Annotated in this window: 102 protein-coding genes and 1 tRNA gene (2 of these 103 only partly in view); 43 read left to right on the top strand and 60 right to left on the bottom strand. The window is 73.3% G+C overall.

Translation table 11 applies throughout. From position 1 onward, the window contains the following. Window positions 1-240 carry the start of a DEAD/DEAH box helicase gene (locus QDR37_RS11045; protein ID WP_279713817.1) on the bottom strand. It extends 3,051 nt beyond the left edge of the window, so only the first 240 of its 3,291 coding nucleotides appear in the window; its start codon is at window positions 238-240; its stop codon lies beyond the left edge, outside the window. A gap of 116 nt (window positions 241-356) precedes the next feature. On the opposite strand from QDR37_RS11045, the gene QDR37_RS11040 reads away from it, so the two are divergent. Continuing rightward, window positions 357-1,061, top strand: a complete 705-nt coding sequence (locus QDR37_RS11040; protein WP_279713816.1) for a haloacid dehalogenase type II — start codon at window positions 357-359, stop codon at window positions 1,059-1,061. On the opposite strand, the gene QDR37_RS11035 is transcribed toward QDR37_RS11040, so the two are convergent. Then, window positions 1,043-2,023 carry a hypothetical protein gene (locus QDR37_RS11035; RefSeq protein ID WP_279713815.1) on the bottom strand — a complete coding sequence of 327 codons (981 nt, stop codon included), beginning with the start codon at window positions 2,021-2,023 and terminating at the stop codon, window positions 1,043-1,045. The genes QDR37_RS11040 and QDR37_RS11035 overlap by 19 nt on opposite strands. A 187-nt stretch (window positions 2,024-2,210) precedes the next feature. Between QDR37_RS11035 and QDR37_RS11030 the strand changes: the two genes are divergently transcribed. Continuing rightward, window positions 2,211-3,875, top strand: coding sequence for a serine/threonine-protein kinase (locus tag QDR37_RS11030; RefSeq protein WP_279713814.1), 1,665 nt, complete (start codon window positions 2,211-2,213; stop codon window positions 3,873-3,875). Here QDR37_RS11030 and QDR37_RS11025 read toward each other — a convergent pair. After that, window positions 3,872-4,708: an SDR family oxidoreductase gene (locus QDR37_RS11025; RefSeq protein WP_279713813.1), complete on the bottom strand. Its 837-nt coding sequence runs from the start codon at window positions 4,706-4,708 to the stop codon at window positions 3,872-3,874. The genes QDR37_RS11030 and QDR37_RS11025 overlap by 4 nt on opposite strands. 52 nt (window positions 4,709-4,760) lie before the next feature. Between QDR37_RS11025 and QDR37_RS11020 the strand changes: the two genes are divergently transcribed. Further along, a complete protein-coding gene (locus QDR37_RS11020; RefSeq protein WP_279713811.1) occupies window positions 4,761-5,417 on the top strand; it encodes an HAD-IA family hydrolase in 657 nt (218 codons plus the stop codon). A gap of 21 nt (window positions 5,418-5,438) precedes the next feature. Further along, entirely contained in the window at window positions 5,439-5,639 is a 201-nt protein-coding gene (locus tag QDR37_RS11015) for a DUF6582 domain-containing protein (RefSeq protein WP_279713809.1), read from the top strand. A gap of 33 nt (window positions 5,640-5,672) precedes the next feature. Here QDR37_RS11015 and QDR37_RS11010 read toward each other — a convergent pair whose 3' ends face one another. Then, window positions 5,673-6,686, bottom strand: coding sequence for an aldo/keto reductase (locus QDR37_RS11010; RefSeq protein ID WP_279713808.1), 1,014 nt, complete (start codon window positions 6,684-6,686; stop codon window positions 5,673-5,675). 254 nt (window positions 6,687-6,940) lie between these two features. After that, complete coding sequence (locus QDR37_RS11005; protein ID WP_279713807.1) at window positions 6,941-9,283, bottom strand: penicillin-binding protein; 2,343 nt, start codon at window positions 9,281-9,283, stop codon at window positions 6,941-6,943. A gap of 86 nt (window positions 9,284-9,369) precedes the next feature. Between QDR37_RS11005 and QDR37_RS11000 the strand changes: the two genes are divergently transcribed. After that, window positions 9,370-10,314 carry a hypothetical protein gene (locus QDR37_RS11000; protein WP_279713806.1) on the top strand — a complete coding sequence of 315 codons (945 nt, stop codon included), beginning with the start codon at window positions 9,370-9,372 and terminating at the stop codon, window positions 10,312-10,314. A 21-nt stretch (window positions 10,315-10,335) separates the two neighbouring features. Here QDR37_RS11000 and QDR37_RS10995 read toward each other — a convergent pair whose 3' ends face one another. The 5 genes from QDR37_RS10995 to QDR37_RS10975 form a co-directional block, all read right to left on the bottom strand. Continuing rightward, window positions 10,336-10,899 carry a DNA translocase FtsK gene (locus tag QDR37_RS10995; protein ID WP_279713805.1) on the bottom strand — a complete coding sequence of 188 codons (564 nt, stop codon included), beginning with the start codon at window positions 10,897-10,899 and terminating at the stop codon, window positions 10,336-10,338. Window positions 10,900-11,099: 200 nt separating this feature from the next. Further along, complete coding sequence (locus QDR37_RS10990; RefSeq protein WP_279713804.1) at window positions 11,100-11,552, bottom strand: DNA translocase FtsK; 453 nt, start codon at window positions 11,550-11,552, stop codon at window positions 11,100-11,102. 199 nt (window positions 11,553-11,751) lie between these two features. Then, the gene (locus QDR37_RS10985) at window positions 11,752-12,699 is read right to left on the bottom strand and encodes a cation diffusion facilitator family transporter (protein WP_279713803.1); all 948 of its coding nucleotides are present in this window, start codon (window positions 12,697-12,699) and stop codon (window positions 11,752-11,754) included. Between the two features lie 16 nt (window positions 12,700-12,715). Continuing rightward, window positions 12,716-13,645 (bottom strand): aldo/keto reductase, encoded by a 930-nt coding sequence (locus QDR37_RS10980; protein WP_279713802.1) that lies wholly within the window; start codon window positions 13,643-13,645, stop codon window positions 12,716-12,718. Between the two features lie 70 nt (window positions 13,646-13,715). Then, on the bottom strand, window positions 13,716-15,083 hold the full coding sequence (locus QDR37_RS10975) for a GAF domain-containing serine/threonine-protein kinase (RefSeq protein WP_279713801.1): 1,368 nt from the start codon (window positions 15,081-15,083) through the stop codon (window positions 13,716-13,718). 65 nt (window positions 15,084-15,148) lie between these two features. On the opposite strand from QDR37_RS10975, the gene QDR37_RS10970 reads away from it, so the two are divergent. After that, window positions 15,149-16,639, top strand: a complete 1,491-nt coding sequence (locus QDR37_RS10970) for a CYTH and CHAD domain-containing protein (RefSeq protein ID WP_279713800.1) — start codon at window positions 15,149-15,151, stop codon at window positions 16,637-16,639. Between the two features lie 8 nt (window positions 16,640-16,647). Here the strand turns inward: QDR37_RS10970 and QDR37_RS10965 are convergent, their stop codons facing one another. Beyond that, complete coding sequence (locus QDR37_RS10965) at window positions 16,648-18,057, bottom strand: MFS transporter (RefSeq protein ID WP_279713799.1); 1,410 nt, start codon at window positions 18,055-18,057, stop codon at window positions 16,648-16,650. A gap of 36 nt (window positions 18,058-18,093) precedes the next feature. Between QDR37_RS10965 and QDR37_RS10960 the strand changes: the two genes are divergently transcribed. Further along, a complete protein-coding gene (locus tag QDR37_RS10960) occupies window positions 18,094-18,837 on the top strand; it encodes a dienelactone hydrolase family protein (RefSeq protein WP_279713798.1) in 744 nt (247 codons plus the stop codon). Here QDR37_RS10960 and QDR37_RS10955 read toward each other — a convergent pair. Then, window positions 18,834-19,595: an ion channel gene (locus tag QDR37_RS10955; protein WP_279713797.1), complete on the bottom strand. Its 762-nt coding sequence runs from the start codon at window positions 19,593-19,595 to the stop codon at window positions 18,834-18,836. The genes QDR37_RS10960 and QDR37_RS10955 overlap by 4 nt on opposite strands. Before the next feature lie 87 nt (window positions 19,596-19,682). On the opposite strand from QDR37_RS10955, the gene QDR37_RS10950 reads away from it, so the two are divergent. Continuing rightward, window positions 19,683-21,383 carry a RecQ family ATP-dependent DNA helicase gene (locus tag QDR37_RS10950; protein WP_279713796.1) on the top strand — a complete coding sequence of 567 codons (1,701 nt, stop codon included), beginning with the start codon at window positions 19,683-19,685 and terminating at the stop codon, window positions 21,381-21,383. 11 nt (window positions 21,384-21,394) lie between these two features. Beyond that, window positions 21,395-21,736, top strand: a complete 342-nt coding sequence (locus tag QDR37_RS10945) for a hypothetical protein (RefSeq protein WP_279713795.1) — start codon at window positions 21,395-21,397, stop codon at window positions 21,734-21,736. Here the strand turns inward: QDR37_RS10945 and QDR37_RS10940 are convergent. Further along, complete coding sequence (locus QDR37_RS10940; RefSeq protein ID WP_279713794.1) at window positions 21,733-23,352, bottom strand: sodium:proton antiporter; 1,620 nt, start codon at window positions 23,350-23,352, stop codon at window positions 21,733-21,735. The two genes, QDR37_RS10945 and QDR37_RS10940, sit on opposite strands and share 4 nt — an antisense overlap. Window positions 23,353-23,442: 90 nt before the next feature. On the opposite strand from QDR37_RS10940, the gene QDR37_RS10935 reads away from it, so the two are divergent. Together QDR37_RS10935 and QDR37_RS10930 are read left to right on the top strand one after the other, a co-directional pair. Beyond that, window positions 23,443-24,153 carry a hypothetical protein gene (locus QDR37_RS10935; protein WP_279713793.1) on the top strand — a complete coding sequence of 237 codons (711 nt, stop codon included), beginning with the start codon at window positions 23,443-23,445 and terminating at the stop codon, window positions 24,151-24,153. Further along, window positions 24,134-25,672, top strand: a complete 1,539-nt coding sequence (locus QDR37_RS10930; RefSeq protein ID WP_279713792.1) for a DNA polymerase Y family protein — start codon at window positions 24,134-24,136, stop codon at window positions 25,670-25,672. Before QDR37_RS10935 ends, QDR37_RS10930 begins: the two co-directional genes overlap by 20 nt. Before the next feature lie 10 nt (window positions 25,673-25,682). Here QDR37_RS10930 and QDR37_RS10925 read toward each other — a convergent pair whose 3' ends face one another. Next, a complete protein-coding gene (locus tag QDR37_RS10925) occupies window positions 25,683-26,438 on the bottom strand; it encodes a UdgX family uracil-DNA binding protein (protein WP_279714854.1) in 756 nt (251 codons plus the stop codon). Window positions 26,439-26,553: 115 nt separating this feature from the next. Between QDR37_RS10925 and QDR37_RS10920 the strand changes: the two genes are divergently transcribed. Further along, complete coding sequence (locus QDR37_RS10920; protein ID WP_279713791.1) at window positions 26,554-30,036, top strand: error-prone DNA polymerase; 3,483 nt, start codon at window positions 26,554-26,556, stop codon at window positions 30,034-30,036. A 136-nt stretch (window positions 30,037-30,172) separates the two neighbouring features. Here the strand turns inward: QDR37_RS10920 and QDR37_RS10915 are convergent, their stop codons facing one another. The 3 genes from QDR37_RS10915 to QDR37_RS10905 all read right to left on the bottom strand — a co-directional run bounded on the left by QDR37_RS10915 (window position 30,173) and on the right by QDR37_RS10905 (window position 34,114). Continuing rightward, window positions 30,173-31,240, bottom strand: coding sequence for a VIT1/CCC1 family protein (locus tag QDR37_RS10915; protein WP_279713790.1), 1,068 nt, complete (start codon window positions 31,238-31,240; stop codon window positions 30,173-30,175). Next, a complete protein-coding gene (locus QDR37_RS10910) occupies window positions 31,237-32,151 on the bottom strand; it encodes an MSMEG_6728 family protein (RefSeq protein ID WP_279713789.1) in 915 nt (304 codons plus the stop codon). The genes QDR37_RS10915 and QDR37_RS10910 overlap by 4 nt, the downstream gene beginning before the upstream one ends. Before the next feature lie 157 nt (window positions 32,152-32,308). Next, window positions 32,309-34,114: a DEAD/DEAH box helicase gene (locus tag QDR37_RS10905; protein WP_279713788.1), complete on the bottom strand. Its 1,806-nt coding sequence runs from the start codon at window positions 34,112-34,114 to the stop codon at window positions 32,309-32,311. A 116-nt stretch (window positions 34,115-34,230) separates the two neighbouring features. On the opposite strand from QDR37_RS10905, the gene QDR37_RS10900 reads away from it, so the two are divergent. Then, complete coding sequence (locus tag QDR37_RS10900; protein WP_279713787.1) at window positions 34,231-35,085, top strand: SGNH/GDSL hydrolase family protein; 855 nt, start codon at window positions 34,231-34,233, stop codon at window positions 35,083-35,085. Here the strand turns inward: QDR37_RS10900 and QDR37_RS10895 are convergent. Both QDR37_RS10895 and QDR37_RS10890 read right to left on the bottom strand, forming a co-directional pair. Beyond that, window positions 35,066-36,286 (bottom strand): D-alanyl-D-alanine carboxypeptidase, encoded by a 1,221-nt coding sequence (locus QDR37_RS10895; protein WP_279713786.1) that lies wholly within the window; start codon window positions 36,284-36,286, stop codon window positions 35,066-35,068. The genes QDR37_RS10900 and QDR37_RS10895 overlap by 20 nt on opposite strands. Window positions 36,287-36,324: 38 nt before the next feature. Continuing rightward, window positions 36,325-37,137, bottom strand: a complete 813-nt coding sequence (locus tag QDR37_RS10890; RefSeq protein WP_279714853.1) for an RNA methyltransferase — start codon at window positions 37,135-37,137, stop codon at window positions 36,325-36,327. Window positions 37,138-37,194: 57 nt separating this feature from the next. Between QDR37_RS10890 and QDR37_RS10885 the strand changes: the two genes are divergently transcribed. Both QDR37_RS10885 and QDR37_RS10880 read left to right on the top strand, forming a co-directional pair. After that, on the top strand, window positions 37,195-38,067 hold the full coding sequence (locus QDR37_RS10885; protein WP_279713785.1) for a Sir2 family NAD-dependent protein deacetylase: 873 nt from the start codon (window positions 37,195-37,197) through the stop codon (window positions 38,065-38,067). A 34-nt stretch (window positions 38,068-38,101) separates the two neighbouring features. Beyond that, window positions 38,102-38,710: a histidine phosphatase family protein gene (locus QDR37_RS10880; protein ID WP_279713784.1), complete on the top strand. Its 609-nt coding sequence runs from the start codon at window positions 38,102-38,104 to the stop codon at window positions 38,708-38,710. Window positions 38,711-38,713: 3 nt separating this feature from the next. Here the strand turns inward: QDR37_RS10880 and QDR37_RS10875 are convergent, their stop codons facing one another. Further along, window positions 38,714-39,817 carry a glycosyltransferase family 1 protein gene (locus QDR37_RS10875; RefSeq protein WP_279713782.1) on the bottom strand — a complete coding sequence of 368 codons (1,104 nt, stop codon included), beginning with the start codon at window positions 39,815-39,817 and terminating at the stop codon, window positions 38,714-38,716. After that, window positions 39,814-40,710, bottom strand: coding sequence for an alpha/beta hydrolase (locus tag QDR37_RS10870; protein WP_279713781.1), 897 nt, complete (start codon window positions 40,708-40,710; stop codon window positions 39,814-39,816). The genes QDR37_RS10875 and QDR37_RS10870 overlap by 4 nt, the downstream gene beginning before the upstream one ends. 128 nt (window positions 40,711-40,838) lie before the next feature. On the opposite strand from QDR37_RS10870, the gene treS reads away from it, so the two are divergent. Both treS and QDR37_RS10860 read left to right on the top strand, forming a co-directional pair. Then, on the top strand, window positions 40,839-42,596 hold the full coding sequence (treS, locus tag QDR37_RS10865; protein WP_279713780.1) for a maltose alpha-D-glucosyltransferase: 1,758 nt from the start codon (window positions 40,839-40,841) through the stop codon (window positions 42,594-42,596). Further along, window positions 42,593-43,471, top strand: a complete 879-nt coding sequence (locus QDR37_RS10860) for an exonuclease domain-containing protein (protein ID WP_347882103.1) — start codon at window positions 42,593-42,595, stop codon at window positions 43,469-43,471. The genes treS and QDR37_RS10860 overlap by 4 nt, the downstream gene beginning before the upstream one ends. A gap of 24 nt (window positions 43,472-43,495) precedes the next feature. On the opposite strand, the gene QDR37_RS10855 is transcribed toward QDR37_RS10860, so the two are convergent. The 3 genes from QDR37_RS10855 to QDR37_RS10845 all read right to left on the bottom strand — a co-directional run bounded on the left by QDR37_RS10855 (window position 43,496) and on the right by QDR37_RS10845 (window position 46,184). Further along, on the bottom strand, window positions 43,496-44,914 hold the full coding sequence (locus tag QDR37_RS10855; RefSeq protein ID WP_279713779.1) for a glycosyltransferase family 39 protein: 1,419 nt from the start codon (window positions 44,912-44,914) through the stop codon (window positions 43,496-43,498). Window positions 44,915-45,027: 113 nt separating this feature from the next. Beyond that, window positions 45,028-45,279, bottom strand: a complete 252-nt coding sequence (locus tag QDR37_RS10850; RefSeq protein ID WP_279713778.1) for a type B 50S ribosomal protein L31 — start codon at window positions 45,277-45,279, stop codon at window positions 45,028-45,030. Window positions 45,280-45,395: 116 nt separating this feature from the next. Continuing rightward, window positions 45,396-46,184, bottom strand: coding sequence for an ABC transporter ATP-binding protein (locus QDR37_RS10845; RefSeq protein WP_279713776.1), 789 nt, complete (start codon window positions 46,182-46,184; stop codon window positions 45,396-45,398). Window positions 46,185-46,289: 105 nt separating this feature from the next. Between QDR37_RS10845 and QDR37_RS10840 the strand changes: the two genes are divergently transcribed. Continuing rightward, window positions 46,290-46,712, top strand: coding sequence for a DUF6855 family protein (locus QDR37_RS10840; protein WP_279713775.1), 423 nt, complete (start codon window positions 46,290-46,292; stop codon window positions 46,710-46,712). On the opposite strand, the gene glgA is transcribed toward QDR37_RS10840, so the two are convergent. Beyond that, window positions 46,691-47,875, bottom strand: a complete 1,185-nt coding sequence (glgA, locus tag QDR37_RS10835; protein ID WP_279713774.1) for a glycogen synthase — start codon at window positions 47,873-47,875, stop codon at window positions 46,691-46,693. The genes QDR37_RS10840 and glgA overlap by 22 nt on opposite strands. 93 nt (window positions 47,876-47,968) lie before the next feature. Between glgA and glgC the strand changes: the two genes are divergently transcribed. Beyond that, on the top strand, window positions 47,969-49,210 hold the full coding sequence (gene glgC, locus QDR37_RS10830) for a glucose-1-phosphate adenylyltransferase (RefSeq protein ID WP_279713772.1): 1,242 nt from the start codon (window positions 47,969-47,971) through the stop codon (window positions 49,208-49,210). A gap of 94 nt (window positions 49,211-49,304) precedes the next feature. Beyond that, entirely contained in the window at window positions 49,305-49,937 is a 633-nt protein-coding gene (gene serB / locus QDR37_RS10825; protein ID WP_279714851.1) for a phosphoserine phosphatase SerB, read from the top strand. A gap of 96 nt (window positions 49,938-50,033) precedes the next feature. On the opposite strand, the gene fabG is transcribed toward serB, so the two are convergent. Next, window positions 50,034-50,741 (bottom strand): 3-oxoacyl-ACP reductase FabG, encoded by a 708-nt coding sequence (gene fabG / locus QDR37_RS10820; protein WP_279713770.1) that lies wholly within the window; start codon window positions 50,739-50,741, stop codon window positions 50,034-50,036. Window positions 50,742-50,824: 83 nt separating this feature from the next. Between fabG and QDR37_RS10815 the strand changes: the two genes are divergently transcribed. The 4 genes from QDR37_RS10815 (at window position 50,825) to QDR37_RS10800 (ending at window position 53,644) form a co-directional block, all read left to right on the top strand. Continuing rightward, entirely contained in the window at window positions 50,825-51,109 is a 285-nt protein-coding gene (locus tag QDR37_RS10815) for a DUF3099 domain-containing protein (RefSeq protein WP_279713768.1), read from the top strand. After that, window positions 51,106-51,306 carry a hypothetical protein gene (locus QDR37_RS10810; RefSeq protein ID WP_279713767.1) on the top strand — a complete coding sequence of 67 codons (201 nt, stop codon included), beginning with the start codon at window positions 51,106-51,108 and terminating at the stop codon, window positions 51,304-51,306. Before QDR37_RS10815 ends, QDR37_RS10810 begins: the two co-directional genes overlap by 4 nt. A gap of 4 nt (window positions 51,307-51,310) precedes the next feature. Next, window positions 51,311-52,165 (top strand): SURF1 family protein, encoded by an 855-nt coding sequence (locus QDR37_RS10805; RefSeq protein WP_279713766.1) that lies wholly within the window; start codon window positions 51,311-51,313, stop codon window positions 52,163-52,165. Between the two features lie 96 nt (window positions 52,166-52,261). Beyond that, on the top strand, window positions 52,262-53,644 hold the full coding sequence (locus QDR37_RS10800; protein ID WP_279713764.1) for an HNH endonuclease signature motif containing protein: 1,383 nt from the start codon (window positions 52,262-52,264) through the stop codon (window positions 53,642-53,644). Here QDR37_RS10800 and QDR37_RS10795 read toward each other — a convergent pair. Then, complete coding sequence (locus tag QDR37_RS10795; RefSeq protein ID WP_279713763.1) at window positions 53,641-55,239, bottom strand: ABC-F family ATP-binding cassette domain-containing protein; 1,599 nt, start codon at window positions 55,237-55,239, stop codon at window positions 53,641-53,643. The two genes, QDR37_RS10800 and QDR37_RS10795, sit on opposite strands and share 4 nt — an antisense overlap. Window positions 55,240-55,358: 119 nt before the next feature. On the opposite strand from QDR37_RS10795, the gene QDR37_RS10790 reads away from it, so the two are divergent. Beyond that, on the top strand, window positions 55,359-55,961 hold the full coding sequence (locus QDR37_RS10790; protein WP_279713762.1) for a biotin transporter BioY: 603 nt from the start codon (window positions 55,359-55,361) through the stop codon (window positions 55,959-55,961). A gap of 69 nt (window positions 55,962-56,030) precedes the next feature. Here QDR37_RS10790 and QDR37_RS10785 read toward each other — a convergent pair whose 3' ends face one another. The 7 genes from QDR37_RS10785 to QDR37_RS10755 form a co-directional block, all read right to left on the bottom strand. Continuing rightward, window positions 56,031-56,363, bottom strand: a complete 333-nt coding sequence (locus QDR37_RS10785) for a metal-sulfur cluster assembly factor (protein ID WP_279713761.1) — start codon at window positions 56,361-56,363, stop codon at window positions 56,031-56,033. Then, window positions 56,360-57,124 carry a Fe-S cluster assembly ATPase SufC gene (gene sufC, locus QDR37_RS10780; protein ID WP_279713760.1) on the bottom strand — a complete coding sequence of 255 codons (765 nt, stop codon included), beginning with the start codon at window positions 57,122-57,124 and terminating at the stop codon, window positions 56,360-56,362. The genes QDR37_RS10785 and sufC overlap by 4 nt, the downstream gene beginning before the upstream one ends. Before the next feature lie 21 nt (window positions 57,125-57,145). After that, a complete protein-coding gene (locus tag QDR37_RS10775) occupies window positions 57,146-57,484 on the bottom strand; it encodes a non-heme iron oxygenase ferredoxin subunit (RefSeq protein WP_279713758.1) in 339 nt (112 codons plus the stop codon). Continuing rightward, a complete protein-coding gene (gene sufD / locus QDR37_RS10770; RefSeq protein WP_279713756.1) occupies window positions 57,481-58,707 on the bottom strand; it encodes a Fe-S cluster assembly protein SufD in 1,227 nt (408 codons plus the stop codon). Before sufD ends, QDR37_RS10775 begins: the two co-directional genes overlap by 4 nt. A gap of 14 nt (window positions 58,708-58,721) precedes the next feature. After that, window positions 58,722-60,140: a Fe-S cluster assembly protein SufB gene (sufB, locus tag QDR37_RS10765; protein WP_279713755.1), complete on the bottom strand. Its 1,419-nt coding sequence runs from the start codon at window positions 60,138-60,140 to the stop codon at window positions 58,722-58,724. Window positions 60,141-60,309: 169 nt separating this feature from the next. Continuing rightward, entirely contained in the window at window positions 60,310-61,356 is a 1,047-nt protein-coding gene (locus QDR37_RS10760) for a COX15/CtaA family protein (RefSeq protein ID WP_279713754.1), read from the bottom strand. Next, entirely contained in the window at window positions 61,353-62,291 is a 939-nt protein-coding gene (locus QDR37_RS10755; protein ID WP_279713753.1) for a heme o synthase, read from the bottom strand. Before QDR37_RS10755 ends, QDR37_RS10760 begins: the two co-directional genes overlap by 4 nt. Before the next feature lie 141 nt (window positions 62,292-62,432). Between QDR37_RS10755 and tkt the strand changes: the two genes are divergently transcribed. The 6 genes from tkt to pgl are packed head-to-tail and all read left to right on the top strand — an operon-like array spanning window position 62,433 to window position 70,040. Continuing rightward, the gene (gene tkt, locus QDR37_RS10750) at window positions 62,433-64,550 is read left to right on the top strand and encodes a transketolase (RefSeq protein ID WP_279713752.1); all 2,118 of its coding nucleotides are present in this window, start codon (window positions 62,433-62,435) and stop codon (window positions 64,548-64,550) included. A gap of 31 nt (window positions 64,551-64,581) precedes the next feature. Continuing rightward, window positions 64,582-65,712, top strand: coding sequence for a transaldolase (tal, locus tag QDR37_RS10745; RefSeq protein ID WP_279713751.1), 1,131 nt, complete (start codon window positions 64,582-64,584; stop codon window positions 65,710-65,712). Next, window positions 65,709-66,785, top strand: a complete 1,077-nt coding sequence (locus tag QDR37_RS10740; protein WP_279713750.1) for a hypothetical protein — start codon at window positions 65,709-65,711, stop codon at window positions 66,783-66,785. Before tal ends, QDR37_RS10740 begins: the two co-directional genes overlap by 4 nt. Further along, window positions 66,782-68,314: a glucose-6-phosphate dehydrogenase gene (gene zwf, locus QDR37_RS10735; protein WP_279713749.1), complete on the top strand. Its 1,533-nt coding sequence runs from the start codon at window positions 66,782-66,784 to the stop codon at window positions 68,312-68,314. Before QDR37_RS10740 ends, zwf begins: the two co-directional genes overlap by 4 nt. Then, window positions 68,311-69,273, top strand: coding sequence for a glucose-6-phosphate dehydrogenase assembly protein OpcA (locus QDR37_RS10730; protein ID WP_279713748.1), 963 nt, complete (start codon window positions 68,311-68,313; stop codon window positions 69,271-69,273). Before zwf ends, QDR37_RS10730 begins: the two co-directional genes overlap by 4 nt. Beyond that, entirely contained in the window at window positions 69,270-70,040 is a 771-nt protein-coding gene (gene pgl, locus QDR37_RS10725) for a 6-phosphogluconolactonase (RefSeq protein WP_279713747.1), read from the top strand. The genes QDR37_RS10730 and pgl overlap by 4 nt, the downstream gene beginning before the upstream one ends. 52 nt (window positions 70,041-70,092) lie before the next feature. Here pgl and QDR37_RS10720 read toward each other — a convergent pair whose 3' ends face one another. The 11 genes from QDR37_RS10720 to QDR37_RS10670 all read right to left on the bottom strand — a co-directional run bounded on the left by QDR37_RS10720 (window position 70,093) and on the right by QDR37_RS10670 (window position 83,083). Beyond that, window positions 70,093-70,461 carry an RNA polymerase-binding protein RbpA gene (locus QDR37_RS10720; RefSeq protein WP_279713746.1) on the bottom strand — a complete coding sequence of 123 codons (369 nt, stop codon included), beginning with the start codon at window positions 70,459-70,461 and terminating at the stop codon, window positions 70,093-70,095. Window positions 70,462-70,488: 27 nt separating this feature from the next. Continuing rightward, window positions 70,489-70,740: a preprotein translocase subunit SecG gene (gene secG, locus QDR37_RS10715; RefSeq protein WP_279713744.1), complete on the bottom strand. Its 252-nt coding sequence runs from the start codon at window positions 70,738-70,740 to the stop codon at window positions 70,489-70,491. Between the two features lie 126 nt (window positions 70,741-70,866). Continuing rightward, window positions 70,867-71,649, bottom strand: a complete 783-nt coding sequence (gene tpiA / locus QDR37_RS10710) for a triose-phosphate isomerase (protein WP_279713743.1) — start codon at window positions 71,647-71,649, stop codon at window positions 70,867-70,869. Window positions 71,650-71,652: 3 nt separating this feature from the next. Then, window positions 71,653-72,852, bottom strand: a complete 1,200-nt coding sequence (locus tag QDR37_RS10705; RefSeq protein ID WP_279713742.1) for a phosphoglycerate kinase — start codon at window positions 72,850-72,852, stop codon at window positions 71,653-71,655. A gap of 8 nt (window positions 72,853-72,860) precedes the next feature. Continuing rightward, window positions 72,861-73,865, bottom strand: a complete 1,005-nt coding sequence (gap, locus tag QDR37_RS10700) for a type I glyceraldehyde-3-phosphate dehydrogenase (RefSeq protein WP_279713741.1) — start codon at window positions 73,863-73,865, stop codon at window positions 72,861-72,863. Window positions 73,866-73,965: 100 nt separating this feature from the next. Continuing rightward, on the bottom strand, window positions 73,966-74,592 hold the full coding sequence (locus QDR37_RS10695; protein WP_279713740.1) for a superoxide dismutase: 627 nt from the start codon (window positions 74,590-74,592) through the stop codon (window positions 73,966-73,968). Between the two features lie 161 nt (window positions 74,593-74,753). Beyond that, window positions 74,754-75,731: a DNA-binding protein WhiA gene (gene whiA / locus QDR37_RS10690; protein ID WP_279713739.1), complete on the bottom strand. Its 978-nt coding sequence runs from the start codon at window positions 75,729-75,731 to the stop codon at window positions 74,754-74,756. A gap of 99 nt (window positions 75,732-75,830) precedes the next feature. After that, window positions 75,831-76,724, bottom strand: coding sequence for an RNase adapter RapZ (rapZ, locus tag QDR37_RS10685; protein WP_279714850.1), 894 nt, complete (start codon window positions 76,722-76,724; stop codon window positions 75,831-75,833). A gap of 72 nt (window positions 76,725-76,796) precedes the next feature. Beyond that, window positions 76,797-78,818, bottom strand: a complete 2,022-nt coding sequence (uvrC, locus tag QDR37_RS10680) for an excinuclease ABC subunit UvrC (RefSeq protein WP_279713738.1) — start codon at window positions 78,816-78,818, stop codon at window positions 76,797-76,799. 37 nt (window positions 78,819-78,855) lie between these two features. Continuing rightward, window positions 78,856-81,741 (bottom strand): excinuclease ABC subunit UvrA, encoded by a 2,886-nt coding sequence (uvrA, locus tag QDR37_RS10675; RefSeq protein WP_279713737.1) that lies wholly within the window; start codon window positions 81,739-81,741, stop codon window positions 78,856-78,858. 88 nt (window positions 81,742-81,829) lie between these two features. Then, a complete protein-coding gene (locus QDR37_RS10670) occupies window positions 81,830-83,083 on the bottom strand; it encodes a CDP-glycerol glycerophosphotransferase family protein (protein WP_279713736.1) in 1,254 nt (417 codons plus the stop codon). Window positions 83,084-83,237: 154 nt separating this feature from the next. Between QDR37_RS10670 and QDR37_RS10665 the strand changes: the two genes are divergently transcribed. Then, window positions 83,238-85,133: a CDP-glycerol glycerophosphotransferase family protein gene (locus QDR37_RS10665; RefSeq protein ID WP_279713735.1), complete on the top strand. Its 1,896-nt coding sequence runs from the start codon at window positions 83,238-83,240 to the stop codon at window positions 85,131-85,133. 37 nt (window positions 85,134-85,170) lie between these two features. Here QDR37_RS10665 and uvrB read toward each other — a convergent pair whose 3' ends face one another. Beyond that, window positions 85,171-87,261, bottom strand: a complete 2,091-nt coding sequence (gene uvrB / locus QDR37_RS10660; RefSeq protein WP_279713734.1) for an excinuclease ABC subunit UvrB — start codon at window positions 87,259-87,261, stop codon at window positions 85,171-85,173. 174 nt (window positions 87,262-87,435) lie between these two features. On the opposite strand from uvrB, the gene QDR37_RS10655 reads away from it, so the two are divergent. From QDR37_RS10655 to QDR37_RS10645, 3 genes are all read left to right on the top strand, one after another. Then, window positions 87,436-88,872 carry a glycosyltransferase gene (locus QDR37_RS10655; RefSeq protein WP_279713733.1) on the top strand — a complete coding sequence of 479 codons (1,437 nt, stop codon included), beginning with the start codon at window positions 87,436-87,438 and terminating at the stop codon, window positions 88,870-88,872. Between the two features lie 111 nt (window positions 88,873-88,983). After that, on the top strand, window positions 88,984-91,749 hold the full coding sequence (locus tag QDR37_RS10650; RefSeq protein ID WP_279713732.1) for a CDP-glycerol glycerophosphotransferase family protein: 2,766 nt from the start codon (window positions 88,984-88,986) through the stop codon (window positions 91,747-91,749). Between the two features lie 113 nt (window positions 91,750-91,862). Continuing rightward, on the top strand, window positions 91,863-92,723 hold the full coding sequence (locus QDR37_RS10645; RefSeq protein WP_279713731.1) for an EamA family transporter: 861 nt from the start codon (window positions 91,863-91,865) through the stop codon (window positions 92,721-92,723). An 11-nt stretch (window positions 92,724-92,734) separates the two neighbouring features. Here QDR37_RS10645 and coaE read toward each other — a convergent pair whose 3' ends face one another. The 3 genes from coaE to QDR37_RS10630 form a co-directional block, all read right to left on the bottom strand. After that, window positions 92,735-93,328: a dephospho-CoA kinase gene (coaE, locus tag QDR37_RS10640; RefSeq protein WP_279713730.1), complete on the bottom strand. Its 594-nt coding sequence runs from the start codon at window positions 93,326-93,328 to the stop codon at window positions 92,735-92,737. 75 nt (window positions 93,329-93,403) lie between these two features. Then, entirely contained in the window at window positions 93,404-94,843 is a 1,440-nt protein-coding gene (rpsA, locus tag QDR37_RS10635; RefSeq protein WP_279713729.1) for a 30S ribosomal protein S1, read from the bottom strand. Between the two features lie 244 nt (window positions 94,844-95,087). Further along, window positions 95,088-96,743, bottom strand: coding sequence for a DUF885 domain-containing protein (locus QDR37_RS10630; protein WP_279713728.1), 1,656 nt, complete (start codon window positions 96,741-96,743; stop codon window positions 95,088-95,090). A gap of 143 nt (window positions 96,744-96,886) precedes the next feature. On the opposite strand from QDR37_RS10630, the gene QDR37_RS10625 reads away from it, so the two are divergent. Beyond that, window positions 96,887-97,702 carry a class II glutamine amidotransferase gene (locus QDR37_RS10625; RefSeq protein ID WP_279713727.1) on the top strand — a complete coding sequence of 272 codons (816 nt, stop codon included), beginning with the start codon at window positions 96,887-96,889 and terminating at the stop codon, window positions 97,700-97,702. Between the two features lie 18 nt (window positions 97,703-97,720). Here the strand turns inward: QDR37_RS10625 and QDR37_RS10620 are convergent, their stop codons facing one another. From QDR37_RS10620 to polA, 5 genes are all read right to left on the bottom strand, one after another. Beyond that, window positions 97,721-97,990 carry an HPr family phosphocarrier protein gene (locus tag QDR37_RS10620; RefSeq protein WP_279713726.1) on the bottom strand — a complete coding sequence of 90 codons (270 nt, stop codon included), beginning with the start codon at window positions 97,988-97,990 and terminating at the stop codon, window positions 97,721-97,723. A gap of 40 nt (window positions 97,991-98,030) precedes the next feature. After that, window positions 98,031-98,480 carry a PTS sugar transporter subunit IIA gene (locus QDR37_RS10615; protein ID WP_279713725.1) on the bottom strand — a complete coding sequence of 150 codons (450 nt, stop codon included), beginning with the start codon at window positions 98,478-98,480 and terminating at the stop codon, window positions 98,031-98,033. 4 nt (window positions 98,481-98,484) lie between these two features. Continuing rightward, entirely contained in the window at window positions 98,485-98,793 is a 309-nt protein-coding gene (locus tag QDR37_RS10610) for a PTS lactose transporter subunit IIB (protein ID WP_279713724.1), read from the bottom strand. 114 nt (window positions 98,794-98,907) lie between these two features. After that, on the bottom strand, window positions 98,908-100,137 hold the full coding sequence (locus tag QDR37_RS10605; RefSeq protein ID WP_279713723.1) for a PTS mannitol transporter subunit IICB: 1,230 nt from the start codon (window positions 100,135-100,137) through the stop codon (window positions 98,908-98,910). A gap of 168 nt (window positions 100,138-100,305) precedes the next feature. Further along, window positions 100,306-102,981 (bottom strand): DNA polymerase I, encoded by a 2,676-nt coding sequence (polA, locus tag QDR37_RS10600; protein WP_279713722.1) that lies wholly within the window; start codon window positions 102,979-102,981, stop codon window positions 100,306-100,308. 57 nt (window positions 102,982-103,038) lie between these two features. Between polA and QDR37_RS10595 the strand changes: the two genes are divergently transcribed. Together QDR37_RS10595 and QDR37_RS10590 are read left to right on the top strand one after the other, a co-directional pair. Continuing rightward, window positions 103,039-103,461: a hotdog fold thioesterase gene (locus QDR37_RS10595; RefSeq protein ID WP_279713721.1), complete on the top strand. Its 423-nt coding sequence runs from the start codon at window positions 103,039-103,041 to the stop codon at window positions 103,459-103,461. A gap of 562 nt (window positions 103,462-104,023) precedes the next feature. Next, window positions 104,024-104,572 (top strand): hypothetical protein, encoded by a 549-nt coding sequence (locus tag QDR37_RS10590; protein WP_279713720.1) that lies wholly within the window; start codon window positions 104,024-104,026, stop codon window positions 104,570-104,572. 79 nt (window positions 104,573-104,651) lie between these two features. Here the strand turns inward: QDR37_RS10590 and QDR37_RS10585 are convergent, their stop codons facing one another. Then, entirely contained in the window at window positions 104,652-105,251 is a 600-nt protein-coding gene (locus tag QDR37_RS10585) for a response regulator (protein WP_279713719.1), read from the bottom strand. A 52-nt stretch (window positions 105,252-105,303) separates the two neighbouring features. On the opposite strand from QDR37_RS10585, the gene QDR37_RS10580 reads away from it, so the two are divergent. Next, a tRNA-Leu gene (locus tag QDR37_RS10580) sits at window positions 105,304-105,384 on the top strand. 11 nt (window positions 105,385-105,395) lie between these two features. Here the strand turns inward: QDR37_RS10580 and QDR37_RS10575 are convergent. Then, window positions 105,396-105,605, bottom strand: coding sequence for a hypothetical protein (locus QDR37_RS10575; protein WP_279713718.1), 210 nt, complete (start codon window positions 105,603-105,605; stop codon window positions 105,396-105,398). 178 nt (window positions 105,606-105,783) lie between these two features. On the opposite strand from QDR37_RS10575, the gene QDR37_RS10570 reads away from it, so the two are divergent. Then, entirely contained in the window at window positions 105,784-106,290 is a 507-nt protein-coding gene (locus QDR37_RS10570; RefSeq protein ID WP_279713717.1) for a hypothetical protein, read from the top strand. 378 nt (window positions 106,291-106,668) lie between these two features. Continuing rightward, a complete protein-coding gene (locus tag QDR37_RS10565) occupies window positions 106,669-107,877 on the top strand; it encodes an alkaline phosphatase family protein (RefSeq protein ID WP_279713715.1) in 1,209 nt (402 codons plus the stop codon). Between the two features lie 15 nt (window positions 107,878-107,892). On the opposite strand, the gene QDR37_RS10560 is transcribed toward QDR37_RS10565, so the two are convergent. The 4 genes from QDR37_RS10560 to QDR37_RS10545 all read right to left on the bottom strand — a co-directional run bounded on the left by QDR37_RS10560 (window position 107,893) and on the right by QDR37_RS10545 (window position 113,453). Further along, a complete protein-coding gene (locus QDR37_RS10560) occupies window positions 107,893-109,095 on the bottom strand; it encodes an OmpA family protein (RefSeq protein WP_279713713.1) in 1,203 nt (400 codons plus the stop codon). Between the two features lie 137 nt (window positions 109,096-109,232). After that, window positions 109,233-110,519 carry an acyltransferase gene (locus QDR37_RS10555; RefSeq protein WP_279713712.1) on the bottom strand — a complete coding sequence of 429 codons (1,287 nt, stop codon included), beginning with the start codon at window positions 110,517-110,519 and terminating at the stop codon, window positions 109,233-109,235. Between the two features lie 76 nt (window positions 110,520-110,595). Further along, window positions 110,596-112,044, bottom strand: coding sequence for a hypothetical protein (locus QDR37_RS10550; protein WP_279713711.1), 1,449 nt, complete (start codon window positions 112,042-112,044; stop codon window positions 110,596-110,598). Further along, on the bottom strand, window positions 112,041-113,453 hold the full coding sequence (locus tag QDR37_RS10545) for a hypothetical protein (protein ID WP_279713710.1): 1,413 nt from the start codon (window positions 113,451-113,453) through the stop codon (window positions 112,041-112,043). Before QDR37_RS10545 ends, QDR37_RS10550 begins: the two co-directional genes overlap by 4 nt. Window positions 113,454-113,613: 160 nt before the next feature. Here QDR37_RS10545 and QDR37_RS10540 point away from each other — a divergent pair, with 160 nt between their 5' ends. Together QDR37_RS10540 and QDR37_RS10535 are read left to right on the top strand one after the other, a co-directional pair. Then, a complete protein-coding gene (locus QDR37_RS10540; protein ID WP_279713708.1) occupies window positions 113,614-114,204 on the top strand; it encodes a DUF2510 domain-containing protein in 591 nt (196 codons plus the stop codon). Between the two features lie 147 nt (window positions 114,205-114,351). Continuing rightward, on the top strand, window positions 114,352-114,690 hold the 5' portion of the coding sequence (locus QDR37_RS10535; protein ID WP_279713707.1) for a prepilin peptidase. The gene runs 285 nt beyond the window's last position; 339 of the gene's 624 nt are visible here — the first part of the coding sequence; its start codon is at window positions 114,352-114,354; its stop codon lies beyond the right edge, outside the window.

Here is a 114,690-nt window from a genome sequence, read left to right as displayed (position 1 = left end):
CTTGCAGCGGTCACCGACGTAGCAGTCGCAGGTGCCGGTGACGAGCTCGGGGGCGCCGGCCGGCCGCAGCCGCACCCGCGGCGAGTAGGGCAGCTTGTCGGAGCCACGGACGTGCCCGGAGAGCACGAGCCGGTCGTCGCTCCAGTCGAAGTCGGCCACGCGCCCCTGCCGCTGGTACGCGTCGGCGCGCGCGAAGGTGGCCTGCCCGACGAAGAGGGCGACGGCGAACTCCGAGAACACGGCGGCTCCCCTCCCCCGGCCGAAGCAACCCTCCATTCTCCCCGCATCCGCGACCCGGTCCGTGCATCGTCCAGGGAGCGGGGACGAGGGTGGGCTCCGGAAGATGGAGGTGCACCGTGGAGCAGCCCGTCATCGTCTTCGACGTGAACGAGACGCTGTCCGACCTGGCGCCGCTCGCGCAGCGGTTCGCCGACGTGGGTGCGGACCCGCGAACGGCGCGGATCTGGTTCGGCGAGGTGCTCCGCGACGGCTTCGCGCTGACCCTCGCGGGCACGCCGGTGCCGTTCGCGACGCTCGCCGCGGAGCGGGCCCGCGCGCTGCTCGCCGGCAGCGACGTCGACGGCGGCGTGGAGCACGTGCTCGAGGGGCTGCGCGGCCTGGCCGTCCACCGCGACGTCGTCCCGGGCATCGCGGCGCTCTCCGGCGCCGGGTTCCGGCTCGTGACGCTCACGAACGGTGCGACGGCGACCGCGGAGCGCCTGCTCGGGGACGCGGGGGTGCTGCCGGCCTTCGAGCGCCTGCTCTCGGTCGAGGAGACGGATGCGGCAGGGGCGTGGAAGCCGTCGCCCGCCGCGTACCGCTCCGCCGAGCACGCCCTCGGGCTGCCGCCGGAGCGGCTGCTGCTCGTCGCGGTGCACCCCTGGGACGTGCACGGTGCTGCCACCGCGGGCTGGCGGACCGCCTGGCTCGACCGGCGGAGCGAGCCCTACCCGGTGTCGATGCGGCAGCCGGACCTCCGCGCGGCGGGCCTCGTCGGGCTCGCCGAGCAGCTGACGGCGGGCCCGCCCCCCGGGTCGGGCGATCAGCCGGCCGGGGCGTAGTCGACGTCGGCGCGACCCTGCACGGTCTGCACGATGCGGATCCGCGCGCCCGGCACGAAGGGCGCGAGCGACTCGAACGCGGCCGCGGCGTCGGCGGCGGTCCCCCTGCCGATCGGGTACCACTCGTCGAGCGGAGCGAGCGGGCTGCCGCTGCGGAGCGTGCCGATGAGCACGGCCCAGTAGTAGGAGTTCGAGTAGATGCCGGTGCGTGCGCCGAGGCCGCCGGAGGCGCGAGGCGCGAGGAAGTACGCGGCGGTGCCCTCGACGAGCGCCTCGTTGTACCGCTGGTCGTCGCTGAAGTCGCGCTCCTCCTCGACGTCGAGCCAGAAGATCGTGTCCGTCGTGACCTCGACTCCGGGCAGCGCGGCGCTGCGCGCGGCGGAGGCCCAGCCGAACACGTAGGCGCAGGCAGCGCTCCGGTGCGAGCCCGAGCAGGTCCCGCCGTAGGCCTTCGGCACGGCGACGCGGTGCCCGCGCACCGTGTTCGAGCTCGGCCAGTCGGGCCGGTCGTGGCGCAGCTCGGGTGCCGCCCACGGATCGGCGACCATCACGTAGTAGGCCACGCGCGGCTGATCGGTGCCGCCGACGGCGGTCCGCGCCCAGGCGAGGGTGCGGGCGAGGCAGGCGCTGCGGGTCCCGGGCGTGCCGTTGTTCACGCCGACGATCGCGAACGCCGGCTTCTGCACGAGCGTGCTGTCGAGGGGGTGGCCGCAGTTCGGCCAGGACGCGTCGCCGCCCTGCCCGTAGGGCGAGGCGACGGGAGCGACGCGGCCGTCGGCGCTCGCGACCGGCCCGGAAGGCGGCCAGGACGTGAGCAGCACCGCGGCGGCGGCGAGGCAGGCGAGAGCGAGCACGAGGTGGGCCCAGCGACGGTCGGGCGCGCGACGCCGCCCGCCGCTCCGCCCACGGCGACGCGTGATCGAGACCCGGCGGGCGGCGCTGGGGCGGCGTCGTCCGGTCACCCGCTCCACGGTGCCAGAGGCCGGGACGCTCGCCCGGCAAGCGGGCAGCGCGTCCCCGCATCCCGCCGGGACGCCGTGCGCGGATCGGCGCGTCGTTCCTCCTCATCCGCTGACGAGTCGCCGAAGGTGTCGCGAGACCACCCTCCAGGGGGTGCGCCGAGGTGCATGCGTGCCCGAGAATGGACGCGTGCGGAGCGGGAACGGGGACGAGCCGGGAGCGGGCGACGTCCTCGGCGGCCGCTACGAGATCCTCGGCGAGCTCGGGCGCGGCGGCATGGCGACGGTCTACCGCGGCCGCGACCTGCGCCTCGAGCGGCAGGTCGCCGTCAAGGTGTTCCGCGGCGGCTACGCCGACGCCGTCGATCCGCGGCGCACGGCGCAGGAGATGCACCTGCTCGCCGGCGTCGACCACCCCTCGGTCGTCTCCGTGCTCGACGCCTCCGACGGCGACGGGAGCTTCGGCACGTTCCTCGTCATGGAGCTGGTCGAGGGCGCCGACCTCGGCGCCCTGCTGAAGCGCGCGCGCGGGCCGCTCGACGCCGATCTCGTCCGCCGCGTCGTCGCCGACATCGCGAGCGCGCTCGACATGCTGCACCGCCAGGGCGTCGTGCACCGCGACGTGAAGCCCGGCAACATCCTCGTGCCCGACGCCGCCATGGAGCGCGGCGAGACCCCGGCCGCGAAGCTCACCGACTTCGGCATCGCGCAGATGGTCGACGGGGCGCGCCTCACCGCGCCCGAGTCGATCCTCGGCACGGCCGCGTACCTGAGCCCCGAGCAGGTGCGCGGCTCGCGGCTGCGCCCCGCGAGCGACGTCTACTCCCTCGGCCTCGTGTTCCTCGAGGCGCTCACCGGTCGGCGCGCGTTCCCCGGGCCCGCGGCCGAGGCCGCGATCGCGCGGCTCACCCGTCCGCCGGCACTGCCCGCCGACGCCTCCCCCGCGCTCGCCGAGCTGCTCTCGCGGATGACCGCGCTCGACCCGTCCGTACGGCCCCGCGCCGCTGAGGTCGCCACGCTGCTGTCCTCCGACCTCGCGGGCGCGATCATGGCGCCCGACGCCGTCCACACCGCCGTGACGCCGGTCGCGGGCATCGCCGCCCTCGCGGCGGCGCCGCTCGTGCTCTCCCCCGACTCGACCGCGCCGCACGCCGCGGCGTGGGCCGCCGCCGGCACCGCCGAGCTGCCCGCCGCCGCGCTGGCCGCCGGCTCGATCCGCCCGGTCCCGCCGTCGACCGTCTCGGGCGACCTGCCGGCGATGCCGGGCGGCCCGCACGTGCCCTCCGGCCGGCTGCGCCGCCGGTTCCCGGCGCTGCTCGCGGTCGGCGCCTCGGCGATCATGGCGGCGGTCGCCGGCGTCGCGGTCGCCGCGAGCACCGGCATCTACTCCCCCGGCCCGGGCGCGACCGCGGACGGCCGCAGCGTGCAGAACGGCGCGACCGCCTCCGCACCCGCCTCCTCGTCCGCCGCGGCGAAGCCGAAGGCCCCCGTCGCGCCGGCCGCCGTCACCGACGACCGCGTCGTCGCGCCCTCGGCCTCGTCGAGCCCGAAGGCGACGGCGACCGCGACGCCGACACCGACCCCCACGGTCTCGGCGACGGCCTCCGGCACGCCGAGCGCGACCCCGACCACGACGCCGTCCGCGACCCCCACGGGGTCGGCGACGCCCACGCCGTCGTCGAGCGGGCCGACCTCCTCGTCGAGCCCCGACCCGACCCAGTCGACCCCCGCGCAGGACCCGACGCCGAGCTCCTCCGCGCCTGCCGGCAGCGGCAACAGCAGCGGCTCCAGCAGCGGCGCCACCTCGGGCAGTACCCCCGACAGCGGCGCGCCGCTGCTCGCGGCCGGCGGCTAGGCCGACGCCTCGAGGGCCTGCTCGAGCGTGCGCGCCGGACGCCCCGTGAGGCGCTCCACGTCGTCGGTGACGCGGTCGAGCGCGCCCTCCGCCGCCGCCGTGTAGGTCGACACCCAGGCGTCGAGCTGCCACTGCGCGTCGGTGAAGACGCGCCGGGACTCGTAGGCCTCGGCCAGGGTCTGGTCCTCGAAGCGGAATCGCCGCCCGAGGGCAGCGGTCATCCGCTCCGCGGCCTCCGCGAAGGAGAACGCCTCCGGGCCGGTCAGCGTGTAGACGGCGCCCTCGTGACCCTCCGGCGCCGCGAGCACGGCGGCCGCGACGTCGCCCACGTCGGCGCGGGCGACACCCGCGACACGGCCGTCCCCGGCCGGACCGCGGATCACGCCCTGCTCGTCGGCGAACAGCGGGAAGAAGTCGCTGTAGAGGTTGTCGCGGAGGAACGTCCAGGCCATGCCGCTGTCGCGGAGCGCCTGCTCGGCGTCCCAGTGGTCCCGGCCGAGCGTGAAGACCGCGTCCGGGGCAGCACCGTCGAAGCTCGTGTAGACGACGTGCCGCACGCCCGCGTCGGCCGCGGCCGTGATGAAGCGACGGTGCGCCGTGCGGCGGTGCTCCGACTCCCCCGCCGACACCATGAGCAGCACGTCGACGCCGTCGAGCGCGGCGCGGGCGGCGTCGCGGTCGTCGTAGTCGGCGGCGACGACCTGCGGGTCGCCGTCGATGCGCGGCGCGCGGGCGGGATCCCGGACGATCAGCCGGGAGACGGCCGGTCCGAGGAGGCGGGCGACGCGGCCGCCGATGTGGCCGGTGGAGCCGGTGAGCGCGAGGACGGTCATAGACCGAGTCAAGACGACGGGGCGCCCGGCTGTTCCTGCCTAGGCTCGATCGGTGCCTCCGATCGCCTCGTTCCCCGTCGCCGCCGTCCTCTTCGACATGGACGGCACCCTCATCGACTCGACGCCCGCTGTGGCGCGCTCGTGGCGGCGCTGGGGCGAGCAGTGGGGTGTCGGCGACGTGTTCTCCTCGCACGAGCACGGCCGGCCGGCGCGCCGCATCGTCGAGGAGCACATGCCGCCCGAGCTCGTCGACGAGGCGTTCGCCTCGATCGAGGCCATCGAGGTCGCCGACACCGAGGGCATCGTGCTGCTGCCGGGCGCGGCCCGGCTGCTCGCCGCGCTCCCCCGCGACCGCTGGGCGATCGTCACGTCGTGCAGCCGCCCGCTCGCCGAAGCACGGACGCGGGCGGTCGGCCTCGAGGCGCCGGTCGTCGTCACGGCGAGCGACACCGCGCTCGGCAAGCCGCACCCGGACCCGTACCTCGCAGCGGCGACGAGGCTCGGCCGGGCTCCCGAGCAGTGCCTGGTGGTCGAGGACGCCCCCGCCGGCGTCGCCGCCGCGCGGGCAGCGGGCAGCCCCGTGCTCGGCGTGCTCGGCACGGTGCCCGAGGGCCGGCTCCTCGCCGACGCCGTCGCCTCGAGCCTCGAGCAGGTCGCCGTCGCGGTGCGGGACGACGGCGTCGTGATCACCGTCGGCGAGCGGGCCTAGGATCCGGACGAGGAGGTCCACATGGCCGAGCTCAGCGACAAGGACCGCAAGAAGCTGAAGGACAGCGACTTCGCGGAGCCCGATCAGCGCAAGTACCCGATCGAAGACGAGACGCACGCGCGCAACGCCCTCGGTCGCGTCGCGCAGCACGGCTCCGAGGAGGAGCAGCGCGAGGTGCGGAGACGCGTCGAGGAGCGCTACCCCGATCTGAAGCAGGACTGAGGCCCCGACCGGTCGGCGCCTCCGGGCGCCACCTCACCAGCGGTCGTGGACGGCCTCGCGGAAGTACCGGTCGTAGAGGCCCCGCACGCCGCGGTCGAAGCCCTCGCCGAGCGCGGGCACCTTCGCCGCTGCCGCGTTCGAGCGCGCCTGCTCGACGTTGCGGGCGCCGGGGATGACGCTCGTCACGCCCGGCAGCTGCGCGACCCATGCGATGGCCGCCTGCGCGGGCGTGACGCCCTCGGGGCCCTCGTCGCGCACGAGGCGGGTGAAGTCGCGGGCCGCCGCGACCCCCTGCGCGTAGTCGACGCCCGAGAACGTCTCCCCGACGTCGAACGCCTCGCCGTGGCGGTTGTAGTTGCGGTGGTCGCTCTCCGCGAACGCGGTGCGCTCGTCGTACCGGCCCGACAGCAGACCCGACGCGAGCGGCACCCGGGCGAGGATCCCGACGCCCTCCCGCTGCGCGGTGGGCAGCACCTCGTCGAGCGGCTTCAGCCGGAACGCGTTCAGGATGATCTGCACGCTCGCCACGTGGGGGCGCCGCATCGCGGTGAGCGCCTGCCGCGACTCCTCGACGCTCACGCCGTACGCGGCGATCGCCCCCTCCTCCACGAGGGTGTCGAGCGCGTCGTAGACGGCGTCGGACTCGTAGACCTCCCCCGGCGGGCAGTGCAGCTGCACGAGGTCGAGGGTGTCCTGACCGAGGTTGCGCCGGGAACGGTCGATCCACTCGCGGAAGTGCTCGAGCGTGTACGCCTCGGGCGTCTGCGGCACGCGGCGTCCCATCTTCGTCGCGACCGTGATGGGCAGCGACGGGTTGGCCTGGCGGAACGCCCCGATGATGCGCTCGCTGCGGCCGTCGCCGTACACGTCGGCGGTGTCGAACAGGGTCACGCCGGCGTCGGCCGACGCCTCCAGCACCTCGCGGGCCTGCTCCTCCGACACCTCGCCCCAGTCGCCGCCGAGCTGCCACGTGCCGAGGCCGACGGCCGAGACCTCCCGGCCGGTGCGGCCGAGGACGCGGGAAGGGAGCGCTGCGGTGTCCGTCATGGGAGACGAATCTAGAGGCGGCGCCTGAGCCGTTCCCACGCCGGGACCGCGGGCAGGACCGCCCGTTCTCACGAGGCTCTTCAGCAGCGCACCGCTCGCGCACGCGCTGCGCCCCTACCGTCGGAGACGCCCCGATCGGGACGGACCGGCGAGAGCAGAGCGCCGGGGTCCTCCCGAGGCTCGGGTGCAACGGGAAGGTGGAGGCCCGGTCGCGCATCGCGCGACCGGGCCTCATCCGTTCCTGCCAGCGCCGGTCAGCCGCCGGGCGTGATCGTCACCTCGGTGTGCTGGGGCGCGGCGCTGCCCGCCGCGGGCGACTGCGAGGCGACCGTGCCGTTCGACGAGCCGTTGATCGCCCAGGCGTAGCCCGCCGCGACCAGCGCGTTCTCGGCCGCGGGGACGCTCAGGCCGACCACGTTCGGTACGGTGCCGTTCGCGCTGGACGTCGGCGTCGGCGTCGGCGTCGAGGAGCTCCCGCCGCTCACGTACTGCGGGTCGGGCGTCGGCCAGCTCGTGGCGCCGCCGTAGACCTTGTTGATCGCGGTCTGGATGCCCTTCCACACGCAGTGGCGCTGCGCGGCGGCCTGCGGCAGGTATCCCGCCGGGCAGTAGCTGAAGTCGACCTTGCGCAGGTTCTGACCGCCGCTCACGTTGCCGACCCAGACCGCGGTCGTGACCTTGGAGGTCGACCCGATCATCCAGGTCTGCACCGCCTCGTCGGTGGTGCCGGTCTTGCCGAACTCGTACAGGCCGTCCGGGGTGTCGTCGCCGGAGGCGGTGCCCTGGTAGCCGGCGTCGAAGACCGCGTGCAGCGCGTAGGCCGCCGCGATGGCCACCGACTTCGAGATGACCTGCTTGCAGTCCGGCTTCGGCACCGAGAGCTCGCTGCCGTCGGTCTGCACGACCTTGTCGATCGCGATCGGCCGGCAGAGGCTGCCCTGGTTCGCGATGGTCGCGTAGGCGTTCGCCATCGACAGGGGCGACACCGCGCTCGCGCCGCCGATCACGAACGGCGCGAAGTCGGACAGCTCGCCGCCGGTGGCGGGGTGCACGCCGAACCGCTCGGCGAGGTTCCGGATGTCGCAGAGGTCGAGCTGCGACGCCATCGACGCGAAGGAGCCGTTGATCGACATCGCGGTCGAGCGCAGCACCGTCTGGTTGCCGCCCTCCTCCTTGGTGTCGTTGCCGAAGGTCCACGGGATGCCCTGGTACGGCTTGCCGCACTCGGTGAGCTGCGACGGCTGCAGCGTGCGGGCGTTGCCGTCGACGACGTCGTCGAGCGAGTGGCCGGTCTTCAGCCACTGCAGCAGCGTGAAGAGCTTGAACGTCGAGCCTGGCTGGAAGCCGCCCGAGCCGCCGTAGGCCTGGTCCGTGTTGTAGTTCACGGCGGTCTTCGTCGCGCTCTGCGTGTTCGCGTAGGTCTTGTTCTGCGTCATCGTGATGATGCGCCCGGTGCCGACCTCGAGCGAGATCGCGGAGCCGCCGACGTTGAACACCGGCGAGCTCGCCGGCACGTAGGTCGAGAGGGTCTGCTTCGCGGCGCGCTCGAGCCCGAGGTTCAGCGTCGTGTAGATCTTCCAGCCGGCGCTCTGCAGGTTCGCGTAGCGGTCGTCGTACGTCTTGCCGAAGTGCTTGTCCGCGAGGATCGTCGAGACGACGTAGTCGCAGAAGTACCCGGCGACGCCCGCGGACTGGCAGCCCGTCTGCGTCTCGGTGATCTTCGGCTTCACCACGGTGTTCAGCGCCACCTCGTACTGCGTGGCGTCGATCATGTGGTACTTCAGCTCGTTCGCGAGCACGTAGTTGCGCCGTGCCGTGTTCGCCGGGATGTTGGCCGGTACGTCGAGCTTCAGGTTGCTCGGGTTGTTCACGATCGAGAGCAGGCTCGCAGCCTGCGAGGTCGACAGGTCCTTCGCGTGGATGCCGTAGTAGTACTCGGCCGCCGACTCGATGCCGTAGATCTGACCGCCGAAGCCGGCGATGTTCAGGTAGCCGAGCAGGATCTGGTTCTTCGAGTACTTCTTCTCGAGCGCGATCGCGAGGCGCGCCTCGCGCAGCTTGCGGCCGACGGACGGGTCGGTGCAGACCGCGTAGGCGGCGTCGACCGCCTTCTGGGTGTGCTTCTGCTCGGCCTCCTGCACGCAGACGTTCTTCACGTACTGCTGCGTGATGGTGGAGGCGCCCTGCATGTCCTTGCCGAGCGCGTTCGCGACGGTCGCGCGCAGGATGCCCATCGGGTCGACGGCGCCGTGCTGGTAGAACCGCACGTCCTCGGCCGCGACCGCGGCGTCCTTCACCGTCTGCGGGATGTCGTTCCAGGGGATGACGTCGCGGTTCTGCGTGTAGAAGGACGCGAGCAGCACGTCCTTCGCCCCGTCCTTCGCGTAGATGCGGGTCTTCTGATCGAGTCGGGCGATCTTGAGATCGGCCGGCAGGTTCTCGAACAGCCCGATCCCGCTGCTGGCGGTGCTGCCGGTCAGCGCGATCGCGGGCGTGACGGCCACGGCGACCATGACGCCGGCGATCACGGCGACGGCGATCATGCCGATCAGCGCGGAGAAGGCGGTTCCGAATCGACGGGTTGCGGAGCCGGGCATCGGAAGATGGTACGAACACATCCGTCGCCACGCCGCGCAGGAGCGGCGCGTCGTGCGCGATCTGTTACGAAATCCGAAGGAAGCGTGTGAGCGCAGGGACGGAACCCGGCGGGGCGGAGGCGGTCGCGCAGCGGCTCTACGGCCTGCCGCTCGGCGACTTCATCGGCGCCCGCACCGAGCAGGTGCGGGCCGCGCGGACCGAGGGCGACCGCGCGCTCGCGACCGCGATCGGTGCGCTCGCGAAACCGACCGTCGCCGCCTGGCTCGTGAACCGCCTGACGCGGGAGCGGGCGGACCAGACGACCCAGCTGCTCGACCTCGGCGCCTCGCTGCGGCAGGCCACCGCGGAGCTCGACGCGGCGGCGCTGCGCGAGCTCGGCGTCCAGCGCCGGCGCCTCGTGAACCGGGTGGCCGCGGAGGCCGCCGACCTCGCCGCGGGCGACGGCCGGCATCCCGCGCAGGGGGTGCTCGACGAGGTCGCCGCCACCTTGAACGCCGCGATGGTGAGCGACGCGGCGGCCGTCGCGGTGGCGACGGGGCGGCTCGTGAAGGCGCTGCCGGTGGAGGGCATCGACGGCGCCGAGCTCGACGAGTACGTCGCGCTCCCCCCGCTCACGCCCGGGGGCGAGGGACGGCAGCGGCTGCGCGCGGTGCCTTCGCCTGCGGCACCGGCAGCACCGGCGGCACCGAGCGCGGAGGAGCGCCGCCGCCTGCGGGAGCGCGAGGAGGCGCAGCGCGCGGTCGAGGCGGCCGATCGGGCGCTGCAGCGCGCCGAGCGTCGCGCCGCCGACACCGGCGACGCGGTGGAGGACGGCGAGGGGCGAGTGGATGCGCTCACGCGCCGCACCGACGGGCTCCGGGAGCGGCTCGACGAGCTGCGCCGGCAGCTGCACGAGGCCGAGGACGAGCTGCAGGACGCCGAGGACGTGCTCACCGGCGCCCGGACGGCCCAGCGGGCGGCGCGGCGCGAGGTGGACGACGCGCGCGAGGCGCTCGATCGGGCGCGGGACGCGGAACGCCGGCTGGCGTGACCTCGGGCGCCGCGGGGCGCCTCAGTCGGCGGCGAGCACGGACTCGAGCTCGGGCAGCCGCTCCTTCGGCAGCAGCACGCGGCGCGGCGCGGTGCCGGCGGCGGGTCCGACGAGCCGGCGCTGCTCGAGGTCGTCGAGGATGCGGCGTGCCCGCGAGTACGGCACATGCAGCTCGCGCTGCAGGCGGGCCGCGGAGGCGTACTGCGTGGCGACGACGAGCCGAGCGGCGCGGGCGACGTCCCGATCGATCTCCGCGGATCGCGCGCCGGGCCGGGCCGGGCCGCTCCGGACCGGGTCGCTCCGGACGGGCTCCACGAGCGGAGCCGGAGCCACGGGCGCCTCGGTCGGCTGCAGCACCTCTCGGCGCTCGGCGGCGAGCGCCGCTGCCAGCTCGGCGCGGCCGGCGGCCAGCTGCTCGTCGGCCTCCCGCTGCAGCGCGGTGCCGATGGCGAGCACGGCCCAGGCGCTGAGGGCGATGCCGGCCAGCGCGCCGAGCGGCCACACGAAGACGAGCAGCACGACCACGACGGCGAGGCCGCCGACGAGGAGCAGGGTGGCGCGGAGATCGAGGATCGGTGCGGGCACGGGCGTCCTTCCGAGGTGCGGGACGACCGCCGAGGGTGCGGCGGCGGGCGCATCGCGCCCTGCACCGGGCCGCCAGCGAAGCCGCGGCACCGGTGGAACGGGTCCCGGGCCGACCCGCCCGTCCCATCCTGCCCACGCGCTCGCCCGGGTCTCCACCCCATCCGGCACCTTCGGAGCGCCCTCTCGGGCTCCGGCCCGGGTCAGGCGTGCAGCAGGCGCAGCAGATCCGCGGCGGCGTCCGGCGCGACGAGCACGTCGCGCGGGCGGTCGCCGCGGGTCGGCCCCACGAAGCCCTCGTCCTCGAGGAGCATCAGCAGCTCGTACGCCCGCGCCGACGGCACGTCGAGCTCGCGCTCGAGCATCTCGGGCGTCGCCCACTGCGAGCGGGTGACGAGCACCGCCGCGTCGGCGAAGTCGTCCCAGTCGTCGCCGAGCCGCACGCGCAGCCGGCGGAACTCCTGCCACAGGTCGTCGTCGCCCGCCTCGTCGAGCTCGAGCGGCTCCGCGAGCGCCTCGCGCTCGTTCCGGCGCTGCACGACCACCCCGACGATCACGGTGGCGGCGATCCCGAGCAGCAGGCCGAGTCCGACGCCGAGCGGCCAGTAGAACCACAGGCCGAGCCCGACGACGCCCACGCACAGGATCGCCACCACCGTCGCAACCCGTTCCGGCTGCGCCTCTTCCGACACGGTTCCCCCCAGATCCGATGTGGACGTCGCGAGGCCGATGGCGCTTCCCCCGAGGCGCCCCCCGCGACAGGTCCAAGCATCCGCCGCGCGGGCGCGGAACGCGCGGCGCGACCTGCCCCCAGAGTGCGGGACCGGACGACGGAGGGCACCCGCGCCGGGGTGCCTACAGGGCGACGACCGGCTCGCCGGGCACCGAGAGGGTGAGCACCGCGCGGAGCACATGGGGGCGTTGCTGGAGCTCCTCGGCGATGCGCCGGAGCGACTGCGCGACGTCCGACTCGCGCTCGTCGCCCTCGAGGTCGACCGCGGCGACGAGGAAGACCGACCCGGGGCCGACGTACTCGAGGTGCAGGTAGGTGACGCCCTTGATGTCCGGGCGCTCCGTGAGCATCGCGAGCGCGGCACGCAGGATCTTCGGGTCGACGGCCTCCCCGATGAGGAAGCGGCGGTTCTGCTGGATGAGGATGACCGCGACCACGCCGAGCACGAGCCCGACGGCGATCGAGCCTGCCGCGTCCCACAGCGCCACGCCGGTGAGCTCGTGGAGCGTGATGCCGATGGCGGCGATCACGATGCCGACGAGCGCCGCGAGGTCCTCGAAGAAGACGGCCCGGACCGTGGGGTCCGAGGTGTTCAGGGTGTACGACAGCAGCTCGCGGTCGGCCGCGGAGGCGGCCCCGCGCACCTGGCTCAGCGCGCGCACGAACGAGACCCCTTCGAGGACGAACGAGACGCCGAGCACGATGTAGTTGACGAGCACCTCCTCGGCCGGCCCCTTCGAGGTGAGCTCGCTGATGCCGTGCTGGATCGACACGACCGCGCCGACCGTGAACAGGCCGACGGCGGCGAACATCGACCAGACGTAGGAGTCACGGCCGTAGCCGAGCGGGTGGGCGCCGTCCGGCGGCTTCTGGGCCCGCTTGCCGGCGATGTAGAGGAACACCTCGTTCCCGGCGTCGGCCCACGAGTGCAGCGCCTCGGCGAACATCGATGCCGAAGCCGTGAGGAGCGCCGCGACGGTCTTCGCGATCGCGATGGCGAGGTTCGCGGCGAACGCGACGAGCACGGTGACGAGCGACTCGCCGCCCTGGCCGGAGCCCGCCTCGGACATCGCGATCCCTCGTCGGTCAGGCGGAGACGGGCTCGGTGACGGCGGAGAGCTGCTCGAGCTCCTGCCGCGTGAGCGTCACCCGGGCCGCCTGCAGCAGGTCGCCCACCTGCTCGGGGGTGCGCGCGCTCGCGATCGGCGCCGCGACGTGGGCCTGCGCGGCGAGCCAGGCGAGCGCGATCGCGGGAACGCTCACGCCCTGCGCCGCGGCGACGTCGTCGAGCACGTCGAGGAGGTCGACCGCGCGGGGGTCGTCGAGGTGCTTCGCGGCGCTGCCGGCGCGCTTCGAGTCGACGGTGGCGCCCGGCCGGTACTTGCCGGTGAGGAAGCCGCTCGCGAGCGAGGAGTACGGCACCTCGACCATGCCGAGGGTCCCGAGGGTCGGCAGCAGGTCGATCTCCGCGTCGCGCGCGACGAGGCTGTACTCGTCCTGCGCGACCGTGTACGGGGTGAGGCCGGCGGACGACGCGACCTCGGCCGCCTCACGGAGGCGGGCGGGGCTGTGGTTCGAGGCGCCGAGCTCGCGCACCTTGCCGTCGCGGACGAGGCGATCGAACGCCGTGAGCGTCTCCTCGAGCGGCACCTCCTGGTCGTCGCGGTGCGCGAAGTAGAGGTCGATCCGGTCGGTCTGCAGGCGCCGCAGCGAGTCCTCCACCGCCGCCGCGATGTTCCTCGCGGACAGGCCGTGGCGCTCGGGGTGGCTGTACACCTTCGTCGCGAGCACGACGTCGTCGCGGCGCCCACGCGAGGCGAACCACTCGCCGATGATCGACTCGGACTCGCCGCCGGAGTTGCCCTCGATCCAGGCCGAGTAGACGTCGGCCGTGTCGATCGACCGACCTCCCCCGTCGACGAAGGCGTCGAGCACGCGGAAGGACTGCTCCCTGTCGGTCGTCCAGCCGAACACGTTGCCGCCCAGCATCACCGGGCCGAAGTCGAGCGCCGTCATGTTCTCTCCCTGAAGGTCTCCGCCCGTCAGTCAGCCAGATCCCGCCTCCGAACGAGCCGAACGTGACGGATCAGCCGCCTTCGAGCGCGGCGCGCCGCGCCGCTCGGCGCAGCTCCATCTCGTGCATGACGACCGCGGCGAGGTCGACGAGGCTGTCGCGCGCATCCGGCTCGAGCGTGCGCGGCCACACGTCGAGCACGCAGAGCATCCCGATCCGCACCCGGTCGGGCGTCGTCAGGGGCACGGCCGCGAAGAACCGCACCCGGTCGGGCCCGGTGACGAGCGGGTCGTCGGCGGTGCGCGGGTCGGCCGCGGCGTCCTCGACCACGGTCGGGCCCGCGTCGTCGAGGGCGAGCGAGGCGAGCGCGCCGCGCGGCACGGCGGGCGAGGCGAGCCCGATGCGCGACTTGAACCAGAGGGCGTCGCCGTCGGGGAAGGCGATCGCCGCGAGCGGTGTCTCGACGATGCGCGCCGCGAGGGCGGTGATGCGGTCGAAGGCGTCGTCGGGCGGCGTGCCGAGCACGCCGTAGGCGCGGAGGGCGTCCGCGCGCTCGCCGTCGCCCTGGCGAGCGGGACGGCCGGGGCGGTGCCGCGCGGTCTCCTCGACGACGAGCTGACGGAAGGCGAGCACGAGGTCCGGCAGCGCCGGCCGGTCCTCGGGACGCCGGGCCAGCATCCCCGCGAGCACGCCCCGCCACTCGGGCGGGAGGTCGGCGGGGATCTCGGGGGCGCGGACGAGCCGTTCCCGGGCCGCCGCGGCGGGCTCGCCCGGGTACTCCATCCGCCCGGTGATGCACTCGAGCAGCACCAGGCCGAGCGAGTAGACGTCGCTCGGCGGTCCGACGGGCTCCCCCGCCACCTGCTCGGGGCTGAGGTAGGCCGCGGTGCCGGTGCGGAGGTCGTCGCCCTCCTGCCCGACGCCGAGCGCGGCGATGCCGAAGTCGGCGAGCTTCACGCGCGGGCGCCGGTCGGCGCCGTAGTCGAGCAGCAGCACGTTCGCCGGCTTCACGTCGCGGTGCACCACGCCGTGCTCGTGCACGTACTGCAGGGCGTCGGTGAGGTCGAAGCCGAAGTGCGCCACCTGCCGCAGGGTGAGCGACCCGGAGCGGAGCAGCTCCTTCAGGTCGTGGCCCTCGACGAGCTCCATGACGAGGAACACCTGCGGCGTCCCGTCGGCGGTGAGGTCGACGCCCGCGTCGAGGAGCATGACGAGGCCGTGCATGCTCAGCGAGGCGAGCAGCCGCGCCTCGGCCTCCTGCTGGCGGATCTCGGCGGCGTCGACGGCCCGTGCCGTGAAGACCTTGACCGCCACCTCGCGGCCGAGCAGCTCGTCCATCGCCCGGTAGACGACGGCTTTGCCCCCGCTGCCGAGCACGGAGCGGAGCCGGTAGCGGCCCTGCAGCACCCGCTGCGGGACCGGGGCGTCCGGTGCTGCCATCGACTCCTCTTCCGCGCTCGGATCCTATCGGCGCGCCCTCCCCGCGGTGCGGGAGGATGCTCGCCATGACCGACGGGCACCACGCCGAGATCGAGCGCAAGTACGCGGTGGGCGAGGCCGCGGTGGTCCCGGACCTCGCGCAGGTGCCGGGGGTGGCAGAGGCACGGCCGGTCGCTGCGGCGCACCTCGAGGCCGTCTACTTCGACACCGCCGACCGCGTGCTCGCCCGCGCGCGCATCGCGCTCCGCCGCCGCCGCGGCGGTCACGACTCCGGCTGGCACGTGAAGCTGCCTGCGGCCGTGGGGCGCACCGAGGTGCACGGCGAGATCGACGAGCGCTCCCCCGACACGCCGCCGCCGGCGGTGCTCGACGCCGTGCGCTCCCGCGTGCGGGACGCCGCGCTCGAGCCGATCGCCCGCATCGAGACGACCCGCACCGCCGTGCTGCTCGTCGACGCGACCGGGACCGAGCGGGTCGAGTTCGCGGACGACGTGGTGCGGGCGACCGACGTCGCCCGCGGCGTGCTGCGCGCCTGGCGGGAGTGGGAGGCGGAGCAGGTCGGCGATGCCCCCGCGGTCTCCGCGCGGCTGCTCGACGCCCTCGAGCCGGTGCTGCTCTCGGCGGGCGCCCGGCCGTCGGTGAGCCCGTCGAAGCTCGCGCAGGCGCTCGGTGAGACGGGCGACGAGGAGCCGCCTGCCGCGAGCACCGCGGGCGAAGCGGTGCGACGCCTGATCGCCGCCCAGGTCGAGCAGCTGCACCGCGACGCCTTCGCGCTGCAGCACGGCGGCGCCGAGGCGGTGCACGGGATGCGCAAGACCGTGCGGCGCCTCCGCGCCCTCCTCGCCCTCGACGACGTGGTCGGCCCCGCGGGGCGCCGGCTGCGGGACCGCCTCCGCCTCGTCGGCGCGACCCTCGGCGACGCCCGTGACGCCACCGTCGCCGCGGCGACCGCCGCCGCCCTGCTCGACGCGCTCCCGGCGACGGTGCCCGGCATCGACGCGGCGCGGCGCCGCCTCGTGGATTCGGCGGACGAGCGGGCCGCCGAGGCGCAGCGTCGCGCCGTCGCCGCCTTCCGGGCCGACGCGCACCTCGACCTGCTCGCCGACCTCGACGCCTTCGCCCGCACCCTGCCGTCGGGGCCGGACGCGCTCGAGCCCCCGGACCTGCTCCCCCGTCTCGCCACCGCGGCGGTCGGCCGGGCCGCGCGCCGCTCGCGGCATCTCGACGAGTCGCTGTCGGCGCTCCACGACGCCCGGAAGGCCGCGAAGCGCGCCCGCTACCTCATCGAGTCGCTCGACGACGCCGGGCTGCTCAGCCGCGGCTCCTCGCTGCGACGGCTCGCGCGGCGGGCCGAGCGCGTCCACGACGCGATCGGCCGGCACCGCGACCTCGCGCTCCTCGTCGACGAGCTGCCGTTCGTGTCGCAGCGGGCCGCGGCGGACGGCGAGAACGCCTACGTCTACGGCGTGGTCGCGGAGCGGGGCGGCCGCGAGCTCGACCGGCTCCGCGCCCGCATCGACCGGGCCGTCGCGAAGCTCGCCGCTGCCGCCCGGTAGCGCGCCGCCTACCCGTCCCCGGGGCGACCCGCCGCGCTCCGGGGCGGGTTGCGGATCCCGGCGAGCGAGACGAGGCCGCCCGCGGCGAGCAGCGCGGCCGTGACGAGCGAGGCCCGGATGAAGCCCGGCACGGCGACGACGCCGCCGAGCACGAAGCCGACGCAGGCCGTGGCGACGAGTCCGGCGACCCGCGCGACGGCGTTGTTCACGGCGGAGCCGATGCCGCTCTCCGACGCGGGCACGGCACCGAGCACCGCGGCCGTGAGCGGCGCGACCGTGGCCGCGACGCCGATCCCGGAGAGCACCACGCCGGCGACGAGCAGCGGCACCGCGCCCTCGGGTGAGCGCACGAACGACATGACGACCGCGCCGGTCGCGGCGACGAGCGGTCCCACGGTCATGAACAGCCGCGGCCCGAACCGGCCGGCGAGCGCCCCGAACCGGCCGGAGAGCAGGATCATCAGCACCGTCGAGGGCAGACCGACGAGCGCGGCGGCCGTCGCGGGCAGCCGCACGACCTGCTGCAGGAAGAGGGCCGGGACGAAGCCGAGCAGGTTGAGGCCCGCGTAGATGAACAGCGTCGCGGCGTTGCCGGCCGCGAAGTTGCCCGACCGGAAGAGCGCCGGCGGCACGAGGGGCGCCGTCGTGCGGCGGTCCACGACCACGAACCCGACGAGCAGCACGGCGCCCGTGACGAGCAGCGCGGTACCCGCCCACGGTGGCAGCGTGCTCCGCTCGGCGCCGAGCTGGATGAGGCCGGTGACGACGCCGGCGAGACCGAGCGCCGCGAGCGCCGCGGAGAGCACGTCGAACCGCGCCGCCTCCTCGGTGCGCGCCTCGTCGCGGGCGCGGCCGAGCAGCAGGAGCGCGCCGAGCGCGGGCAGCACCGAGAGCGCGAAGACGCTCCGCCAGCCGACCGCGTCGACGAGCAGGCCGCCGACGAGCGGCCCGACCAGGAACGAGACGCTCGTCCACGCCGTCCAGCGGCCGATCGCGCGGCCCTGCGCGTCGCCCTCGAACGTCGCGATGATGAGCGACAGCGACCCCGGCACGAGCAGCGCTCCCGCGACGCCCTGCAGCAGCCGCGCGATCACGAGCACGACGCCCGTGGGGCTGATCGCGCAGAGCAGGCTCGTGACGGTGAACGCGACGACCGCGATCCGCAGCACGCGCAGCCGGCCGAAGCGGTCCGACACGGCGCCGGCGACGAGGATCAGCGCCGAGAGGGTGAGCAGGTAGCCGTCGACGACCCACTGCTGCAGCACCACCCCGCCGTGGAGGTCGCGGTCGATCGCGGGGAGGGCGATGTTCACGATCGAGCCGTCGAGGAACGCCACGAACGAGGCGAGGATCGCCGCCCAGAGCAGGCGCTGCGCGGCCGGTCCCGTCGCGGTCGCCGGAACCGTCGCCTCGCTCATCGGGATCAGTATCGGCCCGCGGAGCAGGATGGGCGCGTGCCGAGCCTCGGAGACGTGCCGCTGCCGACGATCCGGGCCGGCAGCCCGAGGCTGACCGGGGTGCTCGGCGTGCCCGACGGCGACGGCCCCTGGGCCGGCATCGTGATCGTGCACGAGGCGTTCGGCGTGACGGACGTGATGCGCCGTCAGGTCGAGCGGTGCGCCGCAGCCGGGTTCGTCGTGCTGATGCCCGACCTCTTCGCCGACGGCGGGCCGCGTCGCTGCCTCCGCGCCACCTTCCGCGACCTCGTCCGCGGCGCGGGCCGCGCGTTCGACGACGTCGATTCGGCCCGCCGGGTGCTCGCCGGCCGCGACGACTGCACGGGGCGCGTCGGGGTGCTCGGCTTCTGCATGGGCGGCGCGTTCGCGCTGCTGCTCGCGCAGGGCACGGGGTACGGCGCGTCGGGCGTGAGCTACGGCCGGCTCCCCCGGCGGCTCGACGAGCACCTGGTCGGCGCGTGCCCGATGGTCGGCTCCTACGGCGCCCGCGACCTCAGCCTGCGCGGGTCCGCCGCGCGGCTCGAGGCGGCCCTCGTGCGGCACGGCGTGCCGCACGACGTGAAGGAGTACCCGGGCGCCGGGCACGCGTTCCTCGACGACGAGCCGCCGCGGACCGGCAACGCCGTGCTGGATCTCGTGATGCAGCAGGTGCTCCACCTCGACCCCGCCCTGGAGGCCGCCGCAGACGCGTGGCGCCGCATCGACGGCTTCTTCCGGCAGCACCTGGGCGCGACGGGCTAGCGGGTCGGCGGGCCGCCGCGCGGATCCTGGGGCAGCCGCTCCTGCAGCGCGGCGATCTGCGCGGTGAGCTCCTCGACCCGCGCGGCGAGCGCGTCGACGTGCTGGGCCGTCACGGCCTCGGAGGCGCGGTCGGCGTCCGCGACCCGCTCGACCATCCAGCTCGCGATCGTCGCGGTGATCACCCCGAGCAGGGCGAGGCCCGCCACCATGAGCCCGACCGCGACGAGACGCCCCTCGAGCGTCACCGGCACCCGCTCGCCGTAGCCGACCGTGGTCACCGTCTCGCACGCCCACCAGAGCGCATCGCCGAAGTCGCGGATCTGCGAGCCGGCCGCGTGCCGCTCGGCCTCCAGCTCGGCGAGCGAGGCGAGGTAGACGAGGAGCGCCGCCGTACCGAGCACGTACCCCGTCACCCGGCCCCGCAGCCACGTGCCGGTGGCGCGGCGCAGCAGGTCGAACAGGGTGAGCAGCCGCAGCAGCCGCAGCGGCCGAAGCATCGGCAGCACGACCACCAGGAACTGCGGCACGTGCTGCGCGAACCAGAGCAGGCGGTGCTCCGCGAGCGCGAGCATGACCACGTAGTCGATGACGAAGACGATCCAGATCCCCCACATCGTCCACTCGGCGACCTCCGCCGCGCCCCCGTGGAGGTCGGCGAGCACGCTCACCGAGTAGACGACGAGGAAGAGCAGCGCCGCGAGCGTGATCGGCCAGTCGGTGCGCCTGCGCCACTGCTCCTGCGTGAGCCGCCCTGCCATGCCCGGAGTGTAGGGACCGGGTGGCGGACACGGAACGCCCGGGACCGGAGGGGCGGGCACCCAGGCCCACATGGTCGGATCGCCGCGATGACCGACACCGAGATCGAGATCGAGACGATGCGCAGCGAGGCCTCCGGGCGCCGCGGCGCCGAGATCGAGCGCGTCGCCCGCGACGTGTTCGGCTGGGACCCGCTGCGGCCCGGCCTCGAGCGCTGCGTCGCCGCCGTGCTGAACGGCCACGACGTGCTCGGGGTGATGCCGACCGGGTACGGCAAGAGCGCCGCCTACCGCATCGCGGGGGCGATGCTGCCCGGCACGACGGTGATCGTCTCGCCGCTCATCGCCCTGCAGGCCGACCAGCTGCGGCACCTCGACGAGACACCCGGTACGCGTCCGGCCGCGATCGTGAACTCGACGGTGCCGCAGGGGAAGGTCGAGCGGGCCTGGGAGCAGCTCGACTCGGGCGAGCTCGGCTACCTCTTCCTCTCCCCCGAGCAGCTCGCGAACGACGAGGTCGTCGAGCGCCTCGCGCGCGCCGACGTGTCGCTGTTCGCCGTCGACGAGGCGCACTGCGTGTCGTCCTGGGGACACGACTTCCGGCCCGACTACCTGCGGCTCGGCGAGGTGGCCGAGCGCATCGGGCGCCCGCCGGTGCTCGCGCTCACCGCGACCGGCTCACGCCCGGTGCGCGAGGAGATCATCGACCGGCTGCGGATGCACGACGTCCGGATCCTCACCCACGGCTTCGACCGGCCGAACATCCACCTCGCGGTCGTCCGGCACGCCGAGGCGTCGGAGAAGCGGCAGGCCCTGCTCGACGAGGCGGCGGGCTCCGAGCACCCGGGGCTCGTCTACGTCGCCACCCGCCGCGACACCGAGGAGTACGCCGCGGCCCTCGCCGGGCGGGGCGTCGCCGCGGAGGGCTACCACGGGGCGCTGCCGGCGAAGCGACGCCGGGCGCTGCACGAGGCCTTCGCCGGCGGGGAGGCCGCGGTGATGGTCGCGACGAGCGCGTTCGGGATGGGCATCGACAAGGCCGACATCCGCTTCGTGCTGCACGACGCCCCACCGGAGAGCGTCGACGAGTACTACCAGGAGCTCGGCCGCGCCGGGCGCGACGGCGATCCGGCGAGGGCCGTGCTGCACTACCGCCAGGAGGACCTCGGCCTCCGCACGTTCTTCACGGCCACCGTGCCGAGGAAGGGCGATCTCAAGAAGGTCCTCGCAGCGCTCGGCACCACCGCCGACCTGAAGGAGGCGGCCGCGCAGGCGGGGATGAGCGTGCGGCGCGCGACCTCGCTCGCGAACCTCTTCGAGGAGGCGGGCGTGCTCCGCATCGTCGAGGGGCGCGCGCTGCCGCTGCAGGACGAGATCCACCTCGACGAGGCCGTCGCCGCCGCTCAGGAGCGGGCCGAGTCGCGGCAGCGCATCGACCAGTCGCGCCTCGCGATGATGCGCTCGTACGCCGAGACGACGCAGTGCCGCCGGCAGTACCTGCTCGCCTACTTCGGCGACGAGGAGACCGGGCTCTGCGGCGCCTGCGACAACTGCGAGAGCGGCCAGGCCGAGCGGTACGCCGACGAGCGGGCGCCGGAGTCCGGCGACCAGCCCTTCCCCGTCGACGCGCCCGTGCACCACGCCGAGTGGGGCGACGGGCGCGTGATGGGCGTCGAAGAGGACCGCATCACGGTCTTCTTCGAGTCCGAGGGCTACCGGGTGCTGTCGATCCCCGCCGTGCAGGAGCACGGCCTGCTCACCGTGACGGATCCTTCAGGCGCCGCCGCCTAACGTCGTCGAGCATGAGCGACCCCAACACGCAGGGCCCCGACGACGACCTCGGCTCCGCCGACCCGATCACGGGGATCCCCGGCGGCGACACGAGCAGCGACCTCGACGACGACGCGGCGCTGCCCGACGACGGCTCCGACGACGAGGTCTCGGCGTCCGCCGACCCGCTCCGGCTGCGCGCCGAGGCGATGGACACCGTCACGAACGACGCCGTCGCCGGCGAGACCGTGCTGCCGGGCGCCGGCGACGCGAACCAGGGCCCGACGGGTGGGGCGCCCGGCGAGGTCGAGCCGATCCTTCCCCACAACGATCTCGCGGACGACGAGGTGGTCGGGCTCGACGATCAGGCCTAGCGCCGCCGCAGCCGCGTGAGCTGCAGGGGCGGCGCCGTCGCCTTCGGGAAGTCGCGCCGCACCGAGCGCTTCAGCGCCGACTCGATCGAGTCGAAGTCGCCGAGCACCGCCTCGATCACGCTCTCCTCGTAGCGGCCCTCGCGCCGTGCGTCGAGCACCGCGGACCGCTCCGACTGCAGCATGAGCAGACGCAGCCGGGCGTACGCGTCGGGCTGCGCGCTCATCGCGGCCTCGTCGCTGCCGATGACCCGCCGGTACTCGGCGGTCTGCCGCAGGCTCGCGACGAGCTCCTGCGGGTCGTCCTCGGTGATCTCCGTCTCGAGCCGCTCGATGGCCGCGGACTGCGCCTCGGCGACGAGCGTGCGGATCTGCACGCGGTCCTGCTCGGGGTTCGGCAGCGGCAGCCGCAGCCGGCGCACGAGCGGGGCGAGGCCGAGCCCCTGCAGCAGCGAGACGACCACGATGCAGAACGCGGCGAGCTGCAGGAAGCCCGCCGCCGGGATCTCGTCGGCCGGCAGCAGGAACACCGCGGCGAGCGTCACGACGCCGCGCACGCCGGTGAACGAGATCGCGAACGCGGTGCGCCAGTCCCAGCGGCGCTCACGGAAGCGCTCGGGCCCGAAGCGGTAGAGCAGCGTCGCGCCGTAGACCCAGAGGTAGCGGGCGAGCACCATCGCGAGGTAGAGGGCCGCGATGAGCAGCGCGCCCTGCAGCAGGCCGATCCGGGTGCGCGCGGCGGCCCGGACGATCGCCGGCAGCTGCAGTCCGATGAGCAGGAAGACGCCGTTCTCGAGCAGGAACGACACCGTGCGCCAGTTGATCCGCTCCGCGATGCGCGACTCGGCCGACTGGAACGACGGCGCCCGGTTGCCGAGCCAGATGCCGGCGAGCGCGACGGCGAGGAAGCCCGAGCCATGGATCGCGGACGCGGGCAGGTAGGCGACGTACGGCGCGGCGAGCGACAGCGAGGTGTCGAGCACCGGCGCCTTGAGGCGACGGCGGAGGCGCACGAGCAGCGCCGCGGCCACCGCGCCGATGACGAGACCGCCGGCGACCGCGAGCGCGAAGTTCGCGAGCACCTGCAGCGGGCCGATCGGGTCCGTGATCGCGACGAGGGCGCTGTTCAGCGTGACGAGCGCGGTGGCGTCGTTCAGCAGGCCCTCGCCCTCGAGCAGGGTCGCGAGCCGGCGAGGCAGCCGTCCGGAGCCGGCGATCGCGTTCACGCTCACGGCGTCGGTCGGGGCGAGGATCGCGCCGAAGGCGACCCCCGCGGCGAGCGAGAGGCCCGGCACGAGCGCCCAGGCGACGACGCCGACGGCGAAGGCCGAGAAGACGACGAGGCCGACCGAGAGGGTGAGGATCGAGTCGCCGCGGGAGCGGACCTCGGTGAACGGCGTCTGCAGCGCCGCGGCGAAGAGCAGGGCGGGCAGCACGCCGGTGAGCACGACCTCGGGCTCGAGGCGCACCTCCGGCACCCAGGGCAGGAACGCCGCCCCGACGCCGACGGCGACGAGCACGAGCGGCGCCGACCAGCCCACCCTGCGGGCGAGCCCGGTGACCCCGACGACGAGCAGGACGGCGGCGAGGGTCCAGGCGATCCCGGCGGTGAACGTCATGGGATCGTGGTCGGAGCGGCGGCCGGCACGACCCCGAGCCTACCGGCGTGCCCCCTTGCGCCCTCTCGAACACGTGTTCGAAGATGAGGCGTGCCCTTCTCCGCCCTGCCCAGCGAGGACCGGGCCGAGACGGTGCAGCAGCTGCAGGCCCGCATCCGGGCGATGCAGGCGACCGGGCTCGGCGCCCGGACCCTGCCGACGCATCCCGCCGTGGCGCCGCTGCTGCCCGGGGGCGCGCTGAAGGCGGGGGCGGCCTACTCGGTGCCGGGCTCCCCCGCCCTCGCGATGCTGCTGCTCGCGGGTCCGGGGGCCGCGGGCGGCTGGTGCGGGGTCGTCGGGATGCCCGAGCTCGGCATCGAGGCCGCCGCGGGGCTCGGCGTCGACCTCGACCGGCTCGTGCTCGTGCCGCGCCCCGGCGAGCAGTGGCTCTCCGTCACCGCGCAGGTCGCCGAGGTGCTGCCGCTCGTGGTCGTGAAGCCGCCACGCGCCGCCTCCGCCGGCGAGACCGCCCGGCTCGCGTCGCGCCTGCGGCAGCGCGGCGCGACTCTCGTGGTGCTCGGCACCTGGCCGCAGGCCGAGGCGGTGCTCGAGGTGGAGTCGAGCGACTGGACCGGCATCGGCACTGGCACCGGCTACCTCGCGGGCCGCGACGCGGTCGTCGCGGTCACCTCGCGGCAGATCCGCACCCGGCACCGGCTGCGCATGCGCGACGACGGCTGGGGCCTCGACTCGGTCGTCCCGACCGATCTCGAGCCGTCCCTGCTCGAGGAGGAGGCGACCCGTGCCGTCCTCCGCGCCTGAGCGCACCCTCGTCCTCTGGTGCCCCGACTGGCCCGTCCGAGCGGCGGCGGCCGAGGCCGGCGCCCCGCGGGACGCCGAGATCGCCGTGATCGAGAAGGGCTTCGTCGCCGCCTGCTCGGCCGCGGCGCGCGCCGCCGGGGTGCGGCGGGGGCTGCGCATCCGCGAGGCGCAGTCACGCTGCGCGACCCTCGTGGTGCTGCCCGCGAACCCGGCCGCCGACGCCCGCCGGTTCGAGCCGGTGCTCGTCGCGCTCGAGGCCGGCATCCCGACCGTGCAGGTCGTCCGGCCGGGCGTCGTCGTGATCCGGGCGCAGGGACCCACCCGCTACTTCGGCGGCGAGCAGGCGGCGGCCGAGGCGGCGCTCGGCCTGCTCGCCGACGCGGGCGTGCCCGAGGCGCGCGCCGGCATCGCCGACGGCCCCTTCGCGGCCGAGCAGGCGGCGCGCACCGCCGACCCCGCCACCCGGGTCCGGCTCGTCCCCCCGGGCGGCAGCGCCGCGTTCCTCGCCCCGCTGCCGGTGTCGCTGATCGGCCTGCCGCAGGTCACGGCAGTGCTCGCGAAGCTCGGCATCCGCTCCCTCGGCGCCTTCGCGGCGCTCGACGCCGACCAGGTGCGCGACCGGTTCGGACCGGAGGGTGAGGCGGCGCACCGGGTCGCTCAGGGCCTCGACCCGCGGCGGCTCGTGCCGCGGGTCAAGCCGAAGGAGTACGCGCGGCAGGTCAACTTCGAGCCGCCGCTCGACCGCGTCGACCAGATCGCGTTCGCGCTGCGGCAGCCCGCCGAGGCGCTGCTCGACGGGCTCGCGGCCGACCGGCTCGTGCTCACCGGCCTCCTCGTCGAGCTCACCGCCGACGACGGCGGCGGCCACGCCCGCACCTGGCTGCACCCGCGCTCGTTCACGCCGCTCGACGTGATCGACCGGGTGCGCTGGCAGCTGCAGGGCGCCGGGCTCGCCGCGCCGGTGACGTCGGTGCGGCTCGTGCCCGACAGCGTCGACCTCGCCGCGAGCCACGAGGAGGGGCTCTGGGGCGGCGGTCCCGACGAGCGCATCCACCACGCCCTGTCGCGGGTGCAGAGCCTGCTCGGGCACGAGGCGGTGCTCACGGCGCAGGTCGGCGGCGGCCGGCTCGTCGCCGACCGGCGGGTGCTCGCGCCGTGGGGCGAGCGGCGTGCGCCCGCGCGGCCCGCCGACCGGCCGTGGCCCGGCCGGCTGCCGGGGTTCAGCCCCGCGACGGTGTTCGAGGACCGGCCCGAGGTGCGCCTCGTCGACCCGGCGGGCGTCTCCGTCTCCGTCGACGAGCGGGGGCTGCCGTCCGGGCCGCCCGCGGGCTTCACGGCGCCGGACGGCGGCCACGCGGCGATCACGGCGTGGGCGGGCCCCTGGCCGGTCGAGGAGCGCTGGTGGGATCCGCAGGGCGCGCGCAGCCTGTCGCGCATGCAGATCGCGGCCGACGACGGCTCGGCCTGGCTCGTCTGCTTCGAGGACGGGGGCTGGTGGGCCGAGGCCCGCTACGACTAGGGCTGCCGCACTACCCGACCACCGCCGCCGCGGTGCGCAGGTCGGTGACGAGCGACTCGTACGCGGCGTCGTAGCCGGGGTCGCGCTGCATCCGCAGCACCGACGACGGATGCGCCGTCAGCAGCGACCTGGCGGTCGAGTCGGGGATCGCGCCCTCGAGCACCCGGCCGCGCTCGGCGCCGATGCGCACGGGGCGGCCGAAGAGGCTCCGTCCCGCGGTCGCGCCGAGGGCGACGACGATCTGCGGCGCGAGGTCCTGCAGCTCGGCGTGCAGCCACGGCCGGCAGGCGGTGATGTGCACCGTCTCGGGCGTCTTGTGCAGCCGCCGGGCGCCGCGCAGCTCGAAGCGGAAGTGCTTCACCGCGTTCGTCCGGTAGACGCTCGCGGGGTCGATGCCGGCGTCCCGGATGGCCTGCACGAGCAGGGTGCCGGCCGGCCCGACGAACGGCTGGCCACGCCGGTCCTCCTGGTCGCCGGGCTGCTCCCCCACCATCACGATCGACGCCGACGGCGGCCCCGCCGAGAACACGACCTGGCTCGCCGGCTCCCAGAGCTCGCAGCCGCGGCAGGCGGTCGCCGCCTCGCGCAGCGCGGGGATGTCCGCGCCCTCCGGCACCCACTGCTGCGCCCCGGGGCGCTCGATCTCGGTCATCGTCGGCCTCCGCGGCCACCGTACGGCGCGGCCCTCCACGGCGCCTGCCGACCGTGCTCCGGCCTCTCGGGCGGCAGCGGGCGCTCCGTGCCGATCCCGGCCCGCGCGCCGGATCGCGGTCGGCCTTCCGGGCGCATAGGCTGGTCGGCCCCGAATGCCACCGATGTAATTCGGCCCCTGATCAGCGTTTCCCTTTGCGCTTCTCGAACACGTGTTCGATACTGCTGCCGTGGCCTACAGCAACCCCCCGATCCCCTGGTCGGAGTTCGAGCGGCGCCTGTCCGACTCCCGGCGGCCGGGCGGCCCACCCGTCGCCGCGGACGGCGGCGACAGCCCCGCCTGGTCGCTGAAGCGCCACCCCTACCGGGCGCAGGACGTGCCGCCGCCCGAGCCGGCGGTCGACGCGGTGCCGTACGCCGAGCTGCACGCGCACTCGAACTTCAGCTTCCTCGACGGCGCCTCCTCCCCTGAGGAGCTGCTCGAGCAGGCGAGCCGGCTCGGCCTCGCAGCGCTCGCGCTCACCGACCACGACGGCTTCTACGGGTCCGTCCGGCTCGCCGAGGCCGCCGAGCAGCACCCCGTCGACACGGTGTTCGGCGCCGAGCTCTCCCTCGGGCTCGGCGCGCCGCAGAACGGCGTGCCCGACCCGGACGGCTCGCACCTGCTGCTGCTCGCGCGCGGCGCGGCCGGGTACCACGCGATGGCCGCCGCGATGACCGAGGCGCACCTCGCGCCGGGCGCCGAGAAGGGCAGGCCGGTGTACGACGAGGCGTCGCTCGTCGAGCGGCTCGCGGGGCACGTGATCGCGCTCACCGGCTGCCGCAAGGGGCGGGTGCGGCAGGCGCTCGTCGCGGAGTCCGGGCTCGATCCCGCTGCCGCTGCCCGCGAGCTCGACCGGCTCGTCGACGCGTTCGGGCGCGACGCGGTGGTCGTCGAGCTGTTCGACGGGGGCGCCCCGCTCGACGCGGCGGCGAACGACGCGCTGTTCGCGCTCGCGGGAGAGCGGCGGCTGCCGGTGGTCGCCACCGCGAACGCGCACGCCGCGTCGCCCGAGCGGCGGCGGCTCGCCTCGGCGCTCGCGGCGGTGCGCGCCCGGCGCAGCCTCGACGAGATGGACGGCTGGCTGCCCGCCGCCCCGTCACCCCTGCGCAGCGGCGCGGAGCAGCGCCTCCGCTTCGCCCGCTACCCCGGCGCGGTCGAGCGCACCCTCGAGATCGCGGCCGAGACCCGGTTCGCGCTGAAGAGCCTGAAGCCGGGCCTGCCGAAGGTGCCGGTGCCGGAGGGGCACACGCCGATGAGCTGGCTGCGGCGGCTCGTGCTCGACGCGGTGCCCGTGAAGTACCCGCGCGCCTCACCAGCCGACCTCGCCCGCATCGACCGCGAGCTCGCCGTCATCGAGGAGAAGGACTTCCCCGGCTACTTCCTCATCGTCCACGAGATCGTCCAGTTCGCGAAGAGCCGCGGCATCCTCTGCCAGGGCCGCGGCTCCGCGGCGAACTCGGCGGTCTGCTACCTGCTCGGCATCACCGCGGTCGACTCGATCTTCTTCGACCTGCCGTTCGAGCGGTTCCTGTCGAGCCTCCGCGACGAGGAGCCCGACATCGACGTCGACTTCGACTCCGACCGCCGCGAGGAGGTCATCCAGCACGTCTACGAGCGGTACGGCCGGCGCAACGCGGCGCAGGTGGCCAACGTCATCACGTACCGGCCGAAGAACGCGGTGCGCGACATGGCGAAGGCGCTCGGCGCCTCGACCGGGCAGCAGGACGCGTGGAGCCGCCAGATCGAGCGCTGGGGCGGGTTCACGCAGAGCGACGACCACGACATCCCCGCCCCCGTCGTCGACCTCGCCTCGCAGGTGCTCACCTTCCCGCGGCACCTCGGCATCCACTCCGGCGGCATGGTGCTCACCGACCGGCCCGTCGGCGAGGTGGTGCCCGTCGAGCACGCGCGCATGGAGGGCCGCACCGTGCTGCAGTGGGACAAGGACGACTGCGCGTGGATGGGCCTCGTGAAGTTCGACCTGCTCGGCCTCGGCATGCTCGCGGCGCTGCAGTACGCGTTCGACCTCGCGGCCGAGCACACCGGCGAGCGGTGGACGCTCGAGACGATCCCGAAGGAGGAGGCGGGCGTCTACGACCAGCTGTGCCGCGCCGACACGGTCGGGGTGTTCCAGGTCGAGAGCCGCGCGCAGATGGGCACGCTGCCGCGGCTGCAGCCGCGGCGCTTCTACGACCTCGTGATCGAGGTGGCGCTGATCCGCCCGGGCCCCATCCAGGGCGGCGCGGTGCACCCGTACGTGCGGCGGCGGCTCGGCGACGAGCCCGTCACGTACCTGCACCCGCTGCTCGAGCCGGTGCTCTCCCGCACGCTCGGGGTGCCGATCTTCCAGGAGCAGCTCATGCAGACCGCGATGGCGGTGGGCGGCTGCACGGGCGAGGACGCCGACCTGCTCCGCCGGGCGATGGGCTCGAAGCGGGGCATCGAGCGCATCGAGTCGCTCCGCGACAAGCTCTACGCGGGCATGGCCATGAACGGCATCGACCCGGAGACGGCCGACGAGATCTACCTGAAGATCCAGGCGTTCGCGAACTTCGGCTTCGCCGAGAGCCACAGCCTCAGCTTCGCGCTCCTCGTCTACGCGAGCGCGTGGATGCGGCTGCACTACCCGGGGGTGTTCCTCGCCGCGTTGCTGCGGGCGCAGCCGATGGGCTTCTACTCCCCCGCCTCGCTCACCGCCGACGCGCGGCGGCACGGCGTGCAGGTGCGGCGCCCCGACATCAACGCCTCGCTCGCCGACGCGGGCCTCGAGCCGCTCGACGCCGACCGGACGACGGAGTCGCCCCGCACGACCGGCCTGGATCGGCATCCGGCTGCCGAGACTCAGGATCTCCGTCGTCCGGTCGGCGGCAGCGACCGGTGCCTCGACCCGGAGCAGCCGCCGGTGCCACCGCGGTTCGACCGCGAGGCGCCCGTCCGCGACGCCGAGCACCGGCGCGACGGCGCGTTCGCGGTCCGGCTGGGGCTCGCGGGCGTCACCGGCATCGGGCAGGCGCTCGCGACCCGCATCGTGCTCGAGCGCGAGGCGGCCGGGCCGTACTCGGGGCTCCGCGACCTCGCCCGAAGGGTCGGGCTCTCGGCGGCGCAGCTCGAGGCGCTCGCCACCGCCGGCGCCTTCTCGGGCTTCGGGCTGAACCAGCGCGAGGCGCTCTGGGAGGCCGGTCCCGCCGCCGAGGAGCGGCCCGAGTACCTGCCGCACACCTCGATCTCGGTGCAGCCGCCGCTGCTGCCCGAGCCGACCGCGATGGACCTGGTCGCCGCCGACCTCTGGGCCACCGGCATCTCGCCCGACGACCACCCGCTCGCGCACGTGCGGCCCGACCTGGCGCGCCGCGGGGTGCTCACCGCGCTGCAGCTGCGCAGCACCGAGACCGGCCGGCGCATCGAGGTCGGCGGGGTCGTCACCCATCGGCAGCGGCCCGCGACGGCGAGCGGCATCACGTTCCTCAACCTCGAGGACGAGACCGGCATGATCAACGTCATCGCGAGCGTCGGCGTGTGGCAGCGCTACCGGCGGGTGGCCCGCGAGGCGCCGTCGATGATCGTCCGCGGCATCCTCGAGCGCTCGCCCGAGGGCGTCGTCAACATCGTCGCCGACCGCTTCGAGCGGCTCGTCCTCGGCGTGCGGCACGCCTCCCGCGACTTCCGCTGACGCCCTCGCCCTCGCCGCTCGCCCTCGCCTTCGCCCTCACCTTCGCCCTCGTCGCGCGGTAGCTGTGGCATGACGCGGTACGCATGCGTACCGCGCGACGCCACGGCTACCGCGCGTCGGCCGGACGCGGCGTCGGCTAGTGCGTGAGGGCGTCGAAGCCGAGGCCGAGCAGGTAGGTGACCGCGGCCGCACCCCAGCCGATCGACAGCTGCCGCAGCGCCCGCGCCACCATCGGCGCGCCCGAGAGCAGCCCGACGACCGCGCCGGAGCACAGCAGCACGATGCCGACGAGGGCTGCGGCGAGCAGCACCGCGGGCAGGCCGGACATGCCGAACACGTACGGCAGGATCGGCACGATCGCGCCCGAGGCGAAGAAGGCGAAGCTCGACAGGGCGACGCCGAAGGGCGTGCCGATCGTCTCCACGTCGACCTCGTCGTCCGGCAACCCGGACGACCGGCGCTCGGTGAGCAGCGCCCGCGCCTCGGCATCCGCCTCGGCCGCCGACATGCCGCGCGCCCGGAAGACGAGCGCGACCTCGTTCTCGTCGAGGTCGATGAGGTGCAGCGCCGCCCGCGACGCCGCCGACGGGGTCGACGCCCGCAGCAGCTCGCGCTGCGACGACACCGAGACGTACTCGCCCGCGCCCATCGACAGCGCGCCCGCGAGCACCCCGGCCACACCCGTGAAGAGCACCACGCGGGTGTCGACGCCCGTGGCGCCCACACCGAGCACGAGCGCGAGGTTGCTGACGAGGCCGTCGTTCGCCCCGAACACCGCCGCGCGGAACGTGCCCGAGATGCGGTTGCGGCCCCGCATCGCCAGCGAGCGGACGACCTCCTCGTGGATCCGCTCGTCCGCGGCCATCTGCGGGGTCGCGTCGAGCTCGTCCGCGTACGGCGAGCGGCCCTCGGCGCGCTGCAGCAGCGCGAGCACGAAGACGGTGCCGAACCGGCGGGCGAGGAAGCCGAGCAGTCGGGTGCGCAGGCCGACCCGGGTCGGCCGCGTGGCCTCCCCGCCCAGCAGCTCGACCCAGTGCTGCTCGTGGCGGCCCTCGGCGTCGGCGAGCTCGAGCAGGATCTCGCGGTCGGGGCCGGTGCGGCGCGAGGCGAGGTCCCGGTAGACGGCGGCCTCGGCGCGCTCGTCGGCCAGGTACCCCCGCCAGCGACGCACCTGCTCGGAGGTCGGCCGGCGGACGTCGGTCATGGATGCAGTATCGCAGCCGCGGCGAAGGGGTCCCGGCTCCGGGGCGGCTCGACGGCGAACAGCCGCCGCGGGTTCTGCAGCGCAGCGGGCACCGGCAGCGCGCTCCGCTCCACGTTGCCCTCCCAGCGGGCGGCCCGCGCGGCGAAGTCGACCCCGTCGATCGTGACGGTGGCGAGCGGGCCGGTGATCTCGGCGAGGTGGAGCAGGCCCGGGTCCTCGCCGAGCACACCGACGACCGTGCCGGGCTCGAGGCGCTCCTCGAGCTGCTGCAGCTGCTGCCGCCACGCGGGCGACGAGCGGAGGACGGGCGGCTGCTCCTCGCCGGTCTCCGGATCCGGCGGCTGCGCGCGGAGCGTCGCCCGCGGGTTCAGCAGCGGGATGCCGACGAGGCCCGCCTCGCGCCACGTCGGCAGGTCGTCGACGCGGAGCACCCAGAGCGGCTCGTCGGGGACGGTCGGCGCGGCGTGGTCCGGGTGCGGCCAGAGGTAGTCGAGATCGTCAGGAGTGCCGGGGAACGCGGGGCCGTAGAAGGCCGGGTCCTTGGCGATCAGCTTCGAGCGGTGGCTGCGGTGCAGCTCCTCGTTCCCGAGCCACGGCGGCATCAGCCCGTCGGCGGCGAGCTCGTCCTGGGGGCGGCCGTCGACCTCCGGCGCGAACTCGACGAGCTGGTCGCGCACCGTGTCGCCGTAGCCGCGCTCCCGCCAGGTGTCGGTCATCACGAGCCCGTAGGCCGTGAGGGCCGGGACGTAGCCGCGCCACATCTGCACGGCGGGGTGCCGCTGCCAGCCGTACGTGGGCACGATCAGGGCGCGGAGGATCTGCAGGGTCTCGACGCGCTGCTTGCCGAGGCGCGGGCTGTCGAGCACGGCCGCGCTCTCGGCGAACGACGGGTACGGCAGGAAGGTCTGCATCGCCCGGGACGATACGGCCGCCACCTTCGCGGATCCGGAAATCTCTCGCGGGTCCGGAGTTCCTGCGCGACACGCCGTCTCCGTGGCCCCCGGCTCGGCGTGTCGCCGAGTTCTTCCGGATCCGCGTCAGAACTCCGGATCCGCGAACGTGGAGGGGTCAGCCGTTGATGCGGCGGCGCAGCAGGTCGATGCGCGCCTGCAGCTGCTCCGGCGAGGCCTGGGCGACCGCGGGACCGCCGCAGAGCCGGCGCAGCTCGGAGTGGATCGAGCCGTGCGGCGCGTTCGTGCGGTGCGACCAGAGCCCGACGAGGTCGTTCAGCAGGGCCCGCTGCTCCTTGAGCCGCCGGTGCAGGGGGATGTCCTGCAGCGGCCCCGGCGCGGGCGCCGACGGCGGCGCGGCGCGCGTCGAGCGCTTCTGCTGCCGCGCCTGCCGATGCTTCAGCAGGTCGCGCACCTGGTCGGGCTCGAGCAGCCCGGGAAGCCCGAGGAACTCGAGCTCCTCCTCGCTGCCGACCTCGGCCTCGAAGCCGAACTCGCCGCCGTCGTAGAGCACCCGGTCGAACTTCGCGTCGCTGCCGAGCGCCTGGAACGAGCCGTCGAGCGTGAGCGACTCGGACGCCTTCTCGAGCCGGTTCGCGGCGGTGAGGGCGTCCTCGTCGAGCCCGCGGTTCTCGTCGGGGTCGCCGTCCTCGCGGCGATCGAGGGCGTGGTCGCGCTCGAGCTCGAGCTGCTCGGCGAGCTTCAGCAGCACGGGCACGTTCGGCAGGAAGACGCTCGCGCTCTCGCCCCGCTTGCGGGCCCGCACGAAGCGGCCGATCGCCTGGGCGAAGAAGAGCGGCGTCGACGCGTTCGTCGCGTACACCCCCACGGAGAGCCGCGGCACGTCGACGCCCTCGGAGACCATCCGCACCGCGACGAGCCAGCGCGAGGTGCCGGCGGAGAACGCGGCGATCCGGTCGCTCGCCTCCTTCTCGTCGGAGAGCACGACCGTGGCCGGCTCGCCCGTCATCGTCTGCAGCAGCGCGGCATAGGCACGGGCGGCGGTCTTGTCGGAGGCGATGACGAGGCCGCCCGCGTCGGGCACGTGCCGCCGCACCTCGGTGAGGCGCTGGTCGGCGGCCTGCAGCACGGCGGGGATCCACTCCCCCTCCGCCGAGAGCGCGGTGCGCCACGCCTGCGCCGTGATGTCCTTCGTCGTCGCCTCGCCGAGGCTCGCGCTCATCTCCTCGCCGGCGGAGGTGCGCCAGCGCATCGAGCCCGAGTAGACGAGGAACAGCACCGGGCGCACGACACCGTCCTCGAGCGCCCGGCGGTAGCCGTACGTGTAGTCGGCCATCGACGTGCGGATGCCGTCGGAATCCGGCGCGTAGCTGACGAACGGGATCGGGGCGGTGTCGCTGCGGAACGGCGTACCGGTGAGCAGCAGGCGCCGCGTCGCGTTCCCGAACGCCTGCCGCATCGCGTCGCCCCAGCTGAGCGCGTCGCCGCCGTGGTGCACCTCGTCGAGGATCACGAGGGTCCGGGCCTGCTCGGTGATCCGCTGGTGCACGGCCGCGTCGACGCCGACCTGCGCGTAGGTGAGCGCGGCGCCGTGCCAGTGCCGGCCGAGCCAGCCGTCCGCGTTGCGGAAGACCGGGTTCAGGTGGATCGCGACGCGCTCGGCCGCCTCGGCCCACTGGCGCTTCAGGTGGTCGGTCGGCGCGACCACGATGACCCGGTCGACGGTGCCGCGGGCGAGCAGCTCCTTCGCGAGCCGCAGGGCGAAGGTCGTCTTGCCGGCGCCGGGCGTCGCGGCGGCGAGGAAGTCGCGGGGCTCGCGCTCGAAGTACTGGCGCAGCGCCTCCTCCTGCCACTGCCGCAGCTTCGGCGCGGACCCGCGGGGAGCGCGGTCGGGGAACGCGGGAGGCAGGTTCGCGGCCTGGTGGGCGCCGGGCGCGGCATCGAAGAGTGCGCTGGACGTCATGGGCGGAAGGAAGGCTAACCCGGCCCCGGTGGACACGCCGAGGCACCCGGTGCTCGGGCGTTTCTCCTGGACCGGGGTACGCGCGCGAGCCGCCCATAATCGATGCCGGAGGACGCATGGACGAGGTGATCGAGGAGGTGCCCGTCTCGGGCATCGACCTGGGCGAGGCCCGGCAGGTCGAGAGCGGCGGCCCCGGCGTGCCGTGGCGCCGATTCGTCGCGATCGGCGACTCGTTCACCGAAGGCGTCGGCGACCCCGATCCGGCGAGCCCGGGCGGCCTGCGCGGCTGGGCCGACCGGGTGGCGGAGGTCCTCGGCGCCCAGGTGCCCGACTTCGCGTACGCGAACCTCGCCGTGCGCGGCAAGCTGCTCGCGCAGATCGTCGACGCGCAGGTCGAGCCGGCGGTCGCGCTGCAGCCCGACCTCATCACGGTCTCGGGCGGCGGCAACGACGTGATCCGCTTCGGCGATCCCGACGCCCTCGCCGCCCGCCTCGATCCCGCGCTCGGCCGCCTCGTCGCCACCGGCGCGACCCTGGTGCTCTTCACGGGGGTCGACGTCGGCTTCTCGCCGGTGTTCCGCCGGATCCGCGGCCGCATCGCGACCTACAACGAGAACCTCCGCGGCCTCGCGGCGAAGCACGGCGCGCTCGTCGCCGACCAGTGGTCGCTGCGCGCGATCCAGACCGCCGACCACTGGTGCGACGACCGGCTGCACCTGAACCCGCTCGGCCACCACGAGGTGGCGCGGATGGTGCTCGACCTGCTCGGCGTCGAGCACGCCCTCGAGCCGAGCAGGCCCGAGCCGCGGGCCGTGCGCACGTGGCGCGAGGCGCGGGTCGACGACCTCGCCTGGACGCGGCAGCACCTCGTGCCCTGGGTCGTCCGGCGCATCCGCCGGGTCTCCTCCGGCGACGCCGTGCAGCCGAAGCGTCCCGGCTTCGAGCGCGACCTCAGCGGAGCGGGTGGGTGAGCCGCCACCAGAACGGCGCGGCGAGCACCGAGCGGTCGAGGACCAGCGTCACCGGCACGGACTGCGAACCGATCCGGTAGACGGCGGTGCCCACGGCCTGCCCCTTCCTCCCGCCGCGGATCGGCGCGACGCTCGCCGTGCGCAGCACCGTCTGCCGCCCCCACACGAGCACGTCGGCGTCGGTCTTCGCGACCGCCTTCGCGACCCCGCCCCACTTGGTGTGGTAGATCGCGAGCGACTGACCTCTCGCGGCGAGCGTCACGTCGTGCAGGCCCTTGCGCACGCTCGTGAGCAGGTCCGGCACGGTCGCGTCGAGCTGCGCATGCGTCGGGGCGCCGAGGATCACGCCCACGATCTCGACGGTGCGCGAGCCGACCGATGCCTGCGCGGAGAACAGCAGGCAGGCACCCGCCTGATCCGTCGTGCCGGTCTTGATGCCGTTCACCCCGAGGGTGCCGAGCAGCGCGTTCGTGTTCTGGATCTGCCCGACGTTCGGCTCGGTGGCGACCGACTGCTTGACCGCCGCGGCGATGACCGGGGAGGCGAGCGCGAGCTTGCCGAGCGCGACGAGGTCGCCGGGCGTGCTGCGGTCGCCCCCGTTCAGGCCGTTCGTGTCGACGAGGGTCGTGTGCGTGAGGCCGTGGGCCTTGAGGAACGCGCGCGCCGCGGCGAGGTACGTCGGCACGGAGCCGTACGCCCAGACCGCGAGGGACTCGGCGTAGTTGTTCGCCGACGGGATGAGCATCGTCTCGATGGCGCGGCGCTCCGGCATCTTCCAACCGGCCTGCACGGGCTCGGACGAGCCGTCCTGCGCCATCACGTCGGACAGGTAGGCCACGTCGCGCTCGGTGAAGGTGAGCGTCGGACCGTCGCCCTTGCCCTCGATCGGCTTCTTCTCGAGCACGACCAGCGCGGTGACGACCTTCGTGATGCTCGCGATCGGCCGCGGCGCCTGGCTGCCGGAGGTCGCGAGCACGCCGGGCATCCCGACGACGCCGACCGCGGCGTGCCCGAACGACGGGAAGACGACCTTCGCCGCCGGGGTCGTCGTCGGCTGGGCGGCGGGAACGGTGGCCGCGGCCTGCGGCACGGGCCCGAGCACGGCGACGGGCACCCCGATCGCGACGATCAGGATGAAGACGGTGAGGATCGTGACGAAGAGCCGGCGCACGGCGAAGTTCGGCGTCTCGGCGGTCGGCACCGCAGAAGGGTACGGGATCCGCCGCCCCCGATCGGGGGTCACCTGACGCGTGTCGCCCAGAGCGCGACGGCGGCCGCGGCGGCCACGTTGAGCGAGTCGACGCCGTGCGCCATCGGGATCCGGACCACCAGATCCGCGTTCCGCAGCGCGGCGCGGCTCAGTCCGTCGCCCTCGGTGCCGAGCACGAGCGCGAGCCGCTCGGGCGGGTCCGCGGCGAGGTCGTCGAGGTCGGTCGCGTCGTCCGAGAGCGCGAGCGCGGCGATCCGGAAACCGGCGGCGGCGAGCAGCGGACCGGCCTCGCGCCACTCCGGCAGCCGCGTCCACGGCACCTGGAGCACCGCGCCCATGCTCACCCGCACGCTGCGGCGGTAGAGCGGGTCGGCGCAGCGCGGGGTGACGAGCACGGCGTCCGCGTCGAGCGCGGCGACGCTGCGGAAGATCGCGCCGACGTTCGTGTGGTCGACGACGTCCTCGAGCACGACCACGCGGCGGGCGTCCGCCAGCACCGTCTCGACGGACGGCAGCGGCGGCCGGTGCATCGAGGCGAGCGCTCCTCGGTGCAGGTGGAAGCCGGTGAGCCGGGTGAGCACGTCGTCCTCGCCGACGTGCACGGGCACGTCGGGGTACTGCTCGAGCAACGGCTCGAGCTGCGGCAGCCACTCGGCGCGGGTGAGCACGGCGCGCGGCACGTGCCCTGCGGCGAGCGCGCGCGCGATCACCTTGGTCGACTCGGCGAGGTAGAGGCCGCCGGCGGGTTCGAGCCGTCGCCGGAGCGCGACGTCGGTGAGCCGCACGAAGTCGTCGAGCGCGGGGTCGTCGAGCCCGGACTCGGGTAGGGGCAGCACGCGCAGCGCGGATCTCCTTCGTCTTTTCCGGGGCGGTCGGGTGCCCGGTTTATGCTCGGCCCCATGCTCGCAGGCGCCGACGCGGGGGCCGCGACGGAGTCCGCTCCCGGAGGGATCCTCTTCGAGGAGGCCCTTCCCCTGCTCTCCGGCCGGGTGGCCGTGCTCACGGGCGCCGGCATCAGCACCGACTCGGGCATCCCGGACTACCGCGGCAAGGGTTCCGCGCCGCGCGACCCGATGACGATCCAGCAGTTCCTGTCGGGCGAGTCGTTCCGGCAGCGCTACTGGGCGGGCAGCTACCTGGGCTGGCAGCGGTTCACCGCTGCCGAGCCGAACGCCGGCCACGAGGCGCTGGCGGCCCTCGAGACCTCGGGTCGCGTCACCGGCGTCGTCACGCAGAACGTCGACGGCCTGCACGGCAAGGCCGGGTCGCGGCACGTCGTCGAGGTGCACGGCTCGGTGCACCGGGTCAACTGCCTCGACTGCGGGCAGACCTTCGCCAGGTCGAGCATCGCCGCGCGCATCGAGGCGGCGAACGGCTGGTTCGTGAGCGGGACGCCGTTCCGGCTCAACCCGGACGGCGACGCCGACGTCGGCGACGTGAGCGGCTTCGTCGTGCCCGACTGCACGGTCTGCGGCGGCGTGCTGAAGCCCGACGTCGTGTTCTTCGGCGAGTTCGTGCCCTCCGAGCGGTTCACCGAGGCGGCGGCGATCGTCCGCCGGGCCGACGCGCTGCTCGTCGCCGGCTCGTCGCTCGCGGTGAACAGCGGCATCCGGCTGCTCGAGCAGGCGCGCCGCCGGCGGCTGCCGATCGTCGTCGTCAATCGCGGCGGGACGAAGGGCGACCGGGTCGCCACGGTCAAGCTCGACACCGGCACCACCGAGTTCCTCGTCGCGCTGCGGCATGCGCTCCAGCCCGCCGGGACGAACGCCTGAACTAGGGTCGAAGGTCCCGCCAGGAAGGACCCGCATGACCGACCTCGTCCTCGTCCGCCACGGCGAGACCGAGTGGAACCGCACGAACCGGGTCCAGGGGCTCACCGACATCCCGCTGAACGAGACCGGCCGGCGGCAGGCTCGCGAGGCCGGGCGCCGGCTCGCCGCCGAGCGCTGGGACGCGATCGTCGCGAGCCCGCTCTCGCGGGCGGCGGAGACGGCGCGGATCATCGCGGACGAGGTCGGCCTCCCCGGCGTCGAGCTCGTCGACGCGCTCGTCGAGCGGAACTACGGCGAGGCCGAGGGGATGACGGGTCCGGAGATCGACGCCCGCTGGGGCGGCCGGCTCGAGGCGCAGGAGAGCCGCGAGCAGGTGCTCGAGCGGGTGAAGCCCGCGCTGCTCGCGCTCGCCGAGCGGCACCCCGACCAGCGGGTGCTCGTGGTGAGCCACGGCGGCGTCATCGGCAGCGTCGTCCGCGACGCGACCCGCTGGGTCTGGCCGGAGCACGGCGTGCGCATCGAGAACGGCTCGGACCACGTCTTCCGCGTGACCGACGGCGAGCTCGAGCTCGTGTCGTTCGCGGGCCGGCCGTGGTCCGCCGACCTGCTGCCGCCGGCCGAGCCGGTCCGCACCCGCGACTGAGCGCTACCGGCGTCGCCGGTACGTCGCGGCGGCCCGCTCGAGCACGGGCAGCAGGCGCCTCGCCGACGCCTCCCAGCTGAACCGGCCGGCCTGCAGCAGCGCCGCGGCGGAGCGCTCCCGCCACTCCTCCGCGTCCTCGAGCCGCCGGGCGGCCGCCGCGAAGGCGGCCGCGTCGCCGACGGGCGCGTAGAGCGCCGCGTCGCCGCCCACCTCGCGGAAGATCGGGATGTCGGAGAGCACGGTCGGCACCCCGCGGCTCATCGCCTCGACGACCGGGATGCCGAAGCCCTCGTCGCGGGACGCGGAGACGAGCGCCGTCGCCCGGTCGAGGAGCGCCGAGTAGGTGTCGTCGTCGACTCCGCCGTGGAAGACGAGGGCGGCGCCCCCTGCCGTCGCGGCGACCTGCTCGAGCGCCGCGCGCTCCTTGGGTCCGATCCGGCTCGCGAGGTGCAGCGTCCAGCCGGGCAGCAGCGCGGCGGCCCGCACGAGGGTCGCGACGTCCTTGTAGCCGATGAAGGCGCCCATGTAGACGAGCGAGCGCTCGCGCTCCCCCGGCGCGGCGGCGGGCAGCGGCGCGGCGTCCGCGGCGTTCGGCACCACGCTCACCGGACGCCTGGTGAGCCGGTGCGCCCGGATCTCGCGGGCCACCGCCTCGCTCACCGTGACGACCTCGTCGGCCCGGTCGAGCAGCAGCCGCTGCGGCAGGTAGCTGAGGTAGAGCAGACGCCAGCCGAGCCGCACCCACCAGGCGAACTCCGTCGGCGGGGTGCGGTGCCGGTAGTAGATGAGGTCGTGCAGCGTGAGCACGAGCCCGTAACGGCGACCGACCGAGCCCGAGGTCTGCAGTGGGCTGAACACGACGTCGGGGCGCAGCCGGTTGATCACCCGCGGGATGAGCGGCTCGAGCGGCGACGCCGGCGGCCTGGTCCGCACCCAGGGCAGGTCCGGCAGCAGCGCGAGCTGCCGCTCGTCGTCGATGAGCATCGTGATCGGGACGAGTCCGCCGAGCCCGGTGGCGATGCCGGCGGCGAAGCGGCTGATGCCGTCGTGGCGGCCGTCGCGCCGCACGTAGCGGCAGTCGACGACGATCCGGAGCGGCTCGCTCATCCGACGGGCACGGCGGCGACGCGGGCGATCTCGCGCGCGGCCGCCTCCGGCGTCTCGTAGTGCACGAGGTGCCCGACGTCGGGGATCACGGTGAGCGTCGCGTCGGGCAGCAGCCGCTGCAGCTGCTCGACGTCCTTCACGAACGTGATGTCGTCGTGCTCCGCGGCCACGAGGTGCACCGGGAGGCGGAGCTCGGCGGCCCACTCGGTGACGTCGTGGCCGACGCTCGCCCGGAACGCCTCGAGCACGACGCGCCGGTTCGCGTAGCCGGAGAAGTAGCGGTCGTGCTGGTTGTGGATCCAGCGGCGCAGCGCCTTGTCCTTCGTCTTCGCGAGCACGATCGAGGAGCCGCGCACGACGAGCCGGTTCTTCAGGAGCGCGCCGCCGACCGACTCCGGCAGCATGCCGCCGACGAAGTAGTAGAGGTTCGCGAGGCGCGTCCCGAGCGCGTTGGGCCCGGAGAGCGCCGGGGCCGCGATCGGGTTCACGAGGATGGCGCGGGCCGCGGGCAGCCCCGCGGCGAGCGCCCGGGCGACGACGATCGTGCCGAACGAGTGCCCGAGCACGATCGCGGAGCCGTCGAGGCCGAGCGCGGCGCCGAAGGCCCGCACCCAGGCGGCGTAGCCGTCGATCGAGTGCTCGCCCGGCAGGGGCTCGGAGAGCCCGAAGCCCGGCAGGTCGGGCGCGATGATGTGCACGCCCGGCAGGAACGCGATGACCGGCTCGAGGCCGTGGTGGTCGCCGCGGAAGCCGTGCACGAAGAGCAGCGTCGGCCCCGCCCCCGGCGTGCCGTACTCCCAGTACGAGGCGGAGGCCCCGTCGATGTCGATCTCGTGCTGGCGCACGGGGGTGCGAGCGAGGCGGGACGCGTACGGGGAGGGGACGACCTTCACGGACGATCAGCCTAAGGAAAGCGCCAGGGGGCGCCCTCCTAGGATGAGCGCGTGGCGGCGGAACGGCTCGTCCTTCACGCTCGCTCGACGACCTGCTGCACGTCCGCACGACCGAGAGGACGCCGTCCGTGAGCTTCACCGCGCCCATCCAGCTGCCGGGTCTCACCCGCGACCCCGTCTGGTACAAGCGGGCGGTGTTCTACGAGGTGATGGTCCGCTGCTTCGTCGACAGCAACGGTGACGGCACGGGCGATCTCGGCGGTCTCGCGTCGCGCCTCGACTACCTGCAGTGGCTCGGCGTCGACTGCCTCTGGCTGCCGCCGTTCTACATGTCGCCGCTCCGCGACGGCGGCTACGACATCTCCGACTTCAAGGCGGTGCTGCCCGAGTTCGGCACCATCGACGAGTTCCGCGACCTCGTGCGCCGCGCCCACGAGCGCAACATGCGCATCGTCATGGACTTCCCGCTGAACCACACGTCGGTCGACCACGACTGGTTCCAGCAGAGCCGCGCCGACCCGGACGGGCCGTACGGCGACTTCTACGTCTGGAGCGACACCGACGAGAAGTACAAGAACATCCGCATCATCTTCGTCGACACCGAGGACTCGAACTGGGCCTTCGACCCGGTGCGGCGGCAGTACTACTTCCACCGCTTCTTCTCCCACCAGCCGGACCTCAACTACGAGAACCCCGCCGTGCAGGAGGCGGTGATCGACATCGTGAAGTTCTGGCTCGACCTCGGCGTCGACGGCCTCCGGCTCGACGCGATCCCGTACCTCTTCGAGAGCGACGAGGGCAACGGCGAGGGCGAGCCGCCGACCCACGAGTTCATCAAGCGGCTGCGCGAGTACGTCGACCGCGAGTACCCCGGCCGCATCCTGCTGGCGGAGGCGAACCAGTGGCCGCGCGAGGTCGCCGCGTTCTTCGGCACGGCCGAGGAGCCGGAGTGCCACATGGCGTTCGACTTCCCCGTCATGCCGCGCATCTTCTACTCGCTGCGCTCGAAGACGGCGACCGAGCTGGTCCGCATCCTCTCCGAGCAGACCGACATCCCGGCCTCCTCGGCCTGGGGCGTCTTCCTCCGCAACCACGACGAGCTGACGCTCGAGATGGTCGACGAGGAGTACCGCCAGGCGATGTACGGCTGGTACGCGTACGACCCGCGGATGCGGTCGAACATCGGCATCCGCCGCCGGCTCGCGCCGCTGCTCGACAACGCCCGCGCCGAGCTCGAGCTCGCGCACGCGCTGCTCTTCTCGCTGCCCGGCAGCCCGTTCCTCTACTACGGCGACGAGATCGGCATGGGTGACAACATCTGGCTGCCCGACCGCGACAGCTCCCGCACGCCGATGCAGTGGACGCCCGACCGCAACGCCGGGTTCTCGACCGCCGATCCCGGCAAGCTCTACCTGCCGGTCGTGCAGTCGCTCGTCTACAACTACTCGCTCGTGAACGTCGAGACGCAGCTCGCGCAGTCCCGCTCGCTGCTGCACTGGGTCCGGAACGTCATCCACACCCGCAAGGCGCACCCCGTCTTCGGCCTCGGGGACCTCACGGTGCTCGAGGCGGACCACGAGTCGGCGCTCGCCTTCACGCGCACCTTCCCGGGCACGCAGCAGCCGTTCAACGACCCGGCCGAGGAGGTGCTCTGCGTGTTCAGCTTCGCGCAGAACCCGATCTCGTTCACGGTCACGGCGCCCGAGTACGCGAACGCCGGCCTCACCGACCTGTTCGGCGGCGCCCGGTTCCCGAGCTTCGACGAGCAGGGCCGGGTCACGCTCACGCTCGGCACGCAGTCGTTCTACTGGCTGAAGATCACGCGCCCGATGCAGGAGCCGACGACGGCCACGACCTCGATCCCGGTGATCAAGCCGAACCCGTGACCCGCGAGCCGCTCCGCTCGGCGGGGCTGCCGCTCGCCGTCGGCGCCCTGCTCGCCCTCCTCACCGGCGGGCGGCGCTCCCCCGCGGCGCGGTCGGTGGCCGTCCCTACGATCGCCGGCATGGGGGAAGCAGCGGGTGCCGGCGCGGCGCTCTTCGATCTGGCGGAGCTCGAGCCGGAGCCGCCCGCGCCGCCGCGGTGGGCCGAGGTGCTCGGGGTGTTCGACCTCGAGACGACGGGCGTCGATCCCGCCACGGCGCGCATCGTCACCGCGTCGGTCGCGCTGCTCGATGAGCAGGGGACCGTCGTCGAGCGGCACGACTGGATCACCGACCCGGGCGTCGAGATCCCCGCCGGCGCCGCCGCCGTCCACGGCATCGACACGGCGCGGGCGCGGCGCTTCGGCCGTGCTCCGGCCCAGGTGGTGCCCGAGATCCTCGCCGCGATCGCGACCCTGTTCGACCGGGGCATCCCGCTCGTCGTCTACAACGCGCCCTACGACCTCACCCTGCTCGCCGCCGAGGCCGAGCGGCTCGGCCTGCCGCCCCTGCCGCAGCCCGCGCCGGTGATCGACCCGCTCGTGCTCGACAAGGCCGTCGACCGGTACCGCAAGGGCAAGCGCACCCTCACCGCTGCCGCCGCCGAGTACGGCGTCGACCTCAGCGACGCCCATGACGCCGCCGCCGACGCGATCGCGGCCGGCCGCCTCGCGCAGGCCATCGCCCGCCGCCATGCCGCCGAGCTCGACGTGACCGCCGCCGAGCTGCACGAGCGTCAGGTGGCGTGGTGCGGCGAGCAGGCGGCGCGGTTCCAGGAGTACATGCGAGCGACCCGCGACCCCGCCTTCACGACGTCGGGCGCCTGGCCCCGCCGCTGACACCCCTCCGCTCTCGGACGTGCGTCAGCCCAGGTGCGCGGCCTGCGACCAGATGGTCGACATCGGCGCGATGCGGCCGGTGCAGACGCGCACCGGGGCGTTCTGCTCCTCGCTGTGCACGTCGAGGCCGCTGTCGAGCCGGGCGGCGACGAAGCAGGTGCGGAACGACTTTTCGATCCACTCGAGGCCGTAGCCCACGGTGACGACCGTGGTGGTGGACGCCGGCGGGTCCGGCAGGCGCTGCAGCTCGTTGTGGCCGCTGTACACGCGGTCGCGCAGCGTGGGGTCGAACCGGGCGATCGCGCCGGCCTCGCCGTAGTTCGTGGTGAGCAGGATCGTGTCGGGTCTCGAGACCGCGGGCACGGCCGCGATCTCCTTCGCATACGCGGGCCAGCCCACCTGGTCCCGGAGCGTCTGGTCGATGGCGGGCACCGGGGTGAGGCCGAGCAGCTGCAGCGGCACGATCGGCAGGCCGACGACGGCGCTGGCGAGCGCGTTGACCGCGATCGCCGCCTGCACGAGACGCAGCCGGCCGGTGGCGATCGTCCACTCCGCGAGCGGCACGCAGCCGGCCGCGTAGACCGCGCTGAGCACGCCGTAGCAGTAGTAGAACTGCGCCCCGATGACGACCACGAGCGCGACGCAGGCGATCAGCGCGACGCCGAGGAACCGCACGGGCCGCCACTCGGGGCGGCGGAGCAACCCGACGAGCCCGGCGATCCACACCGGGACGAGGCTCGGTCCGAGCAGCACGAGAAGGAACGGGATCACGAACGGCCGCACCGCGAATCCGTTGTGGGCCGACAGCGCGGCGCCCATCTGCAGCTGCGGGAAGCCGTTCTGCACCTGGTAGATCAGGTTCGGCAGGCCGACCACGACGGCGACGAGGCAGCCTGCGGCCGCCCACGTCCAGGTGCGGACGGTGCGGGGAGCGGCGACGAGCAGGCCGACCGCGATCGCGGCCAGCAGCACCGCGACGAGCAGCTTGTTGTAGAGGCTCAGGCCGGTGACGAGGCCCGCGACGAGCCACCACGCGGGCCTGTCCCGTCCGACGGCGCGCACCGCGCAGAGCAGGACGAGCGGCCATACGAGCAGGTCGAAGGTGGAGGTGAGCAGCACGTGCCCGACCTGCAGGGTGAAGTTCGCGAAGGCGTAGCCCCAGACGGCGAACAGCTGCGCGCGGCGCGTGCCGCCGACCTCGGCGGTGATCGCGCCGACGACGACGACGCTCGCGGCGGCGACGATCGCGGCCGGCACCCGCAGGGCCCAGACCTGGTCGATCACGGCCGAGATGCCCCGGGCGATCAGCGGCGCGAGGGGCGGCTGGTCGATGTAGCCCCACGCCGGGGGCAGCATCCGGAAGTACAGCTCGTCGCGGTGGTAGCCGTACGCCGGGCTCGCGACGAGCAGCACGACGAGCAGCAGCCCGGCAGCGAGCAGCACCGGCCGCCAGGCGACCGGTGCTGGTTCGAGGGTGCCGAGACCCTCGGTCGCGGCGACCCTCGGTGGTGCCTCCTCGGAGGCGTGGAGCTCGAGGGCGCCGCTGTCGCTGAGGCTCAGCGACCGAAGTTCTTGAAGCGCTGGTTGAACTTCTCGACGCGGCCGGCCGAGTCGAGGATGCGCTGCTTGCCGGTGTAGAAGGGGTGCGAGGCCGAGGAGATCTCGACGTCGATCACCGGGTAGGTGTTGCCGTCCTCCCACTCGATCGTCTTCGAGGAGCCGACGGTCGAGCGCGTGAGGAAGGTCTCACCCGACGCGAGGTCGCGGAACACGACGGGGCGGTAGTCGGGGTGGATGCCGGTCTTCATGGGGACGCTCTTCTCGTTCGTGCGGATGACGTTCGTGGGGGCAGGCGGGAACCGCCGAGCCGACCGGCGAGTCTACCAGGCGGTCCAGGGCGAGCCGGGGTGTTGACAGGCGCTGGTCAGCCCAGCCGAGCACGGGCGTTGTAGCGCCCGTCGGTCTCCGAGATCTCGACCGGCAGGCCGAAGGTCTCGCCGATGCGCTCGGAGGTGATCGTCTCGGCGAGCGGCCCTGCCGCGACGACCTGCCCCTGACGGAGCAGCAGCGCGTGCGTGAAGCCGACCGGGATCTCCTCGACGTGGTGCGTGACCATGATCATGCCGGGCGCCGAGGGGGCGCTCGCGTAGCCGCCGAGCAGCTGCAGCAGCTCCTCGCGGGCGCCCAGGTCGAGGCTCGCGGCCGGCTCGTCGAGCAGCAGCAGCTCGGGGTCGGTCATGACCGCGCGGGCGATCTGCACCCGCTTCTGCTCACCGTCGGAGAGGTCGCCGAAGCGCCGGTCGGCGAGCTGGTCGAGGTGCCACTCGGCGAGCACGCGCTGCGCCCGGCGCACGTCGATGTCCTCGTAGCGCTCGCTCCACCGACCCGTCACCGAGTACGCCGCGGTGAGCACGACGTCGAGCACCGGCTCGGACGCGGGGATGCGCTTCGCCATCGCGGTCGAGGCGAAGCCGATGCGCGGCCGCACCTCGAACACGTCCGAGCGGCCGAGCTTCGAGTCGAGCACCTCGACCGAGCCGCGGGTCGGGTGCATCTGCGCGGCGGCGAGCTGCAGCAGGGTCGTCTTGCCGGCACCGTTCGGCCCGAGCACGACCCAGCGCTCGGCGCTGTCGACCGTCCACGAGACGCCGTCGAGGATGGTGGTGCCGCTGCGGGTCAGGACGACATCGGACAGCTGCAGCACCACAGGCATGCCGTCAAGCCTATCGAGCCGCGACCGGGCGGTCCTCGCCGCCCGCCCCTTCCCCGCGCGCGTCCGAGGTGGTCGACTGGGCGTCGGGACGAGGAGGTTCGGTCGATGGCTGCGGGCACGAAGGACGATCCGTGGGTGCTCACCACGGCGCCCGGCACGTCGGAGTACCGGATGTGGTCCGAGCCGCAGGCCGAGCCGCCCGCGCTCGTCTGCCAGGTGGGATCGACGGCTCTGCGCTACCGCGCGCAGGCGGTCGAGGACCTGCACGCCTGGCTCGTGGAGCAGGACGACTGGGTCCCGCTCGGCGCCGCCGACGAGCAGAAGGCGGCGCAGCCGGGCACCGTCGAAGCGTTCGGCCGCGATCCCGGGAACCCGGTGGGCGGCTGGTACGGCCTGCGGAAGGGCTACCGCGGACGGTTCGGGATGTACCTGCCGCCGCTGCTCGAGGCGCTCGGTCTCGCCGAGCTCACGCACGACGCGCGGAACAACCGCATCCGGGCGAGGCGTCAGCCGACGAGCGACCGGTAGATGCCCACCGTCTGCTCGCCGATGGCGTCCCAGTCGAAGACCTGCTCGGCCCGCTTCCGGCCCGCCTCGCCGTAGCGCTGCGCGGTCGCGGGGTCCGAGACGACCTCGGTGAGCACGTCCGCGAGGTCCTGCACGAACCGGTCCGGATGGAGCGGCGTGCCGGTGCCGTCCTGCATCTGCTCGATGGGAACCAGGCGTCCCGTCTCGCCGTCGACGATCACCTCGGGGATCCCGCCCGTCGCCGTGCCGACCACCGCGGTCGCGCAGGCCATCGCCTCGAGGTTCACGATGCCGAGCGGCTCGTACACCGAGGGGCAGATGAACACGGTGGCCGCGGTGAGCAGCGCCGAGAGCTCCTCCTGCGGCAGGATCCGCTCGATCCAGACGACGCCGCTGCGCTCCGCCGCGAGGTCGCGGACGAGGCCCGAGACCTCCTCCATGATCTCCTTCGTGTCGGGCGCCCCGGCGCAGAGCACGAGCTGCACGTCGGCCGGCAGCCGCTTCGCGGCACGCAGCAGGTACGGCAGACCCTTCTGACGCGTGATGCGGCCGACGAAGATCACGGTCGGCCGGTCGGGGTCGACCCCGAGCGACCGGACGAGGTCGGGATCGTGCTTCGGGCGCCAGCGCTCGAGGTCGATGCCGTTGTAGACCACGTGCAGGCGCGACGGGTCGACCCCCGGGTAGGACCGCAGGATGTCGTCGCCCATGCCGCGCGAGACGGCGACGACCGCGTCGGCGGCCTCGTAGGCCGTGCGCTCGATCTCGCTCGAGATCCGGTACCCGCCGCCCAGCTGCTCGGCCTTCCAGGGGCGCAGCGGCTCGAGGCTGTGCGCGGTGACGACGTGCGGGATGCCGTGCAGCAGCTTCGCCAGGTGCCCCCCGGCGTTCGCGTACCAGGTGTGCGAGTGCACGAGATCGGCGCCGCCGACGGCCTGGGCCATCTGCAGGTCGACGCCGAGGGTCGTGAGGCTGCCGTTCGCGCCCTCGAGCTCGGCGGGCGGCCGGTAGGCGAACACGCCCTCCTCGTCGCGCGGCGCGCCGAAGCAGCGCACCTGCACGTCGATGCGGCGCCGCAGGGACTTCACGAGCTCGGCCGCATGGACCCCGGCGCCGCCGTAGATCTCCGGCGGATACTCCCTGGTCAGCAGATCGACTCGCATGGGCGTCACGATAGCCCCGGGCCTCGGTCGGGCACACGGGCAGCCGAGGACGGGGGCCAGCCGAGCGGATGGCCCGAGCGCTACGGTTCACCCATGCCATCGAAGAAGATTTTCGGCATCGTCCTCGCCGGCGGCGAGGGCAAGCGGCTCATGCCGCTCACCGAGGACCGGGCGAAGCCGGCCGTGCCGTTCGGCGGTGCCTACCGGCTCATCGACTTCGCGCTGTCGAACCTCATCAACTCGGGCATCACGCAGATCGTCGTGCTGACGCAGTACAAGTCGCACAGCCTCGACCGGCACGTCGCCGAGACGTGGCGCCTGTCGAGCCTGCTCAACTCGTACATCGCGTCGGTGCCGGCGCAGCAGCGCCTCGGCAAGCGCTGGTACCTCGGCAGCGCCGACGCGATCCACCAGAGCCTCAACCTCATCGGCGACGAGGAGCCCGACATCGTCGTCGTGGTCGGCGCCGACCACGTGTACCGGATGGACTTCCGGCAGATGGTCGACGCCCACATCGCGTCCGGGCGCAGCGCGACCGTCGCCGCGATCCGGCAGCCCATCGAGCTGGCGAACCAGTTCGGCGTCATCGACGTCGACAAGAAGGACCCCTCGCGCATCGCGCGCTTCCTCGAGAAGCCGACGCAGATCGACGGCCTGCCGGACTCGCCGAACGAGATCCTCGCCTCGATGGGCAACTACGTCTTCAACGCCGACGCGCTCGTCGCAGCCGTGAAGTCGGACGCCGACCGCGAGGGCTCGAAGCACGACATGGGCGGCGACATCGTTCCCGCGTTCGTCGAGGCCGACGACGCGGGGGTCTACGACCTGAACCGCAACGAGGTGCCGGGCGCCACCGACCGCGACCGCTACTACTGGCGCGACGTGGGCACCATCGACTCGTTCTGGGAGGCGCACATGGACCTCGTCTCCGCCCTGCCCGTGTTCAACCTGTACAACCGGGCCTGGCCGATCTACACGCAGACCCTGAACTCGCCGCCGGCGAAGTTCAACCGAGACGGGTGGGGCAACAACACCGTCGTGCACGACTCGATCGTCTCCCCCGGCTCGCTGTTCTCCGGATCCCGCGTCGTGAACAGCGTCATCGGACCCTGGGCGATCGTGGAGTCGGGCGGCGCGGTGAGCGACTCGGTGCTGTTCGACCGGGTGCGCATCGGCCGCGGCGCCGTCGTGCACCGCGCGATCCTCGACAAGAACGTCGTCGTCGAGGAGGGCGCCCGCATCGGCATCGAGCGCGAGCGCGACCTCGAGCGCGGCTTCACCGTCACCGACAGCGACATCACGGTGGTCGGCAAGGGCGTCCGCGTCCGGCCGTGAGCGCGCGGTGGAGCTTCGAGCGACGGCCGTCTTCAGCCGCCGCCGCGATCACGGCGCCCCGCGCCGGCCGGGTGCGCGGCACCCGACGGCCGCTGTGACGGGCGGCGGTCTCCTCGTCGTCCTCGACGTCGACTCGACGCTCATCGGCGAGGAGGTCGTCGACCTGCTCGCCGATCAGGCGGGGGTCGGCGCCGAGGTCGCCGCGATCACCCAGGCCGCGATGCGCGGCGAGCTCGACTTCGCCGCGAGCCTGACCCGCCGCGTCGCGCTGCTCGAGGGCCTGCCGACGTCGGCGCTCGACGAGGTGCGGCGCCGGCTGACCGTGACCCGCGGCGTGCCGGAGCTGATCGCGGCCGTGCACGACGCAGGGGGTCGCGTCGCCGCGGTGTCCGGCGGGTTCACCCAGGTGCTCGACCCGCTCGCCGGCGCGCTCGGGCTGGACGCGGCGCGGGCGAACCGCCTCGAGGTCGCCGGCGGCCGTCTCACCGGCCGGGTCGACGGCGCGATCGTCGACGCCGGGGCGAAGCGGGCCGCGCTGCTCGAGTGGGCCGGGGGCGCCACGACCGTCGCCATCGGCGACGGCGCGAACGACCTGCTGATGATGGAGGCCGCGGCCCTGTCGATCGCCTTCGACGCCAAGCCCGCGGTGCGCGCCCGCGCCGACGTCGTGCTGCCGGGCAGGGACCTCTCCCCCGTGCTCGCCGTGCTGGGGCTCCGCGCTCGCTGACCGGACGACGAAGATCCGAGGCCTCGCGGGCGCTGCCAGGCGGGGCGGGACGGACCGGCGGACGGTCCTCCGTCGTTGGTCGGGTGCCTCGTTCGGTCAGTGCCCCATGCCGAGGCCGCCGTCGACCGGGATGACCGCGCCGTTGATGTAGGCCGCCTCGTCGCTCGCGAGCCAGAGCGCCGCCTGCGCCACCTCCTCGGTGGTGCCGAAGCGCCCGGCGGGGATGCGTCCCTTGTACTCGGCCTGGGTCTCCTCGGGCAGCGCCGCGGTCATGTCGGTCTCGATGAACCCCGGCGCGACGACGTTCGCGGTGATGCCGCGGGCCCCGAGCTCGCGGGCCAGCGACCGGGCGAAGCCGACGAGTGCGGCCTTCGACGACGCGTAGTTGATCTGTCCCGCGGAGCCGAGCAGGCCGACCACGCTCCCGATGAGGATCACGCGTCCGAAGCGTGCGCGGAGCATGCCCTTCGACGCCCGCTTGACGAGCCGGAACGTGCCGCCGAGGTTCGTGGCGACGACCGAGTCGAAGTCGTCGTCGCTCATGCGCAGCAGCAGGGTGTCCTTCGTGATGCCCGCGTTCGCGACCACCACCTCGACCGGGCCGAGCTCGGCCTCGATGGCCCGGAACGCCGCGTCGAGACTCGCCGCGTCGGTGACGTCGGCCTGGACCGCGAGCACGCCCTCGGGTCCGTCGCCCGAGCGGACGGTGACGGCCACACGGTGTCCGGCGGCGGCGAAGGCGACCGCGATGGCGCGGCCGATGCCGCGGTTGCCACCGGTCACGAGAACGGTCCGAGGGGTCATGCCGTGATCCTTCCGTGAACCTTCCGCGAGCCTAGCGGCGACCGCGCAGGCGCCCCCGTTCGGGGGCGTACGCTCGACTCACAATGGCTCGTTCCGCCGTACAGTCCGCCACCGCTCTTCCCGCGTCTCCGCAGGACGACCGGCGCAGACGGATGCGGCAGTACTCGATCGCGATGACCATCCGCACGATCTGCTTCCTGCTCGTCGTGATCGTGCCCGACTGGTGGCGGTTCGTCTTCGCCGTCGGCGCGATCGTGCTGCCGTACTTCGCGGTCGTGCTCGCCAACGTCGGCGCCGGCGGCGCGGTCGACCCGATCACGCCCGCGCCGGCACCGGTGCAGCGCGAGCTGGAGCAGCGCCAGCAGTGACCGACGCGCCCCGCTGCTCCCGCGCGGGCTGCCGGGCTCCGGCGACCTCTCGGATCCTGTGGCGGAACCCCGCCCTGCACGCGCCGGACCGTCGCAAGACCTGGCTCGCCTGCGACAAGCACCTCGGGTTCCTCACCGATTTCCTCGCCGCCCGCTCGTTCCCGCTCGAGGTGGAGCCCTTGACGGTGCAGGCTTGAGGGCATGGGCCAGCTCATCGCGATCGTGCGTACCGCGGTCGGCGACGGGCGCTGGCGGAGGTCCCTCGCCCTCGCGGTCGCGTTCGCGATCGGCTGCGGGCTGCTCTCGTGGTGGCAGTTCGCCCGCCGCGAGGAGTCGGCGCACCAGAACGCGCTCGTGCAGGCGAACTACGACCGCGCGTCCGCCGTTCCGCTGAGCGACGCACTCCGCACGCTGGGCGCCTACGACGACGGCCGGCAGAAGTGGCTGCCCGTCGAGCTGCGCGGCACCTACCTGGTCGACCACCAGCTGCTCGTGCGCGACCGGCAGTCGAACGGCAACCCGGGCTTCGAGGTGCTCACCCCGCTGCGGCTGCAGGACGGCGACGTCTTCGTGGTCGACCGCGGCTTCCTGAACGTCGGATCGAAGCAGGACCGCCCCGACACGGTGCCCGCTCCCCCGCCGGGCACGGTGACCGTCGTCGCCAGGCTGCAGAAGGACGAGGGCCCGATCGCCGGGCGCACGGCCCCCGTCGGCGAGATCCCGTCGATCGACCTGCACGCGGTGGCGAAGCAGGTGGGCGCCCCGACCTACACCGCCGCCTACGGGCAGCTGAAGTCGGAGGACCCCGCGCCCGCGATCGCGCCGCAGCCGCTGCAAGCGCCGTCGTTCGGCGACGAGGAGGGCACCCATCTCTCGTACGCGATCCAGTGGATCCTGTTCGCCGTGATCGGCTTCGGCGCCCTCGGCTGGTCGGTGCGCCGCGATCTGCTCGACGCCGGCGACCCCGAGGTCACCGAGGCGGACACCCGGGCGGCGGAGCGCAGACGGCGCCGCCCCCGCGACGAGGACGTGGAGGACGCGCTCCTCGAGCGCTGACCGACGAGCGACGCGCCGCCGCTCGATCCGCGGAAGCGCTGATCAGGGGGCTACGTACTCCGTAGGAGTGTCGGACCCCGCTGGCACGATTCGAGCATGGAATCGACGGCGAGGGTGCGACAGGCGACGGATGTCCTCCGCATCACGAGCGCCGCCGACCGCCGGTCCACCGACCGCGATCTGCTCGCCGACGCGCAGGCGTGGGAAGAGCTCGGACGTCTCGTCGACGCTCGTCGTCTCGCCGTGGCCGCCGAGGTCGAGTGGCGATCGCGGCCCGGTCTCGGTTCAGACGGCCTGGCCGCCCGCGAGGAGCAGAAGGGCGGCAAGGAGCTCCTGGCGGAGCGGCTGCTGATCAGCACGAGCGAGGCGAAGCGGCGCATCTCGCTGGGCAGCGCCCTCGCCCCGCGGTGGTCGTTCACCGACGAGCCGCTGCCGGGGCGGGCGCCGATGCTGGCGGATGCCGTGCAGCACGGCACCGTGCCGCTGGAGTCCGCGCGGCTGATCCTCGTCACCCTCGACAGTGCTCGGCGCCGGGCGGCGGACGAGGACCTCGAGGCCGCGGAGGCGTTGCTCACGAACACCGCGCGCACCGCCCCGGTGGATGTGCTCGCGGTGGTGGCACAGATGTGGACGCAGGCGCTGGATCCGGATGGGGCGGAGCCCGATGAGAAGGAGCAGCGGCGCAAGGAGTCCCTGAAGCTCGGCCGGCTCCGCCTCGATGGATCGTCGACCCTGTCCGCCGTGATCTCGGCCGAGACCCGCGCCGAGATCGAGGCGTTCCTCAACGCCCACCGCCGCGGCACCACCTTCGTCCGCAACCCGGACGACGGGGAGGACCTGGAATGGCACGAGGCCGCCCAGGACGGCCGCACCCGCGCCCAGCACCACTCCGACGCCCTCTGGTCGGCCTTCCGCGCCGGCGTGCGCGCCGAGCAGGAAGGCACCGGTGGATCTCCGGCGAGCCCGCACGAGGTGATCACCGTGATCACGATCGACGAGCTCGAGCGGCGGCAGGGCGCCGGGCACCCCGATGGAGTCCTGGCCCGCTTCTCGGTGCCGACGGTCGAGCGGCTGCAGTGCTCCGGTACTTCGCGCTTGCTCGTCACCGACCTCTCCGGCGAGCCCCTCGCCCTCGGGCGCAGGACCCGGCTCTTCTCAGCGGCGCAGAAGAAGGCCCTCGCCGGCCGCGACGGCGGCTGCGCCTGGCCCGGCTGCACCGCACCGTCCGCGTGGTGCGAGGCGCACCACATCGCCTGGTGGAACCGCGACGGCGGCGCGACGGATCTTGAGAACGGTGTGCTGCTGTGCAGCCACCACCATCACCTCATCGACGAACCGATGAGCCGATGGCAGATCGTCATCCACCACCACGAGCGGTACCTGGTGCCGCAGCTGCGGCAGGGCGACCCGCTCCCGAAGCACCGGATGCAACGCCACCGGCGGCACGTGCGCGGACGGCCGGCGACCGAAGCCGCCTAGCTGACGGAGATCAGCTCCGCGTAGTCGGGGTTCCAATGGTCCTCGGTGCCGTCCGGCATGATCAGCACCCGCTCCGGGTTCAGTGCCTCGACGGCGCCCTCGTCGTGGCTGACGAGCACGACGGCCCCGCGATAGCCGGCGAGCGCGCCGAGGATCTCCTCGCGGCTGGCCGGGTCGAGGTTGTTCGTCGGCTCGTCGAGCAGCAGCACGTTCGCGCTCGAGACCACGAGCATGGCGAGCGCGAGCCGCGTCTTCTCGCCGCCGGAGAGCACGCCCGCGGGCTTCGCGGTGTCGTCGCCGGTGAAGAGGAACGAGCCGAGCACCCGGCGCGCCTCCGTCGCCGAGAGCGCCGGGGCCGCGGAGAGCATGTTCTCGAGCACGCTCCGGTCGACGTCGATCGTCTCGTGCTCCTGCGCGTAGTAGCCGATGCGCAGGCCGTGCCCCGGCTCGATGACTCCGGTGTCGGGGCGGTCGACCCCCGCGAGGATGCGCAGCAGCGTCGTCTTGCCGGCGCCGTTCAGGCCGAGCACGACGACCTTCGAGCCGCGGTCGATCGCGAGGTCGACGGCGGAGAAGATCTCGAGCGAGCCGTAGGACTTCGACAGGTCGCGCGCCATGAGCGGCGTGCGACCGGACGGAGCCGGATCCGGGAAGCGGAGCTTCGCGACGCGGTCCGACTGCCGCACGTCCTCGAGGCCGGACAGCATCCGCTCGGCGCGGCGCACCATGTTCTGCGCCGCGACCGCCTTCGTGGCCTTGGCGCCCATCTTCGCGGCCTGCAGCTGCAGCGCCGAGGCCTTCTTCTCGACGTTCGCGCGCTCGCGCTTGCGGCGCTGCTCGTCGGTCTCGCGCTGCTTCAGGTACGCCTTCCAGCCCATGTTGTAGACGTCGAGCACCTGCCGGTTCGCGTCGAGGTAGAAGACGCGGTTGACGACCTCGCCGACGAGGTCGACGTCGTGGCTGATCACGATGACGCCGCCCTTGTAGGCCTTGAGGAAGTCGCGCAACCAGACGACGGAGTCGGCGTCGAGGTGGTTGGTGGGCTCGTCGAGGATCAGCGTCTCGGCGTCGGAGAAGAGGATGCGGGCGAGCTCGATGCGGCGCCGCTGGCCGCCCGAGAGCGTCGACAGCGGCTGCGCGAGCACCCGGTCGGGCAGGGCGAGGTTGTTCGCGATCGACGCCGCCTCGGCCTCGGCCGCGTACCCGCCGCGGGCGAGGAACTCCTCCTCGAGCCGCGCATACCGGCCGATCGCCTTCTCGGCGACCTTCGGGTCCGTGGACCCCATCCGCTCGGTGGTCTCGGCGAGCTGCAGCGAGATGGTGCCGAGGCCGCGGGCGTCGAGGATGCGGGTGCGGGCGAGCTGCTCCGGATCCCCGGCGCGCGGGTCCTGCGGCAGGTAGCCGATCTCACCGGACTTCTCGACGCGGCCGCTCGTGGGCGCCATCTGGCCGGCGAGCACCTTCGTGAGCGTGGTCTTTCCGGCGCCGTTGCGCCCGACGAGGCCGACCTTGTCGCCGGCGGCGACGCGGAAGCCCACCTCGCTCATCAGGGTGCGGGCACCGAGCGTGATCTCGAGGTCGTGCACGGCGAGCACAGCGATACCTCGATCCGGTGAGAGGGAAGCGCCAGGAGGGCGCGGAAACCAGCCCTCTAGTGTAGTTCGAGAGCGGGTGGTGCCCTCGCCCGCCCTGCCGATCGCCGACCGGAGGACCCTTGTCGACCATCTCCCTCGCCCCGCGCCGTCCCGTGCTCGCCGACCGGGTGCTGCCTCGCTCCCTGGCCGTCGACGCCGGCCTCGTCGTCGCCGGTGCCGCGCTCACCGCCGGCCTCGCCCAGCTCGAGATCCCGCTGTGGCCCGTGCCCGTGACCGGGCAGACGCTCGCGGTGCTGCTCGTCGGGGCCTCGCTCGGCGCCACGCGTTCGGCGCTGTCGATGGCGCTGTACGCCGTCGCCGGGCTCGTCGGCCTGCCGGTCTACTCCGACCACACCTCGGGCGCGGCGGTCCTGCTCGGTCCCACGGGCGGCTACATCGTCGGTTTCGTCCTCGCCGCCGCGTTCACCGGATGGCTCGCCGAGCGTCGCTGGGAGCGCCGTCTCGTCGGCGGGATGCTCGCCTTCGTCGCCGGCTCGGTCGTCGTGTTCCTCGTCGGTCTCCCGTGGCTGAAGGTCGCGCTCGGCCTCACGTGGGCGCAGACGCTCGCCGCCGGTCTCTACCCGTTCGTGATCGGCGGGATCATCAAGGCCGGGATCGCCGCGGCGGTGCTCCGCGGCGCGTGGGCCCTCGTCGCGAAGGCGGACGCGTCGAAGGCCGAGTAGCTCACCTCATCGAGCGGAGACGCCCGCTTCCAGAACTCGGCAGCGGGCGTCTCTGCTCGGTGGAGCTGCTCAGATCTGGAAGCCGATCGCGCGCATCATCTCGCGGCCGTCGTCGGACATGCGCTCGGGACCCCACGGCGGCATCCACACCCAGTTGATGCGGAAGCGCTCGACGTGGCCGTCGAGGGCCTGCGCGGTCTCGTCCTCGATCACGTCGGTGAGCGGGCAGCCGGCCGAGGTCAGCGTCATGTTGATGACGAGCGCGTCGTTCTCGTCGTCCCAGCCGAGGTCGTAGATGAGGCCGAGGTCGACCACGTTGACGCCGAGCTCGGGGTCGACGACGTCCTTCAGCGCCTCGGTGATCTCATCGAAGCGGTCAGGAGCCAGGGAGACGGTGCTCATGACGCCGGCACCTCGTCGACGAAGCGGTCGTAGCCCTCCTCCTCGAGCCGCTCGGCGAGCTCGGGGCCGCCCTCCTCGGCGACGCGGCCCGCGACGAACACGTGCACGAAGTCGGGGTGGATGTAGCGGAGGATGCGCGTGTAGTGCGTGATGAGCAGCACGCCGAGACCCGTGTTCCCCTTCGCACGGTTCACGCCCTCGGAGACGATCTTCAGCGCGTCGACGTCGAGGCCGGAGTCGGTCTCGTCGAGCACGGCGAAGCGCGGCTTCAGCAGCTCGAGCTGGAGGATCTCGTGGCGCTTCTTCTCGCCGCCGGAGAAGCCCTCGTTCACGTTCCGCTCGGCGAAGCCCTGGTCCATGCGCAGCGCGCCCATCGACTCGCGCACCTCCTTCACCCACGTGCGGATCGCGGGCGCCTCGCCGGCGATCGCGGTCTTCGCGGTGCGGAGGAAGTTCGAGACGGTGACGCCCGGGATCTCGACCGGGTACTGCATCGCGAGGAAGAGGCCCGCTCGGGCGCGCTCGTCGACGCTCATCGCGAGCACGTCCTCGCCGTCGAGCTCGATGCCGCCGGACTCGACGTGGTACTTCGGGTGCCCTGCGATCGTGTACGCGAGGGTGGACTTGCCGGAGCCGTTCGGGCCCATGACGGCGTGGGTCTCGCCCTCGCGGATCGTCAGGTCGACGCCGCGCAGGATCTGCTTCGTGCCCTGGTCGGTCTCGACGCTGACGTGGAGGTCGCGGATGGAGAGCGTGGACATGGTTCCTTCCGTGGCCCGCGCCTAGGCGGGCAGTTCCGATGCGGGGACGGGCGTCGGGTCGACGAGCACGTCGCCACCCTCCACCGTCACCCGGAAGACGGGGACCGGCTGGTACGCCGGCAGGGTCAGGGGACGGCCGGAGCGCAGCGAGAACTTCGAGCCGTGCGCCCAGCACTCCAACGTGTCGTCCTCGACGAAGCCCTCGGACAGCGAGATGTCGCCGTGCGTGCAGGTGTCGCCGATCGCGAAGACGTCACCGTTCGCGTCGCGCACGACGGCGACGGGCGTGCCGTCGACGACGACGCGGAGGGCGGTGTCGGTCTCGAGGTCGTCGATGCCGCAGACCCGCTGCGCGCTCATCGGACTCCCCCGGCGAGCTCGGCCTCGATGGCCGCGGAGACGCGGGACTGCAGCTCGGGCACACCGATCTTCTGCACGATCGACTCGAGGAACCCGCGCACGACGAGGCGCCGCGCCTGCTCCTCGGTGATGCCCCGCGCCTGCAGGTAGAACAGCTGCTCGTCGTCGAAGCGGCCGGTGGCCGAGGCGTGGCCGGCGCCTTCGATGTCGCCCGTCTCGATCTCGAGGTTCGGGACGCTGTCGGCGCGGGTGCCGTCGGTGAGCACGAGGTTGCGGTTCTGCTCGTACGAGTCGGTGGCGACCGCGTCGCGCCCGATGAGCACGTCGCCGATCCAGACGGTGTGCGCGCCCTCGCCCTGCAGCGCGCCACGGTACTCGACGCGGCCCTTCGTGTGGTCGGCCTGGTGGAACAGGAAGACCTGGCTCTCGAGGTGCTGGCCGGCGTCGGCGAAGTAGACGCCGAGCAGCTCGCCGTCGGCGCCGGATCCGGCCAGCGTGACCGCGGGGTTCACGCGCACGACCGAGCCGCCGAGCGAGACCACGACGTGCTTGAGCCGGGCGTCGCGCCCGACGCGGGCGAAGTGCGTCGCCACGTGCACCGCGTCGTCGTCCCAGTCCTGCAGCGTGACGAGCGTGAGGTCGGCGCCGTCGCCGACGAGCACCTCGACGTTCTCGGCGAGCCGTGCGGCGCCGGCGTTGTCGAGCACGACCACGCCGCGGGCGAACGGGGCCGCCTCGACGATCGTGTGCGCGGCCCGCGGGGTGTCGCCGAACCGGTCGCGTCGCACGGTGACGCGCGTGTACTCCTCACCCGTCACCCGGATGTCGAGCGCCTCGGTGAAGTGCGACCACGCGTTCGCGGAGGCTCGGTCCTCGGGGATGCCGGCGGTGCCGACGCGCGCGTCGGCACGGGCCGTCCAGCCGGCGGTGGAGGCGCCGTCACCCTGCACGGTGAACTCGTAGCGGCCGCCGTCGAGCTCGCCGTCGAGCAGCTCGCCGAGCCGGTCGACCGGGGTGAGCTTCCAGCCGGCCTCGCGGCCGGTGACGGCCGGGAAGTCGGCGACGTCGGTCGAGGTGAAGCGCTCGTTGCGGGTCTGGACCGGGATCGTGCCGCCGTGCTGCGCCGTCGCGTCCGCGATGATCGCGGGTCGGGTGCCCGTGCCGGTCACCACGGGGCTCGTCTCGCCGGAGGGGGTCGACAGGGTCTGCGTCTCGTTCGTCATACGGGTACCGGCGCTCAGCCGACGCTGCCTTCCATGCCCATCTCGATCAGCTTGTTCAGCTCGAGCGCGTACTCCATCGGCAGCTCGCGCGCGATCGGCTCGATGAAGCCGCGCACGATCATCGCCATGGCCTCGTCCTCGGGCATGCCGCGGCTCATCAGGTAGAACAGCTGCTCCTCGCTGACCTTCGAGACCGTGGCCTCGTGGCCGAGCTGCACGTCGTCGACGCGGATGTCGATCGCCGGGTACGTGTCGGAGCGCGAGATCGTGTCGACGAGCAGCGCGTCGCAGCGGACGGTGTTCGCCGAGTGGTGCGCGTTCGGGTCGACCCGGACCTCGCCGCGGTAGCCGGCGCGGCCGCCGCCCCGCGCGATCGACTTCGAGACGATCGACGACTGGGTGTACGGCGCCATGTGGATCATCTTCGCGCCGGCGTCCTGGTGCTGACCGGGCCCCGCGAAGGCCACCGACAGCGTCTCGCCCTTGGCGTGCTCGCCGACGAGGTAGATCGAGGGGTACTTCATCGTCACCTTCGAACCGAGGTTGCCGTCGATCCACTCCATGGTGGCGCCCTCGTGGGCTATGGCCCGCTTCGTGACGAGGTTGTACACGTTGTTCGACCAGTTCTGGATGGTCGTGTACCGGACGCGGGCGTCCTTCTTCACGATGATCTCGACGACCGCGGAGTGCAGCGAGTCGCTCTTGTAGATCGGCGCCGTGCAGCCCTCGATGTAGTGCACGTACGAGCCCTCGTCGGCGATGATCAGGGTGCGCTCGAACTGGCCCATGTTCTCGGTGTTGATGCGGAAGTAGGCCTGCAGCGGGATGTCGACGTGCACGCCCTTCGGCACGTAGACGAACGAGCCGCCGCTCCACACCGCCGTGTTCAGCGCCGCGAACTTGTTGTCACCCGCCGGGATGACCGTGCCGAAGTACTCGGTGAAGAACTCCGGGTGCTCCTTGAGCGCCGTGTCGGTGTCCATGAAGATGACGCCCTTGGCCTCCAGCTCCTCCTGGATCTGGTGGTAGACGACCTCCGACTCGTACTGCGCCGCGACGCCCGCGACGAGGCGCTGGCGCTCGGCCTCCGGGATGCCGAGGCGCTCGTACGTGGTGCGGATGTCCTCGGGGAGGTCCTCCCACGACTGCGCCTGGCGCTCGGTCGACTTCACGAAGTACTTGATGTTGTCGAAGTCGATGCCGGTGAGGTCGGCGCCCCACATCGGCATGGGCTTGCGCTCGAACATCGAGAGGCCCTTGAGCCGGTTCCGGAGCATCCACTCGGGTTCGTTCTTGCGCCCCGAGATGTCCTTCACGACATCGGCGGAGAGACCGCGGCGCGCCGAGGCGCCGGCGGCGTCGGAATCGGCCCAGCCGAACTCGTAGACGCCCAGGCCCTCGAGCTCGGGACGGTCGATCAGCACATCCGACACGGTGCTCCTTCTTCGTTCTGTCGCACGAGGGCCAACCGGCGCTGCGCGCGGCTTGTTCCCGAGCCGCGGCCGCCTGCGCGGGCCGTGGCGGGCCCTCCGGCCGGGCCGGCGGGGAGGTCGGCTCGCGCATCCCCGCGAGGCGCGCGCAGTCCGCGGCGCCGCCGTTCGATCACCTCGATGGTACTCGTGACGTCGTCGGCCGCTGCGGCCTCCCGGCGATCGCCGAGGCGGGCTCGCGCACGGGCGTCGCCTCGACCGCGAGCGGCCGCACCCGGCCGAACAGGTCGGGACGCACGTCGAGCAGCACCCGCAGGACGCCGACCCAGACGAACGCGGCGCCCGCGAGGTGCACCACGACGAAGACGGCGGGCAGCCCGGTGAACGCCTGCACGATCCCGACGGCCGCCTGCGCCGCGAGCACGCCGAGCAGCACGACGACGCGCCGACGGGCGAGCGCGGCGCCGGCGCCGGCCCGGCGCAGGACGACGAGCAGCACGAGCGCGAGCACGATCGTCGCGATCGCGACCGAGCCGTGCACCGCGGTGATCGCCGTCCAGCTCACGTCCATGCGCGGCACGGCGGCCGAGTCGCCGGAGTGGGGACCGGCGCCCGTGACGACGGTGCCGAGCACCACGAGCGCCGCGGCGACGGCGGTGAGCACCCAGGTGATCGGGCCGGCCGGCCCCGCGACCGTCGCCGCCTCGTCCGACTGCCGCGCCCGGTGCCAGGTGAGCGTCGTCGTGGTGAGCAGCGCGAAGGCGAGCAGGAAGTGCAGCGCGACGACGTAGGGGTTGAGCCCGGTCCACACCGTGATGCCGCCCGCCACCGCGTTCCCGACCACGAGCCAGAACTGGCTCCAGGCCAGCCGGGTGAGCGGCCGCTGCCGCACCGGCTGCAGCCGCGCGGCGACGATCGCCCAGCCGACGGCGAGGCAGAGCACCGTCGTGAGCAGGCGGTTGCCGAACTCGATGACGCCGTGGATGCCGAGCGCCGGCGTGGTGGCGAGCGACCCCGCCTCGCACACCGGCCACGTCGGGCAGCCGAGGCCGGAGCCGGTGACCCGCACCACTCCCCCGGTGACGACGAGCAGGATGCTGACGAGCAGCGCCGCGGTCGTGCCCCAGCGCAGCGCCCGGCCGCCGAGCACGACGTGGTCCGCGAGCACCGCGAACGGGGTGCGGATCCTTCTCGGGCGGCGGTTCCCGACCGTGCTCATCGGAAGAGCAGCGGATCGATCGCGACGGCGAGGAACAGCACCGACAACGAGCCGATCGAGGCGTGGAACACCCGCATCGGCGCCACCCGCTCGCCGCGGATCGCGCGGTCGTAGAGGCGGTGCGTCTCCCACACGAACCAGCCGCCGGCGAGGAGCGCGACGACCGCGTAGAGCGGGCCCATGTGCGCGACGGGGATGAGCAGCAGCGAGCACGCGAGCGTGGCCCAGGCGTACAGCACCGTCTGCAGCCCGACCTGCTCGTTCGAGCGGACCGCGCCGAGCATCGGCACGTTCACCGACGAGTAGTCCTCGGCGTACCGCATCGACAGCGGCCAGTAGTGCGGGGGCGTCCAGAGGAAGATCACGGCGAACAGCACGAGCGGCGTCCAGGTGAGCCCGCCCGTGACGGCCGCCCACCCGATGAGCACCGGGAAGCAGCCCGCGATGCCGCCCCAGATGATGTTCTGCGTGGTGCGCCGCTTGAGCCACAGCGTGTAGATGAAGATGTAGAACCCGATCGCGGCGAGCGAGAGCCCCGCGGCGAGCCAGGTGGTGCCGAGGCCGAGCACGAGGGTCGAGGCGACGGTGAGCGCCGAGGCGAAGAGCACCGCCTGCCGCGCGGTGAGCGCACCCGTGACGAGCGGGCGGTGCCGCGTGCGGTGCATGACCCGGTCGATGTCGCGGTCGATGACCATGTTGAAGGCGTTCGCCGCACCCGCGCTCATCGTGCCGCCGAGCAGCGTCCAGAGGACGACGCCGAGGTCGGGCACGCCGTGCTTCGCGAGGATCATGACCGGCAGCGTCGTCACGAGCAGCAGCTCGACGACACGCAGCTTCATGAGCGCGACGTAGGCGCGCAGGCGCCCGGGGCGCGGCGCGGGGGAAGGATCGGGTCCGACGGCGGTGCCGCCGGCAGCCGGGACTGCCGTGCTCATCTGGATGCAGATTCTATGTGAATGGTCCGGACCCGGTCGTCGCTCCCCGGCGCCCGCGGGAACATTGCAGGCAGGAATCCTTAGACTTGCGGGGGGTTCTCACACGGCCCGCACACAGTTGACCGACGGACGGAGACGGACGTGACCGACCTGCAGACCCGGGGCTCGACCTCGCTCGAGTGGAGCGAACTCGACGAGAAGGCGGTCGACACGGTCCGCGCCCTCGCCGCCGATGCGGTGCAGAACGCCGGCAACGGGCATCCCGGCACCGCCATCAGCCTCGCGCCCCTGGCCTACCTGCTGTTCCAGAAGGTCATGCGCCGCGACCCGTCCGACAGCACCTGGATCGGCCGCGACCGGTTCATCCTCTCGGCCGGGCACTCGTCGCTGACGCAGTACATCCAGTTCTACCTGGGCGGCTACGGCCTCGAGCTCGACGACCTGAAGCACCTGCGCAAGTGGGGCTCGAAGACGCCCGGCCACCCCGAGTACGGGCACACCGACGGCGTCGAGATCACCACCGGCCCGCTCGGGCAGGGCTTCGCGTCCTCGGTCGGCTTCGCGTACGCGTCGCGCTTCGAGCGCGGTCTCTTCGACCCCGACGCCCCGACCGGGCAGAGCCCGTTCGACCACTTCATCTACTGCATCGCGAGCGACGGCGACATCGAGGAGGGCATCACCAACGAGGCCTCCTCGCTCGCCGGCACGCAGCAGCTCGGGAACCTGATCGTCTTCTACGACCGCAACCGCATCTCGATCGAGGACGACACGAACATCGCCCTCTCCGAGGACACCCCGGCCCGCTACCGCGCGCTCGGCTGGCACGTCCAGGAGGTGTCGTTCATCCAGCCCGACGGCTCCTACAAGGAGGACGTGGAGGCGCTGCACGCCGCGATCGTCGAGGCGCAGTCCGTCACCGACAAGCCGTCGTTCATCGTCGTCGACACGATCATCGGCTGGCCCTCGCCGAAGCTGCAGAACACCGGCAAGATCCACGGCTCCGCGATGGGCGACGAGGAGGTCGCGGGTCTGAAGCGCGCGATCGGCTTCGACCCCGACACGACCTTCGACGTCGCGGCCGACGTGCTCGAGCACACGCGCGGCGCGATCGAGCGAGGCCAGGCCCAGCACCGCGAGTGGGACGAGCGCCTCGAGCAGTGGGCCGAGGCGAACCCCGAGCGCAAGCAGCTGCTCGACCGCATCGTCGACTACCGGCTGCCCGACGACGCGTTCGCCGACCTCCCGCAGTTCCCCGCGGGCAAGGCGGTCTCCACGCGCGTCGCCTCCGGCAAGGTGATCAACGCGATCGCGGGACGGGTGCCCGAGCTGTGGGGCGGCTCCGCCGACCTCGCCGAATCGAACAACACGACGATCGAGGACGCCGGCTCGTTCCTGCCGCCGGACCGCGGCACGAAGATGTGGACGGCGAACCCGTACGGCCGCGTGCTGCACTTCGGCATCCGCGAGCACGCGATGGGCGCGATCCTGAACGGCATCGTGCTGCACGGCAACACCCGCCCGTTCGGTGCGACCTTCCTCATCTTCAGCGACTACATGCGGCCCGCGGTCCGCCTCGCCGCCCTGATGAAGGCGCCGACCATCTACGTCTGGACGCACGACTCCATCGCGCTCGGTGAGGACGGCCCGACCCACCAGCCGGTCGAGACCCTGTGGGCGCTCCGCGCGATCCCGCAGCTCGACGTCGTCCGGCCCGGCGACGCGAACGAGACGGCGGTCGCCTGGCGCACCGTCCTCGAGCGGCGCAAGGGCCCCGCCGGTCTCGCCCTCACCCGCCAGAACATCCCGGTGTTCGAGCGCGGCACGGGCGACGCCGAGGGCGACACCCTCGCCTCCGCCGAGGGCACGGCGAAGGGCGCCTACGTCCTCGCCGAGGCCCCGGGCGGCACCCCCGACGTGATCCTCATCGCCACCGGCTCCGAGGTGCAGATCGCGGTCGACGCGCGCCAGCAGCTGCAGCAGCAGGGCATCAACGCCCGCGTCGTGTCCGCGCCGTGCCTCGAGTGGTTCGAGGAGCAGAGCGACGAGTACAAGGAGTCGGTGCTGCCGTCGGCCGTGAAGGCCCGCGTCTCGATCGAGGCCGGGCTCTCGCTGGGCTGGCGTCGGTACGTCGGCGACCAGGGTCGCAGCGTGTCGGTCGAGACCTTCGGGGCGAGCGCCGACTACCAGACCCTGTTCGAGAAGTACGGCCTCACGACGGAGCACGCCGTCGCGGCCGCCAAGGAGTCCCTGGGCCGCTGAAGCGCGACCAGGACGGATGCGAGGAGGAACCATGAGCATCACCGAGACGAGCACCGAGCGTCCCACCGCGGCCCTGTCGGCCGCGGGGGTCAGCATCTGGCTCGACGACCTCTCGCGCGAGCGCATCAAGGGCCACGGGCTCGAGAAGCTGATCGCCGAGCGCGACGTCGTGGGCGTCACGACGAACCCGACGATCTTCGCCTCGGCGCTGTCGAAGGGCGAGGCGTACGACGAGCAGGTCCGTGAGATCGCGGCCGCCGGCAAGGACGTCGCCGAGGCCATCTTCGAGATCACCACCGCCGACGTCGGCAACGCCGCGGACATCTTCCGCGACGTGTTCGAGAAGTCGAACGGGTACGACGGCCGCGTGTCGATCGAGGTCTCCCCCGAGCTCGCGCACGACACCGACGCGACGATCGCCGAGGCGAAGCGCCTCTGGAGCACGATCGAGAAGCCGAACGTCATGATCAAGATCCCGGCGACCGTCCAGGGCCTGCCCGCGATCACCGCCGCGATCGCCGCCGGCATCAGCGTCAACGTGACCCTGATCTTCAGCCTCGAGCGCTACGGCCAGGTCATCGACGCGTACTTCGAAGGCCTCGAGCAGGCCGCGAAGGCGGGCATCGACCTCTCCACCATCCACTCGGTCGCGTCGTTCTTCGTCTCCCGCGTGGACACCGAGGTCGACAAGCGTCTCGACGCGATCGGCTCCGACGAGGCGACCGCGCTGAAGAGCAAGGCCGCCGTCGCGAACGCCCGGCTCGCCTACAAGCTGTTCGTCGAGCGCTTCGCCACCGAGCGCGCCATCGCGCTGCAGGAGCAGGGCGCGAACCGGCAGCGGCCGCTGTGGGCCTCGACCGGCACCAAGGACCCGAGCCTGCCCGACACGCTCTACGTGACCGAGCTCGTCACCCACGGCGTCGTGAACACGATGCCGGAGAAGACGCTCGAGGCCGTCGCCGACCACGGGCGGATCGAGGGCGACACGGTCGTCGACCGCTACGACGACGCGCAGCAGGTGTTCGACCGGCTCGCCGCCGTCGGCATCGACATCGCCGAGGTCTCGAACCAGCTCGAGCGCGAGGGTGTCGAGAAGTTCATCCAGTCGTGGCACGAGCTGACCGACACGGTGACGAAGGCTCTCGAGACGGCCAAGGCTTGAGCGTTCGCTTCTCGCTCGGCGCCGTGGCCCGCGAGGCCGTGGACCGGGTGCTGCCGCGGCTCGTCGACGAGCGCATCGCGTCGGCCATCACGGCGCAGGACGACTCCCTCTGGGGACGCGACACCGAGCCGGGGGCGCTCCCCCGGCTCGGCTGGACCGAGGCGGTCGCGCGGTCGCGCCCGCTCGTGCCGCGCATCGTCGCGCTTCGCGATCGCGCCCGGCGCTCCGGGGCCGAGCGCGTGCTGCTCGTCGCGCCGCCGGCCACCGCGCTCGGCGCCGCCACCGTGGTGCGCACGCAGGGCCTCGAGCTCGACGTGCTGACGGAGCCCTCCCGGCTCGGCGAGGTGCTGCCCGCCGGCGGTGCCACCACCGCCGTCGTGCTCGCCCAGCCGGCCGATGCCACCCTGCCGGCCGGACTGGTCGGCGCCGCGCGGCGGCTGCTCGCGGAGGCGGGCGCCGACCCGGCCCAGCGTCTGGTCGTGGTCGCGCCGTCCGGCTCCGCGCTCGAGCGCGAGGCGCAGGAGGCGGGCGCGGCCGTGCTCGCCGCCGAGCCCGACGTCGGCGACGCGTTCTCCGTGCTCACGCCAGCCGGCCTCGTGGCCGCCGGGCTCGCGGGCGCCGACCTCGGCGAGCTGCTCGACGAGGCGGAGTCCGAGCTGCTCGACCTCGCGATCGACGCTCCCGCGAACAACGGGCTCGTGCTCGCCGCGGCGCTCGCCGGCACCGATCCGCGCCGCACCCGCATCGCGATCGTGGCCGCCGGCACGCACCTCGTGGGCTTCGCCGAGTGGGCGGCGCACCTGCTCGTCGCCGCCACCAGCGCCCTCGGGCACGCCGGTCTCGGGGCCTTCGTGCTCCCGCCGGAGCACGACCTGCCGCCCGGCGACGACCTGCTCGTCGTGCGCCTCGTCGCCGACGCGGGAGACGGCCGGGGGCAGCGCCCCACCGACGACGAGCTCGCGGTGAGCGGCACGCTCGGCGAGCTGCTGCTCGTCTGGCAGACCGCGACGGCCGCGGCGGGCTGGCTGCTCGGCACCGACCCCTTCGCGACCGATCGCGCGGTGGCGCCGTGAGCGGCTTCGAGGGCGGCAACCCGCTCCGCGACCCGGCCGATCGCCGGCTCAACCGCATCGCTGGCCCGTCGAGCCTCGTCATCTTCGGTGTGACGGGCGACCTCGCCCGCAAGAAGCTGCTGCCCGCCGTCTACGACCTCGCGAACCGGGGGCTGCTGCCGCCGGGGTTCGCCCTCGTCGGGTTCGCGCGGCGCGACTGGGCGGACGAGGACTTCGCGCAGGTCGTCCACGACGCGGTGCGGGACCACGCCCGCACGCCCTTCTCCGAGGACGTGTGGCGGCAGCTCGCGCAGGGCATCCGGTTCGTGCAGGGCACCTTCGACGACCCGGAGGCGTTCCGGCGCCTCCGCGAGACCGTCGAGGCCCTCGATCGCGAGCGCGGCACGATGGGCAACCACGCGTTCTACCTGTCGATCCCGCCGAAGGCGTTCCCGCAGGTCACCGAGCAGCTGCGCGCCTCGGGGCTCGCCGACCCGCGGCCGGGTCAGTGGCGGCGCGTCGTCATCGAGAAGCCGTTCGGCTCCGACCTGCAGACGGCCCGTGAGCTCAACCAGGTCGTCGAGAGCGTCTTCCCGGCCGACTCGGTGTTCCGCATCGACCACTACCTCGGCAAGGAGACGGTCCAGAACCTGCTCGCCCTGCGGTTCGCGAACATGCTGTTCGAGCCGATCTGGAACGCGAACTTCGTCGACCACGTGCAGATCACGATGGCCGAGGACATCGGCGTCGGCGGCCGCGCCGGCTACTACGACGGCATCGGCGCCGCGCGCGACGTGATCCAGAACCACCTCCTGCAGCTGCTCGCCCTCACGGCGATGGAGGAGCCCGTCTCGTTCGAGGCGGCGTCGTTGCGCACCGAGAAGGAGAAGGTGCTCTCGGCGGTTCGGCTGCCCGCCGACCTCGCGACCGCGACGGCCCGCGGCCAGTACACGTCGGGCTGGCAGGGCGGCGAGCGGGTCGTCGGGTTCCTCGAGGAGGACGGCATGGACCCCGCCTCCACGACCGAGACCTACGCGGCGCTGAAGCTCGAGATCGGCACCCGCCGCTGGGCGGGCGCGCCGTTCTACCTGCGCGCCGGCAAGCGCCTGGGGCGCCGCGTCACCGAGATCGCCGTCGTCTTCAAGCGGGCGCCGCACCAGCTGTTCGCGCAGGAGCAGACCGCGCAGCTCGGGCAGAACGCGCTCGTCATCCGCGTGCAGCCCGACGAGGGCGTCACGATCCGCTTCGGCTCGAAGGTGCCGGGCGCCGGCATGCAGGTGCGCGACGTCACCATGGACTTCGGCTACGGCCACGCGTTCACGGAGGCCAGTCCCGAGGCGTACGAGCGCCTCATCCTCGACATGCTGCTCGGCGACCCGCCGCTCTTCCCGCGGCACGAGGAGGTCGAGCTGTCCTGGCGGATCCTCGATCCCGTCGAGCGCTTCTGGGCCGAGAGCGGGCGGCCCGAGCCGTACCGCCCCGGCACGTGGGGTCCCGCGTCGGCCGACGCGCTGCTCGCCCGCGACGGCCGCGTCTGGAGGCGCCCGTGATCGTCGACCTGCCCGCGACCACCGTGGCCAAGGTGCAGCGCGCGCTCGTGAAGATCCGCGAGGAGGGCGGCGCGGTCGCCCTCGGCCGCGTGCTCACCCTCGTCATCAGCACCGGCGTCGGCGCGGAGGAGGAGGCGATCGAGGCCGCGAACGCCGCCTCCCGCGAGCATCCCATGCGGGTGCTCGTGCTCGCCCGCGACCTCACCGCTGCTGAACCGCGCCTCGACGCGCAGATCCGCGTCGGCGGCGACGCCGGCGCGAGCGAGGTCGTGCTGATCCGCGCGTTCGGCGACGCCGGCAGCGACGAGGAGGGGCTCGTCACCGGGCTGCTGCTCCCCGACGCACCCGTCGTCGCCTGGTGGCCGCACGAGGCGCCCGAGGTCGTCGCTGAGTCGCCGCTCGGCCGGCTCGCCCAGCGGCGCATCACCGACGCGTCCACCCAGCCCGACCCGACGGCCGCGCTGCACCACCTCGCGGCGACCTACCGCCCCGGCGACACGGACCTCTCCTGGACCCGGCTCACCCTGTGGCGCGCGTTCCTCGCTGCGGCCCTCGACCAGCCGCCGTTCGAGCCGGTGACGCGCGCCGAGGTGACGGGCGCGGCCGACTCCCCCTCCACGCGGCTGCTCGCCGCCTGGCTGGGGCTGCAGCTCGGGGTGCCCGTGAGCGTCCCCCTCGCCGGTCGCTCGACGGGTTCGGGCGGCATCCACGCGGTACGGCTGCTCCGCGCCCCGGGCCCGATCGCGCTGGAACGCGAGGTGCCGAACATCGCTACGCTGTCCCAGCCGGGGCAGCCGACGCACACCGTCTCCCTGCCGCGGCGGAGCCTGCGAGACTGCCTCGCCGAGGAGCTGCGGCGCCTCGACCCCGACGACCTGTACGGGGAGGTGCTGATCGACGGCCTCGCGCTGCCCGAGCAGGCCACGGGAGCGCCGGGCCGACCGGACGGAGGATCGTGACGAACGAACGACGCGTGCTGGTGCACCCGGACGGCGACGCCCTGGCAGCCGCGGTCGCAGCACGGTTCCTCACGAAGCTCGTCGACCTGCTCGACGAGTCGGACACGGTCAACGTCGTGCTCACCGGCGGCACCGCCGGCCACGACGTGCAGCAGGCCGTCCTCGCCTCCGGCATGCGCGACACCATCGACTGGACGCGCGTGCACTTCTGGTGGAGCGACGAGGTGTTCGCGCCGAAGGCCGACCCGGAGCGCAACGAGCGGCAGGCCCGCGAGGCGCTGCTCGACCACCTGCCGACGCCCGAGGCGAACATCCATCCGTTCCCCGCGTCCGACGAGATCGACGACATCGACCGGGCAGCCGACGCCTACGCCGACGTGCTGCGCCAGCACGCGCAGAGCGGCCACGACGTGCCCCGCTTCGACATCACGTTCCTCGGGGTCGGACCGGACGGCCACATCGCGGCGCTCTTCCCCGAGCGCGACCGCGCCGGCGAGCAGCAGCGCACCGTCGTCGCGGTCCACAACGCGCCGAAGCCGCCGCCCGACCGGCTCACGCTCACGATGTCGGCGCTGAACACGTCGCGCCGCATCTGGCTCGTGCTCGCCGGAGCGGAGAAGGCCAGCGCCCTCGGTCTCGCCCTCGCCGGTGCGAGCGAGGACGAGGTGCCCGTGGCCGGCTCGACGGGCCGCAAGCGCACCGTCTTCTTCGTCGACGCCGGCGCGGCCGCGAAGGTGCCGCAGAACCTCATCGCCTCGCAGTACTGATGCTGCACGACGAAGGGCCCGGCCGATCGGCCGGGCCCTTCGTCGTCGTGGATCAGCTGTCCGCCGGGATCTTCCCGCGACGGATGCGGAGCTGCTTCAGCGCCTCGTCGAGGAGCTGCGCGGCCTCCTCATCGGTGCGGCGCTCCTTCACGTAGGCGAGGTGCGTCTTGTACGGCTCGGTCTTCTGGACGGCCGGGGGGTTGTTGCGGTCGCGGCCCGCGGGCAGCCCCGTGCTCGGCGAGTCGATGACGTCGGGGATCTCCTCGGCCGGGAGGTTCGCCGCGAAGTACCGCACCGTCTCGTTGCCGCGGGCGTCCCAGTAGGAGACCGCGACGCGGTCCGCGTGGTGCCCGTGGTCCTGCTCGCCCATCGGGCCGGCGCCCACTCGGGAGCCGCGGATCGCACTGCCGCCAGATGCCATGGAGTCTCGCTTCGGGTCGGGGGCGCGTCAGGCGCCGGAGGAGAACCGGGTGATGAGGCCGAGCACGACGATCGAGGCGAACCACACGAGCCCGAGGACGACGGTGATCCGGTTGAGGTTGCGCTCGGCGACGCCGGAGGCGCCGAGGCTCGAGGTGACGCCGCCGCCGAACATGTCGGAGAGGCCGCCGCCGCGCCCGCGGTGCAGCAGGATCAGCAGGGTGAGCAGCAGGCTCGTGATCGCGAGCACGATCTCGAGGACCACTTCGAGTACGGCCATGCCTGCTCCTCCCATCGCTGTCGCAGCCGGATTCCAGCGCGGCCCAGTATACGGGGGCGCCTCCGGCGGACGGTCCTTCCCTTCGACTGCGGCGAGCCGGAACCGGCGCCGCTGCCGCGGCCGGGCTCAGTCGATCGAGACGTGCTTCGGGAAGCGGGCGATCGCGGCGAACTCACCAGGGTCGAGGCTGGCGCCGCCCACGAGGGCGCCGTCGACGTCGGGGCGATGCATGAACGACGCGATGTTGCCGCTCTTCACCGAGCCGCCGTACAGCAGCCGGGTGCGGTCGGCGAACGCCTGCCCGTGGTCCTCGGCGATCGCCGCGCGGAGCGCGGCGCACACCTCCTGGGCCGTGTCGGGCGTCGCCGCCCGCCCGGAGCCGATGGCCCAGACCGGCTCGTAGGCGACCACCACGTCGGCGTCGTCGGGGACGCCGAGCAGCGCCGTGCGCACCTGCGCGACGGGCACCGCGCTCGAGCCGTGCCGCTCGAGGTCCTCGGCGGTCTCGCCCACGCAGACGACGGGCACGAGGTCGTGCTTCAGCGCAGCGAGCGCCTTGGCGTTCACGATCTCGTCGGTCTCGCCGTGCATCGCGCGCCGCTCCGAGTGCCCGACGATGACGTAGGCGGCGGCGAGCGCCTTGAGGAAGGCGCCAGACACGTCGCCCGTGTAGGCCCCGGACTCGTAGGGCGACAGGTCCTGCGCGCCGAGGGCGAGCTCGAACCGCTCGGCTGCGATGAGCGTCTGCACGCTGCGGAGGTCGGTGAACGGCGGGAACACGGCCACCTCGACCGCCTTCGGGTCGTGCCCCGAGTCCTGCAGCGTCCACGCGAGCTTCTGCACGAGCGCGATCGCCTGCAGGTGGTCGAGGTTCATCTTCCAGTTGCCGGCGATGAGCGGCGTGCGCACGGGTCAGCCCTCCCGGCCGAGCACGGTGAGCCCCGGCAGCTGCTTGCCCTCGAGGAACTCGAGGCTCGCGCCGCCACCGGTGGAGATGTGCCCGAACCGGTCGTCGGAGAACCCGAGCGCGCGGACCGCGGCAGCGGAGTCGCCGCCGCCGACGACCGATAGGCCGTCGACCTCGGTGAGCGCCTCGGCGACGCGCTTGGTGCCCGTCGCGAAGGCGGGGAACTCGAACACGCCCATCGGTCCGTTCCAGAACACGGTGCGCGAGCCGGCGATCGCCGCGGCGAAGGTCTCGGCGGTCCGCGGTCCGATGTCGAGGCCGATGCCGTCGGCGCCGAACGACGACGACTCGATCGCGTCGGCGGCGACCGTCTCGTGCTCGGCGTCGGCCGCGAACCTCGACGCGACGACGACGTCGGTCGGCACGACGAGGCGCACACCGAGCTCGTCGGCGCGGCGCAGGTACTCCTGCACCGCGGGGATCCGGTCTGCCTCGAGCAGGCTCTTCCCGACGGCGGAGCCCTGGGCGGCGAGGAACGTGAACAGCATCCCGCCACCGATCAGCAGCGTGTCGACCCGCGGCAGCAGCGCGTCGATGACCGCGAGCTTGTCGCTCACCTTCGAGCCGCCGAGCACGACCGTGTAGGGGTGCTCAGGTCGCGCCGTGAGCCGCTCCAGCACGTCCAGCTCCGCGGCGATGAGCAGGCCGGCTGCGCTCGGCAGCACCTCCGCGAGCTCGTAGACGCTCGCCTGCTTTCGGTGCACGACGCCGAAGCCGTCGGAGACCATCACGTCGCCGAAGCGGGCCAGCTCGCCGGCGTAGGCCCGGCGCTCCCCCTCGTCCTTGCTCGTCTCCCGCGGATCGAACCGCAGGTTCTCGAGCACGGTCACGTCGGCGTTCCCCGGCGCGGCCGAGGCGGGCCGCTCGTCGACGAACGCGACCTCGCGGTCGAGCAGCTCGCCGAGCCGCACCGCCACCGGCCGGAGGCTGTACTTCGGGTCCGGAGCGCCGTCCGGCCGCCCGAGGTGCGAGATCACGGTGACCTTCGCGCCCGCGTCGAGCAGCCGGTTCAGCGTCGGCACGGACGCGCGGACGCGCCCGTCGTCGGTGATGCGGCCGTCCTGCAGCGGGACGTTGAGGTCGCACCGGACGACGACGCGCCGCCCGGCGAGGTCCCCGAGGGAGTCGAGGGTGCGCAGCGGCATCGACGGAGTCAGAGCCGTGCGGCGACGTACTCGGCGAGGTCGACGAGCCGGTTCGAGTAGCCCCACTCGTTGTCGTACCAGGACGACAGCTTGACCTGGTCGCCGATCACGCGGGTGAGCTCGGCGTCGAACAGCGACGAGTGCGGGTCGCCCACGATGTCGGACGAGACGATCGGCTCGTCGACGTACTTGAGGATGCCCTTCATCGGGCCGTCGGCCGCCTCGCGGTACGCGGCCTTCACCTCGTCGACGCTGACCTGGCGGCCGGCCGTGACGGTGAGGTCGGTGATCGAGCCGACCGGCACCGGCACGCGAAGGGCGAAGCCGTCGAGCTTGCCCTTCAGCTCGGGCAGCACGAGGCCGATGGCCTTCGCGGCGCCGGTGGAGGTGGGGATGATGCTGAGCGCGGCGGCGCGGGCGCGGCGGAGGTCGCTGTGCGGGCCGTCCTGCAGGTTCTGGTCGGCGGTGTACGCGTGCACCGTGGTCATGAGCCCGCGCTCGATGCCGAACGCGTCGTTGAAGACCTTCGCGAGAGGCGCGAGGCAGTTCGTCGTGCACGACGCGTTGGAGAGGATGTGCATCGTCTCGGGGTCGTACGAGCCCTCGTTCACACCCATCACGAACGTGCCGTCCTCGCCGCTCGCGGGCGCCGAGATGATGACCTTCTTCGCGCCGGCCTCGATGTGCTTGCGGGCGTCCTGCGCCTTCGTGAAGCGCCCGGTCGACTCGATGACGATGTCGACGCCGAGGTCGCCCCAGCCGAGCTGGGCCGGGTCGCGCTGCTCGAGGACCTGCACCCTGTGGCCGTCGACGACGATGCTGTCGCCGTCGACCGAGACGGACTCCTTCAGCGGACCCGCCGTCGAGTCGTACTTCAGCAGGTGCGCGAGCGCGTTGTTGTCGGTCAGGTCGTTGACCGCGACGATCTCGAGATCGCTGCCCTTGGCGAGAGCCGCCCGGAAGTAGTTTCGGCCGATCCGGCCGAAGCCGTTGATCCCGACGCGAACGGTCACGTTTCCTCCGCTGCTGTTCGGCGCCCGGGACGGACGCCGTTCTTCGGTGTCCCTGGGTGCGGCGCCGGAAGGACCTGTCGGTCCCCCGGCGCCGCGGCGGCTACGACAGTAGCAGCAGGCCTGCGGTCTGCTTCTGGGCGGCGGCCAGGCGCTGCTCGACGTTCGCCCAGTTGACGATGTTCCAGAACGCCTTCACGTAGTCGGCGCGGACGTTCTGGTAGTCGAGGTAGTACGCGTGCTCCCACACGTCGAGGAGGAGCAGCGGCACGACGCCGACCGGGAAGTCCTGCTGCTGGTCGTGGAACTGCACGATCAGCGGGCGCTGCCCGATCGAGTCGTAGACGAGCGCGGCCCAGCCCGAGCCCTGCACGCCGAGCGCGGCCGCGGTGAAGTGGGCCTGGAACTTATCGAAGCCGCCGAAGAACTCGTCGATGGCGCTCGCGACGTCGCCGGTCGGCTTGTCGCCGCCGTCCGGGGACATGTTCGTCCAGAACACGGAGTGGTTGACGTGGCCGCCGAGGTTGAACGCGAGGTCGCGCTCGAGCTTGTTGACGTTCGCGAGGTTGCCGCTGTCGCGGGCCTCGGCGAGCTGGTCGAGCGCGGTGTTCGCACCCGTCACGTAGGTCTGGTGGTGCTTGTCGTGGTGCAGCTGCATGATGCGGCCGCTGATGTGCGGTTCGAGCGCGCTGTAGTCGTAGGGCAGCTCGGGCAGCGAGTACACAGGCATGGGACGTCCTTCCAAGAGGGAACGCTCGAGAGCCTAGGACCGGCCCTTCAGGGGCGCCTTGGACCGGGCTGAGTGCCGGTCACGACCGACCGCCGGGACGGCGGTCGGCGCTGGCGTCGCGGCGACGACCAGAAATGGTCGTCGCTCCACGCTCCAGCGCGCTACGCGTCGACCTCTTCGGGGAGGTTCGCGTCGGTGCCCGGGATGCCGAGGTCCGCGGCCCGCTTGTCGGCGAGGGCGAGCAGTCGCCGGATGCGGCCGGCGACCGCGTCCTTCGTCATCGGCGGGTCGGCGTGGTGGCCGAGCTCGTCGAGGCTCGCGTCGCGGTGGTCGAGCCGCAGCTTGCCCGCGTACTGCAGGTGGTCGGGCACGCTGTCGCCGAGGATCTCGAGCGCCCGCTCGACCCGCGCGCACGCGGCGACGGCGGCCTGCGCGCTGCGGCGCAGGTTCGCGTCGTCGAAGTTGACGAGCCGGTTGGTGTTCGCCCGCACCTCGCGGCGCTGGCGGAGCTCCTCCCAGTTCTGCACGCTGCGGCGGGCGCCCATGTGCCCGAGCATCTCGCTGATGGCCTCGCCGTCGCGGATGACGACGCGGTGCACGCCGCGCACCTCGCGCGCCTTCGCCGGCACCTGGAGGCGCCCGGCGGCGCCGACGAGCGCCATGGCGGTCTCGTTGCCGGGGCAGGTGACCTCGAGCGCGGCCGAGCGGCCCGGGTCGGTCAGCGAGCCGTGCGCGAGGAACGCGCCGCGCCAGACCGCCTCGAGCTCCTCCTGGCCGCCCGTGGTGAGCCGGTTGGGCAGCCCGCGGATCGGGCGCCGGCGCGCGTCGAGCAGGCCGGTCTGCCGGGCGAGGGTCTCGCCGCCGTCGACCACGCGCACCAGGTAGTGGTTCGTGCGCCGGACGCCGGACGCGGACAGCACCGTCATCTCCGGTCGCACGCCGTAGAGCTCGGCGAGGTCGCGCCGGACCCGCTTCGCGAGCTGCGGGGTGTCGAGCTCCGACTCGACCGCGATGCGTCCGGAGATCAGGTGCAGTCCCCCGGAGAACCGCAGGATGGTCGCCAGCTCGGCCGCCCGCACGGAGGTCTTCCCGACCTCCATCTGCGTCAGCTCGTCCTTCACCTCGGCGGTCAGTGCCACATCCGCTCCCCGTTCTTCCCCCGCCGGAACCGCTCCCGCCGGTCGCGGCGGCCCTCAGTCTCGCATCGACTGCCTGTCCCCCGCACACGGGGGACGGTGCTACTCGCGACCGAGGTCGCGGTGCTTCACGTTCACGACCACGCCGGGCTGCTCCGCGAGCAGCGCCGCGAGCCGCTCGACGAGCGCGACGGAGCGGTGCTTGCCGCCCGTGCAGCCCACCGCGATGGTCGCGTGGCTCTTGTTCTCGCGCTGGTAGCCCTCGAGCACGGGCGCGACCGCCGCCGCGTACCGCTCGACGAACTCGCTCGCGCCCCGCTGCCCGAGCACGTAGTCGCGCACCTGCGCGTCCCGGCCCGTGAGCGGCCGCAGCTCGGGCACCCAGAACGGGTTCGGCAGGAAGCGGGCGTCGGCCACCATGTCGGCGTCGGTCGGCACGCCGTACTTGAACCCGAAGCTCGTGATCGTGACCCGGACCCCGGGCGTCTCGTCGTCGGCGAACAGCTCGTTGATGGCCGATGCGAGCTGATGGATGTTCAGCTCGGACGTGTCGATGATGATGTCGCTCTGCTCGCGCACCGCGAGGGTGAGCGCCCGCTCGGCGGTGATGCCGTCGAGGATCGTGCCGCCCTCCTGCATCGGGTGCGGCCGGCGGACCGCCTCGAAGCGGCGCACGAGCGCGGCGTCGTTCGCCTCCAGGAACAGCAGACGGATCTGCGGCCGGCCGTCCTGCTCGGACGCGACGTCGCGCAGCTCCGACAGCAGCTGGCCGCCGCGCACGTCCACCACGACGGCGACGCGGGAGAGCCGGCCGCCCGAGTGACCGGCGAGGTCGAGCAGCGGCTTCAGCATCTGCGGCGGCAGGTTGTCGACGACGTACCAGCCGAGGTCCTCGAGCGCGTTGCCGACCGTCGACCGGCCCGCCCCGGACATGCCGGTGACGACGAGCACGGACTGCTCCGGCGCGGCGCCGGCCGCCGTGCGGAGGTCCGCCACCGTCTCGGTGGTGCTGCCGTCGCTGCTCAAGCGTTCGATCTCCATCCAGCCGCCGGAAGGACGACGTCCAGCCTACCGGGCGACGGCGGGCTCACCCTGATCGAGCGGGAGTCCGCCGCCCGCATCGTCGTCCTGCGCGAGCACCGCGTCGCCGTCGACACGGGCGGCCGTCGCCGCTCCCCCGGGGTCGTCCGCCGCCTCGTCGGCCTGCTGCGGGGCACGCAGCCGGTCGAGCACGGCGGCGGCGAGCACCGCACCGAAGCCCGGCACCTCCTCGATCTGCTCGAGGGTCGCCTGGCGCAGCTTCGCGACGGAGCCGAAGTGCTTCAGCAGCACCTTGACACGGGCGTCGCCGAGGCCGGGGATCTCTCCGAGCTGCGAGCCGATGTCGCGCTTGCGGCGGCTGCGCTGGTGCGTGATCGCGAAGCGGTGCGCCTCGTCGCGGAGGCGCTGCAGCAGGAACAGCGCGTCGCTGTTGCGGGGAAGGATGACGGGGAAGTCGCTGCCGGGCAGCCAGATCTCCTCGAGACGCTTCGCGAGCCCGCAGATGGCGATGCCGGTCACGCCGGCGTCGGCGAACGCCCGCGCGGCGGCCGCGACCTGCGGCTGGCCGCCGTCGACCACGAGCAGGTTGGGTCGGTACGCGAACCGGTCGCCCTGCTGCGCCGGTGCCGCGTCCTCGTCCTCGAGGTGCGCGAGCCGCCGCCGCAGCACCTGGTACATCGAGTCGGTGTCGTCGGTCGACGAGGCCACGTTGAAGCGCCGGTACTGGTCCTTGCGCGGCAGGCCGTCCTCGAACACGACCATCGACGCGACGATGTTCGTGCCGCCGAGGTGCGACACGTCGAAGCACTCGATGCGCAGCGGGGCGTCGTCGAGCCCGAGCGCGTCCTGCAGGTCGGCGAGCGCCTGCGACCGGGCCGTGAAGTCGGCGCTGCGCCGCGTCTTGTAGAGCATCAGCGCCTGCGCGGCGTTGCGCGCCGCCGTCTCGGCGAGCGCCGCCTTGTCGCCACGCTCCGCGACGTGGAGCCGCACCCGGCCCGCGCCGCGGAGCCCCTGCGCCTCGCGTCCCGCGGTCCGCCGCTCGGTGAGCAGCGCCTCCAGCTCGGTCACGTCGTCGGGCAGCTCGGGCACGAGCACCTCGCGCGGCGGGTACGCGTCGTCCTCGTACGCGCCGAGCAGCACCGTCTCGATCAGCTCGCCGCGCGAGACGTCGAGCTCCTTGTCGACCACCCAGCTGCGCGTGCCGCGGATGCGGCCGCCCCGCACGAGGAACTGCTGCACGCTCGCCGCGAGCTCGTCCTCGGCGACGCCGAACACGTCGGTGTCGACGTCCTCGTTCAGCACGACGGCCGACTTCGACACCGCAGCCTCGAGCGCGCCGAGCGCGTCGCGGTACTTCGCGGCGGCCTCGTAGTTCTGCGCCTCGGCGGCCTCGCGCATGCGCTTCGTCAGGTCGCTGCGGAAGCGCTGGTCGCCGCCGGCCATGAACGACGCGAGGTCCTCGGCCATCGCGTGGTGCACCGGCAGGGGCACGCGCCCGACGCACGGCGCCGCGCACTTGCCGATGTCGCCGAGCAGGCACGGGCGGCCCGTGGCTTCGGCGCGCTTGTAGGTGGTCTCGGAGCAGCTGCGCACCGGGAACACCTTGAGCATCAGATCGAGCGTCTCGCGGATGGCCCACACCTTCGTGTACGGCCCGTAGTACTTCGCGCCCCGCAGCTTGCGGTTGCGGGTGATCAGCACCCGCGGCACCTCGTCGCCGAGCGTGATGGCGAGGTACGGGTACGACTTGTCGTCGCGGAACTTCACGTTGAAGGGCGGCGCGAACTCCTTGATCCAGCTGTACTCGAGCTGCAGTGCCTCGAGCTCGCTGCCGACGACCGTCCACTCGACCTGCGCGGCCGTCGTCACCATGCGGCGCGTGCGCTCGTGCAGCGAGCGCAGCGGCTGGAAGTAGTTGCTGAGGCGGGCGCGGAGGTTCTTCGCCTTGCCGACGTAGAGCACCCGGCCCCGACCGTCGCGGAACCGGTACACCCCGGGCGACGTCGGGATCTCGCCCGCCTTGGGGCGCCAGGAGACGGTGTCGCTCACCGCTCCCCCGCTGCCTGCCTCACGCGACTGCGCCGCCTCACGCGCTCGCCGCCAGCGCCGGCTGGCGCAGCACCTCGGCGAGGAAGCGCCCGGTGTGGCTGATGCTCGAGTCGGCGACGTCCTCGGGCGTGCCCTCGGCGATGACGGTGCCGCCGCCCGCGCCGCCCTCGGGGCCCATGTCGACGACCCAGTCGGCGTTCTTGATGACGTCGAGGTTGTGCTCGATGACGATGACCGTGTTGCCCTTGTCGACGAGCCCGTGCAGCACCTGCAGCAGCTTGTGGACGTCCTCGAAGTGGAGGCCCGTCGTGGGCTCGTCGAGCACGTAGACCGTGCGGCCGTTCGAGCGGCGCTGCAGCTCGGTGGCGAGCTTCACGCGCTGCGCCTCGCCGCCGGAGAGCGTGGTGGCGCTCTGCCCGAGCCGCACGTAGCCGAGCCCGACGTCGACGAGGGTCTTCAGGTAGCGATGGATCGCGGAGATCGGCTCGAAGAACTCGGCCGCCTCGGCGATCGGCATGTCGAGCACCTCGGCGATGTTCCTGCCCTTGTAGTGCACGGCGAGGGTGTCGCGGTTGTACCGGGCACCCTTGCAGACCTCGCACACGACGTAGACGTCGGGCAGGAAGTTCATCTCGATCTTGATCGTGCCGTCGCCCTGGCAGTGCTCGCAGCGGCCGCCCTTGACGTTGAAGCTGAACCGGCCCGGCAGGTAGCCGCGTGCCTTCGCCTCGGGGGTCTCGCTGAACAGCGTGCGGATGCGGTCGAAGACCCCGGTGTAGGTGGCCGGGTTGGAGCGCGGGGTGCGGCCGATCGGCGCCTGGTCGACGTGCACGACCTTGTCGAGGTTCTCGAGCCCGGTGACGCGGCGGTGCTTGCCCGGCACCTTGCGGGCCCCGTTCAAGCGGTTGGCGAGCACCCGGTAGAGGATGTCGTTCACGAGCGTGCTCTTGCCGGAGCCCGAGACGCCGGTGACGGCCGTGAGCACCCCGAGCGGGAAGGACGCGGACACCGACTTCAGGTTGTTCGCGTTGGCCCCCACGACCTCGAGGCGACGCTTGCGATCGATCGGACGCCGCTGCGCCGGCACCTCGATGGCCCGGCGCCCGGCGAGGTAGTCGCCGGTGATCGACTCCTCGTCGGCGACGAGCGACGCGTAGTCGCCCGAGTGCACGACCCGGCCCCCGTTCACGCCCGCCCCCGGACCGATGTCGACGATCCAGTCGGCCGTGCGGATGGTGTCCTCGTCGTGCTCGACGACGATGAGCGTGTTGCCGAGGTCGCGCAGCTTCACGAGGGTGTCGATGAGCCGGCGGTTGTCGCGCTGGTGCAGGCCGATGCTCGGCTCGTCGAGCACGTAGAGCACACCGGTGAGGCCCGACCCGATCTGCGTGGCGAGCCGGATGCGCTGCGCCTCGCCGCCGGACAGGGTGCCGGCGGACCGCGAGAGCGTGAGGTAGGTGAGGCCGACCTCGGTGAGGAACTCGAGGCGGGCCCGGATCTCGCGGAGCACCTGCGCGGCCACCTTCGCGTCGCGCTCGGACAGCCGCACGGTCTCCATGAACCGCTGGGCGTCGGCGATGGAGAGGTCGGCGACGTCGGCGATGCTGTGCCCGTCGACGGCGACGGCGAGCACCTCGGGCTTCAGCCGCTTGCCGCCGCAGACGGCGCACGGCACCTCGCGGAGGTACTCGGCCCAGCGCGCGCGCTGCACGTCGGTCTCGGCCTGCAGCCAGTTGCGCTCGAGGTACGGGATGACGCCCTCGAAGCCCTGCGTGTACGACATCTCGCGGCCGTAGCGGTTCTTCCACCGCACGCGCACCTCGAAGTTGTTGCCGTGGAGCACCGCGTCGCGGATCTCGTCGGGCAGCGCCTCCCACGGGCTGTCGAGCGAGAAGCCGAGGTCGCGGGCGAGGCCGTTCAGCATGCGCTCGTAGTACTGGAAGAGCTGCTTGCCCTGGTTCGTCCAGGGGATGATGACGCCCTCGCTGATCGACAGCGACGGGTCGCCGAGCAGCAGGTCGGGGTCGACCGCCATGCGGGTGCCGAGGCCCGAGCACTCGGGGCAGGCTCCGAACGGCGCGTTGAACGAGAAGGTTCGCGGCTCGATCTCGGCGAGCTGCAGCGGATGGTTGTTCGGGCACGACAGGCGCTCGGAGAAGCTGCGCCAGGCCGCGGGCCCCTCCTCGTCGACGAAGTTGATCTGCACGACGCCCTCGGTGAGCGACAGGGCGGTCTCGAGCGAGTCCGTAAGGCGCGTGAGCAGCTCGGGACCCGCGACGAGCCGGTCGACGACGACCGCGATGTCGTGCTTGTACGACTTCTTGAGCGTGGGCGGGCTCGAGAGCGACTCGGTCCTGCCGTCGACCACGATACGCGAGTAGCCCTTCGCCGACAGCTCTTTGAAGAGGTCGACGAACTCGCCCTTCTTCTGCTGCACGACGGGGCTGACCACCTGGAATCGCGTTCCCTCGGGCAGCTCCATGAGCTGGTCGGCGATCTGCTGCACGGTCTGGCTGGCGATGACCTCGCCGCAGATCGGGCAGTGCGGCACACCGATGCGGGCCCAGAGCAGCCGCATGTAGTCCCAGATCTCGGTGATCGTGCCCACCGTGGACCGCGGGTTGCGGTTCGTCGACTTCTGGTCGATCGACACCGCGGGCGAGAGGCCCTCGATGAAGTCGACGTCGGGCCGGTCGACCTGACCGAGGAACTGGCGCGCGTACGCGGACAACGACTCGACGTAGCGGCGCTGGCCCTCGGCGAAGATCGTGTCGAACGCGAGGGACGACTTGCCGCTGCCCGAGAGCCCGGTGAAGACCACGAGGGAGTCGCGTGGGATCTCGACCGACACGTCCTGGAGGTTGTGCACCCGGGCTCCCCGGACGCTCAGCCTGGCGTTGGTCCCCACCCGCGAGATCGGCACCTGAAGAGGATACGGAAGCGCTCCGACAGCCCGTGCGGGTTCGCCGTGAGCGAGCGCGAGCCCCCGTCGGGGGGCCGGGCACGGCGGCCTAGACGCCGGTGGCGCCCTCGGCGACGAGGCGAGGCCGCAGCGAGTCGCGGAGGGCGATCACCTCGCCGCACACCTCGACGAAGCGCTCGGTGACGCCGTCCGGCCAGTACGGCGACAGGTAGTGCGCGACGAGCTCCCGACGCACCTCGCGACCGGGGTCGTCGGCGAGCTCCTCGGCGATCACCTCGGCGATGCGGTCGGCGTGCTCAGCGGCCAGCCGCGGCACGCGCGTGAGCATGCCGGAGTCGGCCGCGACCGCTTCCTCGCCCGCCGGCTTCGTGACGACGATCGGCTTCAGCGAGGGCAGCCAGCCGGTGGCCACCGCCGAGACGTCGCAGACGAGCGCGGACGCCTTCGCGAAGGAGGCCTCGAGCGGCTCGGCGTCGGCCGGCACCACGGCGGACCCGTCGCCGGCCTCCTCGACGGCCGCGCGGATGGCCTGGTCGGCGAGCGTGTAGGCGCGGGACGTGACCCCGATGAGCGGGTGCGGGCGGTAGAGCACGCGGAACCGGCCGTCGGCGAGCAGCGCGCGGACCATCCGCTCGCCGTGGCTCAGCACCGAGCTGTAGGCGACCGACGGCTGCGCGCCCTCCCAGGTGGGCGCGTAGAGCACGACGGGCGCGCCCGAGGCGGAAGCGGCGGGGACGACGGGCGCCGACAGGGTGAGCGGCTGCCCCACGATGCGGCAGCGCTCGGCCGTGTCGAAGCGCATGAGCCGCTTCGCGATGCGGTCGATCGCGGCCTGCCCGGGCGTGAAGACGAAGTCGTAGGCCTTCAGCTGGTTGGACGCGGAGACGCCCTTGTCGCTGTCGCCGTGGCCGATGTACGCATGCAGGAGCGAGGTGAAGCGCAGCGACTCGAAGTTGCGCGGCAGGTGGCTCACGTAGAGCGCGAGCTTCACCTCGCTGCGTCCGAGCAGGCCGTCGAGGGTGCCGTAGCGGGCGACGGTGAGCACCGGGAGGGCACTCGTGTCGCGCAGGTGCGCCGCGACCCGCGAGTCCTGGCAGACCACCACGACGCGGTGCACGCGGTGCAGCGCCTCGAAGGTCGGCAGCCAGGGCTCGATCTGGTACAGCGTGTCGAGCGCGCCCGGGAAGTAGACCATCACCGCGGCGTCGGTGCGCGCCGTCGCGAGACGCTCGTCGTCGCCGAGCCGGTTCACGAGGGTCCGCGGGAAGAGCCGCGAGCGGCGGAGCCGCTTGATCACGTTCGACTGCGCGCGCCGGCGCAGGTCGATGAGCAGTCGGCGCACGGAGCCATTATGGCGAAACGCCCGCCCGGCTCCGGAGCGCCCGCCGCCCGCGGCGTCGTCGGCGCGTCGTGGCCGGTCGCGCGCCGGGCCTCCTTAGCGTTCCTTGAGGACTGACGCACGCCCCCCGATCGGGGCAGGGAGGGACCGCGAGCAGATGACGCTGGTGAACGACCGTGACCGCCTCGGTGCGGAGCGTCCCGCTGCCGCGGGACCGAAGGCGCTGCCCGCCGTGCCGTCCCGGCCCGCTCCCGTCCCGGCCCGCGTCGCTGCCGGCGGCCAGGCCGGCTCCGGCCCCGAGTTCGACGAGGCGCGCACCGCCCCGATCGCCCTGCCAGGCGTCAACCCCTCGCCGGTGGCCGCCCCTTCGAGGCGCCGACGGCGCACCCTGCGGCTCGGCAACATCGTCCGCTCGGGCCTGCTGCACCAGGCCGCGGCGGTGCTCGCCGTTGCGGGCTTCGTCACGGCGGTCGTCGGGCACGTGCCGGCGGTGGCGCTCGTGACGGCCGTCGTGGCCGTGGTGCTGCCGCTGCTGCCGCCCGAGCAGCTCCGGGCGCTCCGCCGCGGCATCGGGCCGGTCGGCGCCGACGTCGTGCCGCGGACGCTGCTCGCGCTGTCGGTCGTGGTGCTGCACCCCGCCGCGCCCGTCGTCGGCGCGTTCGTCAGCTGCCTGCTCGCCGCCGCCGTGCTCGTCGAGCAGATGCTGCCGAAGGTGGTCGTCGCGACGCCGCCGTACGCGCTGAACCTGCCCGGCATCGACGTGCCGAACGCGGCGCGGGTCGAGCCGGGCAGGGTGTTCGTGACGAACACCGTCGCGGTCGTCGGCATCGCGGTCGCGGCCGCGCTCGGCGGCGCGCTGCCGGTCCTGCTCGTGGTCGCGGCGGTCGCCCTGCTCGTCCCGGTCGGGGTGCTCGCCGAGACGATGCTGCGCCTCCGTGCGCGGAAGCTCGCCGAGCGCCGGCTCGCCCGCGCCGTGGCGGACTACGCGCCGGCGTTCGCGCTGCACTGGGACGCCCAGCCCGGCACCGAGTACCAGGTGACGATGTGGCTGCCGTACCTCGAGCGCATCGGCGAGCGGTTCGTCGTCATCGTGCGCAACCCCGAGTCGTTCGCGAGCATCGCGCCGGTCACCTCGCGCCCCATCCTGGTCCGGCAGGAGCACGGCGACCTAGACGCCGTCGTCCCGCCCTCGATGCGTGCGGTCTTCTACGTGAACAACGCCGCGAGGAACACGCACCTGATCCGGTTCGCGGGCCTCACGCACGTGCAGCTGAACCACGGCGAGAGCGACAAGGCCCCGAGCTACAGCCCGGTCTTCCGGCTCTACGACAAGGACTTCGTCGCCGGCCAGGCGGCGATCGACCGCTTCGCGGCGAACGGCGTCCACGTGCCCGCAGAGCTGTTCGAGATCGTCGGACGCCCGCAGATCGAGGACGTGCTCGTCGGGCGCTCCACCTCGAGCGTGCCGACGGCCCTCTACGCACCGACCTGGGGCGGCTCGAACGCCGACTCCGACTACTGCTCGCTGCCGATCGGCGTCCCGATCGTCGAGGCGCTGCTGAAGCGCGGGTACACGGTGCTCTTCCGCGCGCACCCCTACACGGACCGCTACCCGGCCCATGCCCAGCAGGCCGCGCGCATCGTCGAGGTGCTCGACGCGGACCGGCGCGCCACCGGCCGCGAGCACCGGTTCGGCGCGGAGGCGACGACCGGGATGAGCCTCGTGGAGTGCTTCAACTCGGCCGACCTGCTCGTCTCGGACGTCTCGAGCGTCGTCCCCGACTTCCTCTACTCGGAGAAGCCGTTCGCGGTGACCGCGATGCAGGGATCGGTGTCGGACTTCGCGCGCACCTTCCCGATCGCGAAGGCGGCGTACGTGCTCGACCGGAAGGCCCGCAACATCGACGCGGTGCTCGACAGCATGACCACCTTCGACCCCGTGCAGCCCGCGCGGCGCGAGGCGAAGTCGTACTTCCTCGGCGACTTCGGCGCCGAGCGCTACGCCGACCGGTTCCTCGCGGCCGCGCGGAGGGTCGTGTCGGGCGAGGGGTGAGCGCCCTCCCCGGGATCCGCCGAGCGCATCCCGGGGGTCAGGGCACCAGGTGTCCCGCCTTCTCCATCTGGCGCAGCTCGCCCTTCAGCTCCGAGAGCTCGTCACGGAGCCGGGCGGCGAGCTCGAACTTCAGCTCGTTCGCGGCCTGCAGCATCTGCTGGTTGAGGTCGGCGATGATCGACTCGAGCTCGGCGGCGCCGTTGGCGGCGAGGCCCGAGCGTCCCGAGCCGCGGAGCGCCGGCACCGGCGACTTGCCCTTGCCGCCGCCGCCGCTCGCCGCGAGCATGCGGTCGGTGTCGGCGGCCTCGCGGACGAGCTGGTCGGTGATGTCGGCGATGCGCTTGCGCAGCGGCTGCGGGTCGATGCCGTTCACCCGGTTGTACTCGACCTGCTTCTCGCGGCGCCGGTTCGTCTCGTCGATCGCCTGCGCCATCGACGGGGTGATCGTGTCGGCGTACATGTGCACCTGGCCCGACACGTTGCGGGCGGCACGGCCGATCGTCTGGATCAAGGAGGTCGACGAGCGGAGGAAGCCCTCCTTGTCGGCGTCGAGGATCGCGACGAGCGACACCTCGGGCAGGTCGAGGCCCTCGCGGAGGAGGTTGATGCCGACGAGCACGTCGAAGACGCCCTGCCGCAGCTCGGTGAGCAGCTCGACGCGGCGGAGCGTGTCGACGTCGGCGTGCAGGTAGCGCACGCGCACCCCCGCCTCGCCGAGGAAGTCGGTGAGGTCCTCCGCGCTCTTCTTCGTGAGGGTGGTGACGAGCACGCGCTCGTCGCGCTCGGCGCGCTGCCGGATCTCCTCGAGCAGGTCGTCGACGCGGCCCTTCGACGGCTTGATGACGATCTCGGGATCGACGAGGCCGGTGGGCCGGATGATCTGCTCGACGACGCCGTCGGCCATGCCGAGCTCGTACTTGCCCGGGGTCGCCGAGAGGTACACGGTCTGCCCGACCCGGGCGGAGAACTCGTCCCAGGTGAGCGGCCGGTTGTCGAGCGCGGACGGGAGCCGGAAGCCGTGCTCGACGAGGGTGCGCTTGCGCGACGCGTCGCCCTCGTACATGGCGCCGATCTGCGGGACGGTGACGTGCGACTCGTCGATGACCGTGAGGAAGTCGTCAGGGAAGTAGTCGAGCAGGCAGTTGGGCGGCTCCCCCGGCATGCGGCCGTCGATGTGCCGCGAGTAGTTCTCGATGCCGTTGCAGAACCCGATCTGCTCCATCATCTCGAGGTCGAACGACGTGCGCATGCGCAGCCGCTGCTCCTCGAGCAGCTTGTTCTCGCGCTTCAGCGTGCCGAGCCGGTCGCCGAGCTCGTCGCGGATCGTGCCGATGGCCCGCGTCATGGTCTCGGGGCTCGCCGCGTAGTGCGTGGCCGGGAACACCGAGACGGCGTCGAGTCGGGCGATCACGTCGCCGGTGAGCGGGTGCAGCGAGTAGAGCGCCTCGATCTCGTCGCCGAACATCTCGATGCGGATCGCGTGCTCCTCGTACACGGGGATGATCTCGATCGTGTCACCGCGCACCCGGAAGCGCCCGCGGGAGAAGTCGATGTCGTTGCGCTGGTACTGCATGTTGAGGAACCCGCGCACCAGCGCGTCGCGGCTGATGCGCTGACCGACCTGCAGCGCGACCATGGCGCCCACGTACTCCTCGGCCGCGCCGAGGCCGTAGATGCAGGAGACGGTGGAGACGACGATCACGTCGCGCCGGCTGAGCAGCGAGTTGGTGGTGGAGTGGCGCAGGCGCTCGACCTCGGCGTTGATCGACGAGTCCTTCTCGATGAAGGTGTCGGTCTGCGGGACGTACGCCTCGGGCTGGTAGTAGTCGTAGTACGAGACGAAGTACTCGACCGCGTTGTTCGGCATCAGCTGCCGGAACTCGTTCGCGAGCTGGGCGGCGAGGGTCTTGTTGTGCGCGAGCACGAGGGTGGGCCGCTGCACCGCCTCGATGAGCCAGGCCGTGGTGGCCGACTTGCCCGTGCCGGTCGCGCCGAGGAGCACGATGTCGGGCTCGCCGGCCTTGACCCGCCGGGCGAGCTCGGCGATCGCGTGCGGCTGGTCGCCGCTCGGCGTGTAGTCGCTGACCACCTGGAACGGGCGGACGGCGCGCGTGGGGGTCCTGCTCATGGATCAACGGTACGCACGTGCACCGACAGCGCTGCGCGGATCCCTACGTCCTCACCGTCGGCTCCGGCCGGAGCCCGCTCCGGCGTGTCGAGCCGGCGCCCGCCCCCCGTTGGGGTGTCCTGGAGCGGCAGCGGCGGGCACCCGGTCCGCCCGCGCCCACGCCCGAGGACCACCATGAGCACGAGCCCGCAGCCCGACCGCGCCGGACGGGTGACGCTGAGCCTCGTCGTGCCCCTGTACGACGTCGAGCGCTACCTGCCCGATCTGCTCGACTCGATCGCCGCGCAGGAGCCCGGACCGTACGACCTGCAGTGCGTCTTCGTCGACGACGGCTCCCCCGACGGCAGCGCGGACCTCGTCGAGCGGTGGATCGACGAGGCGAGGCCCGCGGGCGTCGACGCCCTGCTGATCCGGCAGGCGAACGCCGGCGTCAGCGCGGCGCGGAACCGCGGTCTCGCCGCCGCGACCGGCGAGTGGGTCGGCTTCCCCGACTCCGACGACGCGCTCGGCGAGCGCTGGTGTGCCGAGGTCGCGGCGTTCGTGCTCGAGCACGGCGACGCGGCGACCGCCGTCGCGACGAACCTCGTGAAGCACATCGAGGCCGAGGGCCGACTGCTCGACAACCACTCGCTGCGCTTCAAGTTCCAGGACGGCGCACGGGTCGTCCGCCTCGCCGACGAGCCGCACTTCCTGCAGATGCACGCCGCGTCGACGTGCTTCCGGCGCGCCGACCTCGAGCGCTCCGGCATCCGCTTCCTCCCCGGCCTGCACGCGTCCGAGGACGCGCTGTTCGTCGCCGACGTGCTCGCCGCCGCACCCGATCCGGCGCTCGGCGTCGTGCCCGGCGCGGTCTACCGCTACCGGAAGCGCGCGAGCGCCGACTCGGCCGTCGACCGCTACCGCACGCGCGCCGAGACCTGGTTCGAGCGCTTCGACCTCGGCTACCTCCCGGCGCTCGCCCGCCTCGCCGCCGAGCGGGGACATGTGCCCGCGTGGTTCCAGAACCAGGTGCTCTACGAGCTGAAGTGGCTGCTCGTCGCCGAGGAGCGGGAGGCCACGAAGGCGCACGTCCTGACCCCCGAGCAGCGCGTCGCGTTCCTCGGCCGGGTGTCGTCGGTGCTCGCGCACATCGACGACGCGCTGATCCTCGACTACCGCGTCACCCCGCTGAACCGCGAGACGCGCGCGCTGCTGCTCGCCCTGAAGGGCTCGCCCGTGCCGCCGCTGCCGCTGCTCGCCCGCGGTGCACGCGGCACGGTCGAGGTGCGATCGCTGTTCGTCGGGCGGGCGCCCGAGGAGGAGGTCGTGGTGCGCGGCCGGGTCGTCCGCCCGCTCGGGACGACCGCGGCGCCGCTGCACCACTTCGACCAGACGCTCGTGCAGGAGCGCCGCACCGTCCTGCCGGCGACGCGCCGCGCCGAGGTCCGCCTCGACGGGGAGCGGTTCGACCTCGCGCTCCCCCGCCTCCGCGACCCGCTGCCGGTCCGGGGGCTGCGGCTGCTGCGGCGCACCGCGGGCCGGGCGCTGCGACGGGTCGCCCCCGCCGGACGCCGCCGCGGAGGGCGCGACACTCCGCTCCGGATGCCGGGCGTCCGCGACATCGTTTCTTAGCATCCACTGACCCCCGAACGGGGGGCTGGACGGTCGGGCCGTCCGACCCGCCCCTGGTCGCTCCGGCATCGGCGCCGGACGCGTCCTCCTCCCGCATTGGAGCACCCGTCCTTGCCAGCACCCCTCGTCAGCGTCATCGCACCCATGTACGGCGTGGAGCGCTACCTCCCGGACTTCCTCGCCTCGATCGAGGCGCAGACGGTCGGCCTCGACCGGCTCGACGTCGTGCTCGTCGACGACGGCTCCCCCGACGGCTCCGCAGCGCTCGCCGAGGCGTTCGCCGCGCGGCATCCCGGGTCGGTGCAGGTGGTCCGCAAGGAGAACGGCGGCCAGGCCTCGGCGCGCAACGCCGGGATCGAGCGCGCCCGCGGCGACTGGCTCTGCTTCCTCGACCCGGACGACGTGATCGAGCCGCAGCTCTTCGCCGAGCTGTTCGCGTTCATGGAGCAGACCGCGCACCTCGACATCGCGCTCTACGCGGGACACGTCGTGTTCTGGGACGAGGTCACCGGCGAGATCGCCGACACGCACCCGCACGGCTTCCGCTTCAAGTCGGGCAACACGGTGGCGAACCTCGCCGCGCGGCCGAACTTCATCCACGGCCAGCTGCTGTCGAGCCTGTTCCGCGCCGACATCGTGCGCGACCACTCGATCCGCTTCGACGAGCGCCTGCGCTCCGCGTTCGAGGACGGCAAGTTCGTCGCCGAGTACCTGCTCCTCGCCGACGAGCCGACGCTCGGCCTCGTCGACCGGGCGGTCTACCGCTACCGGAAGCGCGCCGACGGCAGCTCGACGAACCAGAACTACCGGTACGACCCGCGCACGTACACCGACGTGCCGCGGTACGGCTACCTCGAGCTGCTGCGGACGGCGCGCGAGCAGCGCGGCAGCGTGCCGCACTGGCTGCAGAACCTCGTCGCCTACAACGTGTTCTGGCTGTTCAAGATGGACTGGCCGGAGAACCGCATCTCCCGCGCGGTCGACCAGGCCGTGCTGGACGAGTTCGCCCGCATCATGCGCGACGTCGTCGGCTACCTCGAGGACGAGGTGATCTTCGGCTTCGACATGATGGCCGTGCCCGGCTGGATGAAGCAGGCGCTCGCGCACGGCTACCGCGACGAGCCGTTCGTCGACCGGGTCACCGTCTCCGCGGTCGACGACCGCCAGGACCTCGCCCGCCTCGTCTACTACTTCGGCGGCCCGCTCCCCTCCGAGCGCTTCTGGTCGCACGGCCGGTCCGCGGAGCCGAGGCACTCCGCCGTGCGCCCGGTCCGCCTCGTCGGCACCGTGCTGCTGAAGGAGCGGATCGTCTGGATCGACTCGGCCGGCCAGATCCGCGCCCGCCTGAACGGCGCCCCGGTGCGGTTCGCGAACTGGAGCCGCTCGGGGGTGAGCGACTACAAGCTGCGGGTGCCGGACATCCGGCGAATCGCCCGCCGTACCGCCGATGCCACCCCGGCGCGCTTCCGCCAGCAGACGCGGCCGACTTGGCGCCTCGCCGGCTCCGTCGTCAAGCGCGCGCTGCTCGGTGCGATCGGCTGGGGCCGTCGCGAGCTGTCGCTGCACGGCATCAAGGACATCCTCACGTGGCTCGCGCTGCGCTCGCCGGTGGTGCGCGCGCGCTACGGCAAGGCCTGGCTGCTCATGGACAAGAACAACGAGGCCGGTGACAGCGCCGAGGAGCTGTACCGCTGGATCCGCGCGAACCACCCCGGCCGCAACGTCTGGTTCACGCTCGACAAGCGCAGCAGCGACTACCGGCGGCTGCAGCGCGACGGGTTCCGGATCGTGCCGTTCCGCTCGTTCCGCTGGCTGCTGCTGATCCTCTCCGCGACCGTGGTCGCGTCGAGCCACGCTGACGCCTACGTGACGAACCCGCTCGATCGCCGGCGCTTCGGGCCGCCGCAGTTCCGCTTCGTGTTCCTGCAGCACGGCGTCATCAAGGGCGACCTCTCGCCGTGGCTCAACCGCAAGTCGATCGACATGATCGTCGCGTCCACCGAGCCGGAGTACGGCTTCCTCGCGGGCGACACCCCCTACGCGCTCACCACGAAGGAGGTCCGGCTCACGGGCCTGCCACGGCACGACGCGCTGCGGCGCCGGAGCGCCGCGATGCCCGAGTCGGCGGTGCGCGACATCCTCATCGCGCCCACGTGGCGCGAGCACCTCGTCGGCAAGGCACGCACCTCGTCGACGGACCGTCACCGCAACGCCGACTTCATGCGCAGCGAGTACGCGCAGGCCTGGGGCGACGTGCTCCGCTCCCCCCGGCTGCTCGAGCTCGCGCGCCGCGGCGGGTACCGGATCGTCTTCCTGCCGCACCCGAACATCCAGCCGTACCTCGACGAGTTCGACCTGCCGAAGCAGATCGTGCTCGGCCGGTACGGCGACATCGACGTGCAGGACGCGGTGATCCGCTCGGCGGTCCTCGTCACCGACTACTCGTCGATGGCGTTCAACGCCGCCTACCTCGAGCGGCCGGTCGCGTACTTCCAGTTCGACGAGCGGGAGTACATCGCGAACCACACCGAGGGCCCCGGCTACTACGACTACCGCACGGACGGCTTCGGTCCCGTGGCGACCACCGCGGACGAGCTCGTCGCGGGCATCGAGTCCGTGCTCGAGGACGCCGACGTGCGGCGCCGCTACGCCGAGGTCGCCCGGCGCACCTTCCCGGTGCGCGACGGCCGCAACAGCGCCCGCGTCTACGACGCGATCCTCGACCTCGGACGCCCGGTGCCGCGCGCGGTCGCGCACACCCGCGCCGTGCCCGAGACGTGGGCGGCGCTGACGGGCACCGCGCCGCGGCCCGCGATCGAGCGCGTGCGCGACGAGGCGTCGGACGACCGCGAGCGCGTGCTCGCCGGACGGGCGTAGCGCCTCCTGCTCCCCGAGTGCGCCGGCGGGTCCCGTCGGCGCACTCGGTCGTCCGGCTGCCGCGGCTATCGTGAGCGGTGGCGGGCCTCCGCCGGACCGAGGGGGCTGCAGCCATGACGAGCGCGGACGGGCGGCGCCTGCGCATCGCGGGGGTCGTCGGCAGCGCCTCGTCGGTGCAGGTCGGCGCCGCGATCGGCGCGACCGTGTTCCCGCTCGTCGGACCGTTCGGCGTCGCCGCGATGCGCCAGCTCGTCTCCGCCGTGACGCTGCTCGCGATCGCCCGGCCGCCGCTGCACCGCATCGGCCTGAAGCGCCTGACCCCGGCGCTGCTGCTCGGCGTCGTCCTCGTCGGGATGAACACGACGCTGTACGCGGCGGTGGAGCGGATCGGGCTCGGTCTCGCCGTCACCGTCGAGTTCCTCGGGCCCCTCGCCGTCGCGCTCGCCGCGTCGCGTCGCGCTGTCGACGCCGCGTGCGGGGCCCTCGCGCTCGCCGGCGTGGTCGTCCTCACGGGAGCGGTCGGCGGGCCGGCGCCGGACCCGGTCGGCCTGCTGCTCGGGCTCGGCGCGGCTGCGCTCTGGGCCGCCTACATCGTGCTCAGCCGCGTCGCCGGTGCGCTGCCGGGCGTCACCGGCACGGCCGTCGCGGGCCTCACGGGCACGGTCCTCACGCTGCCCGGCCTCGTCGTGCTGCTGCTCGGGCTGCCACCCGCGCAGGCCGGGCACGTGCTGCTCGTCGGCGCCATCACGGGCGTGCTGTCCTCGGCGCTGCCCTACTCGCTCGACCTCGTGATCCTGCGCACGCTGCCGGCGGGCCTCTTCGGGATGCTGCAGAGCGTCCACCCCGTCGCCGCGGCCGTGTTCGGTCTGCTGGTGCTCGGACAGCGGCTCGACGCGCTGCAGGTCGCCGGCATCGCCGCGGTCTGCCTCGCGAACGTCGCCGCGGTCGCGGCCCACCGCGGTCGCGGGGGCTGACGCGCCGCGGATCAGCCCTGCAGGCGCGCCCAGAGCGCGTCGACCTGCGCGAACGTGTCCGCGAGCGTGCCGGAGGTGTCGACGACGTCGGTGGCGAGCGCGCGGCGGGCGTCGTCGTCGAGCTGCGCGGCGATCCGCGCGCGGGCGTCGTCCTCGGCCATCCCCCGGAGCGTCACCAGGCGGCGCACGCGGACCTCGACGGGGGCGTCGGCGACCACGATGCGCTCGAACTCGCCGGTGCCACGGGCGTCGAGCAGCGGCACGTCGTAGACGACGACCCGCTGCGGGTCCTGCTCGAGCGCGGCGCGGAACAGGGCCTGCGAGCGCTCGACGACGGCGGGATGCACGATGCCGTTCAGGCGGTGCCGCGCGTCGGGATCCGCGAACACGATCCGGCCGAGCGCGGGCCGGTCGAGGCGCCCGTCGGGCAGCAGCATCCCGTCCCCGAACGCCTCGGCCACCGCCGCGAGCGCCGGCTCACCGGGCTCGACGACCTCGCGGGCGAGCACGTCGGCGTCGACCACCGTCGCGCCGAGCTCGGCGAACCGGGCCGCGATCGTCGACTTGCCCGACGCGATGCCGCCGGTGAGCGCGAGGAGAGGCACCGCGCCAGCCTAGGGAACGCCGAAGGGCGGCTCCCGGGATCCGGGAACCGCCCTTCGGGTGGTGTCGCTACCGCGTCAGCGGCTCGTGAGCCGCTCGCGCAGCGCGGCGAGGGACTCGTCGTCCGCGAGACGGCCGGACGAGGCCGAGTCGCTCGAGTACGTGCCCGCGGTGCCGGCAGCGGCCTCGTCGGCCTGCTGCTTGGCGATCTGCGCCTTGTGGGCCTCCCAGCGGGCCTGCGCCGCCGCGTACTCCTGCTCCCACTTGTCGCGCTGCTCCTCGAAGCCCTCGCGCCACTCGTTGGTCTCGGGGTCGAAGCCCTCGGGGTACTTGTAGTTGCCCTGCTCGTCGTACTCGGTGAGCATGCCGTAGAGCGCCGGGTCGAACTCGGTGCCCTCGGGGTCGACGCCCTCGTTCGCCTGCTTGAGCGAGAGGGAGATGCGGCGACGCTCGAGATCGATGTCGATGATCTTGACGAAGACCTCCTCGCCGACCGACACGACCTGCTCCGCGAGCTCGACGTGGCGGCTCGAGAGCTCGGAGATGTGGACGAGGCCCTCGATGCCGTCCGCGACGCGCACGAACGCGCCGAACGGGACGAGCTTCGTGACCTTGCCCGGCGCGACCTGGCCGATCGCGTGGGTGCGGGCGAAGACCTGCCACGGGTCCTCCTGCGTCGCCTTCAGCGACAGGGAGACGCGCTCCCGGTCGAGGTCGACCTCGAGCACCTCGACGGTGACCTCCTGGCCCACCTCGACGACCTCGCTCGCGTGCTCGATGTGCTTCCAGCTGAGCTCGGAGACGTGCACGAGCCCGTCCACGCCGCCGAGGTCGACGAACGCGCCGAAGTTGACGATCGAGGACACGACGCCCTTGCGGACCTGGCCCTTGTGCAGGTTGTTGAGGAAGGTGGTGCGGCTCTCGGACTGCGTCTGCTCGAGCAGCGCGCGCCGGGAGAGCACGACGTTGTTGCGGTTCTTGTCGAGCTCGAGGATCTTGGCCTCGAGCTGCTGGCCGAGGTACGGCGTGAGGTCGCGGACGCGGCGCAGCTCGATGAGCGACGCCGGCAGGAAGCCGCGGAGGCCGATGTCGACGATGAGGCCGCCCTTGACGACCTCGATGACGGTGCCGGTGACGACGCCGTCCTCCTCCTTGATGCGCTCGACGTCGCCCCAGGCGCGCTCGTACTGGGCGCGCTTCTTGGAGAGGATCAGGCGACCCTCCTTGTCCTCCTTCTGGAGGACGAGGGCCTCGACGGTGTCGCCGACGGTGACGACCTCGTTGGGGTCCACGTCGTGCTTGATCGAGAGCTCGCGCGAGGGGATGACGCCCTCGGTCTTGTAGCCGACGTCGACGAGGACCTCGTCGCGGTCGATCTTGACGACGGTGCCCTCGATCAGGTCGCCGTCGTTGAAGAACTTGAGGGTCTTCTCGACCGCGGCCAGGAAGTCGTCCGCAGATCCGATGTCGTTGATCGCGACCTGCTTGGGGGCCGAGGCGGTCGGTGTGAGAGTCATGTAGTGGTTGCTTCCGGATGGGGTGTTCGGGCCGGGCGCACAGGCTCGTCCGAGCCTTCCCGCGACCGGCGGATGGAGTTGTGCGGGCGACCCGACGGATCGACCGGCCGCACGGAGGCGGCGGACCGCGCGCGCAGAAGCGGGCGGACGGCTGCCCAGTCTAGCCGACCCGTGCAGATCGGTACCCGGGCTGTTTCACCGTGATACGGAACGCGCCGAGGCGCCGCAGGATTCCCGAGCGGGGTCAGGGCACGAGCGCCGCGCGCAGCGTGTCGAGCCCGACGCCGCCCATCGCGAGCGCGTCGCGGTGGAACGCCTTCAGGTCGAAGCGGTCACCGCTCCGCCGTCGCACCTCGTCGCGCACCTGCTCCCAGATGCGCTGCCCCACCTTGTAGGAGGGCGCCTGCCCGGGCCAGCCGAGGTAGCGGTTCACCTCGAAGCGGAGGAAGCCGTCGGCCATGTGCACGTGCTGCCGGAAGAAGCCGAGCGCGCTCTCGGCGTCCCAGATCCCGCCGCCGTCGGGCCGGGGCTTGCGCAGGTGGATGCCGAGGTCGAGCACGACGCGGGCGGCGCGCATCCGCTGCCCGTCGAGCATGCCGAGGCGGTCGCCGGGGTCGTCGAGGAAGCCGAGGTCCGTCATGAGCCGCTCCGCGTACAGCGCCCAGCCCTCCGCGTGGCCGGAGGTGCCCGCGAAGCGTCGCCAGGTGTTCAGCTCCGCCTTGTTCGCGACCGCGGTGCCGAGCTGGAGGTGATGCCCGGGCACGCCCTCGTGGTAGACGGTCGTCGCCTCGCGCCACGTGTTGAACGCGGTGACGCCCTCCGGCACCGACCACCACATGCGCCCGGGGCGCGAGAAGTCGTCGGAGGGCGACGTGTAGTAGATCTCGCCCGAGGTCGTCGGGGCGATGCGGCACTCGAGGCGCCGGAGCGGCTCGGGGATGTCGAAGGCGGTGCCCGCGAGCGCGGCGATCGCGGCATCGCTGCGCTGCTGCATCCACTCGCGGAGCCGCTCGGTGCCCTCGAGCCGGCGGCCCGGGTCGTCGTCGAGGGCGGCGATCGCGTCCTCGACGCTGCCGCCCGGCACGATCCCGCGCGCGATCGCCTCCTGCTCGCGCACCATGCGGTCGAGCTCCTCGATGCCCCACTCGTAGGTCTCGTCGAGGTCGACGGTCGCGCCGAGGAACGCGCGGGAGGCGAGCGCGTAGTGCTCGCGGCCGACCGCGTCCTCCGGCGTCGCGGCGGGGGCGAGCTCGTCGCTGAGGAAGCGCGCGAGCCCCTGGTAGGCGTCCGCGGCGGCCTCCGCCCCGGCCTCGAGGTCGCGCCGCAGCCCCTCGTGCCGGGTTGCGCCCCTCGCGGCGAGCGACCGGAAGAACCCGTCGGCGGCGGCGTGACCCGAGACGTCCTCGGCGACGAGCCGGACCTGCCGCACGGCGGGCACGACGCCGCGGCGGATCCCCTCCCGCAGCGTCGCCACGAAGCCGTCCACGGCGCCCGGCACCGCCGCGAGGCGCTTCGCGATGGTCGCCCAGTCGTCGTCGGTCTCGTCGGGCTCGAGGTCGAGCACGTCGCGGATGCTCTGCGCGGGCGACGCGATCACGGCGAGGTCCCGCAGGTGCAGCCCGGCCTCGTAGCGCTCCACGGCGAGCCCGAGCTCGCGGCGCAGGTCGAGCAGCGTGACCTCGTCGACGCGATCGGCCGGCTGCGCGCCGTCGAGCTCGCGGAGCGCCGCCCGGGCCGCGTCGGCCCGCGCGGCGTGCCCGTCGGGCGACAGGTCGCCGTAGCGGCCCTCGTACCCCGGGCGGCCGAGCCAGACGGCGTACTCGGGCTCGAGCTCGACCTGGCGGTCGACGACCTGCTCGGCGATCGAGTCGATGTCGGTCGGGGTCCGCGAAGCGCTCACCCGATCGACCGTACTCCCGGGCCCGTGGCGGGATCGGCGCCGTGCGGCGCGGACGCCCGGCATCCGGGCGGTGCCGTCGTAACGTGGACGGGGTCCGCGATCGGGCCGCGACACCGCGGCCACCACGACGAGGAGACCGCCCTTTGTGCCGACTGCTCGGGCTCGCCGCCCGCACGCCCACCACCGTGACCGCCGCGCTCGGCCGGGACGGCAGCGCCGTCTTCCGCAGCATGGCCCGGCTGCACCGGGACGGCTGGGGCACCGCGTGGCACGGGCCGGAGGGTCTCGAGGCGTCCCGGGTGCCCGGTGCGGGGCACGTCGACCCGGTGCTCGAGCGGATGCTCGAGCGCGACGCCGCCGCCGCCCGCCTCGTGCACCTGCGGCTGGCCACGCGCGGCATGGCCTGCACCGCCGACAACACGCATCCGTTCACGGACGACGGGCTCGCCTTCGCCCATAACGGCTCCGTCCCCACCGACGGACCGCTCGAGCGGCTCGTCTCCCCCGCGCGGGCCGCCGGGCTCACCGGCACCACGGACAGCGAGCGCTACTTCGCGGCGATCCGCTCGCGCATGGACGAGGGCGCGTCGGCCGTCGAGGCGGCGGCCGCCACCGCCGCGGCGCTGCGGGAGGCCTTCCCGACGCGGAGCGCCAACGCGCTCCTGCTGACGCCACGGGAGCTCATCGCGGTGCACGCGAGCGACGGCGTGCCGGTGCCGCTGCACGAGTTCCGCGCCAGCGGGCTCACGAGCGCCGAGCTGCCGCGGCACCACGAGGAGGGCTACTACCTGCTGCGCTGGCGCCGCACGGAGGAGGGCGGCGTGCTCGTCGCCTCGACGGGGCTCGACCCGGCTGGTTGGGCGGCGCTGCCCGCGGAGTCGGTCACCCGGATCGATCTCGCGACGCTCGACCTCGAGACGACGCCGCTCGCGGCGGAGGCGGCCCGGCTCGTCGCCTGATGGGCGCCCCCGGCGCGGCTACTCCTTGTCGAGGTCCGTGCTGAGCAGCTGGACGAGCGAGTCGAGGGCCGCGTCGGCGCCGTCGCCGTCGGCCGAGAGCGTGACCTCCTCGCCGTGCCCGATGCCGAGCGACAGGATGCCGAGGATGCTCGCGGCGTTGACGCTCTTGCCGGCCTTCGTGGTGAGGGTGACGGGCACCCCCGCCTTCGCGGCGGCCTGGCTGAACAGCGACGCCGGCCGGGCGTGCAGCCCGACGCTCGAGGCGACGGTCACGGTGCGCTCTGGCATGGTCCTCCCCTAGCTGAACGGCGATCCCGGACGGGTCGCGCTAGTCCTCGTCGGGCGTCAGCAGGTCGTACACCTGCTGGGCGTCCGTGGCCGAGCGTAGCCGCTCCGCCTTGGCCGGATCGAGGAGGATCTCGGCCAGCTGGGACAGGATCGCGACGTGTCCGCCGCCCGCCGCGGCGATGCCCACGCAGACCCGGACGTCGTTGCCGTCCCAGTCGACGCCGTCGGGGAAGCGGAGCACGACGAGCGCGTCGCGCTTCACCGACTCCTTGCCCGCGAGCGTGCCGTGCGGGATCGCGACGCCCTCACCGACGAAGGTGGAGACGCTCTGCTCGCGCTGGAGCATGGCGTCGACGTAGGTCTCGTCGGCGGCGCCCACGGCCACGAGGGCCTGACCGCACTGCCGCACGGCGTCGAGCCGGTCGGTGGCGGTGCAGTCGAGGCGGATGGACTCCTCCTGCAGGAGGTCGGTCAGTGCAGCCTGCGCCATCGGTTCAGACCTCGACGCTCGTGCCGTCCTGGATGGCCTTCACGATCTTCGCGACCTTCGGGTCTCCGAGGAACAGCTGGAACGGCACGACCGGCACGTCGGGCACGACGCCGCGGGCGCGGTCCGCGAGACCGGCCTGGGTGACGACGAGGTCGGCGTCCGCCGGGATGTGCGCGACCGGCGAGTGCTCGACCGTCACGCCGTTCTTCTTCAGCTGCTTCTTCAGCTGTCCGGCGAGCATCACGCTGCTGCCCATACCGGCGTCGCACGCCACGATCAGCTTCTTGATGCTCGACCCGTCGATCGTTGTCATGGTCTCGTTCCGCCCCTTCGCTCGGCTGGTTCCGAACACTACTCCGGCGGGAACGGCGAAGGCCGGGCGAGGGATCGCTCCCCCGGCCCGGCCTCCTCGAGGTCGTCGGTGCGCTCAGGCGCCGGCGACCGCGGTCTTCCGGCCCTTGTTGCGGGCGTTGGTGGCGTTGGCCTCGTCGAGGTCCATCGCGGTCTTCTCGTTGCGGCCGAAGCCGAGCAGCAGGGAGCCGACGACGAACGACACGATCGCGGCGACCAGGATCCCGATGATGTTCACGAGGATCTTCTGGGGCGGCGACACGAGGATGTAGGCGATGATCGAGCCCGGCGACGCCGGCGCGATCAGGCCGCCGTTCAGCAGCACGAACGTGGCGACACCGGCGGCCCCGCCGAGGATCGCGGCGATGATGAGGATCGGCTTCATCAGCACGTACGGGAAGTAGATCTCGTGGATGCCGCCGAGGAAGTGCACGACCATCGCGGACGGCACCGTCGGGCGCACGGCGCGCGGGCCGAACAGCATCATCGCGGTGAGGATGCCGAGGCCCGGGCCGGGGTTCGACTCGATCATGAACAGGATCGAGGTGCCGCCGCCGTGCGCCTGCTGGGCGCCGAGGGGGACGAGCACGCCGTTGCCGATGGCGTTGTTCAGGAACAGCACCTTCGCCGGCTCGACGATGATCGACGCGAGCGGCAGCAGCCCGGTCTTCACGAGGAAGTCGACCACCGTGCCGAGGCCGGTGTTGACCGCGATGATGAGCGGGCCGAGCACGTAGATGCCGACGACCGCCATCGCGCCGCCGATGATGCCGGCGGAGAAGTTGTCGACGAGCATCTCGAAGCCGGAGGCGAGCTTGCCGTCGACCACCCGGTCCCAGAGCTTCAGGATCAGGGCCGTGAGCGGGCCCATGATGAAGCCGGCGAGGAAGTTCGGGCCGAGACCGGTGATGTCCTTCGGCGCCGCGAGGCCCGCCGGGGCGAGGTGCAGCGCGACCGGGGCGACGACGGCGCCCATCGTGGCGATGGCGCCGACGACGGCGCCGCGCTGACCGTGGACGAGGCGGCCACCCGTGTAGCCGATGAGGATCGGCAGCAGGAAGACGATGATCGGCCCGACGAGGGTGCTGATCTGATCGGCCGCGGCGACCGTGCCCGTCGCGGGCACCGCGTGCACCGCGCGCGCGATGAGGTTGATCCAGCCGTTCTGGATCGTCAGCGCGGTGATGAGACCCCAGGCGATGAACGCACCGAGGTTCGGCATGATCATGCCGGCGAGGAAGGCGCCGAAGCGCTGGACAGCCGCTCTCGGGCCCGTGCCCGTGACTGTCGGTGTGTAGGCGGACATGGGTCCTGAGTTACCCCTTTGGCGGAGCCGGATCGGAAGGCGGATGCGTCAGGCAACGGGACGGTCCCCGTCGACCTCGACGTAGTGAACACTGCACCGCCGACAAGGTCAACAGCGCGTTCGACGCGCCCGGAGCGCGCTCGCAGCCCCCGTTCCGGGGGTACCCGGTCAGTGCGCGGCGGCGTCCCAGTCGTGCCCGAAGCCGACCTGCACCTCGAGCGGCACCCGCAGCGTGGCCGCGGCGGCCATCCGCTCGCTGACGATGCGCGCGAGCTCGTCGTGCTCGCCCTCCGCGGCCTCGATGACGAGCTCGTCGTGCACCTGGAGCAGCATGCGGGAGCGCATCCCGTGCTCGCGGAGGTCGGCGGCGACACCGATCATCGCGAGCTTCATGATGTCGGCCGCGGTGCCCTGGATCGGCGCGTTCAAGGCCGCGCGCTCGGCGTTTCCGCGGAGCACCCGGTTCGGGCTGTTCAGGTCGGGGAACGGCCGCCGCCGACCGAAGATCGTCTCGGTGTAGCCGTCGACGCGGGCCTGCTCGACGACGTTGCGGAGGTAGTCGCGCACCCCGCCGAAACGCTCGAAGTAGCCGGCCATGAGGTCCTCCGCCTCGCGGCGGTCGATGCGCAGCTGCTGCGCGAGCCCGAACGCCGAGAGGCCGTAGGCGAGGCCGTACGACATCGCCTTCACCTTCGTGCGCATGAACGCCGTGACCTCGGCGGGCGGCACCCCGAACACCCGGGAGCCGACGAAGCGGTGCAGGTCCTCGCCAGAGTGGAACGCCTCGATGAGCCCCGCGTCCTCGGAGAGGTGGGCCATGATGCGCATCTCGATCTGCGAGTAGTCGGCGGTGAGCAGCGCCGGGTACTCCTCCCCCGCCACGAAGGCCGCGCGGATGCGCCGGCCCTCCTCGGCGCGGATGGGGATGTTCTGCAGGTTCGGGTCGTTCGACGAGATGCGGCCCGTCGTCGTGCCCGTCTGCACGTAGGTCGTGTGGATGCGCCCGTCGGACGAGATGCCGCGCTGCAGGGTCTCGAGGATCTGCTTCAGCTTCGACGCGTCGCGGTGCTGCAGCAGCACGTCGAGGAACGGGTGCGGGTTCTTCGCCTGCAGGTCGAGCAGCGCGTCGGCGTCGGTGGAGAAGCCGGTCTTCGTGCGGCGGGTGCCCGGCATGCCGAGCTCGCCGAAGAGCACGTCCTGCAGCTGCTTCGGGGAGCCGAGGTTCAGCTCGTGCCCGACGATGAGGTACGCCTCGTCGGCGAGGTCGGCGATGCGGGCCGACAGCTCGGCGTTCAGGGCGTCGAGGGCGCCGGCGTCGACCGCGACCCCGGCGCGCTCCATCTGCGCGAGCACGCGGAGCGTCGGCAGCTCGATGTCGCGGAGCACCTGCAGGGTGCGATCGTCGATGCCCTCCTTCAGCGCGTGCGCGGCACGGAGCACGTACCACGCGTGGGTCGGCGCGGGGCTGGCGCCGTCGAGGTCGGCGACGAGCTGGTTGGGGTCGGTCTCGGGCAGGCGCTCCTGCAGGAACCGGTCGACGACGTCGGCGAGCGACTTGTCCTGGCCGCTCGGGCGCAGCAGCCACGCGGCGAGCACCGTGTCGAACGCGACGCCGTCGAGCGGGAGCCCGTTCGCGGCGAGCACCTTGAGCTGGCTCTTCGCGTCGTGGAGGAGCTTCGGCGCCGCCGGGTCGGCGAGCCACGCCTCGAGCGGCGCGTAGTCGCGGCGGCCCGCCTGCCAGGGCAGGTCGACGGTCTCGTCGGCGCCCGCGACGCCGATGCTCACGATCGTGCTGCCCTGCGCCTCGATCTGCAGGCCGAGGCCCTCGGGGTGCGCGGCGCGCATGCGCTCGAACCACGTCTGCAGCTCCTCGTCGAGCAGCTGCTTCGGCTTCGGCGCGGGCGGCGCCGCGTCGGCGTCGTTCTCGGCGACGGGCGCGGAGCCGGCCGCGCCGCCGCCCTCGAGCTTCAGCACCCGGTCGAGCAGCGTGCGGAACTGGAGCCGCCCGAACACCTCCCGGACGGCGTCCTCGTCGATCGGGCGCCGCACGAGGTCCTGCGGCCCGACGGGCAGCTCGACGTCGGTGAGCAGCCGGTTGAGCCGGCGGTTGCGCTCGGCGTTGCCGCGCTGCTCGCGGAGGTTGTTGCCGACGACGCCCTTGATCTCGTCGGCGTGCTCGAGGAGGTTCTCGAGCGAGCCGTACTGGGTGATCCACTTGACGGCGGTCTTCTCGCCGACCTTGTCGATGCCGGGGAGGTTGTCGCTCGTCTCGCCGACGAGCGCGGCGATCTCGGGGTACTGGTACGGCTCGATGCCGTAGCGCTCGCGGACCCGGGCCGTGTCGTAGCGCGTGAGCTCGGAGACGCCGCGGACCGACGGGTAGAGCAGCGTGACGTCGTCGTTCACGAGCTGGATCGTGTCGCGGTCGCCGGAGACGACGAGGACCTCGAAGCCCTGCTCCTTCCCCTGCGTCGCGAGGGTGGCGAGGATGTCGTCGGCCTCGAAGTCCTCCTTCGTGACCGTGGGCACGTTCATCGCCTTGAGGGCCTCCTGGAGCAGGGGCACCTGGCCCTTGAACTCCGGCGGCGTCTCGTTGCGCGTGCCCTTGTACTCCGGGTACTCGCGGCTGCGGAACGAGAAGCGCGAGATGTCGAAGGCGACCGCGAGGTGGCTCGGCCGCTCCTTCTGCAGGAGCAGGAGCAGCATCGACAGGAACCCGTGGATCGCGTTCGTGTGCTGCCCGTCGGAGGTGGTGAAGCTGTCGACGGGGAGGGCGTAGAACGCCCGGAACGCGAGCGAGTGCCCGTCGACGACGAGCAGCGTAGGCTTCGAACCGTCCGGCACCCGGCCAGCCTAGTGAGCGGGTCCGACCCCCTCCGGCCGCCCGAGGAAGGTCCGTCCGTGCTGCTGCCCGAAGGTCTCGACCCGGAGCTCGTGGCGCGCCTGGTCGAGTCGGGCGGGGGCGAGCTCGCGGTGAAGATGGGCATCGAGTTCCTCGAGATCGGCGCCGAACGCTCCGTCGCGCGGATGCCCGTCGAGGGCAACCGGCAGGTCGTCGGGCTGCTGCACGGCGGCGCCCACGTGGTGCTCGGCGAGTCGCTCGGCAGCGTCTCGTCCGCGGTGCACGCGGGTCCCGGCCGCTACGCGGTGGGCATCGAGATCAACGCGACGCACAGCCGCGCCGCGACCTCCGGCGTCGTGACGGCGACCTGCGAGGCGCTCGTGCTCGGCCGCACGCTCTGCACGCACCAGACGGTGATCCGCGACGAGCAGGGCCACCGCCTCTCGACCGTGCGCATGACGAACCTCCTCCGCGACAGCTGACGCACCCTCCTCCCCGCCGCCTCGAAGCGACCCGAGTCGCGACTCGAGTCGGTCCCCCGTCGTCACGTCGCAGTTCGCGTCGCTCCCCCGGCGCGATTCCGACGCCGAGTGCGACTGGATCCGCTCCGCAGCGCCCTGTGGATGAGCGACGTCGCGGCGGCGCCCCTGTGAACAGCGCGGTCGCGAGGGCGCCCGCAGGTCACCATCACCCGATGCGACGACCCGCACCGCTCCCCGAACCCCTGCGCTCAGCCCCCTTCTCCTCCGGCGAGGCGCGGGGCGCGGGTCTCGACAAGAACCGGCTGCGACGTCGTGACCTGCACTCGCCGTTCCGCGGCGTGCACACGCTCGCGCCACCGGAGACGTTGCTCGACGCGTGCTCCGCCTACGCCACGCGCATGCGTCCGGGCCAGGCGTTCAGCCACACCACGGCAGCGCAGCTGCTCGACCTCCCGCTCCCCCGGACGCTCGAGACCGCGACACCGCTGCACGTCGTCGCGGTGCGCCCGCGGAGCCGCGAGCGGCCGGCGTCGTCGGGCACCGGCTCGCGCGGCAGCCGCGCGTGGTGGAGGCCCGCGGCCTGCCCGTCTGCGCTCCGGAGGAGGTGTGGTGCCAGCTCGGCTCGATGCTCACCGTCGACGACCTCGTGGTCGCCGCCGATGCACTGCTGCACATGGCCGACGGCCGGGCCGACGAGTGGCGCACGGCGCTGCGAAGCGCTCTCGACGAGGGGCGGTGGGCGGGTTCCCCGGCCCTGCGTGAGGCGCTCGCGTTCACCCGGCCGAGGTGCTGGCCGCCGGGTGAGACCCGCATCCGTCTGCTGCTCCTGCGAGCAGGCCTGCCCGAGCCGGAGCTCAACGGGGTCATCGTCGGCGACGACGGGTCCTTCCTGGGCACCGCGGACCTGGTCTGGCGAGATCGGAAGGTGCTGCTCGAGTACGAGGGCGCCCGGCAGGGCTCCGACGAGGGCCGGTTCCGCTCCGACGTCGAGCGGTACGAGCGGTTCCGCGATGCCGGCTGGATCGTGCTGCGCGCCACGGCCGACGACCTCCGCACCGCGGCTCGCCGCGCGGCCCTCGCGCGACGGGTCGCGCGCTACGTCCTCGGTTGATCAAGGACCGGTCGCACGTCGAGTCGCTCAGAGCTCGCGATTCCGACGCGAACTGCGACCCCCGAAGGCCCCGGAGCGGCTACTTCTTCGGCGCGAGCTGCTCGATGACCGCCTGGGCCACGTCGTGCATCGTGAGGCGGCGGTCCATCGAGGCCTTCTGGATCCAGCGGAACGCCTCGGGCTCGCTGAGGCCCATCTTCTCGTTCAGCAGACCCTTCGCGCGGTCGACCAGCTTGCGGGTCTCGAAGCGCTCGACCATGTCGGCGACCTCGGACTCGAGGGCGACGATCTGCGCGTAGCGGGCCAGGGCGATCTCGATGGCGGGCAGCAGGTCGTTCGGCGTGAACGGCTTCACCACGTACGCGAGCGCACCCGCCTCGCTCGCCTGCTCGACGAGCTCCTTCTGGCTGAACGCGGTGAGGAGCACGACGGGTGCGATGTGGTCCTTCGTGAGGCGCTCCGCCGCCTTGATGCCGTCGAGCTGCGGCATGCGGATGTCCATGACGACCACGTCGGGCCGGAGCTCGGTCGCGAGCTGGACCGCCGTCTCACCGTCACCGGCCTCGCCGATCACGTCGAACCCGTTGTCCCGCAGGATCTCGACGATGTCGAGCCGGATCAGGGACTCGTCCTCCGCGACGACGACGCGGCGGGGCGCGCCGGTTGCGTTCTCTGCCACGGCACCGAGCCTAGGGTATGGACCACGCCTCCCGGCTCGGCCGGGAGCGCGGGCCGGTGTGGCGGAATGGCAGACGCGGGGCACTCAAAATGCTCTGTCGCGAGACGTGTGGGTTCGAGTCCCACCACCGGTACTGCGCCAGGGCTAGTCCCCGCGTCGCGCTCCGGGGCGACGGCTCACCGACGGACGCCGCGGCGCCCTCCTCCGCGCCGACCTGCGATGCCGAGCCGGCGACTTGCGCGGTGTGCGGCGATCGGCGATGCGGATGGCGCGACCGATCGCGAGCGCGAGCACCACGCTCAGCGACAGCCACCCCGCGATCACCGCGAGCAGCACCGTTCCCCCGACCGGCATGCCATCAGGATGCCACCTGTGGAACGGTCGGTCTACACATGTCCCCCTGACGGGGGGCGACGGGGTACGGCCCTCATCCCTTCGGCCCTACGGCTCGACGTCAGCGAGGGCTAACGTCCGCGACGGGCGGACCGCCTCGGTCCGTCGTTCCAGACCGACGACGTTCAGGAGCGATCTCATGTCCCCACGCAGCCTGCTGCTCGCAGCCTGTCTCCCCGCAGTCCTCGCGGTGGGCGCCGCGCCACCGGCGCTCGCCGCGGGGAACGGCCACTTCATCGGCAGCGCCACCGGCGCCTCGCTCAACGGCTCGTCCCTGGTCACGACCTTCAAGGAGGCCGGCCTCGCCGCCGGCTCCGCGGAGTCCGTTCTGACCCGCGCGACGGCGGTCACCACCTACGAGTGCGTGAACGGCGGGAACAAGAACCCCTCCGCCTCGAACAAGACCACCACGGCGTCCGACGTCTCGAGGGACGGCACGTTCACCGCCGACAAGAGCGGCAACATCCGCGGCACGGAGACGCTCACCCCGCCGACCGCGTCCGCCCTCGGCTTCAGCTGCCCGAGGGGCCAGACCACCACCTTCGTCGGCGTCTCGTACTCGAACGTCTCGATCGCGGACACCACGTCGCATGCGACCTACTCGATCCCGGGCACGTTCTCGTACACGAACCCGACGGCGCCGTAGCGACGGCGCCGTCCGACCCCCGAGAGCCCCGGCTGGTCCAGCCGGGGCTCTCGACGACCACCACCGACGCCCGGGCCCGCCTCGCCGCCTACCGCTGCGCCCGCTCCGGGACGAGCCGCGGCGCGGCACCGTGGGGTCGGCTGCTCTCGCACGCGTCCCGACCGGAACCGCCACCCGGTCCTGCCGGCGCCGCGGCGACCCCTATCAGCGACGCGGCCATCTCGAGCCGCGCCCCACCGGCGTGTCACAACTCCGCCTTGCCCCCAATCCGCGTGTCACGGCGGCAGGGAGCGGGTCCGCGCGCACACTCCTCCGCGATCCCCCTCGACCGACCGGTTCGTCCCCCGGTCGTCGGCCGTCCTCGTCGTCAGGAGCGAAATGACCCCCCAACGTCTCGTCGTCGCCTCGGCGCTCACCGGCGCCCTCGTCATCACCGGGGTCGGCATCGCCGCCGCCGAGACCCCGCCGATCGTGCGCGCGCCCCAGGGCGAGGCCCTGGGGCACGCAAAGCTCGACCGGGCGCAGCGCGGGATGCACGCCGGTCCGATCGTCGCCAACGGCTCCCCCGTCGACGCCGACGACCAGGGCGAGGCGGAGGCGAGCGCGAGCGACGACGACGCGACCGAGACGCCGAGCACCACCGAGCGCATCGACGCCGGGCCCTCGTCGCGCCCCACCGAGCGCTCGAGCACCGCGACGGTCGGCGACCGGAGCGGCGACGCGGCCCCGACCCCGCCGTCCGTCCCGGCGCCGCCGTCGGATCCCGCGCCGCATCCCACCGATACGAGCACGACTCCGGCGAGCCCCAGCCCCACGCCGACCGCTCCGACGACGAGCGCACCCGCGCAGGGCGGTGTGCCGCAGTTCGACCACGTCGTCGTCGTGGTCGAGGAGAACCACGCCTACGACGAGGTCGCGAACCAGCCGTATCTGAACAGCCTCATCGCGAGCGGCGCGAACTTCACCGCCGCCCACGCGGAGGGGCACCCGTCGCAGCCCAACTACCTCTCCCTCTGGTCGGGGTCGAACCAGGGCGTCCTGGGCGACGGCTGCACGTCGTTGAGCGCGAACAACCTCGGCGCGCAGCTGCTCGCCGCCGGCCGGACGGTCGCCGGCTACTCGGAGTCCCTCCCGAGCGCGGGCTCCACCGTCTGCGAGGCCGGCCCCTACGCGAAGAAGCACAACCCGATCGCCACCTTCACGCAGACCGCCTCGGCATCGACGAACCTGCCGTTCTCGGCCTTCCCGAGCGACTACGCGACGCTCCCGCAGGTATCGCTCGTCGTGCCCGACGAGAACGACGACATGCACGACGGCTCGGTCGCAGCGGGCGACGCCTGGCTCAAGACGCACCTGTCGGGCTATGCGACATGGGCGGCGACGCACAACTCGCTGCTCGTCGTCACCTTCGACGAGGACGACCAGACCGCGGGCAACCACATCCTCAACGTGTTCTCCGGAGCCCACGTGAAGCCCGGCGCCTACAGCGAGGCGGTCGACCACTACAGCGACCTCGCGACGATCGAGGCCTCGTTCGGGCTGAGCCCGCTGACCACGACCGCGCCGATCACCGACGTGTGGCAGTAGGCGGGGCTTCCCGGCTCAGATCGTCGTGGTGATGCGGACGACGCGGTTCTGCGCGGCCTTCGCCGGGTCGAGCACGCCGTTCACGCGGTCGGGCGGGTCCGCGATGTAGCCCTTGCCCGTCGCCTCGATCGTGGCGGGATCGGCGCCGAGCGTGACGAGCAGGTCCTTCACCGCCTGCGCCCGCGCCTGGGAGAGCGCGAGGTCGTCCTGCTGCGAAGCGGTGCCCTCGGAGCTCGTGGTGCCGACCACGGAGGCGCGGTGCGTGCTGCCGGGAGCGAGCCAGCGGGCGAGCGGCTGCAGGAGCCGGCGGGCGGCGGCGGGATCGCGGAAGGTCGCGGTGCCGGCTTCGAAGCCGACGGAGCTGCCGTCACCGAGCGCCGAGGTGCCCCCGAGCGCGACGCGGTCCTGACCCGTGTCGACCGCGGTCACCGGGAGGTCGGTGGCGGCGGCGCGACCGGACCGCACGAGCGGGGTGACCTCCGCGGTGCCCCCACCGGCCCGGACGACCGCCGTGTAGACGGCGGTCAGCGCCGCGACCTGGCTCGCCGGCAGCCGCTTCTGCGGTGCCGCGATCGTCGTGCCGAGGCCGACGAACTCGACGGTCAGCCCGTGGAAGGTGCTCGGCGTGAGCACCTGCCGCTTCAGCAACGCCGCCACGACGTCGCCGGGAGCCGCGTCGGTCATGCCGGGCTTCGTGAAGTCGAGCGCGCCGTGGTCGCTCAGGCCGTTGTCGAGCACGACGACCCGGTCGACGGGGTCCGGAGCGGAGCGTGCGGCCTTCGCCGCGGTCACGAGGGACGCCAGCAGGTCCGCGCCGGCCGTCGTCGGCCGCGCCGCACGGACGAGCGCGTCGACCGCGTCGACGTTCCGTCGATCGGCGTCCACGCGTTCCTGCGACGTCGTCTCGGTCAGCGACATCGGCAGCGCGGGCTGCAGCACGCGAGGGGCGCCCTCGACCGTGACGAGGCCGACCGCGCGCTCGCCCGCGACCGCGGCCTGGACCTGCGTGCGCACGGAGGCGGGCAGCAGCGGCGCTGGCTGTCCGGCGTGCACACCCACGACGAGCTCCAGCCCCGAGCCCGGAGCCGCGGCGGCGGCCGGAGCCGCGGCCGGATGCGCGCTGCAGCCGGTGAGGCCGAGCGATGCCAGCCCGGTGAGCGCGGCGAGGACCACCGAGACGCGTCGCGCGCCTGATGCACCTCGCCGCTTCGTCAGCATGGTTCCGATCCGCCTCCTGCCCGGCCTGCGGGCGAGCTGGGCGCCGCCCTGCTGCGGCACGCCGAAGCAGGTTGCCGGGAGGCTCTCTCGGCGAGCAAGGAATCGTTCAGATCCTGAACGGGGCCGCGGGCGCGCCATCAGGCGGGGGTCCCGGTCGCGACCACGTCCCTGGGGTCGACGGCTCCGGCGGGGACCACCGCCCCGCCAGCAGGCGCACGACCGCTCGTCCGCGCCCTGCCCTTCAGGCGGAGCGCCGGCCGCTCCACGAGCAGGTAGGTGGCGGTCGCGAGCGCCAGCGTGACCGGCAGCACCACCCCGACGTTCGCGACGAGGCCGAGCGGCCCCGGACGTGCCCACCCCGAGACGACGAGCCAGGTGATGACGGGCAGGTGCCAGAGGTAGACGCTGTAGCTGATCTCGCCGAGCCCGCGCAGGGCGCGCGTGTCGAGCAGCCGCGTGAGGAGCGACGCGCGACCCGCCGACGTCGGCAGCACCACCGTGTAGAGCACGACGGCGGCGGCGACCCCGAGGACGTTGTTGCCGACGAGGTCCTCGAGGACGCCGCGCGCGGCGACGGCGAGCGCCAGCGACAGGAGGAGCCCACGCATCAGCGGCGCCAGGAAGAACCGTCCCGAGCGACGCCGCACCTCGACCGCCCAGGCGACGAGCATGCCGAGGCCGAAGAGGGCCGCCTGGGTCAGCAACGACCGCTCGAGCACCGCGCTCCCGGTCGGCCCCCAGGAGGCGTACCAGGACGCGGTCTGGTCGAGATGGGCCTTCGTCGCGGTGAGGGCGAGCACGAACACCGCGCCTGTGGCCAGAAGCAGCACGGCGGGCGCCAGCGCCGCGATCCGCGGCGCCAGCGCGCGACGCGCCAGCGCCGCGGCCCCGGCCGCGAGCAGCGGCAGCACCAGGTAGAAGGAGACCTCCGTCGTGAGCGACCACGCCGTCGCGATCCCCGTCAGCATCGTCGCGGGGAGAAAGGTCTGCACGAGCAGCAGGTTCGCCGCCGCGGTGAGCGGGTCCGTGAGGCGGCCCACGTCGCCCGGCCGGGTGAAGTACATCGTGTCGCCGTGCAGGTAGGCGAGCCCGAGCACGAAGCCGGCGAGCAGGAGCACGACCCAGTACGCCGGGAGGATGCGCAACGCGCGGTTCCGCAGGTACCGGCCCGTCGCGGGCAGCGGCGCGCCGTCGAGGACCGCGGCCGCGAACGGCCGGTAGAGCAGGAAGCCGGAGAGCACGAAGAAGACCGTCAGGCCCTGCGCCCCGAGCTCGAGCAGGATGCGCAGCGGACCGGCGTCGACGCCGGACGCGTGCTCGGCGGTGTGGTTCGCGAGCACGGCGACCGCCGCGAGCCCACGCAGCCCGTCGAGCCCCACGAGCCGCACAGCGCGGGGGCCCTCGGGGGCGCGGTCGCTCGACATGCCACGGACGGTAGGGCCTGCCGAGGGCGAGGAACGGGCCCCTGAACGCAACTTGAACGCCGGCCTGAACGGCCGCTCAGCGCCGGACGAGCAGCACGGCGGCCAGGTCGTGGCCGAGCGGCCGCCAGGCAGGGTCGGCGCGGAGGGCCGCCGCGAGCGGCGCCCGGGCCGGCAGGACGGCGCACCCGGCTTCAGCCGGGACCACACCGGGATCGGCGGATGCGACCGCGCGCACGTCGCTCAGCACGGCGTCCGCGCCGTACAGGTCGTTGCGCGAGTCGACGGAGACGCGCACATCCGGGCGCTCGAGCACCAGGTATCCGCCCTGCTCGTAGCCGTTGAAGAGCCGACAGCCGGACGGGATCGCGGAGGTCACCGCGCGACCCGGGTACAGCGACGGCTCCGGGTGCCCGAGGTGCGTCAGTGCCGGCGCGGCGAGCAGGAGCATGGCGAGCGATGCCGCAGCCGCCGCCGCGGTCACCAGCCGGCGCCTCGAGCGCAGGTAGCCGAGCGCCGATGCCGTCGAGCAGGCCGCGGCGATCATCGGCGCGGCGAGCAGCGCGAGCACCGGCAGGAGCCGGATCGCGGTCACCCCGCCCGCACCGGCGACGAGCAGCGCGGCGGCGAGCACCGGCTCGCTCCGGCGGAGGGCGAGCAGCAGCGCCGCGGCGCCGAGCGCGAGCAGCAGCAGCTGGCCGGCGTTCGCCGGGTCGACGTGCTGCCACTCGGCGATCAGGCCGCTCGAGGCCGACCGGACCGTCGCGGTCTGCGTGAAGACCCCCGCCCCGTAGGGGTTCAGCAGGCACGCGACCGCCCCGACTCCCAGCGCGAGCAGGAGGCGGCGGCTCCGGCGTCTGGCCGAGGGCGCCAGGGCGGCCAGCGCGGACGCAGCCCCCAGAACCCCGACCTCGAACAGGGCGGCGGCGTGGGCGTTCACCCACACCACCGTGAGCGCAGCGATCCCGACGAGCACGAGGGAGGGACGCCGTGCGGCGAGGAGGGCGCGAAGCAGCAGGACGAGCGCGAGCGTCGCGGCGTAGTCGACGAGCTGCGGCCGGATCGAGAACCAGCCGACGAGCAGCACCGCCGCCCCCCACAGCACGGCACCGGCTGGTCCCGCCGCCGCCCCGAGCGATCGCGCGAGGCCCAGAGCGAGCCCCAGCACGAGCAGCACCAGCGCCGCCCCGGCGAGCGCGACGGCAGGCAGTCCGCCGATCCGGTGGATGAGGCCGAGCGCGAGATCGAAGCCCCAGGAGTTCAACGTCCACGGCGACCCGTAGGCGGTCCAGGAGAACGTGTCGACCGTCGGGATCCGGCCCTGCCGGAGGATCTCGAGCCCGGCCCGGATCTGCCAGAAGGTGTCCGACTCGGTCAGCGTGCCGGCCCGGACGATCGCGATCGGCACGAGCGCGAGCCACGCGAGCGTCCAGGGCGATCGGCCGAGCGCCGCGGAGACGGGCCACCCGATCGCAGGAGCGTCGCGCCGGGTCGCCGCCCGACCGTGGGTGCCCGCGGCGACGGTCACGCCGGTCCCCGCACGTACAGCACCGCGGCGGCGTCCGCCCGCTCCCGGTGCCAGCCGCTCTCCGCGGCGAGACGGTGCGCGATGCCGCTCCGGGCGGGGACGAGGACGCAGTCGACGCCCGCGAGCGCCTCGCCCGGGTCGATGCGCCCGGCCTCGAGCGCGCTCTGCCGGGCGACGGCCGCGGCGCCGTACAGCTCCGCGCGGGAGTCGATGGAGACCGGCACATCGGGACGCTCGAGCAGCACCTCGCCACCGAGGTCGTAGCCGTTGAGGATCCGGCACCCCGGGGGGATCGCCGCGACGACCGCCGGCGAGAAGCGCGCCGGGTCGGGCTGCCCGATGTGCAGCAGGTTCGGGAACGCGACGACGGCGAAGGCGCCCACGGCGACGGCTGCCGCACGACGGAGCAGCCGGCGGCGGCTGCGGAGGTAGTCGGCGACGGGAGGGACCCGGTCGAGCGTCGCGAGCACGGGCAGCGCGAGCAGCACGGCCAGCGGCAGGAACCGGATCGCAGCCACGGACGCGACGTCGGCGACGGCGAGCGCGGCGACGAGCACCGGCTCCCGCCGGCGCACGGCGAGCACGAGCCCCGCGACCCCGACGAGGAACGGGACGACGTGCACGAGGTCGAACAGGTTCAGGGGCTGCCATTCGACGAGACCGCCCGCGGCGGCACGGACGTCGGCGGCCTGCACGAGCACCGCCGCGCCGTACGGGTTGAGGAGCGAGGCGACCGGCACGACGACGGCCGCGGCGAGCAGCCAGGCGGCCCTCCGAGGCGTCCGCAGCGACGCCGGCGCGGCGAGCGCGAGCACCGCCGCGCCGAGCAGCGTGCCGGGGTGGAGGTTCGCCCAGACCACCGCGATCACCGCGACCGCGACGAGCCGGAGCAGCGGACGCCGTCCGGGCGCCTCACGGGCGACCAGCACGAGGCCGAGCACCGCGAGGTAGTCGGCGAGCTGCGGCCGCACGGTCAGCCACTGGATGAGCAGCGGGACGCCCGCGACGAGCACGAGGCCGGCGGGGAACGGCGACGCCCCGAGCCGACGGGCGAGCTCGAGCACGAGTGCCGCGATCACCAGCACGAGCAGCGCGCCGAGCACGGCGACCGCGGGCAGGCCGCCGAGGCCGTGGGCCATCGCGAGCAGCACGTTGAAGCCCCAGGAGTTCTCGCGCCACGGACGACCGGCGGCGGCGCCGGGAAAGGGGTCGACGGCCGGCACCACGCCGTGCGCGAGGATCCACCCGCCGGTCCGGATTTGCCAGAAGGTGTCGGATTCCGCGAGGTCCCCGGCGCGGAGCACGGCCGCGGGGAGCATCGCCACGGCGGCGAGCACCCACCCCGTCCGGGTGGAATCGCGGAAGCGGACCGTCGGCGCGGCGGCGTCGATGTGGAGGGACGTCAGCACTCGGGCTCCCGCGCTCCTTCCTGCCGGTCGCGGCGGGCGCTCACTCTGACAGCGCGGCGCCCGGCTGCGAAGGACCGCGTTCAGAAGCGTTTAGGTCGCGGGACGGCCCACGCCGGCCTGGGCTAGGTATGGGGTCCCGCCTGCGACCAGAAGGACCCCGATGCTCGACGACGCGCGCGCCGTGCTGCCTCCTCCCGGCTGGTACGCCGACCCGGAGGACGGCAGCCGCCGCTGGTGGAACGGCATCGCCTGGGCCGAGCGCGGCAAGGGGCCCACCGGTGACCGGAGTCGCGCGGCCTGGGGCGTCAGCACGGACACCTGGCCGGTGCGGCTGCTCGTGCTCGTCCCGCTGGTCGTGCTCGTGCCGATGATGGTGCTGGACCTGGGCGGCTGGTTCAGGGCGGCTTCTGCGGCGCCGGACGCGCCCACGGGCGCGCTGCTGCCGGTGCTCCTCGCCCTGCAGGTCGCCGGCCTCGTGCTCTGGGCGGTCCGGGTCGCTCTCGCGGCCGCCGACCGCCACATCCTCCGTGCGCGCGGCATCGTGGCGCCCTTCCACTGGGCCTGGATGATCCTCTCCCCGACGGTCTACTTCATCGGCCGCGCCGTCGTGCTCCGGCGCCGCACCGGACGCGGGGCGGCGCCGCTGGTCGCGTACCTGCTCGTGTCGGTGGTCGGCGGCATGGCTCTCGGGCTGCGGATGCTCGCGGTCCTGACGCCGCTCATGCTCGAGATCGCCGCGACGCAGCGCTGAGTCGGGCCGCTCCCCCGTTCACCTTCTGAACGATCCGTTGCCGCCGGTCGCCGTGGGCGGGGACGATTCCCCTACCCGCACTCCGCCGATCCTCCTCCGGCGCTCCCGACGAAGGCCTCCCATGCCCGCTGCTCCCGCGTCCCGCCCGTGCTCGCGCTGCTGAGCGCCGCGTGCGGCGGCGCTGCCGGACCCTGGCTCGTCGGCGTCGCCCACCGCAACCTCCGGACGCCGCTGCCGCTCGGGATCGCCTGGCGGGTCGCGGCCGCGGCAGCGACCGCCCTGCTCTTCGCGGTGCTCACGCTGCGGCTCGGCCCGGCGCCGGTCCTGCCCGCGTACCTCGTGCTCGCGGCGGCGGCGGTCGTGCTCTCGATCGTCGACCTCGCCGAGCGTCGCCTGCCGGATCGGATCGTGCTGCCCACGGCGGTCGCGGTCGGCGGCGCGCTCGTCCTCGACGGCTTCCTCGACGGCCGGCCGGGCGTCGCTGTC

This window comes from Amnibacterium sp. CER49 (assembly GCF_029846255.1).
Taxonomy (GTDB): Bacteria; Actinomycetota; Actinomycetes; order Actinomycetales; family Microbacteriaceae; genus Amnibacterium.
The sequence above is the reverse complement of the archived record's forward strand: the minus strand, read 5'-3'. Positions and strand labels throughout refer to the sequence as shown.

Excerpts from the sequence above, each read along its gene's own strand:
- QDR37_RS11025 (WP_279713813.1), bottom strand. The coding sequence starts at position 4,708 with ATGACCGTCCTCGCGCTCACCGGCTCCACCGGCCACATCGGCGGCCGC.
- QDR37_RS11015 (WP_279713809.1), top strand. The coding sequence starts at position 5,439 with ATGGCCGAGCTCAGCGACAAGGACCGCAAGAAGCTGAAGGACAGCGAC.
- QDR37_RS11010 (WP_279713808.1), bottom strand. The coding sequence starts at position 6,686 with ATGACGGACACCGCAGCGCTCCCTTCCCGCGTCCTCGGCCGCACCGGC.
- QDR37_RS11005 (WP_279713807.1), bottom strand. The coding sequence starts at position 9,283 with ATGCCCGGCTCCGCAACCCGTCGATTCGGAACCGCCTTCTCCGCGCTG.
- QDR37_RS10985 (WP_279713803.1), bottom strand. The coding sequence starts at position 12,699 with ATGTCCGAGGCGGGCTCCGGCCAGGGCGGCGAGTCGCTCGTCACCGTG.
- QDR37_RS10980 (WP_279713802.1), bottom strand. The coding sequence starts at position 13,645 with ATGACGGCGCTCGACTTCGGCCCGGTGATGCTGGGCGGCAACGTGTTC.
- QDR37_RS10975 (WP_279713801.1), bottom strand. The coding sequence starts at position 15,083 with ATGGCAGCACCGGACGCCCCGGTCCCGCAGCGGGTGCTGCAGGGCCGC.
- QDR37_RS10970 (WP_279713800.1), top strand. The coding sequence starts at position 15,149 with ATGACCGACGGGCACCACGCCGAGATCGAGCGCAAGTACGCGGTGGGC.
- QDR37_RS10965 (WP_279713799.1), bottom strand. The coding sequence starts at position 18,057 with ATGAGCGAGGCGACGGTTCCGGCGACCGCGACGGGACCGGCCGCGCAG.
- QDR37_RS10955 (WP_279713797.1), bottom strand. The coding sequence starts at position 19,595 with ATGGCAGGGCGGCTCACGCAGGAGCAGTGGCGCAGGCGCACCGACTGG.
- QDR37_RS10950 (WP_279713796.1), top strand. The coding sequence starts at position 19,683 with ATGACCGACACCGAGATCGAGATCGAGACGATGCGCAGCGAGGCCTCC.
- QDR37_RS10945 (WP_279713795.1), top strand. The coding sequence starts at position 21,395 with ATGAGCGACCCCAACACGCAGGGCCCCGACGACGACCTCGGCTCCGCC.
- QDR37_RS10940 (WP_279713794.1), bottom strand. The coding sequence starts at position 23,352 with ATGACGTTCACCGCCGGGATCGCCTGGACCCTCGCCGCCGTCCTGCTC.
- QDR37_RS10915 (WP_279713790.1), bottom strand. The coding sequence starts at position 31,240 with ATGACCGACGTCCGCCGGCCGACCTCCGAGCAGGTGCGTCGCTGGCGG.
- QDR37_RS10910 (WP_279713789.1), bottom strand. The coding sequence starts at position 32,151 with ATGCAGACCTTCCTGCCGTACCCGTCGTTCGCCGAGAGCGCGGCCGTG.
- QDR37_RS10905 (WP_279713788.1), bottom strand. The coding sequence starts at position 34,114 with ATGACGTCCAGCGCACTCTTCGATGCCGCGCCCGGCGCCCACCAGGCC.
- QDR37_RS10900 (WP_279713787.1), top strand. The coding sequence starts at position 34,231 with ATGGACGAGGTGATCGAGGAGGTGCCCGTCTCGGGCATCGACCTGGGC.
- QDR37_RS10885 (WP_279713785.1), top strand. The coding sequence starts at position 37,195 with ATGCTCGCAGGCGCCGACGCGGGGGCCGCGACGGAGTCCGCTCCCGGA.
- QDR37_RS10880 (WP_279713784.1), top strand. The coding sequence starts at position 38,102 with ATGACCGACCTCGTCCTCGTCCGCCACGGCGAGACCGAGTGGAACCGC.
- QDR37_RS10875 (WP_279713782.1), bottom strand. The coding sequence starts at position 39,817 with ATGAGCGAGCCGCTCCGGATCGTCGTCGACTGCCGCTACGTGCGGCGC.
- QDR37_RS10850 (WP_279713778.1), bottom strand. The coding sequence starts at position 45,279 with ATGAAGACCGGCATCCACCCCGACTACCGCCCCGTCGTGTTCCGCGAC.
- QDR37_RS10845 (WP_279713776.1), bottom strand. The coding sequence starts at position 46,184 with ATGCCTGTGGTGCTGCAGCTGTCCGATGTCGTCCTGACCCGCAGCGGC.
- QDR37_RS10840 (WP_279713775.1), top strand. The coding sequence starts at position 46,290 with ATGGCTGCGGGCACGAAGGACGATCCGTGGGTGCTCACCACGGCGCCC.
- glgA (WP_279713774.1), bottom strand. The coding sequence starts at position 47,875 with ATGCGAGTCGATCTGCTGACCAGGGAGTATCCGCCGGAGATCTACGGC.
- glgC (WP_279713772.1), top strand. The coding sequence starts at position 47,969 with ATGCCATCGAAGAAGATTTTCGGCATCGTCCTCGCCGGCGGCGAGGGC.
- fabG (WP_279713770.1), bottom strand. The coding sequence starts at position 50,741 with ATGACCCCTCGGACCGTTCTCGTGACCGGTGGCAACCGCGGCATCGGC.
- QDR37_RS10815 (WP_279713768.1), top strand. The coding sequence starts at position 50,825 with ATGGCTCGTTCCGCCGTACAGTCCGCCACCGCTCTTCCCGCGTCTCCG.
- QDR37_RS10805 (WP_279713766.1), top strand. The coding sequence starts at position 51,311 with ATGGGCCAGCTCATCGCGATCGTGCGTACCGCGGTCGGCGACGGGCGC.
- QDR37_RS10800 (WP_279713764.1), top strand. The coding sequence starts at position 52,262 with ATGGAATCGACGGCGAGGGTGCGACAGGCGACGGATGTCCTCCGCATC.
- QDR37_RS10785 (WP_279713761.1), bottom strand. The coding sequence starts at position 56,363 with ATGAGCACCGTCTCCCTGGCTCCTGACCGCTTCGATGAGATCACCGAG.
- sufC (WP_279713760.1), bottom strand. The coding sequence starts at position 57,124 with ATGTCCACGCTCTCCATCCGCGACCTCCACGTCAGCGTCGAGACCGAC.
- QDR37_RS10775 (WP_279713758.1), bottom strand. The coding sequence starts at position 57,484 with ATGAGCGCGCAGCGGGTCTGCGGCATCGACGACCTCGAGACCGACACC.
- sufD (WP_279713756.1), bottom strand. The coding sequence starts at position 58,707 with ATGACGAACGAGACGCAGACCCTGTCGACCCCCTCCGGCGAGACGAGC.
- QDR37_RS10760 (WP_279713754.1), bottom strand. The coding sequence starts at position 61,356 with ATGAGCACGGTCGGGAACCGCCGCCCGAGAAGGATCCGCACCCCGTTC.
- QDR37_RS10755 (WP_279713753.1), bottom strand. The coding sequence starts at position 62,291 with ATGAGCACGGCAGTCCCGGCTGCCGGCGGCACCGCCGTCGGACCCGAT.
- tal (WP_279713751.1), top strand. The coding sequence starts at position 64,582 with ATGAGCATCACCGAGACGAGCACCGAGCGTCCCACCGCGGCCCTGTCG.
- QDR37_RS10720 (WP_279713746.1), bottom strand. The coding sequence starts at position 70,461 with ATGGCATCTGGCGGCAGTGCGATCCGCGGCTCCCGAGTGGGCGCCGGC.
- secG (WP_279713744.1), bottom strand. The coding sequence starts at position 70,740 with ATGGCCGTACTCGAAGTGGTCCTCGAGATCGTGCTCGCGATCACGAGC.
- QDR37_RS10705 (WP_279713742.1), bottom strand. The coding sequence starts at position 72,852 with ATGCCGCTGCGCACCCTCGACTCCCTCGGGGACCTCGCCGGGCGGCGC.
- QDR37_RS10695 (WP_279713740.1), bottom strand. The coding sequence starts at position 74,592 with ATGCCTGTGTACTCGCTGCCCGAGCTGCCCTACGACTACAGCGCGCTC.
- QDR37_RS10665 (WP_279713735.1), top strand. The coding sequence starts at position 83,238 with ATGACGCTGGTGAACGACCGTGACCGCCTCGGTGCGGAGCGTCCCGCT.
- uvrB (WP_279713734.1), bottom strand. The coding sequence starts at position 87,261 with ATGAGCAGGACCCCCACGCGCGCCGTCCGCCCGTTCCAGGTGGTCAGC.
- QDR37_RS10655 (WP_279713733.1), top strand. The coding sequence starts at position 87,436 with ATGAGCACGAGCCCGCAGCCCGACCGCGCCGGACGGGTGACGCTGAGC.
- QDR37_RS10645 (WP_279713731.1), top strand. The coding sequence starts at position 91,863 with ATGACGAGCGCGGACGGGCGGCGCCTGCGCATCGCGGGGGTCGTCGGC.
- rpsA (WP_279713729.1), bottom strand. The coding sequence starts at position 94,843 with ATGACTCTCACACCGACCGCCTCGGCCCCCAAGCAGGTCGCGATCAAC.
- QDR37_RS10620 (WP_279713726.1), bottom strand. The coding sequence starts at position 97,990 with ATGCCAGAGCGCACCGTGACCGTCGCCTCGAGCGTCGGGCTGCACGCC.
- QDR37_RS10615 (WP_279713725.1), bottom strand. The coding sequence starts at position 98,480 with ATGGCGCAGGCTGCACTGACCGACCTCCTGCAGGAGGAGTCCATCCGC.
- QDR37_RS10610 (WP_279713724.1), bottom strand. The coding sequence starts at position 98,793 with ATGACAACGATCGACGGGTCGAGCATCAAGAAGCTGATCGTGGCGTGC.
- QDR37_RS10605 (WP_279713723.1), bottom strand. The coding sequence starts at position 100,137 with ATGTCCGCCTACACACCGACAGTCACGGGCACGGGCCCGAGAGCGGCT.
- QDR37_RS10575 (WP_279713718.1), bottom strand. The coding sequence starts at position 105,605 with ATGCCGGTCGGGGGAACGGTGCTGCTCGCGGTGATCGCGGGGTGGCTG.
- QDR37_RS10570 (WP_279713717.1), top strand. The coding sequence starts at position 105,784 with ATGTCCCCACGCAGCCTGCTGCTCGCAGCCTGTCTCCCCGCAGTCCTC.
- QDR37_RS10565 (WP_279713715.1), top strand. The coding sequence starts at position 106,669 with ATGACCCCCCAACGTCTCGTCGTCGCCTCGGCGCTCACCGGCGCCCTC.
- QDR37_RS10560 (WP_279713713.1), bottom strand. The coding sequence starts at position 109,095 with ATGCTGACGAAGCGGCGAGGTGCATCAGGCGCGCGACGCGTCTCGGTG.
- QDR37_RS10555 (WP_279713712.1), bottom strand. The coding sequence starts at position 110,519 with ATGTCGAGCGACCGCGCCCCCGAGGGCCCCCGCGCTGTGCGGCTCGTG.
- QDR37_RS10540 (WP_279713708.1), top strand. The coding sequence starts at position 113,614 with ATGCTCGACGACGCGCGCGCCGTGCTGCCTCCTCCCGGCTGGTACGCC.